At 67.1% G+C, this 115,343-nt stretch carries 82 protein-coding genes and 1 tRNA gene (1 of these 83 running past the window's edge); 42 read left to right on the top strand and 41 right to left on the bottom strand.

All coding sequences use genetic code 11. The features are described from left to right. On the bottom strand, positions 1-337 hold a 337-nt coding region (locus VGK32_19105; protein HEY3383877.1), incomplete at its 3' end, for a hypothetical protein. A 332-nt stretch (positions 338-669) separates the two neighbouring features. Here VGK32_19105 and VGK32_19110 point away from each other — a divergent pair. Then, on the top strand, positions 670-1,839 hold the full coding sequence (locus VGK32_19110) for an IS4 family transposase (protein HEY3383878.1): 1,170 nt from the start codon (positions 670-672) through the stop codon (positions 1,837-1,839). Positions 1,840-1,871: 32 nt separating this feature from the next. Continuing rightward, positions 1,872-2,984 (top strand): glycosyltransferase, encoded by a 1,113-nt coding sequence (locus tag VGK32_19115; GenBank protein ID HEY3383879.1) that lies wholly within the window; start codon positions 1,872-1,874, stop codon positions 2,982-2,984. A gap of 12 nt (positions 2,985-2,996) precedes the next feature. Here the strand turns inward: VGK32_19115 and VGK32_19120 are convergent, their stop codons facing one another. From VGK32_19120 to VGK32_19170, 11 genes are all read right to left on the bottom strand, one after another. Beyond that, complete coding sequence (locus VGK32_19120; protein ID HEY3383880.1) at positions 2,997-3,842, bottom strand: XrtA system polysaccharide deacetylase; 846 nt, start codon at positions 3,840-3,842, stop codon at positions 2,997-2,999. Beyond that, complete coding sequence (locus VGK32_19125; protein ID HEY3383881.1) at positions 3,839-5,236, bottom strand: TIGR03013 family XrtA/PEP-CTERM system glycosyltransferase; 1,398 nt, start codon at positions 5,234-5,236, stop codon at positions 3,839-3,841. The genes VGK32_19120 and VGK32_19125 overlap by 4 nt, the downstream gene beginning before the upstream one ends. A 6-nt stretch (positions 5,237-5,242) precedes the next feature. Next, positions 5,243-6,187, bottom strand: coding sequence for a CpsD/CapB family tyrosine-protein kinase (locus VGK32_19130; GenBank protein ID HEY3383882.1), 945 nt, complete (start codon positions 6,185-6,187; stop codon positions 5,243-5,245). Positions 6,188-6,237: 50 nt separating this feature from the next. After that, positions 6,238-7,320 (bottom strand): AAA family ATPase, encoded by a 1,083-nt coding sequence (locus VGK32_19135; GenBank protein HEY3383883.1) that lies wholly within the window; start codon positions 7,318-7,320, stop codon positions 6,238-6,240. Beyond that, complete coding sequence (locus VGK32_19140; GenBank protein HEY3383884.1) at positions 7,320-8,900, bottom strand: XrtA system polysaccharide chain length determinant; 1,581 nt, start codon at positions 8,898-8,900, stop codon at positions 7,320-7,322. Before VGK32_19140 ends, VGK32_19135 begins: the two co-directional genes overlap by 1 nt. Positions 8,901-8,947: 47 nt before the next feature. Beyond that, positions 8,948-10,348, bottom strand: a complete 1,401-nt coding sequence (locus VGK32_19145) for a hypothetical protein (GenBank protein ID HEY3383885.1) — start codon at positions 10,346-10,348, stop codon at positions 8,948-8,950. A 55-nt stretch (positions 10,349-10,403) separates the two neighbouring features. Next, positions 10,404-11,147, bottom strand: coding sequence for a polysaccharide biosynthesis/export family protein (locus tag VGK32_19150; GenBank protein HEY3383886.1), 744 nt, complete (start codon positions 11,145-11,147; stop codon positions 10,404-10,406). Between the two features lie 193 nt (positions 11,148-11,340). Continuing rightward, the gene (locus tag VGK32_19155; GenBank protein HEY3383887.1) at positions 11,341-12,408 is read right to left on the bottom strand and encodes a sigma 54-interacting transcriptional regulator; all 1,068 of its coding nucleotides are present in this window, start codon (positions 12,406-12,408) and stop codon (positions 11,341-11,343) included. Positions 12,409-12,522: 114 nt separating this feature from the next. Beyond that, positions 12,523-12,864, bottom strand: a complete 342-nt coding sequence (locus VGK32_19160) for a PilZ domain-containing protein (protein HEY3383888.1) — start codon at positions 12,862-12,864, stop codon at positions 12,523-12,525. A gap of 4 nt (positions 12,865-12,868) precedes the next feature. Next, positions 12,869-13,267, bottom strand: a complete 399-nt coding sequence (locus VGK32_19165; GenBank protein ID HEY3383889.1) for a hypothetical protein — start codon at positions 13,265-13,267, stop codon at positions 12,869-12,871. Between the two features lie 41 nt (positions 13,268-13,308). Beyond that, positions 13,309-14,607: a hypothetical protein gene (locus VGK32_19170; protein ID HEY3383890.1), complete on the bottom strand. Its 1,299-nt coding sequence runs from the start codon at positions 14,605-14,607 to the stop codon at positions 13,309-13,311. Positions 14,608-14,914: 307 nt separating this feature from the next. Here VGK32_19170 and VGK32_19175 point away from each other — a divergent pair, with 307 nt between their 5' ends. The 5 genes from VGK32_19175 to VGK32_19195 all read left to right on the top strand — a co-directional run bounded on the left by VGK32_19175 (position 14,915) and on the right by VGK32_19195 (position 20,115). After that, positions 14,915-16,600: an alkaline phosphatase family protein gene (locus tag VGK32_19175; protein HEY3383891.1), complete on the top strand. Its 1,686-nt coding sequence runs from the start codon at positions 14,915-14,917 to the stop codon at positions 16,598-16,600. A 585-nt stretch (positions 16,601-17,185) separates the two neighbouring features. Further along, the gene (locus tag VGK32_19180) at positions 17,186-17,560 is read left to right on the top strand and encodes an MGMT family protein (protein HEY3383892.1); all 375 of its coding nucleotides are present in this window, start codon (positions 17,186-17,188) and stop codon (positions 17,558-17,560) included. A gap of 190 nt (positions 17,561-17,750) precedes the next feature. Continuing rightward, positions 17,751-18,296, top strand: coding sequence for an RNA polymerase sigma factor (locus VGK32_19185; protein HEY3383893.1), 546 nt, complete (start codon positions 17,751-17,753; stop codon positions 18,294-18,296). Between the two features lie 8 nt (positions 18,297-18,304). After that, positions 18,305-19,048 carry a zf-HC2 domain-containing protein gene (locus VGK32_19190; protein HEY3383894.1) on the top strand — a complete coding sequence of 248 codons (744 nt, stop codon included), beginning with the start codon at positions 18,305-18,307 and terminating at the stop codon, positions 19,046-19,048. 59 nt (positions 19,049-19,107) lie between these two features. Beyond that, positions 19,108-20,115, top strand: a complete 1,008-nt coding sequence (locus VGK32_19195) for a DUF4097 family beta strand repeat-containing protein (GenBank protein ID HEY3383895.1) — start codon at positions 19,108-19,110, stop codon at positions 20,113-20,115. Between the two features lie 311 nt (positions 20,116-20,426). Here the strand turns inward: VGK32_19195 and VGK32_19200 are convergent, their stop codons facing one another. The 8 genes from VGK32_19200 to VGK32_19235 all read right to left on the bottom strand — a co-directional run bounded on the left by VGK32_19200 (position 20,427) and on the right by VGK32_19235 (position 30,080). Further along, entirely contained in the window at positions 20,427-21,953 is a 1,527-nt protein-coding gene (locus tag VGK32_19200; GenBank protein ID HEY3383896.1) for an Rne/Rng family ribonuclease, read from the bottom strand. Between the two features lie 205 nt (positions 21,954-22,158). Beyond that, a complete protein-coding gene (gene rodA / locus VGK32_19205) occupies positions 22,159-23,250 on the bottom strand; it encodes a rod shape-determining protein RodA (GenBank protein HEY3383897.1) in 1,092 nt (363 codons plus the stop codon). Positions 23,251-23,282: 32 nt separating this feature from the next. Then, positions 23,283-25,232 (bottom strand): penicillin-binding protein 2, encoded by a 1,950-nt coding sequence (gene mrdA / locus VGK32_19210; GenBank protein ID HEY3383898.1) that lies wholly within the window; start codon positions 25,230-25,232, stop codon positions 23,283-23,285. A 14-nt stretch (positions 25,233-25,246) separates the two neighbouring features. Next, positions 25,247-25,759: a rod shape-determining protein MreD gene (gene mreD, locus VGK32_19215; protein HEY3383899.1), complete on the bottom strand. Its 513-nt coding sequence runs from the start codon at positions 25,757-25,759 to the stop codon at positions 25,247-25,249. Then, the gene (gene mreC, locus VGK32_19220; GenBank protein ID HEY3383900.1) at positions 25,756-26,628 is read right to left on the bottom strand and encodes a rod shape-determining protein MreC; all 873 of its coding nucleotides are present in this window, start codon (positions 26,626-26,628) and stop codon (positions 25,756-25,758) included. The genes mreD and mreC overlap by 4 nt, the downstream gene beginning before the upstream one ends. A gap of 134 nt (positions 26,629-26,762) precedes the next feature. Then, on the bottom strand, positions 26,763-27,788 hold the full coding sequence (locus VGK32_19225; protein ID HEY3383901.1) for a rod shape-determining protein: 1,026 nt from the start codon (positions 27,786-27,788) through the stop codon (positions 26,763-26,765). A gap of 31 nt (positions 27,789-27,819) precedes the next feature. After that, the gene (locus VGK32_19230) at positions 27,820-28,875 is read right to left on the bottom strand and encodes a GGDEF domain-containing protein (GenBank protein HEY3383902.1); all 1,056 of its coding nucleotides are present in this window, start codon (positions 28,873-28,875) and stop codon (positions 27,820-27,822) included. A 368-nt stretch (positions 28,876-29,243) separates the two neighbouring features. Beyond that, positions 29,244-30,080: a DDE-type integrase/transposase/recombinase gene (locus VGK32_19235; GenBank protein HEY3383903.1), complete on the bottom strand. Its 837-nt coding sequence runs from the start codon at positions 30,078-30,080 to the stop codon at positions 29,244-29,246. A gap of 311 nt (positions 30,081-30,391) precedes the next feature. Between VGK32_19235 and VGK32_19240 the strand changes: the two genes are divergently transcribed. The 3 genes from VGK32_19240 to VGK32_19250 all read left to right on the top strand — a co-directional run bounded on the left by VGK32_19240 (position 30,392) and on the right by VGK32_19250 (position 33,849). Continuing rightward, a complete protein-coding gene (locus VGK32_19240; GenBank protein ID HEY3383904.1) occupies positions 30,392-31,045 on the top strand; it encodes a DUF433 domain-containing protein in 654 nt (217 codons plus the stop codon). Between the two features lie 31 nt (positions 31,046-31,076). Beyond that, positions 31,077-31,502, top strand: a complete 426-nt coding sequence (locus tag VGK32_19245) for a hypothetical protein (GenBank protein HEY3383905.1) — start codon at positions 31,077-31,079, stop codon at positions 31,500-31,502. A gap of 421 nt (positions 31,503-31,923) precedes the next feature. After that, the gene (locus VGK32_19250) at positions 31,924-33,849 is read left to right on the top strand and encodes a peptidyl-prolyl cis-trans isomerase (protein ID HEY3383906.1); all 1,926 of its coding nucleotides are present in this window, start codon (positions 31,924-31,926) and stop codon (positions 33,847-33,849) included. A gap of 103 nt (positions 33,850-33,952) precedes the next feature. On the opposite strand, the gene sppA is transcribed toward VGK32_19250, so the two are convergent. After that, positions 33,953-35,710, bottom strand: coding sequence for a signal peptide peptidase SppA (gene sppA, locus VGK32_19255; protein ID HEY3383907.1), 1,758 nt, complete (start codon positions 35,708-35,710; stop codon positions 33,953-33,955). 604 nt (positions 35,711-36,314) lie between these two features. Continuing rightward, positions 36,315-37,517, bottom strand: a complete 1,203-nt coding sequence (locus VGK32_19260) for an MFS transporter (GenBank protein HEY3383908.1) — start codon at positions 37,515-37,517, stop codon at positions 36,315-36,317. A gap of 348 nt (positions 37,518-37,865) precedes the next feature. On the opposite strand from VGK32_19260, the gene VGK32_19265 reads away from it, so the two are divergent. Continuing rightward, entirely contained in the window at positions 37,866-49,493 is an 11,628-nt protein-coding gene (locus tag VGK32_19265) for a carboxypeptidase regulatory-like domain-containing protein (GenBank protein ID HEY3383909.1), read from the top strand. A gap of 30 nt (positions 49,494-49,523) precedes the next feature. Here VGK32_19265 and VGK32_19270 read toward each other — a convergent pair whose 3' ends face one another. Further along, complete coding sequence (locus VGK32_19270) at positions 49,524-50,750, bottom strand: BACON domain-containing protein (protein HEY3383910.1); 1,227 nt, start codon at positions 50,748-50,750, stop codon at positions 49,524-49,526. A gap of 362 nt (positions 50,751-51,112) precedes the next feature. Here VGK32_19270 and VGK32_19275 point away from each other — a divergent pair, with 362 nt between their 5' ends. From VGK32_19275 to VGK32_19295, 5 genes are all read left to right on the top strand, one after another. Next, positions 51,113-51,475: a response regulator gene (locus tag VGK32_19275; protein HEY3383911.1), complete on the top strand. Its 363-nt coding sequence runs from the start codon at positions 51,113-51,115 to the stop codon at positions 51,473-51,475. 4 nt (positions 51,476-51,479) lie between these two features. Beyond that, the gene (locus VGK32_19280; protein ID HEY3383912.1) at positions 51,480-52,481 is read left to right on the top strand and encodes a VanZ family protein; all 1,002 of its coding nucleotides are present in this window, start codon (positions 51,480-51,482) and stop codon (positions 52,479-52,481) included. 180 nt (positions 52,482-52,661) lie between these two features. Continuing rightward, positions 52,662-52,748: transfer RNA gene (locus tag VGK32_19285), tRNA-Leu, on the top strand. A gap of 898 nt (positions 52,749-53,646) precedes the next feature. After that, the gene (locus tag VGK32_19290; GenBank protein ID HEY3383913.1) at positions 53,647-53,949 is read left to right on the top strand and encodes a nucleotidyltransferase family protein; all 303 of its coding nucleotides are present in this window, start codon (positions 53,647-53,649) and stop codon (positions 53,947-53,949) included. Then, positions 53,936-54,289: a DUF86 domain-containing protein gene (locus VGK32_19295; GenBank protein ID HEY3383914.1), complete on the top strand. Its 354-nt coding sequence runs from the start codon at positions 53,936-53,938 to the stop codon at positions 54,287-54,289. Before VGK32_19290 ends, VGK32_19295 begins: the two co-directional genes overlap by 14 nt. A 115-nt stretch (positions 54,290-54,404) precedes the next feature. Here VGK32_19295 and VGK32_19300 read toward each other — a convergent pair whose 3' ends face one another. Continuing rightward, positions 54,405-54,581, bottom strand: coding sequence for a helix-turn-helix transcriptional regulator (locus VGK32_19300; protein HEY3383915.1), 177 nt, complete (start codon positions 54,579-54,581; stop codon positions 54,405-54,407). Here VGK32_19300 and VGK32_19305 point away from each other — a divergent pair. The 10 genes from VGK32_19305 to ygfK all read left to right on the top strand — a co-directional run bounded on the left by VGK32_19305 (position 54,573) and on the right by ygfK (position 70,414). Further along, positions 54,573-56,837: an ABC transporter permease gene (locus VGK32_19305; GenBank protein HEY3383916.1), complete on the top strand. Its 2,265-nt coding sequence runs from the start codon at positions 54,573-54,575 to the stop codon at positions 56,835-56,837. The genes VGK32_19300 and VGK32_19305 overlap by 9 nt on opposite strands. A 41-nt stretch (positions 56,838-56,878) precedes the next feature. Next, complete coding sequence (locus VGK32_19310; protein ID HEY3383917.1) at positions 56,879-57,190, top strand: HepT-like ribonuclease domain-containing protein; 312 nt, start codon at positions 56,879-56,881, stop codon at positions 57,188-57,190. Positions 57,191-57,347: 157 nt separating this feature from the next. Beyond that, the gene (locus VGK32_19315; GenBank protein ID HEY3383918.1) at positions 57,348-60,173 is read left to right on the top strand and encodes a TonB-dependent receptor; all 2,826 of its coding nucleotides are present in this window, start codon (positions 57,348-57,350) and stop codon (positions 60,171-60,173) included. A gap of 88 nt (positions 60,174-60,261) precedes the next feature. After that, positions 60,262-62,007 (top strand): amidase family protein, encoded by a 1,746-nt coding sequence (locus VGK32_19320; GenBank protein HEY3383919.1) that lies wholly within the window; start codon positions 60,262-60,264, stop codon positions 62,005-62,007. A gap of 27 nt (positions 62,008-62,034) precedes the next feature. Further along, a complete protein-coding gene (locus VGK32_19325; GenBank protein HEY3383920.1) occupies positions 62,035-64,272 on the top strand; it encodes a prolyl oligopeptidase family serine peptidase in 2,238 nt (745 codons plus the stop codon). Positions 64,273-64,576: 304 nt separating this feature from the next. After that, complete coding sequence (gene mtgA / locus VGK32_19330) at positions 64,577-65,317, top strand: monofunctional biosynthetic peptidoglycan transglycosylase (protein HEY3383921.1); 741 nt, start codon at positions 64,577-64,579, stop codon at positions 65,315-65,317. 62 nt (positions 65,318-65,379) lie between these two features. Beyond that, positions 65,380-65,613, top strand: coding sequence for an alpha-L-fucosidase (locus VGK32_19335; protein ID HEY3383922.1), 234 nt, complete (start codon positions 65,380-65,382; stop codon positions 65,611-65,613). Positions 65,614-65,621: 8 nt separating this feature from the next. Continuing rightward, on the top strand, positions 65,622-65,744 hold the full coding sequence (locus tag VGK32_19340) for a hypothetical protein (GenBank protein ID HEY3383923.1): 123 nt from the start codon (positions 65,622-65,624) through the stop codon (positions 65,742-65,744). Positions 65,745-65,849: 105 nt separating this feature from the next. Continuing rightward, positions 65,850-66,998 (top strand): ATP-binding protein, encoded by a 1,149-nt coding sequence (locus VGK32_19345; GenBank protein ID HEY3383924.1) that lies wholly within the window; start codon positions 65,850-65,852, stop codon positions 66,996-66,998. A gap of 110 nt (positions 66,999-67,108) precedes the next feature. Beyond that, a complete protein-coding gene (gene ygfK / locus VGK32_19350; protein HEY3383925.1) occupies positions 67,109-70,414 on the top strand; it encodes a putative selenate reductase subunit YgfK in 3,306 nt (1,101 codons plus the stop codon). A gap of 6 nt (positions 70,415-70,420) precedes the next feature. Here ygfK and VGK32_19355 read toward each other — a convergent pair whose 3' ends face one another. Next, positions 70,421-71,932, bottom strand: a complete 1,512-nt coding sequence (locus VGK32_19355) for a CoA-acylating methylmalonate-semialdehyde dehydrogenase (GenBank protein HEY3383926.1) — start codon at positions 71,930-71,932, stop codon at positions 70,421-70,423. 98 nt (positions 71,933-72,030) lie between these two features. On the opposite strand from VGK32_19355, the gene VGK32_19360 reads away from it, so the two are divergent. Continuing rightward, positions 72,031-73,338, top strand: coding sequence for an aminotransferase class III-fold pyridoxal phosphate-dependent enzyme (locus VGK32_19360; protein HEY3383927.1), 1,308 nt, complete (start codon positions 72,031-72,033; stop codon positions 73,336-73,338). A gap of 26 nt (positions 73,339-73,364) precedes the next feature. Here the strand turns inward: VGK32_19360 and VGK32_19365 are convergent, their stop codons facing one another. Continuing rightward, on the bottom strand, positions 73,365-74,225 hold the full coding sequence (locus tag VGK32_19365) for a MerR family transcriptional regulator (GenBank protein HEY3383928.1): 861 nt from the start codon (positions 74,223-74,225) through the stop codon (positions 73,365-73,367). Positions 74,226-74,590: 365 nt separating this feature from the next. Between VGK32_19365 and VGK32_19370 the strand changes: the two genes are divergently transcribed. Continuing rightward, positions 74,591-77,539, top strand: a complete 2,949-nt coding sequence (locus VGK32_19370) for a TonB-dependent receptor (GenBank protein HEY3383929.1) — start codon at positions 74,591-74,593, stop codon at positions 77,537-77,539. A gap of 276 nt (positions 77,540-77,815) precedes the next feature. Continuing rightward, entirely contained in the window at positions 77,816-78,859 is a 1,044-nt protein-coding gene (locus VGK32_19375) for a GDSL-type esterase/lipase family protein (GenBank protein HEY3383930.1), read from the top strand. A gap of 9 nt (positions 78,860-78,868) precedes the next feature. On the opposite strand, the gene VGK32_19380 is transcribed toward VGK32_19375, so the two are convergent. Together VGK32_19380 and ilvD are read right to left on the bottom strand one after the other, a co-directional pair. Continuing rightward, positions 78,869-79,249 (bottom strand): hypothetical protein, encoded by a 381-nt coding sequence (locus VGK32_19380; GenBank protein HEY3383931.1) that lies wholly within the window; start codon positions 79,247-79,249, stop codon positions 78,869-78,871. 168 nt (positions 79,250-79,417) lie between these two features. Continuing rightward, positions 79,418-81,106, bottom strand: coding sequence for a dihydroxy-acid dehydratase (ilvD, locus tag VGK32_19385; protein ID HEY3383932.1), 1,689 nt, complete (start codon positions 81,104-81,106; stop codon positions 79,418-79,420). A 177-nt stretch (positions 81,107-81,283) separates the two neighbouring features. On the opposite strand from ilvD, the gene VGK32_19390 reads away from it, so the two are divergent. Then, on the top strand, positions 81,284-82,138 hold the full coding sequence (locus tag VGK32_19390; GenBank protein HEY3383933.1) for a hypothetical protein: 855 nt from the start codon (positions 81,284-81,286) through the stop codon (positions 82,136-82,138). A 117-nt stretch (positions 82,139-82,255) separates the two neighbouring features. Here the strand turns inward: VGK32_19390 and larA are convergent, their stop codons facing one another. Continuing rightward, a complete protein-coding gene (larA, locus tag VGK32_19395; GenBank protein HEY3383934.1) occupies positions 82,256-83,518 on the bottom strand; it encodes a nickel-dependent lactate racemase in 1,263 nt (420 codons plus the stop codon). Between the two features lie 231 nt (positions 83,519-83,749). Here larA and VGK32_19400 point away from each other — a divergent pair, with 231 nt between their 5' ends. Beyond that, a complete protein-coding gene (locus VGK32_19400) occupies positions 83,750-84,481 on the top strand; it encodes a cytidylate kinase-like family protein (GenBank protein ID HEY3383935.1) in 732 nt (243 codons plus the stop codon). A gap of 3 nt (positions 84,482-84,484) precedes the next feature. On the opposite strand, the gene VGK32_19405 is transcribed toward VGK32_19400, so the two are convergent. Further along, positions 84,485-85,348: a transporter gene (locus VGK32_19405; protein ID HEY3383936.1), complete on the bottom strand. Its 864-nt coding sequence runs from the start codon at positions 85,346-85,348 to the stop codon at positions 84,485-84,487. Between the two features lie 155 nt (positions 85,349-85,503). On the opposite strand from VGK32_19405, the gene VGK32_19410 reads away from it, so the two are divergent. Next, entirely contained in the window at positions 85,504-87,090 is a 1,587-nt protein-coding gene (locus tag VGK32_19410; protein HEY3383937.1) for an alpha/beta fold hydrolase, read from the top strand. 12 nt (positions 87,091-87,102) lie between these two features. Next, positions 87,103-87,978, top strand: a complete 876-nt coding sequence (locus VGK32_19415; GenBank protein ID HEY3383938.1) for a neutral zinc metallopeptidase — start codon at positions 87,103-87,105, stop codon at positions 87,976-87,978. A gap of 1 nt (position 87,979) precedes the next feature. Here the strand turns inward: VGK32_19415 and VGK32_19420 are convergent, their stop codons facing one another. The 3 genes from VGK32_19420 to VGK32_19430 all read right to left on the bottom strand — a co-directional run bounded on the left by VGK32_19420 (position 87,980) and on the right by VGK32_19430 (position 93,734). Beyond that, complete coding sequence (locus VGK32_19420) at positions 87,980-90,556, bottom strand: penicillin acylase family protein (protein ID HEY3383939.1); 2,577 nt, start codon at positions 90,554-90,556, stop codon at positions 87,980-87,982. Positions 90,557-90,711: 155 nt separating this feature from the next. Then, positions 90,712-91,557, bottom strand: a complete 846-nt coding sequence (locus tag VGK32_19425) for a 4Fe-4S dicluster domain-containing protein (protein HEY3383940.1) — start codon at positions 91,555-91,557, stop codon at positions 90,712-90,714. Between the two features lie 41 nt (positions 91,558-91,598). Beyond that, positions 91,599-93,734: a S9 family peptidase gene (locus VGK32_19430; GenBank protein ID HEY3383941.1), complete on the bottom strand. Its 2,136-nt coding sequence runs from the start codon at positions 93,732-93,734 to the stop codon at positions 91,599-91,601. A gap of 309 nt (positions 93,735-94,043) precedes the next feature. Here VGK32_19430 and VGK32_19435 point away from each other — a divergent pair, with 309 nt between their 5' ends. The 5 genes from VGK32_19435 to VGK32_19455 all read left to right on the top strand — a co-directional run bounded on the left by VGK32_19435 (position 94,044) and on the right by VGK32_19455 (position 100,793). After that, the gene (locus VGK32_19435) at positions 94,044-94,940 is read left to right on the top strand and encodes a GGDEF domain-containing protein (GenBank protein ID HEY3383942.1); all 897 of its coding nucleotides are present in this window, start codon (positions 94,044-94,046) and stop codon (positions 94,938-94,940) included. A gap of 136 nt (positions 94,941-95,076) precedes the next feature. Further along, positions 95,077-96,627 carry a glycosyltransferase family 39 protein gene (locus tag VGK32_19440; GenBank protein HEY3383943.1) on the top strand — a complete coding sequence of 517 codons (1,551 nt, stop codon included), beginning with the start codon at positions 95,077-95,079 and terminating at the stop codon, positions 96,625-96,627. Positions 96,628-96,658: 31 nt separating this feature from the next. Continuing rightward, positions 96,659-97,939: an ABC transporter permease gene (locus tag VGK32_19445; protein HEY3383944.1), complete on the top strand. Its 1,281-nt coding sequence runs from the start codon at positions 96,659-96,661 to the stop codon at positions 97,937-97,939. Beyond that, positions 97,936-98,709: an ABC transporter ATP-binding protein gene (locus VGK32_19450; protein HEY3383945.1), complete on the top strand. Its 774-nt coding sequence runs from the start codon at positions 97,936-97,938 to the stop codon at positions 98,707-98,709. Before VGK32_19445 ends, VGK32_19450 begins: the two co-directional genes overlap by 4 nt. Further along, entirely contained in the window at positions 98,706-100,793 is a 2,088-nt protein-coding gene (locus VGK32_19455) for a CPBP family glutamic-type intramembrane protease (GenBank protein ID HEY3383946.1), read from the top strand. The genes VGK32_19450 and VGK32_19455 overlap by 4 nt, the downstream gene beginning before the upstream one ends. Here VGK32_19455 and VGK32_19460 read toward each other — a convergent pair. The 4 genes from VGK32_19460 to VGK32_19475 form a co-directional block, all read right to left on the bottom strand. Beyond that, positions 100,777-101,277: a redoxin domain-containing protein gene (locus VGK32_19460; protein HEY3383947.1), complete on the bottom strand. Its 501-nt coding sequence runs from the start codon at positions 101,275-101,277 to the stop codon at positions 100,777-100,779. The two genes, VGK32_19455 and VGK32_19460, sit on opposite strands and share 17 nt — an antisense overlap. A 151-nt stretch (positions 101,278-101,428) precedes the next feature. After that, positions 101,429-101,758: a hypothetical protein gene (locus tag VGK32_19465; protein HEY3383948.1), complete on the bottom strand. Its 330-nt coding sequence runs from the start codon at positions 101,756-101,758 to the stop codon at positions 101,429-101,431. A 48-nt stretch (positions 101,759-101,806) separates the two neighbouring features. Continuing rightward, on the bottom strand, positions 101,807-102,574 hold the full coding sequence (locus tag VGK32_19470) for a polyprenol monophosphomannose synthase (protein HEY3383949.1): 768 nt from the start codon (positions 102,572-102,574) through the stop codon (positions 101,807-101,809). Between the two features lie 248 nt (positions 102,575-102,822). Then, entirely contained in the window at positions 102,823-105,021 is a 2,199-nt protein-coding gene (locus VGK32_19475; protein HEY3383950.1) for a prolyl oligopeptidase family serine peptidase, read from the bottom strand. A 160-nt stretch (positions 105,022-105,181) separates the two neighbouring features. Between VGK32_19475 and VGK32_19480 the strand changes: the two genes are divergently transcribed. The 3 genes from VGK32_19480 to VGK32_19490 are packed head-to-tail and all read left to right on the top strand — an operon-like array spanning position 105,182 to position 108,991. Further along, positions 105,182-106,099, top strand: coding sequence for a TRAP transporter TatT component family protein (locus VGK32_19480; protein ID HEY3383951.1), 918 nt, complete (start codon positions 105,182-105,184; stop codon positions 106,097-106,099). 31 nt (positions 106,100-106,130) lie between these two features. After that, entirely contained in the window at positions 106,131-107,174 is a 1,044-nt protein-coding gene (gene dctP, locus VGK32_19485) for a TRAP transporter substrate-binding protein DctP (GenBank protein HEY3383952.1), read from the top strand. Continuing rightward, positions 107,171-108,991: a TRAP transporter large permease subunit gene (locus VGK32_19490; protein HEY3383953.1), complete on the top strand. Its 1,821-nt coding sequence runs from the start codon at positions 107,171-107,173 to the stop codon at positions 108,989-108,991. The genes dctP and VGK32_19490 overlap by 4 nt, the downstream gene beginning before the upstream one ends. Before the next feature lies 1 nt (position 108,992). On the opposite strand, the gene tdh is transcribed toward VGK32_19490, so the two are convergent. From tdh to VGK32_19510, 4 genes are all read right to left on the bottom strand, one after another. Next, the gene (tdh, locus tag VGK32_19495; protein ID HEY3383954.1) at positions 108,993-110,036 is read right to left on the bottom strand and encodes an L-threonine 3-dehydrogenase; all 1,044 of its coding nucleotides are present in this window, start codon (positions 110,034-110,036) and stop codon (positions 108,993-108,995) included. 96 nt (positions 110,037-110,132) lie between these two features. Continuing rightward, a complete protein-coding gene (locus VGK32_19500; GenBank protein HEY3383955.1) occupies positions 110,133-111,971 on the bottom strand; it encodes a hypothetical protein in 1,839 nt (612 codons plus the stop codon). Between the two features lie 65 nt (positions 111,972-112,036). After that, the gene (locus tag VGK32_19505) at positions 112,037-113,497 is read right to left on the bottom strand and encodes a glycosyltransferase family 39 protein (protein HEY3383956.1); all 1,461 of its coding nucleotides are present in this window, start codon (positions 113,495-113,497) and stop codon (positions 112,037-112,039) included. Between the two features lie 38 nt (positions 113,498-113,535). Then, positions 113,536-114,744, bottom strand: coding sequence for a mannosyltransferase family protein (locus VGK32_19510; GenBank protein ID HEY3383957.1), 1,209 nt, complete (start codon positions 114,742-114,744; stop codon positions 113,536-113,538). Positions 114,745-114,825: 81 nt separating this feature from the next. Here VGK32_19510 and VGK32_19515 point away from each other — a divergent pair, with 81 nt between their 5' ends. After that, positions 114,826-115,343, top strand: the 5' portion of a protein-coding gene (locus VGK32_19515; protein ID HEY3383958.1) for an MFS transporter. It continues 643 nt past the right edge of the window; 518 of the gene's 1,161 nt are visible here — the first part of the coding sequence; the start codon lies at positions 114,826-114,828; its stop codon lies off the right edge, out of view.

Raw genomic sequence — 115,343 nt, forward strand, 5'->3', positions numbered from 1 at the left:
GCACATGCGCCGCCAGGATCACAACGAATGCGAATACCGACCACAGTTGCGCGCTGCTCCTCGCCCACATCTCGCGCTTCCCGAGTAGTGCCAGGGCGAGCAGAACAGTGACGACCATCGCCGGTCGAAGTGCTCCGAGGCCAGGGATCGTGTCCTGCGGTCGCCCGTAGTCAATGAACAGATACGCCAGGACCAGAATGAACAGCGTCTTGGCCGGGTGGGGTGCTTCCCCGCCTGTCAGAAACCCGTTCGGCGCCTCTTCGCAGTGTCGCGCCGGAAGATCCCCGGACTGCAAGTCGAATTGAGCCCTTCGAGCGATGTCGTCAGTAGTCAGCATCTTCTTGCCTGCTCGGGTTGGGATTCCGGTCCGCGACCGGGGTTGGGCGACATCACGCCACTATCCTACCGAAGCGCGACCTGCTTTCCTCATGTGTGCATAGAGCATGGCTTGCCGCCGGCCAGGGGCGTTGTCCGGTCGCGGCCCGACTGATAGAATCACGCACGGCAGTGGGACAGCAGCCACTAGTGTCCCGTCATCGTCGAGTGACAGCGCTGTAACCCCTTGACGATGAACGAGATGTTCGCCGATTACGACCGCAACGATATCTTTCGCGGATCGCAGATTTCGGCCGAGAACCGCCCGTTCGAGCCCTCGGGGCAGAATGCTCCATGCTGCCAGGCCGAACGATCTTCGCGGAGTTGATGACCCATCTGTCACCACGGAAGTTTCAGACGTGCGTCGACCGGTATCACGGCGACTACAAGGCCTCGCGCTTCTCGTGTTGGAACCAGTTCTTATGCATGGCCTTCGCGCAACTCACGTATCGCGAGAGTCTTCGCGACATCGAAGCGTGCCTGCGCGCCGTGCAACCCAAGCTGTATCACGTCGGCATTCGGGCGCGGGTCGCGCGATCGACGCTCGCCCGCGCGAACGAGACACGCGACTGGCGCATCTATGCCGACTTCACGCAGGGACTGATCCGCACGGCGCGGGATCTCTACGTGAACGAACCGCTCTCGATGGACTTGGCCGATACCGTCTATGCACTCGACGCCACGACAATCGACTTGTGCCTCTCCGTGTTTCCCTGGGCCCACTATCGCCGCCGCGACGCCGCCATCAAGTTGCACACGTTGCTCGACCTGCGCGGCGCGATTCCCACGGTGGTGCAGATTACCCCGGGAAAATGCCCCGATGTGAAAGCCCTCGACACCCTCGTCCTCGAAGCCGGCGCGATCTATCTGATGGATCGTGGCTACGTCGATTTCGCGCGCCTCTCCCGCTTCGTCGAGGAAGCCGCGTTCTTCGTGACGCGCTCCAAGACGGCCATCCGGTTCATCCGGCATTCGTCGAGACCGGTCGACTTCACGACGGGGCTCCTCTCGGATCACGTGGTCGTCCTCGCGACAAAGGAGAGCCGCCGGCACTATCCGCACCCACTGCGCCGCGTGCGCTATCTGGATCCCGAGACGGAGAAGCGCCTGGTGTTTCTCACGAACAACTTCGCGCTGCCCGCGATCACGATCGCACAACTCTACAAAGCGCGGTGGCAAGTCGAACTCTTCTTCAAGTGGATCAAGCAGCACCTGCGAATCAAGGCGTTCTACGGCACGAGTGAGAACGCGGTGAAGACCCAGATATGGATTGCCCTCTCGGTCTATGTGCTGGTCGCCATCGTCAAGAAACGTCTGGCGCTCGACGTCAGTCTCTACAAACTTCTCCAAATCCTGAGCGTCACGCTATTCGAGAAAACGCCCATTTCAATGGCTGTATTCGACGTCGGTTCCCAGATTGATGAAGTCGCCGACTGTAACCAATTGCCACTCTTCGACTTATAACGGGACAGCAGTGGACAGCAGCACATCCCCTCATGAATCAAGACAGGATCCGATTGCTTCAGGTAACCCACGATCTGGAGATCGGCGGGCTCCAGCGTGTTGTCGCGACACTGTGCCGGGCGGTCGACCAAACGAGGTTCGACGTTCGAGTCCTGTGCCTGAGGGCTCTTGGCCCGTTCACCGCGAACATCGAACAACTGGGCATCCCGGTGACCCTGATTCCTCAGACCGGGAAGACGGACTACCTGTCGTTCCTGAAGGTCGCCCGAATTCTGCGGTCGGAGCGCATCGACGTCATCCACACGCATAACACGCAGCCATTCATCGACGGAACGCTCGCCGCGCTGCTGAGCGGTGTCCGGACTATCGTCCACACGGATCATGCGCGGGACTTTCCCGACAAGCGGCGCTACATGGTGGCCGAGAGAGTGATGGCGACGTTCGCCTACCGTGTGGTCGGAGTTTCGGAACACACCTCCGCGAACCTCCAAAGATACGAGAGGATCCCTGGGCGCAAGATCGAGACGATTCCAAACGGCATCGACGGCTCGGTGTTCGACATCCCGGTCGATCGCGAGGCCAAGCGCCGGAAGCTTGGGATTCCGGACGACGCGGTGGTCCTCGGCATTGGCGTTCGCCTCACGGATCAGAAGGGCATCACCTACCTGCTCAAGGCCCTCCCGAAAGTCGTCGCACGCTTCCCGCGCGTCGTCCTGGTGGTCGCCGGGGAAGGCCCGCTGGAGGAGGACCTGCGGGTGGAGGCAGAACATCTGGAACTGGCCGGGCACGTGAAGTTCGTTGGTCCGCGGACAGACATGCCCGAGCTGCTGAAGGTCTTCGACCTCTATGTCCTGCCGTCACTCTGGGAGGGGCTCCCGATGGTGCTGCTCGAAGCCATGGCAGCCGGGTGCCCGATTGTCGCGACGAATGTTGGCGGGGTTTCATCGGCGATCGAAACCGGTGTGAACGGCATGCTCGTGCCGCCGAGCGACCCGGAGGGCCTCGCGGACGCCATCACCACCTTGTTGGGCGACCAGAGCCTGCGTCGTCGATTCGCTGAAAATGCCAGGCAGGTGTTTGAGATGCGCTTCAGTGCGGAGACGATGACGCGCCGATACGAGCGCCTCTACCTGAGGCAAGGTTGAACGCCGGCCCGGCTATCGGGAGGCTGGCGCGAAGGAGAGGACCGCGGTACCGACCGAGTCGAACCGGAGATCGGACAGCAGGCGACGCAGACGGGACTCGGTCTGGTCCAGATGCCGGTAATGGCGGAGCCGGCTCAGCACCGAAGCGTTGAGCCGTGGCTGGCTGGGGTCGAGTTCCCACGGGTGGAGATAGAAGATCGCGGACTTCCCTTCCACGACGTTCAGACGGCGGATTCCAAAGCGCGTCCACCGGTAGGGCAGCAGCCGGAAGTACCCGCCGCCGCCGATCGGAAGGTTCTGGCCCGCCAGGCGAATCGTCGACGCGGGCACCTCGATCAGTCCGGGGCGCACCATGTACGGATGCCTGGGCGCCTCAGGGATCCCGTAGCGGTCGTGGCGGATCGGAAAGATGCTGGCGTCCCAGGTGTAGCCCTCCTCGATGAGGATGTCCAGAGCCCAGAGGGAACGCCTCGTGATCGAAAAGCTCGGCGCACGGTAGCCGACGACCGCCGCCCCCGTCACATCCTCGAGCAGCCGCTTTCCCTTCCTCACATCATCCCGGAACTGCTCGGGCGTCTGATCGTAGACGAGACGGTGACCGTAGCCATGCGACGCGATCTCGTGCCCCGCGCTCGCGATTCGGCGAACCAGGCCCGGACGTCGCTCCGCCTCCCACCCGAGGACGAAGAACGTGGCGTGGACGCCGAACTCGGCGAAGATCCCGAGCAGGCGGTCGGTGTTGGCCTCCACCCGGCTCTCGTAGGTGTCCCAGCGAGAGCGGTCCACGACCGACTCGAACGCGGAGACCTGGTAGTAGTCTTCGACGTCCACGGTCATGGCATTCACAATGGAAGTCACGACCCTCGCCTCATGAGCACGGTCTTGATCGTCTCGAGGATGATGTACGCGTCGAGCGCCAGCGACAGGTTCTTGATGTAGAAAAGATCGTACTGGAGCTTCTCCATCGAGTCCTCGACGCTCGCGCCGTAGGCGTAGCGCACCTGCGCCCAGCCGGTGACACCTGGCCGCAGCACGTGGCGCTGGCCGTAGAACGGAATCTGCTTGGTCAGGTCCTGCACGAACTCGGGGCGCTCGGGGCGCGGGCCGACGAAGCTCATGTCGCCGACGAGCACGTTCCACAACTGCGGCAGCTCGTCGATCCGGCTGCGCCGCAGGAACCGCCCAACCCTCGTCACGCGCGGGTCGTGGCCGGCCTTCGCCCACACAGCTCCGGTCGCGGCCTCGGCGTCCGCCCGCATCGACCGGAACTTGTGAACCCTGAAGTCGCGCCCCTGCAAACCCACCCGCACTTGGTGGTACAGCACGGAACCGGGCGACGTCAGCTTGATGGCCAACGCCATCAGCAGCATGACCGGCATCGCCACCAGCAGGCCGACCGTTGCCGCCACCACGTCCACCGCCCGCTTCGCCGCCGTCAGGGACGGCGTCTTGCGGAAGCCCTCAGAGAAAATCAACCAGCTCGGGCGCAGGTTCTCGACGGCGATCTTGCCCGTGTATTCCTCGTAGACGGTCGCCAGGTGATCGAACTGCACGCCCGACAGCTTCATGTCGAGCAGCTTGTCCATCGGCAGCTTGCCGCGCGCATCCGCAAGGCTCACGACGACCCGGTCCACGTCCGCGTCGCGGACGATCCGCGGGATGTCGTCGATCGTGCCCACGATGCCCGGGCTGACGAGCGGGGCTTCCCCGCCCAGGCCGTCAGGGTCGACGAAGCCGACGATCTCCACCCCCAGTTCCTGCCGGCGATCGTGAAGCTCCAACGCGAGGCCCACGGCCGCCACGCCGGTGCCGACGAGCAGCAGCCGCTCGGCGGGACGCGCCCGCTTGGCCAGCCACTCGAACGCCATCCGCCAGCCGATGATGATGGCGACGGCAAACGCCGCGGCGATGAAGAACACGCCCCGGCCGAGGACGAGCTCGGGGAACACGTAGTAGAGGACGGCCAGGATCAGCGACGCGGCCCCGAGCGACTGCAGCGCCCGGACGAAGAGCTCGCGCCGATCGGCGACGATCCGCAGGTCGTAGAGGTCGGAGTAGTACAGGCACAACTGGCAGACCGCGGCCACGAGCGCGGCCTTCCACCAGCCGGCCTCGTTCTCCATCAGGGCCCACGCTGAGGGCCCCAGCCGCAGCCACGCCGCCAGGACCACCGCCCCGATGACGAGCGCGCTCTCCGCGCCGATCAGCAGGAACAGGCGCCACGAGACGCGGTGCTTGAAGATCTTCGCCAGACGCCCCTACTCTCTCTTGCCGTAGCCGCCGTAGTAGTTGTAGTACTCGTAGCCGCCGGTGCCGGCCAGGTCTTCGGCGCGGTTCAGGACGATGCCGAGGATCCTGTCGCGGCCGATCGCCTCCACGGCGCGCTGAACGAGCTGGTACGGGGTTCGGGCGGCATGGATCACGAGCAGCGTCCCATCGGCCATCGCGGCCAGGAGCTTCGCGTCGGGCAGCAGGCCGACCGGCGGCGTGTCCACGACCACCCAGTCGAACCGCGCGATCGCCTCGTCGATCACCCGCCGCATCCGGCCCGACGTCAGGCCGCTCATCGGGTCGGGATCGGGCCGGCCGGCGGTCAGGAGCGTCAGGCGCGGCGACACCTGCACGAGCGCGAGTTTCTGGTCGGCCTCCGCGCGCAGGCCGTCGCTGAGGCCGGCCACGTTCGGCACCTGGAAGGTCTCGTGAAGCGTCGGCCGTCGCAGGTCCGCGTCGATCAAGAGCACGGATCGGCGATACGACTCGCTGAAGGTCAACGCCAGGTTCGTCGCCGTGAGCGTCTTCCCCTCGCCCGGCAGCGCGCTCGTGACCATCACCACCTTCACGTTGCGCTCGAGTTGCAGGTGGTGGAGCGTGCCCGCCAGCTTGCGGTATTGCTCGACGAACGCAGGGCGGATGTCGGGCGTCGCCACGACCTTCTCGACGACGGACGGATTGACGGCGTGGAACAGGGCGAGCCCTGACGTGGCCTCGTCGGTCGCGGCAGCGGCCGGCGTCGAAGCCGGAGCCGGTGACCCGGGCGGGGGCAACTCGGCGGCAACCGTCGCCTCGCCCGGAGTGCCGGGAGGGCCGGCGGGCGCAGGAGCGGCACCCTCGAACGTCCAGGGGTCCTGAAAGGCCTCACCGGGCGCCTGTTCGCCCGCCTTCGCGGCCTGGGCCCGCTTCAGCGCTTCCTCGATACGACTCATCGCTCAACACCAGTCGGTAATGGCCGGCCCGGCGGCCGGCGCCACGTGCATCAAAAGAACCCGAACCGCTTCTTCTTCGTGTAGTGATTGAACAGCCCGCGATCCCGCATGCGGTGAGGAGACTCGGACCGCGTCTCCCGCGCGGGCTTGGCATCGGGAGTGGGAGCGGAAGACGCAGGGGTGGGCGTCAGGGGCGCGGGCGCTTCCGAACCGAGCACCTGATCGGCCGGCGGAGCGGGCAGTGTCCGCGACGCGGCAGGACGGCCCGCTGGTTTCGCCGCGTCGGCCGTCGACGGGGAGCCGAGCGCCGCCACCTTCCGGGGCGGCAGGCGGAAATCGCGGCACACCTCGAGCACGATGTGCGATCCGACCGGCTTCACACCCTGCGCGAACCCGGAGAGCAGCGTGTTGTCGCAGATCACGCTGATGGTCCTCGGGATGCCGCGCGACCGCTCGTAGATCAAGTGCACGGCCTCGCGGCTGAAGATCCGCGGGCTGTCGCCGCCGGCAATCACGATCCGGCCCGCGATGTAGGCGGCGGTCTCGCCGAGGTCGAGCGGCATCAGGTCGCAGCGGAGCGCCACGCGCTGCTTCAACTGCCGCAATTCCTCCTGCTCCAGCCGCACGGCCAGCTCGGGCTGGCCGGCGAGCACCACGGGCAGCAGCTTGTCGGTGGCGGTCTCGAAGTTGGCGAGCAGGCGCACTTCCTCCAGCAGCTCGTGCGGCAGGCTCTGTGCCTCGTCCAGAACCAGCGCCGTCAGGCCGCCGGCCTCGTGCCGCTCGAGCACGCTGTCCTCGAGCTCGGCCAGGAACCGCGCCTTCGATGTCGCCGCCCGCTCGCTCAGGCCGAACTTCGGCGCCAGGAACTCGTAGAACTCGTCCCGCGTCAGCACGGGGTTGTTCATGTACACGCACCGCACGGACGGCCCCCCCACCGCCGCGAGCGCCGCGCGGATGATCGTCGTCTTGCCCGTGCCGGCCTCACCGACGAGAACCGTCATCCCCTTCCGGCCGGTGATCCCGTAGTGCAGGTTGCTCAACGCCTCACGGTGCCCTGGAGTGAGGAAGAGAAACCGCGGGTTCGGCGTCAGGTCGAACGGGCGTTCACGGAGGCCGTAGAAGGATTCGTACATCACAGTTGCGTTGTCAGCACGAACCACACGGCGCCGGCGGCCACGCCGAGCACGACAACCGCGGTGACGGACCCGACGATCAGCGCCCGACGGCGCTGGTGGCGACGCTCCTCCCTGCTCAGCATCAGGGGAATCACGGCCATCACGGGCAGCGCCAGCAGCCGCACGACCTCGTCGTCTGTCCGGAAACTGTTGTCACGGTATTCGAGCAGCGCCACGAGACCGAGGCCGAGGCCGAGGCCGGCCACGGCGCCCATCAGGTCGATCATCGGCCGGTTCGGGCTGATCGGCTTCTCGGGCAGGCGCGCCGGGTCGATCGTGCTGAACTGCTCGCCGATGGCGCGCTCCTCGAGGGCGGCGGCCACCTTCGAATCCTCCTGCTTGGCCAGCAGGCTGTCGTAGTTCTTGCGCAGCGTGTCGTAGTCGCGCATCAGGCTCGTCAGTTCCGACTCGCGGCCGGCCGTGGACTCGACGCGCGCCTGGTAGGTGACCAACACGCCTCGCAAGCGCTTTTCCTCCCCCAGCTTGGTCGCGATCTGGCGGTCGAGCATCTCCATCTCGGTCTGCGCAGCCTTCAGGCGCCCCACGCGGTTGGCCTCCTCGGGGCTGGCTGGCCTCGCGTCGACGCCCGGCGACAGCGGCTGCTGCAGCGCCTCGGCCTGCAGCTTGGCTTGAAGATCGCGGACTGTCCGCTTCATCCCGCGCACGTCGGGGTGATCGTCCTTGAGGCGGAGCTGCAGCAACTGCAGCTGCGCCTTGGCCGCCTCGAGCTGCGCGGCGGTGTTGCCGCCAGACACCTTCGTCGGATCGTCACCCGACACCACGACGGTGGGCGCGATCTGCTGCGAGTGCGACAGCTCGGCGATGGCCTTCTCGAGCAGGAAGCGGCGGTCCTTGTCCTGGTTCATCGACTGCTGGATCGCCTGGAGCTGCATCTGCGTGTTGTTGAGGATCTGCAGGTTCCCGGCAATCTCGCTGGGCAGCTCGCCCGAGTGCTTCTGCTTGTACTCGGCCAGGCGCCGCTCGTGCTCCTCGAGACGGCGGCGGGCGTCGGCAAGCTGCGTCCCCAGGAAGTTCGTCGTGTTCTGGGCCAGCAGGTTGCGGTCGCTCGTGCTCTCCTCGACGAACCAGCCCGACAACCGGTCCACGACGCGCATCGCCATCCGCGGGTCGCGGTTGACGTAGCTCACCCGGAACGCCTCGCCCTTGTTCGTGATGGTGATCGTGATGTCGTTGCGCATCCTCTCGACGACATCCTCCATCAGGCCCAGCCGGCGCTCGCGCGGGTAGAGGTTGAACTCCAGGATCGCGCGCTCGAGCGAGGTGCGGCTCAGCACCTTCTGGTTCATCGACGCCAGCCGGTCCTCGATCTTGGTCGTCACGGTGGACTTCACGTAGCTGTCCGGCACCCGCTGCGGCACGACGGCGATGAGCGTCTCGGAGCGATAGACATCGGGCAGACGCCACGCGACCGCCGCGGTCCCGGCCGAGACGACGAGGAACGGAAGGACGATCAGCCACTTCCGGCGCCACGCGAGCTGGAGGATGTCCTCGGGAGTGTATTTCTTGCCAGGAAGCACAGGGACCTCACTTCACCATCTGTCAGGCGGGAAGGGGGAAAGGCCGCCTATCTGAGGAGCGGCGCCCAGAGGTTCAGGCCGACCTTTACGCTCTGACGATCCATGCTCCGGCTCATCCCGAACGGCAACTGCACGCTCGGGTCGAACCGGTAGTGATAGTAATCGTACTCCGTGAACACCGCGATCGAGCGCGACAAGGCCACCTGGTAGCTGGCGACGCCGCTTGCCGTCGTGTAGGGCCTCGCGTTGATGGTGATGCCCATCTGGCCGTTCGTGTACGCGGCCGAGAAGTTGAGGCGCGAGCGCGATCCCAGGAACCCGGTGGCGATCGCGGACACCGAATCGGCGAAGAACGGATCGGGGAAGCCCTCGACGAACTGGAGGCCGCGCTGGTAATTGGCCCGCGCACTCCAACTGCGGCGGATCTGCCAGGTCAGAAATGCGCTGCCAGTCGCGGTGTAATGCGTCCGTCGGTACAGGTCGGCCGCCGACGCGGTACTGCCAGGCGTCGTGGACGCCGCGTCGAGAGGGTCGAAGCTCCGGTAGACCGACGACCCCGTCTTGAAACCGATGGTCGCCTTGCGCGAGCGCGACAGCGGGCGGCTGTAGTCGAGGCCGATGTCGAGGTCGTGCGAGTCCACCGGGCGGTTCACGGCCACGTAGCCGAGGGTGGCGCGTCGGAAATGGTAGCCCAGGCGAATGCTCGACCGCGGGCTGGTGCGGTAGCTGAATCCCGCGCCGGCCGCGTAATTGGTGTAGGGCCGAGCCTGGGCCTGGTAGTCGGTGTAGCTGAAGTTGTAGTCGGCGGTCAGCGACGAGCGCGGCGTCAGCCGGTGGTCGAGCGCTGCGGACGAAGACGCCATGACGGCGGTCTGGCTCACCAGCGGACGCTGCGGATCGATCGGCGCCACCTCCCCGGGCTGGCGCGTCGTCAGGCCCGGGAAGAGGCCGAACGCAAAGTACGGCGTGTAGCTGCCGCTCTCGGTCGCGCGGAGCGTGGTGCGGCGACCCAGGTTCGCGGTGAAGCCGACGCTCGCGAAGTAGGAGAAGCCGTTCAGTTCCTTGATCGTCGGGTAGTAGCGATACGTCGTGCCCGCCGACATGTCCACGCTGCCCTTCCCCACCTTCTTCGTGTAGTCGAGCGAGAGATTGCCGCTGCCGTACGCCCCGCTCTTCAGGTAGCGGGGGTCGGTCGTGACACTCTGGCCGCGCTCGGCGAAGACGTTGTCGTCGTAGGCGCCGGAGAGCGACACGCTCAGATCGAACTGCTGCGTGCTCGTCGGGTCGGCCGCGTTGCCCCCGAAGAGGCCCCGATACGGACGGTCGGGACGGGGACGCTGGGCGAATACCGGCAGAGACACGAATAGCGAGAGGACGAGGATGAGGGCTGGTCGGCGAAGGTGGAGAAGTGCCAGGTACAAGGTGCTATGTGCTGAGTGCTCCTTCATCCTTCCTCCTTCCTTTTTCATCCTTCATCCTTCATCCTTCATCCTTCCTCCTTATCTATGGAACTATGACCGTGTCGCCCGGCTTCAGCTCGATGTTCTGCTTCAGGTTCTTGCGCCTGGTCACGTCCTTGTAGTTGAACGCGAAGCTCAGCTGCCGGCCGTTCTCGGTCCGCATGATGGTGATGTTCTTCTGGTCGGCGAACTCGGTGAGGCCGCCGGCCATCGCGATCAACTGCAGGACGCTCGTGGCGGCGGTCAGCGGATACGGGCCCGGCTTGGCCACGCTGCCGGTAATGAACACCTTGCGGCTGTTGATCTGCTTGATGTTGATCGTGACGTTCGGGTCCTCGAAGAACTTCTTCGCCGCTTCGTTCACCTTGTCGCGAAGCTGCTCGGGCGTCAGGCCGGCGGCCTGGACGTCGTTCAGGAGCGGCAGCGAGATCATCCCGTCGGGCCGGACGATGACCTCGGCCGACACGTCCTTCTCTCGCCAATAGAGGACCTGCAGGATGTCATCGGGGCCAATCACGTAGCCGGGCGGCGGCGGCACGACGGGGGCGCGAACGATGGGCGTCGGCGCGACGGACGGCTTGGCCGGTGTCTTGGCGTCCTTCTTGGGGTCGGGCTTCCTGGTGTCCTGCTTCTTCGGGTCCTGCTTGGCGGGCACCTGCGGCTTGACTTGCGGCGCGACAGGCGGCGCGGTTTGCGGCGGGGTGGACTGCGCCTGGGCCGCCATCGGCCCGGAACTGGCCGCAAGGACGAAGGCGGCGATGACGAGCACGCAAAACGTTCGCTTCATGGCTGGTCGGTCCTCAACGCTTGTCCCCGGCCTGACACGCTTCCGCCCCGTGACTTACAGCCCGGCAGCCGGACTGTGAGCCCAACCCTGACGATACACCACCGGCACCGGGACGCACCGTGTGCGCCTGCGCGCACGCCGCTACTTCGAGTAATCGGCTCCAACCAGCCTAAACTGTAGCGGAAGCAGGCTCCTACCGGTACTCCTTGAACGGCAACTGGCAGTCGTGCTTGCGGAGGAAATTGAGGAATTTCTTGTAGTCGCGGGTGTCCATGTTGAACAGCCGCGTGACGATTTTGTAATTGCCGCGCGCCTCTTCCAGCCCCTTGCGCACCAGGTCGCGCACGTTCGAGCGGGTGATCTCGCGCTGCATGTAGAGCGGGTACACGGACATCCAGAACGACTCGCGGCCTTCCACCAGGCGCTTGTACAAGTCGTCGGCAACGGTCCGGCGCCGTTCCCGCTTCGGCCGGATCATCACGTTGTGCTGCGTGCGGATCTCGATCGGCAGATCCTCGGCGGTGATCGTCTCGTTCTGCCCCGTCACGACCAGGCGCTCGATGACGTTCTCCAGCTCGCGGACGTTGCCCGGCCACTGGTAGTCGAGCAGCGCGGCCATCGCGTCGGGAGCCAGCGTCTTGGCCGGGTACAAGCCGCTCCGCGTGAAGTGCTGGAGGAAGTGCTCGGCGAGCTGCGGGATGTCGCCCTTGCGGTCGCGCAGCGGCGGCACGTGCAGGTGGATGACGTTCAGCCGGTAATAGAGGTCCTCGCGGAACGTGCCCTGCTGGATCATCTCCGGCAGGACGCGGTTGGTCGCGGCAATCACGCGCACGTCGACGACGCCGGCGGTGCGGTCCGCGCCGACCTTCTGCAGCTCGCCGGTTTCGAGGAACCGCAGCAGGAGCCCCTGCATCCGCAGGGTCATCTCGCCAATCTCGTCGAGGAACACCGTGCCGGTGTCCGCCATCTCGAGCTTGCCCTGCTTGTCGCGGTAGGCGCCGGTGAAACTGCCCTTCACGTGGCCGAAGAGTTCGGACTCGAGCAGGGTCTCGGGCAGCCCGGCGCAGTTCACCGGGACGAAGGGCCGCGCGGCGCGAGGGCTGGCTGCGTGAATGGCCACCGCGACCAGTTCCTTGCCGGTGCCACTCTCGCCGGTGACCAGGACCTTGGCGTCCGATCGCGCGATCCGCTCGATCTCTGCCTTCAGGTCGAGGACCGGAAGACTCGTGCCAAGGAGCTGTGCGTGACCGTTGCTTCTCATTGCGCTACCTGGCCGACGTTGATCTGACGGGTTCGTGCGACGAAACCCGCTGCCCCGACATCGGGGGCGTCGGCCCATTCATCTGGGTGTGGAGGGCGAACGCGCCGCGAGGCACTACTGCACCTCGCCGCTGAACAAGTGCTCCATGCTCCGGCGGGCGGTACTGTCGAGCGCCGTGAAGGCGGCCCCCATGCGATACCGCCCGGAACCATTGGCATCGGCACCGGCGTCTGCGACGCGGCGGACCTCTACCTCGACAGTGAACGGCTCGGCGCCGAGCGTGGTGTGCAGGCGCGCCCGCTGACCCACGGTCATGGGCTGGGTGGACGAGATGAGCACGCCACCCGCGCTGATGTCCACCAGCCGCACCGTCAACGACAGCGGCAACCCGATCCGATGGTCGTTCGAGAACGAGATTCGGGGTGCCCGTCGCCGCTCGAGGAAGGCCTCAGCCATGTGTTTACGCCTCCGAACGCGCCGCCGGGTCGCAGAGACCGGCAGCCACGATCCTATCAATCTGCTCGAGCGCCGATGCGCCAGGATCGATGAACTCGAACCCAACCAGATAGCGTTCGCCGTCGGTCGACTCCATCGGAGTCACGTGACGCACCCGCACCTGGAGCTGGTTGACCTTTTCCTCGAACATCAACCGGACCGCGTGCACGGCCTCGAGCTTCAGCGGGAGCCGCGATTCGACCAGCGCGCCGCCGGTCCCGAGATTCCTCAGAGGCAGCAACTCCACCGCGTCGAGCGAGCCCCAGAGCTGTCCGATGATCTCGAACCGCAGGTCTCCTCGCCGATCGCCCAGTCGCTCCTTGTACGGCATCCGCGTCATCTCCCTCGCGCTTCGACTCGCCATGACCGCCACGATCTCTGCCCCAATCCCTTTTCGGCTCGGACCTAGCTGAAGAGCAGGCCCGCCTCGCGGCGAGCGCGCGCTACGAGCGCCACGGGCGACCCGCCGACGCCGGCCGGATAGAGCGCGTGCCCGACGACCACCGGTGGAACGCGCCGTTGGCGGGCGAGCGCGTCGAGCCGCTGACGGACGCGCACGGCGGCAATCGCCACGCCTTCCGCACTCGTCCGAACGAGCACCGCCGCGATCTCCCCCGTGCTCAACTGGCCCAGCAGATCCGACGACCGCAACTCACCGCGCACGGTCTGGATGATCACCGACATCACACGGGGGTCGGGGATCTTCGCCCCGGGCACGCTCGCGACCAGCACGCCCCCGCTCAGGCTCAGACGCGTGGCGCGCGACAGCTCTTCCTTCATCGCCTCCTCGAAGGGCGGCGATGCGGGCGCCTGCTGCACGCGCGGGTCGGCGCCGCGCTGCGAGGCGCCGACCGACAGGCCCGACAGCCACGTGCGCAACACCTCGGCACCCACGCGCGCCGTGCGCGCCCGGCCCAGCGAGAACGGCCGGTCGGGAGAGGCCAGCAACTCAATCACCGCGGTGGCCTCATTGCCAAGGCCGAAGCCGAACACCATCCGATCCATGTGGAACTCGGCGGCGCCCGGATCGATCGACGGAATGGGTTCGGTCGCCCAGGCTTCGCCACCGGTCGAGTACAGCGTGACGGGACGCTCCATCTGGCGGCGCACGACCACCCGCGCGCCAGCCGCGTCCATGACCGCGACGTACTCGCCGATCACCGCCCGAACGCACGCCTGGAAGTTCCCGCGCATGGCGGTCATGCGGGCAGCCAGGCGGGCCTCGATCTCCTGAGCCCGATGCGCCTCGAGCTGGTCGAGCACGGTGCCCGCGGACCGACAGACGAGGATTAGCGTCGACTCGATCTCCCGCTCGATGACGCCGGTCACCGCAATCAACCGCCGGACCTGGTCGCCGGACACGATCGGCAGCAGCAGCAGCTCGCCCTGCTCCGATTGCCAGCCGAGCTGCTCGAGTTCCGCGATGGCCGAGATGTGGGTAGGCCCGTCCGCCGAGAGGAGGGGAAGGACGTCGAGCTCGTGCGGCGCGTTCGTCATGTCGGCGCCAGGCAGCCACGCCTCGAGCACGAACCGTCCGTTCAACTCGCGGCGGTACGCGCGGGCGTCGAGGTCATACCACACGGCGGCGGCCTGAATGAGCGCCTCGACCAGCTCCTGCTCGCTTGCGCTCTCGCGCATGTGCGCGAGGAAGCGCATCACGGCGGACAGCCGGCCGGGACGATCGCCTTCGTCGTTCTCTCTCACCCTTCGTCTCTCTGTCTCACTGTACGAGCCGGTTCCGAGGGCAGACAGACAAAATCCTACACCACCGGCCTCAACGCTGCAAAGAGACGGCCACGACCGGCCGCCTTTCACCGACTCGACGCGTCTGAAATAAGTCATTTGTAACCATCTACTTACGGAATCAAGGCGGGGTCTGTCACAATGATGAGCCTGAGCAAAGTCCACCATTGAGCAGACAAAAGTCGTCACTGGACCGCCGGCCACGACTCGACGGCCGCGCCTTGACACGCCCGTCAGAACCGACTGATGATGGCCGCGAGGAGACCCGATGACGCGTCGTACCCTGGTTGTCCTGATCGCCATCCTGCTGGTGGTCATTCCTCTGTCCGCCGCTCCCCCCACCCCGCGTCCCATTCCCAAGCTGGTCGTCATCCTCGTCGTCGATCAGATGCGCGCGGACTACATCGAGAAATTCGGCCAGCACTGGACCGGCGGCCTGCGCCGCCTGCTGGACGAGGGCGCGTGGTTTCGCGAGGCCGCATACCCCTACATGACGACGGTCACCTGCGTCGGCCACAGCACCATCGTCACCGGCAGCTTCCCGAACACGCACGGCATCGTGTCGAACCAGTGGTGGGACCGGGCGACGGGCAAGCCGGTCAACTGCGTCGCCGATGCCGCGGAAACGCTCGTGAGCTACGGGGCACCCGCCAAAGGCGGCACGAGCACGCGGAATCTGCTGGTGCCGGCACTGCCGGACGAACTGCGCGTCCAACTGCCCGTTCCGCCGCGCATCGTCTCGATGTCGGTCAAGGACTACACGGCGACGACGATGGCGGGTCGCCGCGCGGACGTCGCGGTCTGGTTCAACGCCGCCGCCCGGTCGCTCGCCTCCTCGTCTTTCTTCGGCGCCGCGCCGGTGCCGTTTGTCGCCGAGTTCGTGAAGGCGCACCCGGTCGAAGCGGAGTTCGGCAAGGCGTGGCGCAAGCTCCTCCCCGACTCCGATTACCTCTATGCCGACGACGCGCCGGGCGAGAACCCACCGGCCGGCAACGCCAGCACCTTTCCGCACGTGCTGCGCGGGGCGGGCGACACGATCGACGCCGACTTCTACACGGCGTGGGTGGAGAGCCCGTTCTCGGACGTCTTCCTGGGGCAACTGGCGGAGACGTCGATCGACAGGCTGAAACTCGGCCGGGGCCGCGGCACCGACTACCTGGCCGTGAGCTTCTCGGCGCTCGACTTCGTGGGCCATCGGTACGGGCCGCGCAGCCACGAGGTGCAGGACGTCCTCGCACGGCTGGACCAGACGATCTGGTCGCTCCTCGCCCACCTGGACCGCTCGGTCGGCCGCGCCAACTACGTGCTCGCGCTGACGGCCGACCACGGCGTCGCACCCATCCCCGAACAGATCGCGGCGGCGGGACTGAGCGCGGGGCGCATCCCGACAGCCGACCTCGTGGCGCGGGTCGAACGGGCGCTCGAACCGATGCTCGGCGCCGGCAAGCACGTCGCGCACATGGTCTACAACGATCTGTACTTCGAGCCGGGAGTGTTCGAGAGGCTGCAGGCGAATCCCGCGGCGATGCGCGCGGCGATGGACGCCGTGCGATCGATGCCGGGTGTGGCGCGGGTCTTCCGGTCGGACGAATTGGATCATCCCTTCGCGAGCGCCGAGGACCGGATCGAGCGTGCGGCGCTTGCGACGTTCCTCCCGGGGCGCAGCGGCGACTTCATCATCGTGCCGCAGCCGTACTGGATCGTCGGGGCCGGTTCGAAGGGAACGACGCATGGGACGCCGTACGGGTACGACCTGCGCGTTCCGCTGTTCCTGCTGGGAAAGGGGATCAGGAAGGGACAATTCCTCACGCCGGCGGCGCCCGTGGACATCGCGCCCACGCTCGCCTTCCTGTGCGGCATCACGCTGCCGGCTGCCGACGGGCGCGTGCTCGGCGAGGCCCTGCTGCCTGTGCCCGCCCCGGGCCAGGCCCCTTCGGCCCCGAGGAAGCAATGAGACCCAGACGGCTCGAGCCCTGCAACCTGCTGGCCCGCTCGAACGCCGCATCAACCTCGACCCGACGCTCCTCGTGGGCAACGAGCAGCATCTCCTGCACGCGGCGGGTGACCTCTTCAATCTGACGGCCGATCGACTGAAGGCGGCCGTACGGATCCGGATTCGGCACGTCGGCGCCGAGCAGTCCCTGCACCAGTCGGTCGTAAGTGGCGAGCAGGTGCATCATCCGGCCGCCCACGTCTCGGACTTCTGCCAGCATCTCGTGCGGCAGACAGGGTTGAGCTTCAACCTCCGTGACGTTCACCAGTGGCATGCTCGGTGTCTCCATGTCCAGGGCTGTTCGTGGGAGTGCCAGAGTGTGCAAGCTCAGGCGACGGCCTGCCTTGGGGGAGGCGCCGATGGCGGACCAGGTAGCAAATGCCACGCCGTCGTCGAGGATCGAGCTTTTCCGCGCATTGTGCGGAATTGACACACCAGCCGGCCGTTGCACCCGTCCGATCTGCGCCCTTCAGGGTGCAGAATCTACATGCGGACGATGAAATCGTTGATAATGAGGCCGATTCTTCAATGTCAGGGACAGGCTCCATGTCCGGAACCAAGACACGCGGCGCCAGCAGCAGCGCCGGCGAGCGGCCGTCGCGATTCTCGGACCGTGTGCTGGCTTCGGTCCGGAGGATTCCGCCCGGCCGGGTGGCCAGCTACGGCGACGTGGCGGCGATGGCGGGACGACCGCGCGCCTGTCGGGCTGTCGGAAATATCATGCGCACGTGTCGGGACGCGAACGTGCCCTGCCACCGGGTCGTCTCGGCTGACGGCGGCCTCGGAGGCTATGGAGGCCAGACCGAGCTGAAGCGTTCCCTGCTTCGCGCCGAAGGGCTGGTCGTGGTCGGCCGACGGATTCGCCGATTCCGCGAGGTTCGGTGGATTCCTGGTGCCCGGCGAACCCGGCCGGCACCGTAGTCGTATTGACGGTAGACGGACGAAACCGAATGCCGACAACGAGTACCCTTCGATTCGGTCGTGTTACATGTCTCGCCGCCGGGTCCGATGCAGTGCTGCAACGGTCCACAGGTTGCCGGCCTGTGCAACACGCGTGAGTTCAGGGTTTACCGACGGGCAACGCGCAATGGTCATGGCGCCGTCTAATGGTATGAGCGAGGCAGGGACCGGAGACCGGGAGTTGGCGGCCCGATGCCTGGCCGGTGACCGGGACGCGTTCGAGGGCCTCTACAGGCAGCACGCCTCCCGGCTCTACAATCTGTCCTATCGGATGGCGGGCAGCGCCGAGGCGGACGACCTCCTTCAGGAGATCTTCCTCCAGGCCTTCCGCAAGCTCGGGACGTACAAGGGCGAGGCTTCGATCGGCACGTGGCTGTATCGTCTCGCCGTCAATCTCTGCCTCGACCATCTGCGGAGCCGTCAGGGGCGGATGGCCGGCGCGACGGATTCGCTGGACGAAGAGGGAGCCGCGCCGGTGGTGGACCCCGGTCGTCCGGTGGAAGCGAACATCGCGAGGCTCGATCTCGAGAAAGCCATGGAGCTGCTGCCGCCGAGTTACAAGGCGGCGTTCGTGCTCCACGATGTCGAGGGGTACCAGCACGACGAGATCGCCCGGATGCTGGGAATTGCCGAGGGCAGCTCGAAGTCGCTGCTCCACAAGGCGCGGTTGAAAATGCGCGTGGCGTTGCAGAAGTGAGCCTGCTCGTGTCCTGCACTGAATATCATCAAGCGTTGTCCGATCTGATCGACGGGAGCCTCGAGGGAGACGCCCGGACGCGCGTCGAATCGCACGTTCGCGACTGCGCCGACTGCCGCCAACTGCTGGCCGATCTCAGGCACATCCGCGAGTCGGCCCGGGCGCTGCCGCGCGTCGATCTGCCCGAGTTCCTGTGGCACCGGGTCGGTGATGCCGTGGAGCGTGAAGGGCGTGCCGCGGCGCACGGAGCGCCAGCGCCGGGCCGTTCTCGGTGGACGCTTCCTGTCTGGTGGCCGGCGTGGGGCACGCTTGCCGCCGCGGCGACACTCGTCCTCGCGGCCTCGCTCGCCGGCTACTTCGCGATGCGCCCCCAACAGAAGGCCGAGCCGGCAGCGCACGTTACGGCCACCGACACCGTCCAATCCGTTGAGTCGGAACTGGATGCCGCGGACAAGCACTACGAGAAGGCGATTGCGGCGCTCGAGCTGGTGGCAAAGGACGGACGGTCCGCACTCGACCCGAAGACCGAAGCGGTCGTCCGGAAGAGCCTGGGTGTCATCGACCAGGCCATCCTGGAGAGCCGCGCGGCCCTGAAAGCGCAGCCCACGAGCGAGGTCGCGCAGGCCACGTTGTTCGAGGCGCTGCAGCGGAAGGTCGGCCTGCTGCGCGACACCATCGCCCTCGTGAACGAGATGCGGAAGGGCAACCAGACCGGCGCGGCAACGATCGTGGGCAGTCTCGGCAAGTCATGAGTGGCCGGCGCCGGCGCGGTGTGCCGGGGTTCAACGGATTGGTATCGCAGGGGGTTCTTATGCATCGCTCATTCATCGGTGTGGCAGCCGTCGTGTCGATGGTCGCCCTCCCGCTTCCGCTCCACGCGGGCGTCGCCGGGGCGACGGACCATTCGAGGTGGAACGCGCGCAGCTGGCGTGCGAGCTACGAGGCGCGGATGGGCCCCCAGCAGATCGAGAAGACGAGCAAGACGTTCCGCATCGGCGCGAACGGCACGCTCGACATCGGCAACGTCTCGGGGGACATGGTCATCACCGAGGCCGCGGGCGATACGATCACGATCGACGCGACGAAGAAGACCCGGGACAGCGACGCGAGGGACGAGTTCGCCCGCACCACCGTGACGATGGTCGAGCGGGCGGGGCGCGTCGAGGTGAGAACGACCTACACGGGCCGCAACAACCACGCGTCGGTGGACTACCGGGTGACCGCGCCTCCGGGCACGGCGGTCATCGCGCACTCGGTGTCGGGCGACATCAGGATCAGCGGTATTCGCGGCGAGCTGCGGCTGGAAAGTGTCAGCGGCGACGTGTCGGCGACCGGCGCGCTCGGCGCGTCGCTCATCAAGTCCGTGTCGGGCGAGGTGACGTTGAGCGGCGTGTCCACGCAGGCCGAGTTGACCGCCTCGAGCATCAGCGGCAACGTCACGGTCACCGGTGCGAAGGTGCGCAGCCTGGACGCGGACACGGTGAGTGGCGAGCTGAAGTTGACCGACGTCTCGTGCGATCGCGCGACCGTGAAGTCGATCAGCGGCGACGTCGATTTCTCGGGGACGTTGGCCAGGAACGGGCGCTACGAGATGCAGTCGCACTCCGGCGAGATTCGGCTGATGCTCGCCGGCGACCCGGGATTCGAACTCAACGCGCAGACCTTCAGCGGCAACGTGCGGTCGGACCTGCCCGTGACGCTGCGGGCTGGTGAGTCCATCGGCGGCCGGCACAAGGGCCTGCGCGGCATCCACGGCGACGGCAGCGCGCAGCTCATCCTGCACGCCTTCAGCGGGGACATCACGATCAGCAGGAAGTAGGCGGGAAGGCGGGGACCGGCAGTGTGCTCCCCGGCGCCGGTCCGCCTCTGCGGCCTTCGCCATCGGTCAGACCGCGCCGGCCACCGCGAGCCGCTCGGCGCGCGGGGAAACCAGCGCGCCAGCGATTTGTCGGCGGAAGCGCGGGGCCCCACTTCGTCACCCCACGCGGATTTCTGGCGCTTTCGCGCTGGTTTCCAACCTATCGCCCCCGCGACGCCTCGACGGCTCGCTGCGCCCGGCGCGGTCTGACCGATGGCGAGGTGAACGCTCACACGGCCGCCCGTCTGCGCTATCGTCCTCACGTAGCACTTCTACAGCGCCATCACATCGAACTGCTCGTGGTGCAGCAGCGCATCGGGGCGCAGCGTCACCTCGCGCTTCAGGGCCTGTCTCAGGTCGAGCAGGACGCCGTTCTCTTCTTCGCGCAGCGCCCGTGCAATCTCCGGGTTCACGCGCAGCACGAGGCCGGGGCCGTCGAGCTCCGGTCCGATCTTCCGCACCTGCTCGAGGATCTCGTAGCAGATCGTCGAGCTCGACTTGATGGTGCCGGTGCCGGAACAGTAAGGACACGGTTCGGTCAGCACGCGTTCGAGGCTCTGCTTCACCCGCTTCCGCGTGATGATGATCAACCCGAAATCCGACACGGCGAGCGCTTTCGACGGCGACCGATCCTTCTTCAGCTCCAGCTCGACCGCCTGCAGCACCTTCTGACGGTTCTTCTTCTCCTCCATGTCGATGAAGTCGAGGACGATGATCCCCCCGAGGTCGCGCAGGCGAACCTGCCGCACGATCTCCTTCACCGCTTCGAGGTTGGTCTTGACGATCGTGTCTTCCAGCCGGCCGTTCTTCTTGCCGACGTAGCGTCCCGTGTTCACGTCGATCGCCACCAGCGCCTCGGTCTGGTTGACGACGATGTAGCCGCCCGACTTCAGCCAGACCTTGCTCTTCAGCGCCTTGTCCACCTCGGACTGGACGCCGTATTCCTCGAAGATGGGAAACGGCTTGTCGTAGAGCTTCACGCGCGACGAGATCGCCGGCATCACGCGGTCCACCATCTCGCGGACGCGCTGGTACTCCTGGCGGTCGTCGATGCGGATGGCCGAGAACTCCTCGGTGAGCAGGTCGCGGAGCAGCTTGGTCACGAGGCCCTGCTCGCGGTAGATGACCGCGGGCGCGCGGACCGACTCGGACCGCTGCCGCACGTCGTTCCAGATCCGCTGGAAGTAGGTGAGGTCGTCGATGAGGTCTTCGGGCGGGCGGGCGGCGGTGGCCGTGCGGATGATGACGCCGCCGATGAAGCCCTGCTGCTCGCGGAACTCGCGGACGATGCCCCGCAGGCGGGCCCGTTCGTCGCGCGACTCGATCTTGCGGGACACGCCGACGTGGTCGACGGTCGGCATGAACACGAGGAACCGCCCCGCCATCGTGACGTGGCACGTCAGCCGGGCTCCCTTCGTGCCGAGGGGCTCCTTGGCCACCTGGACGATGACCTCCTGGCCTTCGCGCAGGAGATCCTCGATCTTCGCGCTGCTTCCGGCTTCGCGTTCCCGGCGGCCCTCGTCCTCGGACTCCTCGTCGTCACCAGATTCGAGGCGGTCGAACTCCTCCATCGTGTTGACGACGTCGGTGACGTAGAGGAAGCCGTCGCGCTCGAGACCGATATCCACGAACGCGGACTGCATCCCCGGGAGGACCTTGGACACGCGCCCCTTGTAGACGTTGCCCACCACCCCGCGCTGACGTTCGCGCTCGATGAAGATCTCGGTCACCAGGTCGTCCTCGAGAATCGCCACCATGGTCTGGTGGCCGTTCGAGGAGACGATCATCTCCTTGTTCATGCAACTCGCTCCACGAGTGGGCCGTCACGATCAGGCGCCAGAAGGCGAGAAGCACAAGCAAAGCCGAACGTGACGGCGCCGCCAGCCAGGCGGCGTCGGTCCGGGCTTCGAGCTCGCAGATTCCCGCAGCGCGTGATCCCGACATCCCCAAATCCCCCGGCGGACACCTTGTCCGCCTGCTGTGTGTCTTATCGGCCCCAATCCGTCAATTGGTGAACCGGCGCATCCTCACGTTGAGGATGAGGCCAAAGCCGGCCAGTGTCGCAATCACCGACGACCCCCCTGAACTCATCAGCGGGAGTGTCAGTCCCTTCACCGGGGCGAGGCCTGCCGACATGGTGATGTTGTAGATCACCTGGAAGGCGAACGCCCCCAGTACGCCGATGACGACGAAGGCGCCAAGCCGATCCTTGGCCAGCCGCGCCGTCTCCAGCGCCCGGACAATCACGAACAGGTACAGGCCGAGCGCGACGATGACGCCGACCAGTCCCTGCTCTTCCGCGAACACCGAGAACACGAAGTCGTTCCAGGCCACCGGCAGGAACCGCAACTGGCCCTGCGTGCCCTTCATGAACCCCTTGCCCCACACTCCGCCGGACCCCACGCTGATCCGGGCCTGGATCTGCTGGTAGCCGGCCCCGCGGGCGTCGAGCTCCGGGTCGATGAACGTCGAGATGCGGCTCTTCTGATAGTCCTTCAGCGCGTAGCGCCAGGCCACCGGCGCCGCGACGATGGCCACGAGCAGGAGGATGCCCAACAGGCGCATGCGCATCCCGGCGAGGTAGGCAATCGCCAGGAAGATGGCGAGAAGCGTGACCGCCGTGCCCAGGTCGGGCTCTCTTGCGATCAGCAGGAAGGGGATGAGGGTCAGCACCGCGCCGACCGCCAGATCGGGCACCGACGGGTTGCCGCGCCGGCTGTCGTCGAAGAACTTGGCCAGCGTCAGCGCCACGCAGATCTTGGCGAATTCGGACGGTTGGAGATTGAAGAGCGGGAGCGGGAGCCAGCGGCGTGCGCCGCCCCCGGTCGTCCCGACGAACAGGACGGCCAAGAGCAGCACGACCACCAGCAGGTAGAACACGAGGGAGTTCTCGGCCAGCGACCGGTAGTCCACGGCAAGGCACACGACGAAGGCGAGCAGGCCGAGGGCGATCGCGTAGAGCTGCCTGATGTACAGGTTCGCGTTCGGCCCGCCGTGGGTCGTGCTGTAGATCATGACGACGCCCATGCCGCAGAGGGCCACGAGCGCCGCGATCGTCAGCCAGTCGATGTGGTGGAACAACCGGCGTTCGAACATCGGACGTTATCTTCTGCCTGCGCCGCGAGGAATCACTCGTGTCGTACGCCGCCCGTGACGGCCGCCACCACCGGCACCGCGGGCGTCGCCGCGGGCTGAGGTGGAGGCACGAACTGCGGCAGCGGACGGCCTTCCTTCTTGGCGAAATAGGTCTCCATGGCGAAGCGGGCGACGCGCGCGGCCTCGGCCCCGTGGAGGGCGTGCTCGGCGAACACGGCACCGGCAATTTCCGGGTTGTCGCGCGGCGCGAAGAACACGAACCATCCGTTGTCGCGCAGGTCCATCTCGGTCTTCCCCGCCGCCGCCTTGCCCCCCTGGAGCGAAATCACCTGCGCGGTGCCGGTCTTCCCCGCCACGTCTCTCCCGGCCATCCGCGCGTTGCCACCCGTCCCCGCGCCGTTGACGACCATCCAGAGCCCCTGGTGGATCGTCGCGAGCGTTTCCGGCTTGAACTCGACCTTCGACTTCGGGGGCGGCGGCGGCACCACCTGCCACCCGCGCCCCTGGTCGACCGCGCGAACCAGGTGCGGCACGTGGCGCGTGCCGCCGTTGGCGATCGTCGAGATGTAGACCGCCATCGACACGGGTGTGACCGACACCTGGCCCTGGCCGATCGACACGGAGATCGTCTCGCCCGCGTACCACTTCTCACCGGTGGTCGCCTTCTTCCACTCTGGCGACGGCATGATGCCCTGCAGTTCGTTCGGCAGGTCGATGCCGGTCTTCTCGCCCAGGCCGAGCAGCTTGGCCCACTTGGCGATCTTGTCGATTCCGACCATGTTGCCGAGCGTGTAGAAGTAGACGTTGCACGACTGCTCGATGGCGTGCTCGAGGTCCAGCGCGCCGTGGCCGTGGCCGAGCGACTTCAGGCTCCAGCACTGGAACGGGCGGCCGAAGAAGGTCGCGCTGCCGACGCAGTTGACGCGGAAATCCGGCGTGATGACGCCCTCTTCCAGCGCGGCCGTTGCCACCACCATCTTGAAGGTGGACCCGGGCGAGTACCGCCCTTGAATGCCCCGGTTCTGCAGGGGCTTCAGCTTGTCGCTGTTCAAGTCGCTCCAGGTCGCGCGCTTGATGCCGGCGGCGAAGGAATTCGGGTCGTAGGCGGGCAGGCTGGTGTACGCCAGGATCTCCCCGTTCCGCGGATCGAGGATGATCGCCGATCCCGAGTAGCCGAGCCCCTTGAACGCGTCCTCGGTCGCCCGCTGCACGTCGTAGTCGATCGTCAACTGCACGCGGCGGCCTTCCGACGGCGGCACCTCGTCGAGCGTGCGGATCTCCCGCCCCACGCTGTTGACGACCACGCGGCGGGCGCCGTCGGTGCCCATCAGCACCTTGTTGTAGACCTTCTCGACGCCCGCCTGGCCGACGATGTCTCCCGAGTGGAACCCCTCGTCGACGAGCTGCCCTTCGGTGACCTCGCCGACGTAGCCGAACAGGTGCGCCGCGAGGGCGTCGGTTGGATAGTGTCGCGTCGGCACGCGCTCGACGAGCACATCGGGCAGTTCCGAATCGAGCCGCCGGGCGGTCACCGCGGCCACCTGGGCGAGCGTGGCGTCCTCGACAATCGGGATCGGGCGGTAGCTCGGCTGGCTGCGATGGCGGCGCACGACCTCGCGGACCGTCGCCTCGTCCACACCGAGGACCTGCGCGAGGAGCTGGATGGTGTGGTCGAGGTTGTGGCTGTGCTCCCTGACGACCGAGATCACGAACGAGTCGCGGTTCTCCACGAGCGCCCGTCCGCCGCGATCGAACAGCACGCCGCGCGGCGCGCGCAGCCCGAGTGTCCGCTGATGGTTGTTCTCCGCCATCTCGCGGAACTTCGGGTGCTCGACCACCTGGAAGTACCAGAAGGCCAGCGCCAGCGCCACGAACAGGCCGACCACCGAGTACTGCACGATGATCAGCCGCGTGATCAGCTTGCGCCGATCCTCCGGCAGCCCGACTGGCCCCGGCCCATCACCGGTGACGAACCTGAACATGAAGTCCTACCCGATTATCGCCTGGCCCGCCCGCGGCCCATGGCACGTCGGTGCTCGAGCAAGCGAGGCACGCCCTCGGTCACCTGGAACACCATGAGACCGATGAGCGCATTTCCCAAAGCCTGTGCGACGACGCCCCCGAGGGGCCACGAGATCGGCCCCGGGTCGAGCAGCGCATGGAACCCGATGATCACCGCCATCTGCAGCACGGTCGCGCCGAAGAATACCAGGAACCTCGGCACCGACTGCGTGAGGATGAACGTCGTCCCGACCGTCCCGACGAGAAACCCCACCAGCGTTTTCGCCAGGCCACCGATGCCGACGATCCCGCTGGTCAACGCGTCCTGCGCGAGCCCGGCCATCGTGCCGGACACGATGCCGACGGTCGGGCCCGACCGCAGGGCGAGGAACACGACCGCCACCAGCACGAGGTCCACCCCAATTTCACCTCGAACCAGGAAGCGCGCCAGCGTGGTCTGCAGCGCCAGGGCGGCCGCGATTGTCAGGATGACGCGCAGGGCCGTCACTCGCGCTTCTCCGCGCTCGCGTCCGGCGTGGCCGCCCCGGGCGCGGCAGGCGCCGCCGGACCGGCGAGCACGACGAGCACCCGCTCGAGTGCGGAAAAATCGACCGCCGGCCGAACGCGAATCGCCCGGAACGATCCGCCCGCCTTCTCGATGGTCTCCACCAGGCCGACCACGAACCCCGCCGGGTAGATCCCGTCGATGCCCGACGTCACCACCTGGTCACCAACCGCGAGGTCGGCCGACGTGCTCACGTACTCGAGGCGCAGCAACGCCTCGCCGCTGCCGAGCACGATCCCTTGCGCGCGCGACCGTGCGACCATGACGGCCGCGGCGGCGCTGCGGTCCACGAGCAGCTGCACTTTCGACGCCCGCCGTGAGGGCATGACCACGCGGCCCACCACCCCGTCCGGAACGATGACCGCCATGTCCGCGCGGACGCCGTCGGCGGTTCCCCGATCGATCGTGAGCGTGCGAAAATCGGCGGTCGCGCTCGTCCCGATGATCTCGGCCGGCCGCGTCGACCACTGGGTCTTGTCACGCAGGCCGAGCAGTCGCCGGAGGCTCTCGCTCTCGCCGGCCAGCTCCCGGGACCTCTGCAGCGCGACTTGCAGATCGCTCACCCGCTGTCGAAGCGCGTCGTTCTGCCGGTGCACGTCCTGGAGGCCAACATAGGCGTCCCATACGGTCCGGCCCGCCCGGACCGCGCCCGACGTCGCTCGCTGCACCTCGGCAAATGCGCCGAAGACCACGGCCTGGAGCAGCGGAACTCCCGACCGCGAGTTCACCTGCACGGAGATCAAGATGATGTGCCCGACGGCGACGGCCAGGAACAGGTAGCCGCTTCGCTGCCGGATGTCGGGAAGTGCCATGGACGCACTAGGACTTAGTACTTCGACTCGCAACTACGGCCACAATCCGCACTCGGCGCACGCGGCCGGTGCCGCTCGCTCAGCACTGAGTCCTGAAGCCACGAATACGTTGCCGAACTTGTGCATCGGAGGACTCAGTCGATCGAGATTTTTCTCAACAGGTTGAAATCCGACAGCATCTTGCCCGCGCCGAGGACGACCGACGACAGCGGGTCTTCGGCCATCGCCACCGGCAGGCCCGTCTCCTCGCGCAGCCGCTTGTCCAGGTTCTTCAGCAGCGAGCCACCACCGGTCATCACGATCCCGCGGTCCACGATGTCGGCGGACAACTCCGGCGGCGTGCGTTCGAGCGCGACGCGCACCGCGTCCACGATGACGTTCACCGTCTCGGCCAGGGCCTCGCGAATCTCCTCGTCGGTGACGGTGATCGTCTTCGGCACCCCCTCGATCAGGTGGCGGCCCTTGATCTCCATCGTCAACCGCTCTTCGAGCGGGAACGCCGAGCCGATCTCCATCTTGATGGCCTCGGCCGTGCGCTCGCCGATGAGCAGGTTGTACGTCTTCTTGATGTACTGGATGATCGCCTCGTCCATCTCGTTGCCCGCCACGCGGACCGCCTTGCTGTAGACGATGCCCGCGAGCGAGATGACGGCGATGTCCGTGGTGCCTCCGCCGACGTCGACGATCATGTTGCCGGAAGGCTCGGTGATGGGCATCCCGGCGCCAATGGCCGCGGCCATCGCCTCTTCGACCAGGTGCACCTCGCTGGCCTTGGCACGGTAGGCGCTGTCCTTGACCGCGCGCTTCTCGACCTGGGTGATCTCCGACGGGACGCCGATCACGATGCGCGGGCGAACCCACATGTTGCGGTTGTGGGCCTTCTTGATGAAGTAGGTGAGCATCTTCTCGGTGACTTCGAAGTCAGCGATGACGCCGTCCTTCATCGGCTTGATGGCGACAATGTTGCCCGGCGTGCGGCCGAGCATCTCCTTGGCTTCCTTGCCGACGGCCTCGACCCGACCGTTGATCTTGTTGATGGCCACGATCGACGGCTCGTTGACCACGATGCCCTTGCCGCGCGCATACACACAGGTGTTGGCGGTGCCGAGATCGATGGCCAGATCGCTGGAGAAGAGCGAGAACACAGAACGAAGACTCAATGAAGGCTCCTACGTCGTCAAGTAATGCGGGCTAGCGTGTACTGCCGGGCGCGACGGGCGCGAGCCCCTCGGCCGACTCGATTCCATCCTTGCCGCGACCTTTGACGCGATACATCGCGGTGTCGGCCGCCGCGAGCAGCGCTTCGGGCGTCTCCGCCACGTCGGGCAGCGTCGCCGCGCCGACCGACGCGGTCAGGCGATAGCCAATGCCCTCACCCTCGAGGAAGGGCTGGCTCGCCACGCGCTCACGCACGCGCTGGGCCACGAGCAGGGCGCCCTCGCGTGCGGTATCGGGCAGAATCAGCGCGAACTCGTCGCCGCCAAACCGCGCGACGACATCCGTCTCGCGCGCACCCGACTGGATCCGTCCGGCCGCCTCGACGAGCGCCCGGCTGCCACACAGGTGGCCGTAGCGATCGTTGATCCCCTTGAACCCATCCAGGTCGACGAACAGCAGCGACAGCGGCCGCCCGGTCCGTACGGCGCGCTTCACCTCGCGGCGCAGCGCCCCCGACAGGTACCGGGAGTTGAACAGGCCCGTCAGGTCGTCCACCGAGGACAAGGCATTGGCGCGCTTCAGGCGCAGGGCGACATCGAGCGAACCGGCCACGGCATCGGTCAGGGCGAAGATCGGGGCCAGGCGATCGTGGCCCAGGTCCACGGCTGGCGCATCGGCGGCTGGCTTCTCTTCGACGGCCACGAGCACCCCGACCACGCGGCCGTGTGACCGCAGCGGCAGCCCGAAAAGCGCCGGCGTGGACATGGCAGCCCGTCGGCCCGCCTCACGTGCCGTCGGAGCCCGCCAGAGCGGCTGCCCACCCGCCACCACGCGATCGGCCATATCCGCGACCAGCCCGCGATGACGCCCGGCGACGTTCTTCTCGGCGAGCCAGCGCAATCCCCGCCCTTCGTCCATGGCCAGAACGGCCCAGGCATCACCGCCGAACCAGTCGGCCGCCAGATCGACGAACTGCGCCGCCATGCGCTCGGGCACGCGCGTGCTGCCCGTGGCGTGCAGGATCGAGTCCTGCACAACGGCACGACGTCCACTCGACTTGAGTCCCTGCAGGAATTCGCGAAGCCGCACCGCGAGAACCTCACTGGGTACGAGAACGCGGCGGCCGGAATATCCGACGGACCGAGGTACCGGGAAGCACAGAGATTCGCCACTCACCGCGTCCGCCGTCGTCTGGCGCACGCGCCTGGCGCCCTGGGTTCCCGCAAGGTCAGCTGGCGAACAGAGAACTGCCGCTAAGTTCTTCTATACCACGCAAATATACCACACAGCCCGGCCCGCTTTGCAGCCCTGATTCGCCGGTTGGCGCATTTTTTGACGGCGCCCGGGGCCGGTGGCCGTCCGCTCACTCGAGTTGACCTCCGGGCGGGTCCTGTCCGGACGGTCGCCACACTGACGCCCGCCCGCTCGAGTCGACCTCCGGGCGGCGCGGTGGTGGGTCAGTTTGCCTTTCGGTCGAGCAAGGCCACGATTTCCGAAACTGACCAGACGTGATCAGCGAGCCCAGCTTCCATCGCGGGCGTCACGCGCAGCGTCTGATGCACGCGGCAGAAGTTGTAGTAGGCGAAGTAGAGGGCAACCGCCGCGCAATGGTTCTCGACCTTCTTTGAAAACGCATTTGTGAGACGTGTGAACCGGCGCATCGACATTCGCATCGTCAGATTCTGGCGCTCGACGTAGGACGTCGAGATGTGTTTCGGGTCTGGGTCGCCCGTGACCGTCTCAACCTTGCAGCCAAGGCACTGCGCCGGGCTGTACCGCTTCTCGCCTTCCGGCGCAGAGCCATAGATCTTCTGCAGCACGGCGTAGTCGATGTCTGCGCCGAAAGCATCTTCGACCGCCGCCAGATAGGGCTTGTGGCCGTCCGTCGTCAGCTGCACCCGGTTCCGGAGCCGGCTCGCGACGTCCTGCACGAACGCGTACGCCGCGCCTGCGTCGCGCGTCCCAACCAGCCAGGACACGATCAACTTGCTGTCGGCATCGATGGCCGTCCAGGTCCACACGTCGCCGATGCCGAACTGGCCCGCCTTCTCGGCCGGCACATTCTTCTGTTTCGCACCGACGAACGACCAGATCTCATCGCACTGCACTCGGCGCGAGCGGACGTTTCTGACCGCCCCATCGTGGAACTTCTCGCAGGCCGGGCCGAGTTCCGTGAGCAGCTTGACGATCGTGTTCTTCGCCACGCCCGTCAGGCGGACCGTCGCCCGGATGCTGCAGCCTTCCACCAGGGCCGCCACAACCGCCGCGCGCTTCTCGACGCTCAGCTTGTTCATACTGACTCATATACGTGCTCGACAAGGCATTGTCAAGTGGGAAAAATGACTCCGAGTTAGTGCAGAAGGCGCATAATTGCAGATAGACCTCCGGCGATCAAAGCGCGAAAGTCAGCGCAAAGATCGTAACGTGTTGGCGGTATTGTTCCGATAGAGGGAGTGACCGAGGAGAGAGCTACACGCTCCTGAGAAACTGCGTAGTCGGCTGACTCCTTGGGTGGTGGCCCAATTGCAGCGCGACGACTCACCTTCAGTGTATCACGAGGGGGTGAGTCATGGTTTGCATACTGCGTTGGCGGAGACCTAAGCGGATGACAGGAACGCTCTTAGAATTTGCGGCCGACCCTCGCGACACGCCGATTTACAGCGTGGCCGAGGTTGCCGCAATGGTCGACGTTCCGCGGAGCACCCTGCGTCATTGGCTGCGAAAGCCTAAGAGCGGACGCGCGCTTATTGAATGTGAACCGCGCCTGGGTTTGTCATTCTACAACCTGCTAGAGGTCCACATCCTCAAGGTAGCTTTACAGCGCGAGGCATGGCTACAGCGCATTCGCGCGGCAGTCGAGAAGTTGAGATTAAGCGCCCCTGGTTCGGCTCATCCCCTACTGGAGCGGGATCTGTTCACCGCCAGCGGGTACCGAAGCCTATTTGCCACAACGGTAACGGGAGACATTGAGAATCTGTCGAGCGGTGGGCAACTGGAGTTTCGCCAATTCCTTAAGAGATACCTGGATCGTATCGACTATGACACCTACGGGCCTTACCAGTTGCGGCCCTTTGGATGTCAGCACATTGCAATCAACCATCGCGTTTCGGGCGGGCGGCCAGTCGTAAAGGGCACCGGTATTCTCGTGGAACTTCTTGCGCGTCGGCGACGAGCAGGAGAAACCCCAGATCAACTCGCCAAGGACTACAACCTAACTCCTGCTGATGTCCGAGAAGCCATCAGGTACGCCGCAGCGTAGGCGCGAGTGCGTACTCCAGCTCGACGAGAACATGAGCTCTCCGATTATCGTCGAGCCATGTCAGATGCTGGACGGCTGGACCATCATCGCTCATAGAGACAGCTTCTCTCCAGGGACCAGCGATAAGGATGTTGTTGAGCGTTGCGGCGAGGAGGGCTGGGCGCTGGTCACCTGCGATGAGATGCGGTACACGCCCGAGACAATGGTCATGATGGCTGAACTGAGCGTCCCGCTGTTCCGGGTGGTGACCAAGCGGGAAACGCACTTCGTCGAAGTCTTGGCTACGCTGGTTAAGGCGCGAACGAACATCATCTCGACACTGCGAAAGAACTGCACCGCATTTGTTGCGCACATTCACACGGGTGGCAACGTGAAGGTCATGACTAGATACGAAGAACCGGCCGAGAGCTTAACCGACGCTCAGCTCAAGACCAAAAGGAAATTTGGCCGGCTTTAGTTGCGTTTCTTGGCTGACCACCTGGTGTTCGCCGCTTTCCTAGCGATTTCCTTGCGCTTGCGCGCTGACAGCTTCTCGGCCCTCGCCTTCCCGCCCTTGGATGCCCCCAACTTGCTCAGTGCCACAGCCGCCGGGTTTCTGGTATCCGGCGGTTCTGGTGGTAGCGGAGTGCCGTCTAGGTGTTCGCCAATGGCCTGCTCGACGACGCCCCTGGCCACCTCGACGAAGTCACGCTTGACCCCTGTCCTGCTTGCTCGGGTAGGCATGCCCACAATATGACAGCCGACCGGCCGAAGCGCAAGGGGCGCCGATTTCAAACTGACCCACTACCGGCGGCGCGCCCGGCTTGCCGGGTCCCTGCGTCCGTCATATGATAGGTGATTCTGTCGGCTGGAACCTTTCCCTAGAGGCGAGTTGAATCATGACCATGCTGGACCGGATGCGTCGGCACAAGGGCTGGCTCAAGTGGAGCTTGGCTCTCGTGGTCCTCGCATTCATCATCTTCTACATCCCCGCGTTCCTCGGCCGGGGCGACGGCGGTGAAGCCGCGTTGTCGAGCGATACGGTCGCGACCGTCGATGGCCACCAGATCAGCGTGGCCGAGTTCCGCCGCGCGTATCAGGCGCAGATGCAGATGTACCGCGGCGCGTACGGCGGCAACGTCAGCGAGCAGATGCTGAAGCAACTCGGCCTCGATCAGCAGATTCTCCAGCAGATGGTCGACGAGCAGGCATCGCTCTTGGAGGCCCGCAAGCAGGGCATCGACGTGACCGACGCCGAGGTGGCGCAGCGGATCTTCGCGATCCCCGCGTTCCAGGAGAACGGCAAGTTCATCGGCCAGGCGCGCTACGCGGCGCTGCTGCGGATGCAGCGGCCGCCGATGTCGGTCGAGGAGTTCGAGGAGAACCTCCGGCGGAGCCTCGTCGTGGACAAGCTGCGGGCCGCGCTCACCCAATGGGTCAGCGTCACCGACAAGGACGTCGAGCGCGAGTACCGGCGGCGGAACGAGAAAGTGAAGCTCGAGATGGTCAGCTTCGCCGCGGACAAGTTCCGCCCGGAGGTCACGGTCAGCGACGCCGAGCTCGTGCCGTACTTCGAGGGCCGCAAGGAGCAGTACCGCATCGGCGAGAAGCGGCGGATCAAGTTCCTGCTGCTGGACCTCGACGCGATCCGCGCCAAGACCCAGCCGACGTCGCGCGAGATCGAGCGGTCGTACAACGAGAACCTCGAGCTCTACTCGACGCCCGCGCAGGTGCGTGCCAGCCAGATCCTCCTGAAGACCGCGGGCAAGAACGAAGCCGAGGTCAGGACGAAGGCGGAAGGCATCCTCAAGGAAGCCAAGGCCACCACCGACTTCGCCGCGCTGGCGAAGAAGTACTCGGAGGACGAAGCGTCGGCCAAGAACGGCGGCGACCTCGACTACTTCCAGAAGGGCAAGATGGTCCCCGAGTTCGACGAGGTGGCGTTCGCGCTCGAACCGGGCCAGGTGAGCGATCTGGTGAAGACGCAATACGGGTTCTACATCATCAAGGTCACCGACAAGAAGCCGGGCACGACGCGCACGCTCGACGAGGTGCGCCCGCAGATCGCCGACCAGCTCGCGTGGGAGCGCGCGCAGGCGAAGGCGGCCGACGACTCGGCGGCGCTCGAGAAGGAGATCCGATCGCCCGCCGATCTCGACAAGGTTGCGGCTGGGCGCGGCCTGAAGGTGCAGGAGTCGGGCTTCTTCACGCGCGACGAACCGATCATGGGCCTCGGGCCCTCACCGCAGGCGGCCGCCGAGGCCTTCGGCTTGGCATCGGGCCAGGTGAGCGGCGCGGTCCGCGTGTCGCGCGGCTACGCCTTCCTCACGGTCACCGGCACGCAGGCTCCGCACGTGCCCAAGCTCGACGAGGTCAAGGATCGGGTCCGCGAGGATCTGACGAAGGAGAAGGCCAAGGAACTCGCGCGCCAGAAGGCGCTCGCGGTGAGCGGCTCGCTCAAGAGCGCCGCGGACTTCACCAAGGCCGCCAAGGCGGCGGGGCTCGAGGTGAAGACGACGGAGCTCGTGGCGCGCGACGCGCCACTGCCCGACCTCGGCGTCAGCCAGCAGGTCGATGACGTCGCGTTCTCGCTGCCCGCCGGCGCGGTCAGCGATCCGATCGCCACCGACAACGCGGTGGCCATCGTCCGGGTCGTGGAGCACCGCGAGCCGACGCCGAGCGAGTTCGCTGCCGAGCGGGACCGCATGAAGGGCGAGATGCTGAACGAGCGGCGCGGCCGTTTCTTCAGCGCCTACATGCTGAAGGCGAAGCAGCGCATGAAGATCGACGTGAACCGCGAGAACCTGCAGAGGGTGATCGGGTAGGAGCCTGGATTCAGGATTCGGAAGCGAGAACTGAGACCTGAGAAGGCAGAATTCGGACACGGGGAAGGGCGCAGCAACCTGCGCCCTTTTCCGTGTCCGCCTCTCATCGTAAGTACCCGTAAGGCAGCATCGCCAGCGGCTCGCCCTTGTGGAACAGCGTGAACGGCGCGGCCACGATGCCAACCGCGCGCCGCTCGGTAATCCCCAGCCAGGACGCCAACCGCGTCATCTCGTCGGCCCCACCGAACTGCGCGGTCAGCAAATCGTAGAAGGTCCGTCGCGGCGGATAGACGACGATCTCGACATCGGTGGTGATCTTCGCCTTCTGCTTGGCCAGGGCGATCGCGCGATCGAGGCCGCCAAGCGCATCCACCAGCCCAATCTGCTTGGCCTGCCGGCCGCTCCACACCCGGCCCTGCGCGATGGCGTCCACGCGCTCCGGCGTCGAGTGGCGCGACGCGGCGACCCGTTCGACGAACTGATCGTAGAAGGCCTGCAACTGCTCGCCCACCTTCGCACGCTCGCCCTCGTTGTAGGGCCGCGTGGGCGAGTTCATGTCCGCGTGCCGTCCAATGCTGACGCCCTCGATGTTCGCACCGAGCTTCGCGAACGTGCCGCCGGTGACGATCTTGCCGCCGAAGATGCCGATCGAACCGGTGAGCGTACCTGGCTCCGCGACGATTTGCGGCGCGGCCATCGCGATGTAGTAGCCGCCCGACGCCGCGAGGTCGGACATCGACGCGACCAGCGGCTTCTCCGGCTTGGCGTCGCGCAGCAACGTCAGCTCGCGCCAGATCACGTCGGACGCGACGGCCGACCCGCCCGGGCTGTCGATCCGCAACACCACCGCCTTGATGTCCGGGGATTCGCGGACCTTCCGGATGTACTCGATCAGCGTGTCGGATCCGAGAACCGATCCATTTGTCGGGTCGTATCCGCTGCGCCCCGACACAATCGTACCGGTCGCGTACAACACCGCCACGCGCGGCCCGCGTTCGAGGCCGAGCGACCGTGCGCTGACCCTGGTGTAGTCGTCGATGTCGATCCGCTGGTCCTTGCCGAATGGGATCTTCCCCTTGTCGGCCAGCTGATCCTGATACGCGATGTCGTCGATGAGCCCGGCGCGGAGCGCGTCCTCGGGCAGGAACGGCCCTTCGTCGAGCAGCGCCCGTACGTCGCCCTCGCTCTTCTTCCGGCCGTCGGCGATGGCCGTCACGATCTGCTCGTAGCTGTCGCGGTTCAGCGATTCGGCCATCTCGCGGTGGGCCGGCGTGTACGTCTTCTCGGTCAGCTGATTCGGCGCCGTCTTGTACGCGCCGATGTGGAGCATGTCGGGATACGCGCCGATCTTGTCGAGCGTGCCGCGCAGGAACAGTTCGTAGCTCGCGAGGCCCGTCAGCTGCAGCGGACTGGATGGCACGAGGAAGATGCGGTCGCAGGCGGTGGCGAGGTAGTACTCGGTCTGGCCGCCGTCCTCGAGGTACGCGATCGCCGGCTTGCCGGACCGCCGGAAGTCCAGGATCGCGTCACGCAGTTCCTGCGCCTTGGCGAGGAAAGGCGACGCCAGCGCGCTCGGGCGGACGACGAGCGCGACGATACGCGAGTCGGCCTTGGCCTTTCGAACGTTCTGGACGAGCGTCCGCACGCTCGGGGTCCGCTGGACCGGCAGGAACTGGCTGAAGCTCTCGTCCGGTCCACCCTCGCTCGGGTCGCCGTCGATGCGGAGCACCAGGGTGGAGCGCGTCGGAACCGATGGCTCGCGGCCCAGCATCAGCCAGATCGCGAGAAGCCCGCCGAACGAGATCAGGCAGGCGATCATCACGAGAACGAGGACCAGTGCCACTCCGCGTCGGACCGCCACGGACGCCTCCTCTGAGGTGCAAATCCAAGGAGATGCGTGTCTCAGCATCCCCGACCCACCCGGATCATTCACGAAGGAGTATATCGCCCTTGGTAGTTCAGGCGGGCGCCAACCTGGACCCGGCGCGGGGCTTCAGAGACTCGCCCCAGGAATCCGATTCCGAATTCTGGTTGACCGATTGCCCGAGACGCGGTGATGTCCGTGTCGTATCGGCCACCCCCCGGCCGGCGCTCACGCCGGCGGAGCGGGCCGGGCCTCGCGCCGCGCGGCGCTGTCCGGGCGAAGCCTCCCGGCGGCGGCTCTCGGTCCCCGCCCCACCACGTCGCCGGCGCGGACGGCGACCGGAGGACGCCGGGCGGAGCCGAGCCTTCGAGGCGTCGCGGGGGCGACAGCACGGAAACCAACGCGCAAGCGCCAGAGATCCGGGTGGGGTGACGAAGTGGGGCCCCGCCCTGCCGCCGACAAACCGCTGGAGCGCTGGTTTCCCCGCGCGCCGAGCGGCTCGGCGCCGGCCGGCGTCTGCCGGGCGCCCTCGCCGGTGGGCGGCCCGGGCCCCGCGCCGCGCGGCGCGAGGCCAGATCCGCTCCGACGGGGACCGATCGCCTCAGACGCGCAGCCGGAGGGGACCGGCAGGGCGCGCCGGACGATTGTGCGGATGCCAGAAGCGCAGGGCGATGGCACCCACGATCAGTTGGACGACGACGACGAGGATCACGCAGGCGGGCCAGCCCCAGCGGTCCCAGAACAGCGCTGGCAACGAACCGCCGGCGCTGCCGCCCAGGTAGTAGCAAGTCGCGTACAGGCCGACCGCGAGGCCACGATTGCGCGTCGCAGCCGAACCGACGTAGCTGCTGGCCGCCGCCTGCGCGATGAACACACCGGTCGAGGCGATCGCCAACCCGGCCAGGATCGTCGCGAGCGTGCCGACGAGTGTCAGCAACGCGCCGACGACGCCGAACGTGATCGCGACGGCCATACCGCGGTCGTGGCCATACCGATCGATGACCGGGCCGACGAACGGCGTGATCACCGCTCCGACGAGATAGACGGAGAACACGGAACCAAGCGCCACGGTACTGAGGTGAAACGGCGGCGCGGCCAGCAGGAACGTCACGTAGGTGAACAGCGCGACGAGCGAGAACAGGACGCCGGAGCCGACCACGAAGGCGCTGACCAGTTGCGGATTCCGCAGGTGGCCGACGAGCGCGTCGACCCGCGACTCTTCGCGGGCGTGAACCGGGTGCAGATCGACGGGCAGCCAGCGCCACAACGCCACAGCCGCCCCCAGGTTGAGTGCCGCGAGCACGACGAACGACGAGCGCCACGTAATGTCGGCGGCGACGACGCCGGCGATCACGCGGCCGGAAAAGCCCCCGACGACCGTGCCGCTCACGTACGCGGCCGTGGCCGCCCCGGCGCGCCATGGTGGCCACTGCTCGTGGATGTAGGCGATCGTCACCGCGAACACGCCGGGCGTGAACACCCCCTGGAGGAAGCGCCACGCGATCAACTGCCCGAGCGTGGTCGACGTGGACGCCATCAACGTGGCCAGTGCCAGCGCCAGTGCCGCGCCGACGATGACCCGCTTGCGTCCCACGCGGTCCGCCAGGCGCCCGACGAGGGGGGCCGCGATCGCGACGCCGACGGTCGAGGCCGTGACCGTGAGGCTCACGCCAAGCGTGGTGGCTTTGAACGCGCGGGCGAGGAACGGCAGCAGGGGCTGGGTCGAGTACAGATCCAGGAAGGCCGTGGCGCCCGCCAGGACGACCGGAAAGAGCCGCGGCGATTCAGAGGTCGAGGACCGCATCCAGGGTCAGTGTAGCGTCATTCGCACGCGCCATGAGTGCCACCCGAGACCGTCGCCGAGCCCGATGGCTGGACCGGACGCTGTATCAGTCGTGCACCTCACAGACCTGCCTTGACTTCGAGCGCGCTCAGCCCTACTCTCACGGCTGCAACACGGCCCGTTGTTCTCTCAGTCTCAGTCTCAGTCTCAGTTCAGCCACAGCGTCTCTCGCGCCGGCACGCGATCTCGCGTGTCGGCGTTTATCGGTGACCGACGTCCGCAGTCGCTCGGACGCACTGTCCTGCCCGGTGGCACCGTGTCGCTCGCGTTGCCGGCCAGCGAACTCAGCGCGTCCAGCCCGGAGGCTCTGTGCACGAGAGAACGGCTCCCACCTCGATCCGCACCCTGGCCGTCATCATCGCCCTTCTGCTGTCGGTGGGGTGGGCGAATGCGCAGACCGGAGCGATCTCTGGAACCGTGACGTCGGCTGCAACCGGGTTGCCGATCAACGGCTTCACGATCGGCATCACGGTTTACACGAGCAGTGGAGGCCTCGTTGGAGGCGTGTGGTCCGACACCTCGGGTGTCTACACGATGAGCGGCCTCACGCCGGGCACCTACTACGTCCGGATCAGTCCGACGGGATTACCGGGGGGGTATCTCTCGCAGATCTACAACGGCATCAACTGCGGCAACACCTGCCCGGCCGTGACGACCGGCGCACCGGTCACGGTAACCGCGAGTGTGACGACGCCGAACATCAACTTCTCGCTCCTCACGGCTGGCTTCATCTCGGGGACGGTCCGCGACGCCCAGACGTCGGCGCCGCTGTCGAACGTCAGGGTCTACGTCTACCTGGCCGACGGTTCGCAATACGACTACGTGACGACCCTTCCGGACGGCACGTATCGAACCTACAACGGCCTCGCCACCGGCACCTATTACCTGCGCACATGGAACTGGTCGAACTACATTGACCAGTTGTACGCTGGCACGCCATGCCCGAACTGGGTCTGCAGTCTCAGCACGGGCACGCCGGTGTCGGTCACGGCGGGGTCCACGACGGCGGGCCGCGATTTCGCCCTTGCGCCTGGCGGCAGCATCTCCGGAACGGTGACGGCCGCCGGCACCGGGACGCCACTCGCCAGCCTCACGGTCTCGTTCTATAACTCCGGCGGATCGTTGCTCGGGTCGGTCACTACCAACGCCAGCGGCGCCTACGCGACCTACCTCGGCCTGCCGAGTGGCAGCTACTACCTGAAGACGAGCGGCGGCAACGGCTACGCCGGACAGGTGTACAGCGGACAGAACTGCGGGACCACGTGCCCGCCGGCGACGATGGGCACCGCGGTGCAGGTCACGGCGCCGCAGGCGGCGACGGGCGTTGACTTCGCGCTCGTGCAGAACGGCCAGATCACGGGGACGGTGACGGCCGCGGGAACCGGCACGCCCATCCAGAATGCGAGCGTCGTCGCGTACTCGCTCGGCCGAAACCCGGTCAGCACCGTCACCACGAACGCCAGCGGGATCTACACCCACTCGCTGCCACCCGGTCAGTACTACGTCCGCACGTCGAACGTCACCGGCTACATCGACCAGCTGTACCCGAGCCTGGCGTGCCCGGCCAGCAACTGCTACCTCCAGACCGGCACACCGATCACCGTAGCGGCCGGCGCACCTGCGTCGAACATCGACTTCTCGCTGGCGGCGGGCGGCGCCATCTCGGGCACGGTGACGGGGGCGGTGCCGGGCACGCCGCTGCTGTCCGGGGTGACGGTCACAATCTACGACGTCTCGGGATACAGCAAAGGGACCGCAACGACGGGCGCCGATGGGACCTACACCGCCGCGATCAACCTGCCGACCGGCAGCTACTACGCGAAGGTGACGAACAGCCCAGGATGGGCGCCGCAGGTCTACTCCGCCTTCCCGTGCCCAGGCGGCTCGTGCCCGGTGACCAATGGCACCCCCATCCCGGTCACGGCGGGCGCGACGCGATCCGGCGTCAGCTTCGCGCTGGCGCCGACGGGGCAGATCAGCGGCACGGTCCGGGCGGCAGGAACCCTCGCGCCATTGACGCTTGTGAGCGTCAGCGCGTGTCCGCTGGGCGGCGGCAACTGCATGTCGTCATCGACAGATGCGGGCGGCGCGTACGCGATCTCCGGCCTCTCTGCGGCCACGTACTACCTGCGGACATCGAACTACGTCGGATACGTGGACCAGCTCTATCCGGCGGTCACCTGTCCGAACTGGACGTGCTCGACGAGTCTCGGCGCGCCGGTCGTGCTGACATCCGGCGGCGCGCTGACGGGCAAGGACTTCACGCTGTCGCAGGGGGCTACGGTGTTAGGGTCGGTCACTGCGGCGGGAAGCGGGCTGCCAATCGCCAACGTCACGGTCGACATCTACAACGACCTCGGCTGGTACGTTGACAGCACCACCCCCGGGAGCCTCGGCGGCTACACGACGACGGTCGGCCTGCCTCCCGGCACCTACTACGCGCGGGCCAACGCGAATTCCAGCGCCTACCAGAGCCAGAACTACCAGGCGTTCGACTGCGGCGCGTCGTGTCCGTCGGCCACGATGGGAACGCCGCTGACCATCACGGGGACCACGTCCCTCACCAACATCAACTTCGCGCTGACGCCCACGGCCGGCGTAACGGGCACGGTGAGGTCGGCGGCGACGGGCGCGCCGATCGCTGGTGTGTTGGTTCACGCTCGAAGCGCCTCCGGCATCATCCTGGTCCAGGGCTCCACGAACAGTCTTGGCGCCTACACGCTGAACGTGCCGCTGACCACCGGCACGGTGTACGTCACCACGGCGAACCCCTTCGGCTACATCGATCAGATTTACGGCGGCGGGACGTGCGTCGCGGCGGCCTGCTCGATGCGGACGGGAACCGGGGTGCCGGTTGCCGCCGGTGCGACGGTCTCGGGTATCGACTTCTCGCTGGCAACAGGCGGCGGGATTGCCGGCCTCATCACGACCGCCGGCACGGGCGTCGGCCTCGCCAATGTCTCGGTCACCGTCTTCTCGGCGGCGGGCACGGGCCTGACCACGATCTCCACCGATTCTTCGGGCGCCTACACCACGGTGATCGGCCTGCCCACTGGCAGCTACTACGTTCGCACGTCGAACTCGAACGGCTACGTCGACCAACTCCACAGCGGCATCACGTGCCGTCTCGGCAGTTGCACGGTGCTCACCGGCACGCCGGTCGCGGTTGTCGCCGGCGCCACGTCCAGCGTCAACTTCTCGCTGGCGCGTGGCGGGGCAATCCAGGGCACCGTCAGGGCGGCGGGAACCGGAGCGCCGCTGCCAGGCATCTCCGTCTCGATCTACAGCGACACGGGGGCGATGGTCGGAAGCTTCGTCACGACGGACGTCAACGGCGTGTTCGCGACGAATGCCGGCCTGACCCCCGGGAACTACTTCCTCAGAACGGAGGCCACGTCCGGGTACATCAACCAGGTGTACAGCGGGCTGACGTGCGCGTCCTCGTGTCCGCTGGCGACCGACGGCACGCCGGTCGCGGTGACCGCCGGCGCCACGACGTCCGGCATCGCCTTCACGTTGCCGGCTACCGCCACGATTAGCGGAACGATCACGGCCGCGGGAAGCGGCTCGCCGATCGCGGGCGTGACGGTGAACGTGCTCAACAGCTCTGGTTACTCGGCCGGCTCGGCGGTGACGAACGGGACCGGAGCCTACGTGACGACCGTACCACTCGTCACCGGCACCTACTACCTGCGGACGGTGAACGCGCTCGGCTACGTCGACCAGGTCTCCGGCGGGCGGGAATGCCCGTTCTCGAGCTGCAGCGCGCTGACGGGGCAGCCGATCGGCGTGACGGCCGGCGTCGCGACGACGGGCGTGGACTTTGCGCTCGGCGTCGGCGGAATCGTCACCGGCACGGTGACGGCGGCCGGCAGCGGCGCCCGCCTCGCCGGCGTGTCGGTGACCATCGCCTCGAGCGCGGGCAGCCTGAGCACGACGACGAATGCGGCGGGCGTCTACGCGACGCAGACGGGCCTGCCGACCGGTACCTACTTCGCCATGATCTACGGGACATCGGGCTACCTCGGGCAACTCTACGGCGGCCAGATCTGCGGCACATCGTGCCCGTCGACCATGTCCGGGCAGCCGTTCGCCGTGACGGCGCCGCAGACGACGTCTGGAATCGACTTCAGCCTGGCGGCCGGCGGAATCATCACGGGCACGGTGAGGGCGAGCGGCACGAACGATCCGCTGGCCGGGGTCTCGGTCTCGATCCTGAATTCGAGCGGCGGTGTCGTGAACACCGTGGGCACCAACGGCGCCGGCGTCTACAGGACCACGACGGGTCTGCCCACCGGGACATACTACGTGCGGACGGCGAGCCAGCCTGCGTACATCGGCCAGATCTACACCGGGGCGGATTGCCCGGCGGCAACGTGCCCGATCACGCTGGGCACGCCGGTGCCGGTGACGGCTGGCGGAACGACTGCCAGCGTCGACTTCCTTCTGAAACCGGGTGGCAGGATCACGGGCACCGTCGTCGATGCGGCCACCCTCGTGCCGCTGACGACGACGGTCATGCTCTACGACAGCGTGGGAGTGTTCGTCTCGTCCACGTCCACCTCCGGCGGCGTCTACACCACTCCGGCGTTGCCGAACGGCTCGTACTTCCTGAAGACGTCGAGCGGAGCGTCGTCGCAGTACGTCGATCAGCTCTACAACGGCTTGCCGTGTCGCACCGCCACGTGCCTGGTGACGAACGGCACGCCGGTGAGCATCACGACGGTTGCCACCGTGTCCGGGATCAACTTCGCCCTGCCGATGGGCGGCGCGATCCGGGGCACGGTCACGGCAGCCGGGAGCGGCGCACCGCTCGTGAACGTGCCTGTGGTCGCGACCACGGACGGAGGTGCCGGCACCGGCAGCACGGTCTACACCGACAGCAACGGCGTCTACATGATCCCCGGCCTCCCAACCGGCGGGTACTTCGTGAAGACGAATCTGACGGCCTACGGCTACTTCAACCAGATCTACAGCGGCCTGAACTGCTCGACCTCGTGCCAGGCGGCGACGGACGGCACGCTCGTTGGCGTCACGGCCGGATCGACAACCTCGGGCATCAACTTCGCCCTGACGGGCGGCGGGTCGATCGCGGGCACGGTGAGAGCCGCGGGAAGCGGCACGCCGATTCCCGGTGTGACGGTCCAGTTCTACAACTCCAGCGGAGCCTCTCTCGCGGCGGTCCTGACGAACAGCAGCGGGGTCTACGCGACTGACGTGCCGCTGCCGACCGGCCTCTACTACCTCCGAGCATACGGTGCACCGGGGTACGTCGACCAGCTGTACGCGGCGACCAACTGTGTCGGCACGTGCACGGTCACGTCGGGCGCCGCGGTGCCGGTGAACGCCGGCGTGCAGACGACGGGCGTCGATTTCGCGCTCTCCCCCGCCGGCACCATTTCCGGAATCGTGACGGCCGCGTCCGGCGGCGCGCCGCTGTCGGGCGTTCAGGTCGGCGTGTACACGACGGCGGGCGCGCTCGTCGGCTCGACGACGACAAATACCAGCGGCGTGTACGCCACGTCGCTCGGCCTGGCCACGGGGCTCTACTACGTGCGAGCCGGGGGCGTGGGAACCTTCGTGGGGCAGCTCTACGGCGGCGCCGCGTGCCCGGCCACGCCCTGCACGTGGACATCCGGGACACCGGTGGCGGTGACGTCAGCGGTGACGACACCGGGCATCGACATCGCGCTCGTCTCGGGCGGCCAGGTCACCGGCACGGTGACGGCGGCCGGGTCGAGCACGCCGCTGCCCGGGGTGGTGATCAGCGTGTATTCGCCCACCGGAAGCTTCGTCTCGTCGGCCACGACGGTCGGCAACGGCAGCTACGCCGTGCAGGGAGTCCTCGCCGGGTCGTACTACGTTCGCACGACCACCGCGACGGGCTACATCCACCAGATCTACTCGGGTGTGAACTGCGGCCCATCGTCGTGCCCGTTCGCCGGCGCCACCACGGTAGCTGTCACGGCCGGCGGCACGACCCCGGCCATTGACTTCGCATTGGCTCAGGGAGGCGTCCTCACCGGCGCGGTGACCGCAGCCGACACCGGCCTGCCGATCGCGGGCTCGGTCAGGCTCTACGACAGCACGGGAACCTCGGTCACATCATCCGGCCTGAACAGCGCCGGCGTCTTCAGCATTCCCGGGCTGCCGACCGGCACGTATTACCTGTTCACGTCGAACGCGTCGGGCTACGTGGACAGGCTGTACGCCGACCTGCCGTGCGTGAGCGCCAACTGCGTCGCGCGCGAGGGGACGCCGATTGCCGTGACGGCCGGCGCCACGACGGGCGGCATCAACTTCGTGCTGTCACGCGGCGGGTTCATCGGCGGCACGGTGACGGCTGCGGCGACCGGCGCGTCAATCTACGGCGTGGCCGTGGGGGTCTACAACGCAAGCGGCACGGCGGTCGCCACGGTGGCCACCGACACCAACGGCCTCTTCACCACTGCGCCGACCGGGCTCTTGCCGGGCGCCTACTACGTCAAGACGCAGGCCACGGTGCTGTATCTCAACCAGGTGTACTCGGGCGTGATCTGCGGCACGTCGTGTCCGTCTTCCTGGCTGGACGCCACACCGGTGACGGTCACCGCCGGAACGACGACGTCGGGCATCGATTTCGCGCTCGGCCGGGGCGGGTCGATCTCGGGCACGGTCCGCACATCGGGCGGAACGCCGCTGCCCGGCGTCGGCGTGGTCTTCTTCAACAGCAGCGGCTCGAACCTCGGGCGCGCGACGACGAACGCCAGCGGCGCGTACACGACCAACGTACCGCTGCCGGCCGGGATCTACTACCTGCGAACCGTGAACGCCTTCGGCTCGGTCGACCAGTTGTATTCGGGCGTTCCATGCGCCGACTCCTCCTGCTCGGCGACAGGGGGTACGCCGGTCACGGTGGCGGCCGGCCAGCCCACCACAGGCGTCGACTTCAGCCTGTCGGCCGGCGGCGGCATCAGCGGAACGGTGACGCGCGGCGGCCTGCCCGTCGCAGGCGCGTCGGTCGCTGCCTACTGGGGCAACGGCAGCACCGCGTACACCGCCACCACCGACGCCAGCGGCGCGTATGTGATTCCGTGGTCGCTCGCGGCCGGCTCGTATTACGTGCGAGCGTCGGTGGCGGGATCGCTGCCGCAGGTCTACCCCAGCCTCAACTGTCCGACGACCACGTGCTATGTCACGATGGGCACGCTGGTGCCCGTGGCCGTCGGCGCGACGACGACAGGCATCGACTTCGCGCTGGCACCGGGCGGCCGGATCAGCGGCAAGGTGACGGCGGCCGGAACCGGCACGCCGTTGTCGGGCGTGTCGGTTTCCATTTACACGGTCAGCGGGTCATCGACATCAACCGTCGAGACCGTCACCACGGGCGGTGACGGCATCTACACCTCCACCGGCACCCTCGGGACCGGCTCCTACGCGGTCAGGGCTGCCAACAGCGGCACGTACCTTGGGCAGGTCTACGGCGGCGCGAGTTGTGCGGCAAACGACTGCCGCGTGGCGGCCGGCGCGCTGGTGCCCGTCACGGCCGGCGCGACGACGTCCAACATCGACTTCGCGCTCGTCCAGGGAGGCCAGATCTCCGGGACGATCGCCCTGCCCGGAAGCCCGGGCCCGGTGTCGGTCTGCGTGTACGTCTACAACAACGCGAGCCAGTACATTTCCAGCAACTGCACGACCACCGGGGTCTACACGACCGGCGTGCTGGCTCCCGGGCAGTACTACCTGCAGACCTACAACTCCGCCGGCGCGCTCGACCAGGCGTACAACGGCGTCGCGTGCCCACGTGCCACGTGCAGCGCCACGATTGGAACGCCGGTCACCGTCACCGCCGGTGCGACGACGTCCGGCATCAACTTCTCGCTGCCACCGGGCGGCCTGATCAGCGGGACGGTGACGGCCGCGGGCACCGGCGCGCCCGTATCCGGCGTATCGGTGCAGGTCGTGTCCGAGACGGGGTCCGGCGTTGGCTCGTACACAACCGATGCCAACGGTTTCTACATGACGTCGGGCGGCCTGCCGACGGGCACGTACTTCCTGACGGCGAACTCACGGGCCGGGTACTTCGGTCAGGTCTATCACAGCCTCGATTGCGGCACGTCGTGCACGTCGACGGTAGCCGGCACGCCGGTGAGCGTGACGCTTGGTGCGATCACGTCGGGCATCGACTTCGCGTTGCCGAAGGGCGGCTCGATCAGCGGCACGGTGACGGCGGCGATTGGCGGGGCACCGCTGGCCGGCGTCAGGGTATACGTCTACACCAGCACGGGCAGCAACCCCGGGTCGTGGACGACCAACGACAGCGGCCGGTTCAGTGTCGACACCCCGCTCGAGGCCGGCACCTATTACCTGCGCGCGTCGAGCCCGCAGGGCTTCGTCGATCAACTCTACGGCGGGACGGCCTGCCCCGGCGGCACGTGCACGGTCACCACCGGAACGCCGGTCACGGTGGCGGCATCGACGCCGACGACCGGCATCAACTTCGCGCTCTCGCAGGGCGCCGGCATCAAGGGGACGGTGACCGCGGCCGGCACCGGTGCGCCGCTGGCGGGCATCAGCGTCACGGCCTACGGCCCGACCGGCACGATGTTCGGTTCGGCCGTCACCAACGGCAACGGCGCCTACTCGATTCCGAACGTGCTGGCAGCGGGCGACTACTACCTCCAGGCGTCCAACGCGCTCGGCTATCTCAACCAGATCTACAACCAGGTCAACTGCGGCTCGACGTGCCCGCCGACGCCCACGGGCGCGGTCGTCGCGGTGACGGCCGGAGCCGTGCGAACCGGCATCGACTTCTCGCTGACGCCTGGCGGGAGCATCGCCGGCACCGTGACCGAGGCGGCGACCGGCCGTCCGGTCAGCAATGCATCCGTCTACGTCTACGACAGCGCCGGAAACCAGGTGCAGTCGCCGAGGACGAATGTCGGCGGCGTCTACACCACGACCACCGGCCTCGCCGCCGGCACCTACTACCTGCGCACGTCGGCGGGAAGCGGATACATCGACAAGGTGTACGCCAACGCCACGTGCCCCGCGGGCACGACGTGCCACGCGATGGCCGGCACGGCGGTCGTTGTCACGCTCGGCGCGGCGACCTCGAACATCAACTTCTCGCTCGACAAGGGCGGCGGGATCAGCGGCACGGTCACCGATGCCGCGACGGGTGTTCGGCTGACGAACGTCGAAGTTGATATCTACGATTCGGCGGGCAGCTACATCTCGTACCTCTACACCGACAGCTTCGGCACCCTCTACACCGCTTCCGGCCTGGCCACCGGAACCTACTACCTGAGGACCTATGTCTACGGAAGCGATGGGTACCTCGACCAGGTGTATTCAGGCCTGGCATGCGGATCGTCGTGCTCTGCGTCTGGTGGCACGCCGGTCAGCGTGACGGCCGGCGCCACGACCAGCGGTGTTGATTTCGCCCTCGTCAAGGGCGGCACCGTTTCCGGAACGGTGCGCGAGGCTGGGACGAATCTGCCGCTGGCCGGCGTCAACGTGTCGATCTACGCCGAGACCGGTGTGTTGTTGACAACGGGGACGACCAACGGCGCGGGCTTCTATCGCGCCACGGGGATTCCCGCCGGCACCTACTTCGCCAGGACGACGAACTCCAAGGGGTACGTGGACGTGCTGTACCCGGGAACGGCGTGCGGCACGTGCATCGTCACCAAGGGAACGCCGTTGGCCGTCACGGCGGGCAACGACACCGGCGGCATCGACTTCACACTGCCCGTCGGCGGCTCGATTGCGGGCACGATCACCGACGAGGCCTCGCACCTGCCGCTGAAGGGCGTCTCGGTCGTGGTCTACGACGGACTCGGTCGCGGCACCACATCGGTCGTCACCGACGCCGCGGGTGCCTACTCGAAGACCGGCCTGGCGACTGGGAACTACTTCATTCGCACGTCGAACTCCCTGGGCTACGTCGACGAACGGTTCGACAACGCCCCATGTCCCGGCGCCTCTTGCATCGTCGTCGAGGGGACGCCGATTGCCGTCACGGCGGGCAGCGCCACGACGGGGAAGGACATCGCGCTGGCGATGGGAGGATCGATTGTCGGGAAGGTGACGAGCGCTGCGACCGGGTTCCCGCTGCCGAGCATCTACGTTTATGCCTACGACAGCAGCGGCAGGTCGCTCAGCAGCGTCAGGACGAACGCCGTCGGCGTCTATACGAGGTCCGGCCTCCCGGCCGGCAACTACTACCTCTACGCGTACGGGTCGGTCGGCTCGACGGGATACGTCACGCAGGTCTACTCGGGCGTTGCGTGTCCGCAGTCGACCTGCTCGGTGACGAAGGGGACGGGCGTCACCGTGGCTGCCGGCGTGCCGACTACCGGGATCGACTTCGCGATGGATCCGGCAGGAGTCATCACCGGCACCGTGACTCGGGCGGGAAATGGAACGCCGCTGATGAAGGAGTCGGTCTACGTCTACAACGCAACCGGGCAACTCCTCACGTCGACCACCACCGACGGGTCGGGCACGTATCGTCTGACCGGACTGGCCACAGGGAGCTACTACGTGTGGGCCGGCAGCCGGTCCTCCGAACCCGTTGGCTACATCGGGCTCCTCTATCCGGCGATTCCGTGCCCGAACGCAACCTGCGTCGTACTCGCCGGAACGCCCGTTGCGGTGTCCGGCGGGGCGACCACCGCGAACATCAACTTCGCGCTCGCGCCATCGGGCACGATTAGCGGCGCGATTACCGACGGCTCGTCCGGCGCGCCAGTCGTCGGCGCCAGCGTCTCCGCGTGGGATCAGGCCGGGAAGGTGATCGCCACGATCAGCGCGTCGATAACCGGCACATACACGTTGTCGGGGCTGCCGACGGGGACGTACTTCGTGAAGGCGTCGAACACCGCACTTGGCTACGTAGGGAAGGTGTACGCCGCGCTGGTGTGCCCGGGAAGCGCCTGCTCGCCGGCCGCCGGAACACCCGTGGCGGTAACGGCAGGGGCCGCGACGCCTGGCATCAACATCGCGCTCAGCAAGTCGGCCGGCTCGATCTCCGGCCTCGTCACCGATGCCGCGACGGGCGGCGGCATCGCAGGCAGCGTCACGGTCAACGCCTACGACGTGCTCGGGCGGGTGGCGGGCTCCACGCCCGTCTCGTCCGGCAGTTACACCATCACCGGGCTTCCGGTCGGGACGTACCGCGTGGCGACCGCGAACTCGGTCGGTTGGCTCAATCGCATGTACTCGGGCGTGGCCTGCGCCGGGGATTGCGATCCGCGGGTGGGAACCCCGGTGGCGGTGGCGGCGTCTGCAACGACATGGGGCATCGATTTCGCGCTGACGTTGGGCGGATCCATCAAGGGCACGGTCACAGACAAGACCAACGGCGCCCTGGTGCTGCAGGCCTCGGTGCAGGTGTACAACGGCACGGGCGCACTCGTCGCCACGACGCAGACGACAACTGGCAGCTACGCGCTCACCCTCCCGGCCGGCACGTACTTCCTCCGGACGACGAGCGTGTCAGGCTACAGCAACCAGGTCTTCTCGGGCGTCGCGTGCCCGGGTGGGACGTGCCCGGTCACCAGCGGCACGCCGGTGAGCGTCGTCGTCGAGACGATGGTGCCGGACGTCAATTTCGTGCTCGACCGCAACCCGCTGGCGTTCACGGACGACCCGCTGCAGGCGCGCATGACGACGATCAAGGCCGCGCACGTCACGGAGTTGCGCCAGCGGATCGACGACCTCCGCGTGCGCTACTCGCTGCCGGCGTTCTCATGGAGCGATGCGCCGCTGGCCGCCGGGGCGACGCGTGTGAAGGCGGCGCACATCGCGGAGCTCCGAACCGCGTTGGACGAGGTGTACGACGCGGCCGTACGCCTGCGGCCGACCTACACCGGGCCGGCGCCGACGGCCGGGACGGCGGTGTCGGCCGTGCACATCACCGAGGTGCGTGCGGCGATCGCGGACATCTGGTAGGGAAATGCGAGCCAGCCCATTCCGACCCACCTACGGGTTGCGCGAGTTGGCTCGCACACCTCTCGGCTGAGCTGGCTTGGTCGGCGGGTTCTGCGTGACGGCCAACGTCTGGCCGCCCACCACGATCGACCCGCTGCGAGCCGACGTCGTGGAGTTGTGCAGGAGGGCGTAGTTCAATGTGGCCGTGCCCGTCCCGCTCGTGCTCGCCAATGTGAGCCACGTTGCGCCCGTGGTCGCGGTCCACCCGCAACTCGTCGCGCTGGCCGTCACCGTCACGCTGCCGCTACTCGCCGCCGACGTGAACGTTTGAGTTGTCGGCGACAGCGTGAACGTGCAAGGTGGCGGTGCCGCGGCCTGCGTCACGACGAACGCCTGGCCACCGATTGTGACCGTGGCGCTTCGCGCCGCCCCGGTATTGCCCGCCACAACGATGTTCACCGAGCTCGTACCGGTACCACTGGCCGGGCTCACCGATACCCAGGCCGATCCGCTCGATGCCGTCCATCCGCACCCCGTTGCGCTGGCCGTGACCGTCACGCTGCCGCTGCCGGCCGCCGACGTGAACGCCTGGCTCGTCGCCGAGAGGGCGATTGTGCAGGGCGGCGGCGCGGCTGCCTGCGTCACGACGAACGCCTGGCCACCGATCGTGAGCGTGGCGCTTCGCGCCGCGCCGGTATTCTCTGCCACGACGATACTCACCGCGCCGGTGCCGGTACCGCCGGCCGGACTCACCGAGACCCAGGCGGAGCCGCTCGATGCGGTCCATGCGCAACTCGTCGCGCTGGCCGTCACCGTCAGGCTGCCGCTGCCGGCCGCCGACGTGAACGTCTGAGTTGTCGCCGACAGCGTGAACGTGCAGGGTGGCGGCGCGGCTATGGCTTGAAAGCTGAATTGATTCGATGGAGCGCTCTGCCCGCTCCCGCTCGCCCCGATCGCCGCGACACGCGCCTCGTAGTCACCGGTGGCCAGCGGCCACGCAGTGAGCAGCGTGGAGAAATCGACGCGGATCTTGCCGTCGGCAGCTGGCACCGGCTTCCCGAGGTTCGTCGTGATCACCGGCTGGGTCGCGCCAAGAAGGAAGAACTGCAGATCGTATCGCTGAACGACCGGCGTTCCGTCCGGCGCCAACACCGCGTGGTCGGCCGATGGATCGAACTCGAGGTTTCTGGGGTTGATCACCGTGGACTGAGCGGCTGCGGGCAGCGCCACCAACGCACACAGGATGATCGCGAACGCAACGTGAACAACTGCTCTCACCGGTCAGCCTCCGACAGATGACGGCGATCAAGAACGTCGTCGATTGCCACTAGAGCAATGACCGTGCCGACGCCTCGTACCTGTCAGACAATGGGACAACGAGAGGATCCCTCGCGCGGCCACGGCCGACAATCTACGCTCTTGTTCTCGAGACCGCAGAAGTGTGATCATCGCGCCAGCGCCCACCGACCTCAGCCGTACATCGCGACCACGCCCATCAATCTCAGCCATGCGTCGCGCGGTCTTGGAGTCGCCGCCGACGCTGTGTCCGCTCCGCGCGGTCGCCACGGCTGACATGGCGCGAGGCGCCGGGGTTTCAGAGATGTTCGAGAGTGTGGAACAATACGGTGGGAGGCCGATACATGCCGCACGTGGTTCTGGTCGCAGAGGATGATCCAGCGACGCTTGCCGGGTTGGCCGCGTACCTCCATGCGGCCGGCTATAGCGCGGTTCCGGCGGCGAGCTTCGCCGAAGCACATCGCCTGCTCCCATTCGTGCGCCCATCCGTCCTGGTGGTCGACGTGCGGCTCGGTGAGTACAACGGCCTGCAGTTGGTGCTGCAGGCCCAGTCCCTCGTTCCACAGCCCGCCCTGATCGTCACGAGCGGCTTCGACGATCCGGTGATCGCGGCCGAGGCGGCGCGCATGGGTGCCACGTTCCTGCGAAAGCCGCTGGAGCCGGCGCGCCTGCTCGCGTTGATCTCGGAGATGCTGAAATCGGGGTAGAACCTTGGTTGTTGAGGAACTCGACGCGCCAGCCGGCGCCGGGAGCCGCGCCGGATCGGCCGCGCGTCTGCTGCTGCTCGCGGCGCTGCTTCTCTTCCTGGCGCTGGGCGATGCGCCGGATCGGACCCGGTTCTGGAGCGCGTTCTTCGAAGCGGGCCACACTCCCCTATTCGGTCTGATCGCGCTGCTCGTCCGCAGCCTCCTCGCCCGACACACCCGCATCGCGACCTTCACCCGGTTGTCGCTCGTCGCATTCGGTGTCACGCTGCTCGTCGGCGCGACAACCGAGGTCCTGCAGTTGCTGCAGTCGAACCACGACGCGTCGGTGCACGACTTTCTTCGGGATGCAGCCGGCGCCGGCGCGTTTCTCCTGGTCGAAGTCGCGCTCGTCTCGGCCACGCGACCGGGGATCGCCGGCTGGGGACGCCGGGCCCGACTCGCCGCGCTCGCTGCGGCAGCGGTCCTGCTGCTCGCGGCCGGCTGGGAATTGATCGGAACGGCGCGTCTCTACTTCGCCCGGGATCGGGCGGTCCCCACGCTGTTCGCCCTCGATGGATCGTGGTGGGAGCGCGAACTGATCGCGCTTGGCAACAATCGGCTGATCCCGGATCAGGTTCCCGTCGGGCCGCAACTCTCGCGAACCGCGCGTTTCGCACGCCTCGACCTGATGCCAGGGATTTACTCAGGGTTGACCTTCGACGAGCCCTACCCCGACTGGCACGGCTATCGTCAGCTCACCCTCACGATCGTCTCGGACCTTGCGGTGCCGCTTCCAATGACGATCCGAATCCACGACGCCGCGCACGATCAGCGCTACGCGGACCGATTCAACCGGCGCCTCCTCGTCAATCCCGGCACCAACCGCTTCGTCATCGCGATCGACGACATTCGCACGGCCCCCGATCGGCGGGTCATGGATTTGCGCCATGTGCGGGGCATCGTCCTCTTCGCCTACAAGCTCGAGCAGCCGACGCACGTGTACCTCGGCCCGCTTCGGCTGGAGTGAGCGGCATCCCGGTGGCCGTGGAGACCGACGCGATCAACGCGGGCAGACCGGTCGGTCGATGGTGACGACGATCAGTGTCGGCGAGCGGTTCACGCGGGCGACACGCGGGCAAGAGACTCGACGGGTAGAGGCGTTTTCGCTATACTGACTGTTCCTGCCGACGGAATACCGTCCCACTGTGCGGAAGTGGCGGAACTGGCAGACGCGCTAGCCTCAGGAGCTAGTGGGCGCAAGCTCATCGGGGTTCAAATCCCCGCTTCCGCACCATTCGACTCGGTCGCTCCCTTCGCCAACTCCCTCGCTCATGGCAGGCCAGACTCGGTCGCTCCCTTCGCCAACTCCCTCGCTCATGGCAGGCCACGTCCATGCGAGGCGAATGGTGCGTCCCGAGCGAGCGGAGCGAGTCGAGGGGCCTCGCCACAGGCTTCGTTCGGGCAAGCCATAACACGCGAAGTCTGTCTCGCCGGGCCTGCGTGCCGTCTCGAGCATCGCAGGGCCTATATTGAAGGCATGGAACGCGAGACTCCAAACCCACAGACCCTCCGCGAAGCGGTTGTCTACCTCGCTGACTACGAACATTGCCGGGCGGCTGTCGAGGCGATCCGGTGGCCGGGCGGCGCGGTGCACTGCCCGACTTGCGGATCGACCCACGTCTCGTATCTGGCAAACCAGCGGCGGTACAAGTGCTACGAGAAGCATCCCCGCGCACAGTTCTCCGTGAAGGTCGGGACCACCATGGAAGACTCGCCGATCGGTCTCGACAAGTGGATGGTCGCCATCTGGTTGCTCGCCAATGCGAAGAACGGGATTTCGTCGTACGAATTGGCTCGCTCGATCGGGGTGACCCAAAAGACCGGCTGGTTCCTCCTCCATCGGATTCGCCCTGCGATGCAGAGCGGGACATTCGGCAAACTGTCCGGCGAAGTCGAAGCCGACGAAACCTACATTGGCGGCAAGGCCAGGAACATGCACCCCGCCAAACGCGCCAGGGTCATCGCTGGCACCGGCGGCATGGGCAACCCTGGCGCGCTACCCGCAGCTATCCGCCGAGGGCCTGTCCGCCGTGTTTCTGTTCGCGGCGGCCAATCTCGAACTCGATCGTCGAGGGCATCCGGGGCCCCAGTCTCGAGACGCGTGAGCTATGATAGGGCCCAGAGGCTGAACGATGAGTCACAACCTGCCGATCGATTCGGAGGCGGTGTCGGCGTTCTGCAGACGGCATCACATCGCCCGCCTTGCACTTTTCGGGTCGGTGCTGAGGGACGACTTCCGACCCGATAGCGACGTGGATGTCCTCGTGGAGTTCCTGCCCGGCCATGTCCCCGGACTGCGGTTCGTCACGATCGAACGCGAGTTCTCGGAGCTTCTACATGGCCGACGGGTCGACCTTGTCACACCGAAGTTCTTGAACGCGCGCATTCGGGAGCGCGTCCTGAGCACCGCCGAGCCGCTCTATGTCGCCGCGTGACCTCGTCTACGTCGGCCACATGCTCGACATGGCGAGGAAGGCCGTTGGCAAGTCGGCCGGCCTTTCGCACGACGCATTCGACGCCGACGAGAATCTGCGCCTCGCGCTGATCCACCCAGTTCAGGTCATTGGCGAGGCCGGATGTCGCGTCTCGCCAGAATTCAGCGCGCAACATCCAGAGATCCCGTGGCAGGAGATCGTCGGCATGCGCCACAAGGTGGTGCACGACTACCTGGGTGTCGACGAAGACATCGTCTGGCAGGTGGTCACCGAGGATCTGCCGCCTCTCGTCGTCCTGCTCGAGGAGATCCTCGCCACTGCTCCCGGCAACAACGCGTAGACCTCGCTTCGCGACGGCACATTCGCGAGGTGGAATCTCCTGAAGCCATCGGCCTGGCCCTCGAGAGCGCCAGCCGGGCGCTTCGACAACCCGGCAAGCCACCCCCGCGGGTCGTTCAGCTCCGGCGCTCCACCCGATTCTGGACGAAGTAGCTCAGTTGCACCCGGTTCTGCACGCCGAGCTTCCGGTGCGCGTTGTAGGTGTGCTTCTTGACGGTGTCGGGCGAGATGAACAGCCGGTCGGCGATTTCCTTGTGGCTGAGGCCCAGCAACAGGAGACCGACATGCGACATCGCTGGCCCGACATCCGCTTCGGCATCCGGATGCTCGTCCGGCATCCCACGTTGTCGATCGCGTCGATCATGACCTTCGGCCTTGGGATCGGCCTGACGACGGCCGTCTTCAGCGTCGCGAACGGAGTGCTCTACAAGGGCCTGCCGTTCGAGGGCGGCGATCGGATCGTGAGCGTGGCCGGCACCGACACCACCCGGGGCGCGCGCCTGGGCGGCCTCGACGTCCACGACTACGCCGTGTTCGAAGAGGGCCAGCGCGTCTTCGAGTCGTTCGGCGCGTTCAGTTGGGTGTCCGTCAACCTGGCGTGGGACCAGCGCCAGCCCGAACGCTTTTCTGGCGGGGCGTTGACGGCCGGCCTGCTCCGGGTTACGCGCATCGCGCCGATCCTGGGCCGCGCCTTCCGGGACGGTGAGGATCGGCCAGGCGCGGCACCGGTGCTCTTGTTGGGCCACCGAGTCTGGCGCGACTACTTCGGTGGTGCGCGGAACGTGGTGGGACGAACGGTCCGCGCCAACGGCGTGGCGCGGACGATCGTGGGCGTGATGCCCGAGGGTTTCGCGTTCCCGGATCGCGAGGACCTGTGGATCCCGCTCGAGATCAATCCGATGGCGACCGAGCGCGGGCAGGGCCCCAGGTACGAGGTCATCGCCCGCCTGCAACCGGACGCGTCGATTGCGACGGCGCAGGTCCAACTGGCGGCCTTGGCCTCGCGCCTGGCGCGGGGCTTCCCCGCGACCAACCGCGGCGTTGGCGTCCGGGTGACGCCGTTCCTGGAACGCGTGTTCGGGGCCCGACTCCGAATGCTGTGCAGCACGATGCTCGGCGCGGGCATCGCGGTGCTGCTCGTCGCGTGCGTCAACGTGTCGAACCTGCTCCTGGCACGGGCCTCGCTCCGGCAGCGCGAGGTCGCCCTCCGTCAGGCCCTCGGCGCCGGGCGCGGGCGCGTGCTGGCCCAGATGCTGACCGAGGTGTCGATCCTGGCGGTCGCCGGTGCCGTCGTAGGACTGGCGATCAACACGGGCGCGATGCGATGGTTCGTCGCGGCGATCCAGTCCACTCCCCCGCCGTTCTTCGTCACGTTCGATCCGGACGCTCGCGTGCTGCTGTTCGTCGGCGCCATCACCATTGCCGCGGGCCTGATGGTGAAGAGCGTCGCCCAGGTGAAGACGGCGCGACTGCCGTTTGCCGTGGGCGGAGTCTTCACCGCGTCGTTCGATCTGCCTCGAACGAAGTACCCGAATGCCGTCGCCCGCGCCCGCTTCGTCGATCAACTCCTGCCGCTCCTGCAGGCGCACCCCGGCGTCGAAGCGGCCACGATCGCCGACGGGCTGCCGGCCGCCGGCAACGGCGAAGTCCCAATCCAGATCCGGGGGCGAGAGCAGACCCACGGCGATGACGTCCCGTTCGTCCGGGAGGGCTGCGTCACGCCCGGGTATTTCGAGACGTTCCGGTCGCGGATTGTGCGCGGCCGCGCGTTCACCGCGCTCGACCGGCCCGGCCGGGACAGGGTCACGGTGGTGAACGAGAGCTTTCACCGGCGGTTCTTTCCCGGCGTGGATCCGATCGGACGGCAGTTCAGACGGGGCGGACGGAACTCGACTGCACCGTGGCTGACCGTCGTGGGGGTCGTGCCAGACCTGCTGATGCAGGGGTTTTGCAGTGAGCTGGGGAGCGGAGCAGGGTTCTACGTTCCCATGGCGCAGGCCGCCATCGGCAACGGCGCGACCATCGCCGTGCGCGTGCGGCGCGGCATGGCGGTGACGGCCGCGACCCTGCAGGCGCTCGTGGCGTCGCTCGACAAGGATCTCGCGATCTACAACGCGCGGTCGATGCAGGCGGTCGTGGACCAGCAGACGATGTTCCACACGGTGTTCGGCACGTTCTTCCTCGCCCTCGGCGTGGCGGGGCTCTTTCTCGCCGCGGTGGGGCTGTACGGGGTGATGGCGTTCTCGGTGACCCGGCGCACGCGCGAGTTGGCCATTCGTTGCGCCCTCGGCGCGCGTCGCGGCCAACTCGTGCGCCTCGTCATGCGGAAGGCCGCGGCACAATCAGGCATCGGTCTCGCGATCGGGCTTCTGCTCGGACTGCTGGCGACCGGGCCGCTGCAACCGGTCCTCTACGACGTGCATCCGCGCGACCCGGTGGTGCTGGCCACGGTCGTCGCCACGCTGGCGGCCTCCGGCCTGCTCGCGGGACTTCTCGCGACTCGGCGCGTCATCCGCATCGACCCGGCGACGGCCCTCGGCGCGGAGTAGGGGGCCGGGACAGTGTCAGATCTCGGACGTCATGGCCGCACGTGCGACAGGCCGTTGGCAAGGCGGCCAGCCTTTCGCACGACGCCTTCGACGCTGACGAGAATCTGCGCCTCGCGCTGATCCGCCCAGTTCAGGTCATTGGCGAGGCCGGACGTCGCGTCTCAGCTGATTTCAGCGCGCAACATCCCGAGATCCCCTGGCAGGAAATCGTCGGCAGGCGCCACAAGGTGGTGCACGACTATCTGGGTGTCGATGAAGACATCGTCTGGCAGGTGGTGACCGAGGACCTGCCGCCGCCGGTCGTCCTGCTCGAGAAGATCCTCTCGACTGCTTCCGGCAGCATCGCCTGGTGAGCGCAAGCCAATCGGGGTTCAACCTCACGACGAGGGACGAACCCGATCGTGTCACGGGAGCGTCCACTTTCCGGTTGTGGGACGTCGGTCTCTTGCGTTAGATTCCCACTGGTCCATTCTCTCAACACAACCCCGGCGGATTTGCCAGGAGGTCACCATGGTGCGCTCTCTGCGTCCGGTCATCCTGCTCGTCGCCGCCCTTCTGTCCGCCGGTCTGGCCCGTGCCCAGGTGCAGACCGGCAGCATCCTGGTCAGGGTCGTAGACCAACAGGGTTCCGTCATTCCAGGGGTCACGGTCACCATCAGCAGCCCGGCGCTGGTCCGAGGCCAGATGGTGGGCACGACGGACGCGGGTGGAGTCTATCGGTTCCCCTCACTCGAGCCTGGGACGTACAGCGCGAAACTGGAGTTGCAGGGCTTCCAGTCGGTCGTCCGCGCGGACATCACCGTCAGCGTCGGCCAGACGGCGCCAATCGACCTCGCGCTGAGCGTCGCCAAGATGGCGGAGACGGTCAACGTCACGGGCGACGCGCCGGTGGTCGACACCACGAGCGCGAACGTCAGCGTCACGCTGAGCCAGCAACTCCTCGCGAGCACGCCCGGCGGGCGCGATATCTGGTCGCTGGTGGAGTACAAGGTGCCGGGCCTCGTCTCGAGCCGGCCCGACGTGGGCGGGACGCAGGGCGGGCTCCAGGGCGCGATGGTGGCGCGGGGCACGTCGAACGCGCAGAACTCGCAGTTCCTGAACGGCATCAACGTCGGCGACCCCGCGGCGATCGGGTTCTCCGGCTACTACTACGACTACGACGCGTTCCAGGAGGTGCAGGTGTCGACCGGCGCTCACGACATCTCGGTGCCGGGATCGGGCGTGTTCGTGAACATGACGACGAAGACCGGGAGCGATCGCTGGAGCGGCAAGACGTCGTACTACTGGGAGGGCAGCACGACGCAGGGCCGGAACGTGGACAGCGGATTGCTGTCCCAGGGGTTCAAGCCGGACACCAACAAGGTGGATCTCGTCTCGGACCTCAGCCTGCAGGTGGGCGGCCCGCTCGCGAAGAACGTGCGCCTCTTCACGAGCTTCCGCGACTGGCGGGTCCACGTCAACGTGCCGGCCGCCTACTCGGGGTCGGTACTCGACTCGACCAACATGGATTCCGCGCTCGTCAACGCCACCTGGCAGGTCAGCAACGCGAACCGGCTGACCGGGTTCTACAGCCGCCAGTACTACAAGAAGCCGAACCGGTTCCTGGCCTCCTCGGCGCTCTACACGGGCGAGTCGAACTCGAACGAGGACGACGTGTTCGACATCGTGCAGGTGCTCTGGAACTCGGTGATCACCAACACGTTCTTCATGGACACCCGGGTCAGCTACAACAAGATCTTCTTCCCGCTGTACTACAACGGCAAGGACCAGGCGCTGACCGACTTGTCCACGGGGATCCTGCTCCGCAACGAGGCCTCGGAGCAGATCTACAACCGGAAGCGCCTGCAGGCCAGCGCGACGTTCAACAAGTACCTCGATCACGCGATCGGCGGGCGCCACGAGATCCGCTTCGGGGTGGACTACGCGCACATGCCGACCGGCACCGACGTGCACCGCTGGGACGACGTCGCGTTGACCTACCGCAGCGCGTCGAACCAGTCGGTGGCCGTGACGTTCTACAACACGCCGGTGCAGTCGCTGGCGACGGTCGACGTCCTGTCGTTGTTCCTGCAAGACAGCTATTCGCTCAAGCGCCTCACCCTGACGGGCGGTCTGCGCTACGAGCGGGTCGAGTCGTACCTGCCGGCGCAGGGCAGTCCGCCGAGCAAGTGGTTCCCGGATATCCAGCGCACGTTCGGCGAGGTGCGAAACGCCCCGTTGTGGAACACGGCCGGCCCACGCCTGGCGGCGATCTACGATGTCGACGGGGGCAAGACGGCCCTCAAGTTCTCCGCGGGCCGCTACTACTACATCATCGCCTCGGGCTTCGCCAACTCCATCAATCCGAACTTCAGCGTGAGCAAGCAGTATGCGTGGACCGACAAGAACGGCGATCTGCGCTACCAGCCGGGGGAGGAGACCGGGGTGCCGGTGTCCGCCGGCGGGCTGACGACGAAGTTCGACCCGAACCTGAAGCGGCCGTACACGAACGAGGTGACGGCTGGCGTTGACCGGGAGTTGATACCGAACCTGAGGCTGAGCGCGGTCTTCACCTGGCGGTCCGAGCGCTATCAAACGGCGAACCTGAACACGGCGGCGCCGCTCAACACCTGGGTGCTGGTGACGCGGGCCGACCCGGGGCCGGACGGCCTCACGGGCACCGCAGACGACGGCACGTACCGCTACTTCGATCGCACGCTGGCGGGGAGCCTCACGACGATCACCAACGACCCCACCGCCAGTCAGACCTACAAGGGGCTGGAGATCACCGCGACCAAGCGCCTCTCGAACCGCTGGCAGATGCTCGCCGGGTACACCTACTCGCGCGCAGAGTTCACGGGTCTGTCGGTCGGCACAAGCCCAAACGCCTTCCTCAACACCGAAGGCCCGATCTTCAACGACCGGCCACACCAGTTCAAGCTGACCGGCAGCTACATCCTGCCGTGGTACGACATCTACCTCGGTGCAAACTACCGCTTCCAGAACGGGCCGCCCATCAATCGCCAGATCAGCGCGCCGCTGTCGTTCGGCGGCGGCAGCGCCACGATCAACGTCGAGCCTCAGGGGGCCAGGCGGGTGCCCTCCCTGCAGACGCTGGATCTTCGCGTGGCGAAGACGATCAAGCTTGGCGGGGGACGGAGCCTGGAACTGGATCTCGACGTGTCGAACCTGACCAACGCGAACACCGCGTGGGAGATGCGATCCCTCACCGGGCGGCTGAGCGTGCGCCAGGCCGGGGACCCCAGCGGCGCGGTCAACAACATCCAGCAGTTCCTGTCGCCGTCCCAGATACTCGGCCCGCGGATCGCCCGGTTCGGAGGGGCGTTCCGCTTCTAGACGTCGTGAACGGCCGAAGCCGCCTGGGGAACGAGGTGTCCAACACCACTGCGTCCAAATGTCAGTCGGAACACTACAATAGCTGGCGATGAACCGACTCTTTGTCTCCTCGATCTGTCTGGCCACCGGCTGCGCGGTGGCCGTGTTGTCGGCGCAAGTGAAGAGATCGGCTGTACCGCCGGTGCCGCCATTCACGATCGTCGAAGCCACGATTCCGGAGATGCGTGCCGCGATGGAGCAGGGACGCGTCACCTCGAAGGAACTCGTGCGTCAGTGTCTCCTCCGGATCGCCACCTACGACAAGCGTCTCAACGCCGTCATGACGGTCAACCCCAAAGCGCTGGACGAGGCCGAGGCGCGCGACATCGAGCGCGCCCAGAAGCGGATCCGCGGACCGCTTCACGGGATTCCCGTGGCGCTCAAGGACAACATCCACACCATCGACATGCCGACCACCGGAGGGGCGCTGGCCTTCGCGGGCCTGGTTCCGCCGTACGAGGCTACGATCACCACGAACCTTCGCGATGCTGGCGCCATCATCATCGCGAAGACGGTCATGACCGAGCTGGCGAACTGGGTGGCGACCGGCATGCCCGGCAACTACAGCGCGCTCGGCGGCTACGGCATGAATCCCTACGACCCGCGGCGCGACCCGCGCGAGGCCACGGGCGACGGCCGGCCGGTCCTGCAGACAGGCGGGTCGAGCTCGGGTATCGGAACCGCGGCAAGCTTCTGGGCGGCCAACGTCGGGACGGAAACCTCCGGATCGATCCTCAGCCCGTCGAATGCCAGCATGCTCGTCGGGATCAAGCCCACGGTCGGTCGCATCAGCCGCTACGGCGTGATCCCGATCACGGCGGACCAGGACACGGCAGGGCCGATGGCGCGCACGGTGACCGACGCGGCCATCATGCTCGGCGTGCTGGAGAGGGCAACCCCGGACCCGAACGACGCCGCCACGAGGAAGTGCGCCCCGCCCCCGGGCCGTGACTACACGCGCTTCCTCAACGCCGAGGGGCTGAAGGGCGCCCGAATCGGTATCCCGCGGGCCTCGTTCTACCAACCGACGACGCCGCCCGGGGCGACGCAGCCGCGCGGCGGGCTGAATGCCGACCAGGCAAAGGTCATGGCAGAGGCCATCGGCGTCCTGAAGCAGCAGGGTGCGGTGATTGTCGATCCCGCGGACATCCCGAGCGTGATGGCCGCCGACGTGAAGAACAACTTCCTTCTGTGGTCCACCTGCAGCGGACTCGACAACGCGAAGGGCAAGGACGCGGACTGCTCGGTGGTGTTCAAGTACGGCATGAAGCGCGACTTCAACGCGTGGCTGGCGTCGCTCGGGCCGGCGGCGCCGGTGAAGACGCTCACCGACCTCCGCCTGTGGAACGTGGCGCACCAGCGCGCCGGCGCGATCAAATACGGCCAGGCGCTTCTCGACGTCTCGGACGAGATGGACGTGCGCGCGGACAGGACGCGATACGAGGCCGATCGCGAGAAGGACATCCGCCTGAGCGCCACGGAAGGCATCGACGCGGTGATGAAGCAGCACACCCTCGACGCCCTGCTGTTCCCCTCGTCGAGCGGGGCGGCGATCGCGGCGAAGCCGGGCTACCCGACGATCATCGTGCCGTTCTCCACGGTGCCAAACGTGCCGTTCGGTGGCGGCCCCGGCGGCGGAGGAGCGGCGTCCGCGTTTCCCGCGGGGTTCGACCCGAAGCCGGCGCCTTACGGGGTGAGCTTCACGGGCACGGCGTGCAGCGAGCCGAAGCTGATCGAGATCGCCTACGCGTTCGAGCAGGCGACGAAGCGGCGCGTGCCGCCGAAGCTGCAGTAGAGGGGATCCCCTGATTGAGGTGTCACGATGATGCGCCGTTGCCTCGCTGGAACCCTGCTGGGGTTCGTGGCCATCCTAGCCTCGTCGCTCGCGATTCGCGCCCAGGGCGGCGCGCCGCGGCCCGGACACCGGGTCGCGGCACCGGCCCGTCTCACCATTGAGGCCCTTCTCGACATCAGGCACCCGTCCAACCCGATCTGGTCGCGCGACAGCCGGTGGATCGCGTTCATGTGGGAACGGGCCGGCGTCAGCAACCTGTATGTCGTGGCTGCCGACGGCTCGGCGAAGCCGGTCGCGCTGACGACTGACGGCGGGCCCGTCGTCGGCCCGTTCTGGACCGCCGACAGCAAGGCGATCGGCTTCATGCGCGGCGGGTCGCTGATGCGGGTGTCGACTGACGGCCGCCAGCCGCCCACGCCGTTCTGGGCGGAGGCGCCCGGTCGTGGACTCGCCGTCTCGAGAGACGCCACGCAGGTCGCCTATCTCGTCGACTGGAGCGGCGGAGGCGCGGGGCGAGGCGGTCGCGCGAGCGGCGGCCAGGGCGTGCCGGGGGCGGGCGGCCCCACGGTCATCCATATCCGTTCACTCGTGGACGGGAGCGACCGGGTCGTCGCGAGCGTCGAGGGAACCGTCGGCGGCGTCACGTGGACCGGCGACGGCGAGCACCTGACCTTCACGGTGGGCGGCGGCGGACAGACAATCCGCCACGAGCAGACGCCTGCCTACTCCGGATCGAAGATCATCTACTCCGCGACGGAGAACGCACCCGGTCCGCCCGGCCGGACCTTCATCGTCTCCGCATCCGGCGGCGAGCCTCTGGCCTACAGTGCCGGAGTCGGCGGGCCTGGGGGTCGGGGCGGCGCGAATCGCTGGATCGACGCGACTCACTTCGTCATCGATCGCACGGTGGAGTTCAAGAGGCGGGAGATTTCCATCGGCGACACCGCGGGCGGCGAGCCAAGGCTCGTCCATCAGCAGGTGAAGGAGACGTTCTGGAGCATGACCGGCGGCGCGCAAGGCGGCGCGCAGGCGTCGCCAGACGGCAGGTGGCTCTCGTTCCTGAGCGACCGCGACGGGTGGGACCACCTCTTCGTGATGCCCGCCACAGGCGGTGAAGCGGTCCAGGTCACCAAGGGCCGGTACGAGGCCTGGAGGCCCTCGTGGTCGCCCGATGGGACGCGCATCGCGTTCGACTCGAACGAGGGAGCGAATCCCGGGTCGCGCCATCTGTCGGTCGCGGCCATCGGCGGCGATCCCGCTCGATTCAAGGTGACCGTCGTGACGAGCGGTCGCGGAACCGACACCGCGGCGCAGTGGTCCCCGAACGGCCGGATGCTCGTCTATCAGCACACGGATCCGCAGAACTCGGCGGACCTGTGGGTCGTCGACGTCGCGACTCCCGGATCGAGGCCGCGGCGGCTCACCGATTCGATGCCCCCGGCGATCGATCGTGCCGCGCTCGTCGAACCGCAGCTCGTGCACTACACAGGCGCCGACGGGCAATCGGTACCGGCCTACCTGTTCGTACCCAGAGGCCTCGACCGCTCCCGCAAGCATCCGGCCATCGTCTGGCTCCACGGCGACGGCGTGAACCAGAACTACGACGGCTGGCACATCGAGCGCAATTACGCCGTCTACTACAGCTTCCACCAGTTCCTGCTGCAACGGGGTTTCGTGGTTCTCGCGCCGGACTATCGCGGCAGCATCGGCTATGGGTCGGCGTGGCGCGAAGGCGTCTACATGGATGTTGGGGGCAAGGACTTCAGGGACGCCGCGATGAGCGCGGACTTCCTGAAGACGCTGCCGTACGTCGATACCTCCCGCGTTGGCGTGTGGGGCCTCAGCTACGGCGGGTTCTTCACGTTGCTCGCTGTGACGGAGAGGCCGACGACGTTCCGCGCGGCGGTGGACGTGGCCGGCGTCGCCGACTATGCGATGTACTACGAAGATCCGTATCACGGAGGCTGGACGGTCAGCCGGATCGGCACACCGGAGCAGAATCCCCGGGTGTACGCGCAGGCCTCACCGGTCTCACACGTCGACCGGCTCGTAACGCCCCTTCTCGTCCTGCACGGCACGGCCGACGTCAACGTGCCGTACCTGCATTCTGTTCGCCTGTTGGACGAACTCCTGAAGAACGGGAAAGGCCACCTCGTCCAGTTCATGACCTACCCGGGGGAATTCCACTACTTCACCCGGGAGCATGTCCTCCGGGACGCCTGGACGAGGGTCAGCGCGTTCTTCGACGCGAACCTGAGGAGATAGGCCATGGACTATCACGTGATGGAAGCGCGGCACGTGTCCGCATCCGTCAGACCGAACTGAAGGAGGAGTGAGTACGCAGTAGGATCCCTCTTCCGACAGTCGCAGCATCGAGTCCAGCGGAAGTGTCCCACCTGTGAGGCCGGCGTCTGGATCACTGTCAGGCCGACAGCGACTCGAGACGCCGGCTCGCGTCGCCCTGTTCGATCGTCGCCAGCAGGCGCATCCTCCCGTCGTTCCTCGGCTTGGTTCGGGACGGCCCTCGGCGCGGAGCACGGGGCCGGGACAGTGTAAGATCTCGGATGTCATGGCCGCACGTGCGACAGCCAAAGCCGTTCGTCGTCCCACCCGATCCCGGGTTGGCCGGATCGTTGTCCGCCTGGGGCGGCTTGCGGCTCTCGCGTTCGTCGCGTCGGTGCTCGCGGTGCTGGCGCTGCGCTGGATCCCGCCGCTGACCTCCGGCGTGATGATCGAGCGCCGCGTCGAAGCGTTGATTGGCGGACGTCCGTACCACGTCGACTACCGGTGGGTGCCGTGGACCCGGATGTCCAGGCAGGCGGGCCTCGCGGTCATCGCGTCGGAAGATCAGAACTTCCCGACACACCACGGCTTCGACCTGGAGGCGATCCAGAAGGCGATCGACAAGCACGACAAGGGCGGACACCTTCGCGGCGCCAGCACGATTTCGCAGCAGGTGGCCAAGAACGTCTTCCTCTGGTCCGGTCGGAGCTTCGTACGCAAGGGGCTCGAGGCGTACCTCACGGCGCTCATCGAGCTCGCCTGGCCCAAGCGGCGCATTCTCGAGGTCTACCTGAACATCGTCGAACTGGGTGACGGGGTGTTCGGGGTCGAGGCGGCCAGCCAGCGGTTCTTCCGGAAGCCGGCGGCGAAACTCGGACCGTCCGAAGCGGCGCTGCTCGCGGCGGTGCTGCCAAACCCGATCCGGCTCCGCGTCAACCGACCCTCGGCGTACGTGGAAGAACGCCGCGCGTGGATCCTCCAGCAAATGGACCAGTTGGGCGGCACCTCGCTCATCGGCAAGTACTGAACGCCGGGCCACCCGTCACGCGTGATCCCGCAGGGCGGTTTCTCCCGTGCAGGAAGTCCTCGATGCGAACGCTGCTGTCGGCGCTGCTGTTGACGGCCGGTGTCACGATGGTCTCGGCCGCCCATCCCCAATCCAGTCAGCTTCCGCCCGAGACGTCGGCCCAGAAGGAGGCCCGCCTGCAGTGGTGGACCGAAGCCCGGTTCGGGATGTTCATCCACTGGGGGCTCGACCTGGATGACGTCCCGGGCGGGTGGACTTCCGGTCGCCCGAACAGTTCAAGCCGCGCGAGTGGATGACGGTGAAGATGAGCGCGCGGAAGGACACGACGTGGCTGAAGGAGGAGGGCCGCGCCGGGGACCTGGTGCTCAAGCTGCCAATCCTCGAGCCCGCAGTGGAGATCCCGGTCGTGGAGTTGATCCTGAAATAGGCAACGTGGCCGGGAATATGCGGGCCACAGATCTCGCGGAGGTTGAACAGCTGGGGTTCGCGTCCTCAACTTGAATATTAGTAGTCGCTGCACTATATTTCATACATGATCGATCGCCCAGGCTATCGCCTGCAGATTCAACACTCCTTGCGCCAATTCCGGATCACGGCCTTGCTCGGCCCCCGTCAGTGCGGGAAGACCACCTTGGCCAAGGCGCTCGCCATCGGGCCAGACGCCTACTTCGACCTCGAAGACCCTCTGGACCTGGCTCGACTCGAAGCGCCTCGACAGACGCTCGGTGCGCTCACGGGGCTCGTGGTCATCGACGAGATCCAACGCCGGCCGGACCTGTTCCCGCTGCTGCGGGTCCTGGCGGACCGCCCGGGCACACCGGCCCGCTTCCTGATTCTGGGCAGCGCCTCGCTGGACCTTGTCAAAGGCGTGTCGGAATCTCTGGCTGGGCGGGTGGGCTTCGTCGACCTGAGTGGCTTCGACGGCACCGAAGTCGGCTTCGACCGCCTCTCCACGCTGTGGCTTCGGGGCGGTCTCCCGGAGTCGTTCCTGAGCGACTCCGACGAGACGAGCCTGCACTGGCGGCTGCAGTTCGTCCGCACGTTTCTCACTCGGGACATTCCTCAACTGGGCATCACCATCCCTTCCGAGCAGTTGCGCCGCTTCTGGCTCATGGTCGCCCACTACCACGGGCAGTCGTGGAACGCCTCGGAGATCGCGGGTTCTCTCGGTATCAACTACAAGACGGCGCAGCACTACCTCGACATCCTCACCGGCTCGTTCCTGATCCGGTCGTTGCCGCCCTGGACCGAGAACCTCGGCAAACGTGTGCGCAAGACGCCGAAGATCTACCTGCGCGACAGCGGCCTGTTTCACGCGCTGCAGCGGATCCACTCGCTGCCGGACCTCCAGGCACACCCGAAGCTCGGCGCCTCGTGGGAGGGATTGGCACTCGAACATGTCCTGCGGGTCCTCCGGGTGGAGCCCGGCGAGGCGTTCCACTGGAGCACCCACGGAGGTGCCGAGGTGGACCTGTTGATCGTCCGGGGCGGTCAACGCTGGGGCTTCGAGCTCAAATACGCGGACGCGCCGCGCACGACCAGGTCCATGCGGACGGCGCTGGACGATCTGCGACTGGAGCGCCTGTTCGTGATCTACCCTGGGGAGAAGGACTACGCGCTGGACGATCGGATTCAGGTGCTCGCGTTGCGAAATGTGGAGGGCTTGGTCACGAAGGTGTGAAGGCGTGACGCATCATCACATCGCGGACGCGGGTGCGCTTTACGGTTCATGAGGGGGTGCTTGACTCGCGGCCGGCCGCGATGCGTTACTCTTGTCGCATGTCGGATGTCATGCGAATCCAGCCGTTCTCGACCCAGCTCCGCCGCATCCTGCTCGAGTACGAGCACGCCGCCTCGATCTTCGGAATCCCGCGCCAGCTCTTTCACACGCCTCGGCCCAACGCACCGTACGCCGTGCGGCAGTTGTTCGGAAAGTACCTGGCCACCCCGGTCGGGCCGTCCGCGGGACCGCACACCCAGCTCAGTCAGAACATCATCTCGGCGTGGCTCTGCGGCGGACGGTTCATCGAGCTCAAGACGGTGCAGGTCATGGATGAACTCGTCATCCCGCGCCCCTGCATCGACATGACCGACGAAGGCTACAACGTCGAGTGGTCCCAGGAATTGAAGCTGGAGCAGTCGGCCCACGAGTACATCGTCGCGTGGGCCATCCTGCACATCCTGCCGCGCGTGCTCGGATGGACCGACGCGGCACGGCACGGCTCCCCACTGCCTGGCGCCATCTTCGACATGAGCGTGGGCTACAACCTGGACGGCGTCCGGAACCCCCGCATGAGCACCTTCATGGATGTCATGGCGGATGCGTCCGACGAGCTCGCTCGGATCGCCGAGTCCCTCCGCCGCGACTTCCCTCAGTTTGCAGGCATCGAGTTCCCGGCTCAGATCGTCAACAGCGTCACCCTCTCGACGATGCACGGGTGCCCCCCCGAGGAGATCGAACGCATCGCCCGCTACCTGATCGAGGAGCGCGGCCTGCACACGGTGGTCAAGCTGAACCCAACGCTCCTCGGCAAGGAGCGCGTACTCGACATCCTCCATCGTCGACTGGGGTTCACAGATATCGACATCCCGGACTCGGTCTTCGACCACGATCTGAAGTACGACCGGGCGGTCGATCTGATCAGGTCGCTCCAGAGCGCCGCTGCCGCCAGGGGCCTGACGTTCGGCGTCAAGTTGAGCAACACGCTCGCGATGCGCAACCACGCCGGCCGGCTGCCGGGCGCCGAGATGTACATGTCGGGGCGGGCGCTCTACCCGGTCACGATGAACCTGTACGACGGGCTGTTGCACGAGTTCGACGGCCGACTGCACGTCTCGTATTCCGCCGGCGCCGACGCGTTGAACGTCGCGACCATCCTCGCCTGCGGCGCGATGCCCGTCACGGGCTGTTCCGATCTGCTGAAGCCTGGCGGATTCGGCCGCATGACGCAGTGGCTGGAGAACCTCGAGGCCTCGATGCGCGACCGGGGTGCGACCAGCCTCGACGTCCTCTCCGCGGACAGGCTGGCGAACGTGCGCCAGGCTGCGTCGGACGCCCTGGACGATCCTCGCTACCGCAAGGACGCCGTTCCGCACGGCCTGCCCAAGGTACAGTCCGGTCTCGGCCTCTGGGACTGCGTGGTCGCGCCATGCGTCGAGGCCTGTGCGGTGGAACAGGATGTGCCCGAGTACGCCTGGCTCATCGCGCAAGGCGAGTACGACCGCGCCCTGGAGGTGATCCTCGCCCGCAACCCCCTGCCCGGGATCACCGGCCACGTGTGCACCAGGCTGTGCCAGACGAGGTGTACGCGCAACGACTACGAGGAGAGCGTGGCGATCCGGGCGCTCAAGCGCATCGCGGAGGAGCGCGGGCGCGCCGGATACGTGTCGAAGCAGCGCTCCCCCACCGGACGCACGGTCGCCATCATCGGCAGCGGGCCATCCGGCCTCGCGGCTGCCGCGTTCCTCGCGGTGAACGGCGTACACGCGACGATATTCGAGGCCAGGGATGTGCCGGGCGGCATGATGCGCATGGTGCCGCCGTTCCGTTTGCCGTGGGAAATCGTCCAGCGCGACATCGACCGCATCACGGCGCTCGGCGTCGACCTCGTGCTCGACACGCGCATCACCGTCCCGCCGGAGGAATTGCTCCGGCAAGGCTTCGACGCCGTGTACCTTGCGAGCGGCTTCCAGCGCGACGCGCCGCTGCGCATCGCCGGCGCCGATGGACCCGGGGTGGTACCGGCGTTGCACCTGCTCGACCGATCCCGTCGCGGTGAGCACCTGGACCTCGGCGCGAGAGCGGTGGTCGTGGGCGGCGGCGACACGGCGATGGACGCGGTCCGAACGTCGCAGCGGCTCACGGGCCATCCCGTCACGATTCTCTACCGCCGCACCCGGCACGAGATGCCGGCCTCCGAGGAGGAGTTGGACGGCGCGCTGGAAGAAGGCAACATCCTCGAAGAACTCGTCGCCCCGATCGAGGTCCTGCGTGGGTCGGACGGCCGGGTCACCGGCCTCAGGTGCGTCCGCAACCGGCTGGGCGAACCGGGACCGGACAAACGCCGGTCGCCGGTTGCGATCCCGGATTCGGAGTTCATCGTCACGTGCGACTCGGTGGTTGTTGCCGTGGGACAGAAGCCCGAGCTCACGTTCCTCGACGCCAGCCGCGTGGTTCGGCACGGCGGTGGCGGCGTACTCGTGGACGCGACAACCCGCTGTGCGGGGCCGGAAGGCGTCTACGCCGGCGGCGACGTCGTGATCGAACCGCGGAGCATCATCGCGGCGTGCGACGACGGCCGGAGGGCTGCCGAGGCCATCTGCGAGCGCCTGGGCGTCCCCTTCGCCCAGCCATCTTCGACGCCCGCCGCGCTCTCCCAGGCGGACATCGCCGCACTCAAGGCGGCGCGGGCGCGGAAGGTCGCGCAGGTGAAGCCGACGATGGTGCCGGTCGCGGAACGCGCCGGCTTCACGCTGATCGAACCGACCTTCACCGAGGAGGAGGCGCGCCGCGAGGCGCTGCGCTGCGTGCAGTGCACGACGTTCTGCGACAAGTGCGTCGAGGTCTGTCCGAACAGGGCCAATGACACCTTCGTGATGGCGCCCGTCAGCTACAGGCTGCCGGTGTTCGCCATGGAGGGCGGCCTCGTGTGCGTCGTCGGGACGGAGGGGTTCGAGATCGCGCAGGGCCGGCAGATCGTGCACGTGGACGACTTCTGCAACGAGTGCGACAACTGCCAGACCTTCTGCGTCCACCACGGCCGGCCGTACGCCGACAAGCCACGGCTCTTCCTCGACGCCGACCTGTTCGCCGCCGAAGGGAGCAACGCATTTCACATCGAAGGCGACGCCATTCAACGGCGGGAGCACGGCGAGCAGTCGGCGCTCACCGTGCTGAGCGAGGCGATGATCTTCGAGGACGCCGTCCTGCGCGTGACGCTGACCCACGACTGGCACGTGCGCGAGGCGGTGGCGAAGACCCCGTTTGTCGGCCGACGATCGCTGAAACCCGCCGCGGAGATGGCGGTTCTCTACCACGGAGTCAGGAACACGCTGCCGTTCCTGACACGCGGATCGAAGACGGACGCCCGGACGTGACGCCGGTCAACGGCGGGTGATCGTGCCTTCCCAGGTCGACACCTTCTCGCCCTTCAGGTCCTCCGCGCCGAACCAGTAACTGGTGACCGCCTTGGTCTCGGTGAAGAAGGCGACACCGTCTCGTCCCATCACGTGCAGGTCGCCGAAGAAGCTCGCCTTGTGCCCGGCGAACGGGAAGGCCGAGATGGGCACCGGGATCCCGACGTTGACGCCCACCATGCCGGCATCGACGCGCCGGGCGAACTCGCGCGCGAAGTAACCGCTCGTTGTGAAGATGGAGGCGCCGTTGGCGAATTCGCTGTCGTTGATCGTCCGGACGCCCTCCTCGAAGTCCGCCACGCGTTTGATGGCGAGCACGGGGCCGAAGATCTCGTCGATGCCGACGCGCATGGACGGTGCGACATGGTCGAAGACCGTAGGCCCGACGAAGAACCCGCCTTCGTATCCGGGAACCGTCAGTCCGCGGCCGTCGAGCACGAGCCGCGCCCCTTCCCGAACCCCCTTGTCGATCCAGGCGAGGACCGCCGACCGGTGCTCGGCGCTGATGAGCGGGCCAAGCTCCGTCTCGTGAGCCCACGCGGGGCCGGCCTTCCGTGCGCGCGCCAGTTCGACGATCTCGGCCACCAGGTCGTCAGCCACGGCGTGTTCGACGGCGACCACCGGCAGCGCCATGCAACGCTCGCCCGCGCAGCCGAAGGCCGAGTTGATCACGCGCTGAGCCGTCGCGCGGATGGGCGCGTCGCCCAGGACGAGCGCATGGTTCTTGGCCTCCGTCAGGCACTGGACGCGCTTGCCGTGCGCAGCCGCGGTGGCATAGACGTGCCGGCCGATGCTCGTGGACCCGACGAACGTGACGCCCCGGACCGCGGGGTGCTTCAGCAGCAGTTCGGCCTCGGAGCGGGAGCAGGTCACCAGGTTGAACACGCCGGGCGGCAGGCCCGCGTCGGCCAGGATCTCCGCCATGCGCATCGACGTCTGAGGCACGAGGCTGGCCGCCTTGAGAACGAACGTGTTGCCGGTCGTGATCGCGAGCGGCGTCATCCATCCCATGGGAATCATCGCCGGGAAGTTCCACGGCGCGATCCCGACGAATACGCCGAGCGGCTCGCGGTAGCTCACCGTATCGTAGCCGTCGGCCACGTTCATCAGGCTGTCGCCCTGCACGAGTGTGGCCGTGCCGCACGCCAGCTCCACGACCTCGATGGCCTTCAGCACGTCACCGCGCGCCTCGGCGTACGTCTTCCCCATCTCCGTGGCGAGGAGGGTGGCCAGTTCGTCGAGACGATCGTCCAGCAACTCCCTGAATCGAAACATCACCTGCACGCGCCGGGTGACGGGGGTGTCGCGCCACGCTGGAAACGCCGCGGCCGCGGCGGCCACCGCGCCCTCGACCTCCGCGGCGGTGCATCGAGGCGTCTCGCACATGACCGCGCCGGTGCTCGGGTTGAACACCGGCATGCACCCGCCCTGGCTCTTACGCCACGTGCCGCCGACGAAGTATTTCAGTGTCTCGGCCATCGTCTGCCTCTCTCCGGGAGCCGATTCGCGGTCCGCGACCGCGCGATGATAGTATGCGGCCGGCGCGACCGACCGCGTCATCCATCCGAGGACCGTCCATGACCAGCGACGACCTGATTGCGTTGACCAAGCGGCATACGCTCTTCGAGTGGTCCGCCCAGGCCCACGTGGATCCGATTGCGGTCGCCCGTGCGCGGGGCATCTACTTCTGGACCCCCGAGGGGAAGCGGTACATCGACTTCAACAGCCAGTTGATGTGCGTCAACGCCGGCCACGGGGACCCGCGCATCATCGACGCCATTCGGAGCCAGGTCGAGACGCTGGCCTACGCGAACCCATTCATGGCGACCGAGCCCCGCGCCCGGCTCGGCAGGAAGCTCGCGGAGATCGCGCCGGGCGACATTGACACGTTCTTCTTCACCAACGGCGGCGCGGAGGCAAACGAGAACGCCGTCAAGCTGGCGCGGTTCTACACGGGCCGCCAGAAGATCCTCGCGCGGTACCGGTCCTACCACGGAGCCACGGCCGGCGCCATCACGCTCACCGGCGATCCGCGGCGCTGGGCGGCCGAGCCGGGCATGGCGGGGGTCGTCCACGTGCCGGATCCCTACCACGGCATCCAGCGCGGCTGGGATTCGGCCGACCAGGCGCTCGCCACGCTGCAGGAGATCATCGAGCTCGAAGGGCCGCATACCATCGCCGCCTTCATCCTCGAGACGGTCACCGGCACCAATGGCCTGCTGATCCCGCCGGACGGGTATCTGGAGGGCGTCCGCGATCTCTGCACGCGGCACGGCATCCTGCTCATCGCGGACGAGGTGATGTCCGGATTCGGGCGCACGGGCGAGTGGTTCGCGGTCGATCATTGGCACGTCGTGCCCGATCTCCTCACCATGGCCAAGGGGCTGACGAGCGCCGCGGTGCCGCTCGGCGCCGTCGGGATGCGCCGCGCGATCGCCGAGCACTTCCAGGACAAGGTGTTCTACGGCGGCCTGACCTACAACAGCCATCCGCTCGGCTGCGCCGCCGCGCTCGCGGCGATCCGCGTCTACGAGGAGGACCACCTGATCGAGAACGCCAGGCGCCTGGGCATCGTCATGCGGGCGATGCTCGAGGAGTTGCAGGCCAGGCATCCGTCGGTCGGCGCGACCCGGTCGATCGGGTTGTTCGGGATCGTCGAACTCGTGCGCAACCGCGCCACGCGCGAACCCATGGCCCCCTTCAACGGCAGCGCGCCCGAGATGGCCGCGCTCGGCCGCTTCTTCCGGGAAGAGGGGCTCTACACGCTCGTGCGCTGGAACACCTTCTTCACGAACCCGCCGCTCTGCATCACCGAACGCGAACTCCGCGAGGCGTTCGACATCATCGATCGAGGGCTAGCGATCACGGACCGCGCCGTCCTCTGACGGGGGCCACGGCCGACATCCCGTGGTCAGAACGTCGGCGGCGTGTTGATCCACAGCAGCACCGCTTCCTCCTTCGAGGCGTTGAGCCAGCGGTGTGCCAGCGTGCTCTCGAACCAGCAGCCATCGCCGGGCCGGAGCACGTAGTACTCGACCTCGTCGAGCCAGAGTTCGAGCGTGCCGCTCAGCATGTAGATGAACTCCTCGCCCGGGTGCGCATAGGCGCCGTCGCTGCCGCCGCCCGGCGCCACGCGAAAGAGCATCGACTCCAGCAACTTCGTGCCGGTGGACAGCAGTTCCATGCGCACGCCGCCCTTGGTCTGCAGGATGCGACGGTGGTGCGGTCGCACGAGGCGGCTGGCCTGGCGCGGAAGGTGGAACAACTCGAGCAGCGTCGTGTTGTAGGCGGTCGCCAGCCGGGTCAGCGTGGTGACCGACGCGTTCGCCTGGGTACGTTCGACGGCGCTCAGGAAGCCGGCCGACACGTGGGCTCGGCGAGCCGCCTCGCCAACGCTCAGGCCGAAGCGTTGCCGCAGTCGGCGCAGGGTCGGACCGATCGTCGGGGTCTCCTGCGGCGCGTCGGCTGGTGCAGATGGCCCGCCCATCGCCTCCTTGATCGCCGGCACGTTGAGATGCCTGACGTCCCTGAGATGCTTGATCTGCTTCAGCGTCTTCATCAACTCCGGGCTGTAGAGACGGTTGCGCCCGTTGCGCCGGGCGGGCGCAATCAGGCCGTTCCTCTCCCACAACCGCAGCGTCGATGCGCTGACGCCGACCAGCCGGGCCGCCTGGCTCACGCTGAGAAACCCGAATCGCGCCGGCCCCGCCTGGCCCGGCCGCGTCGTTCGTCGCGGCGTGCCCGCCCGCGCGCTCTGCCCTCCCCGAGACATACCCACTCTCCTGCACCGTCAGATCGGTCCGCCGCACTTTCCATCTTGCATCCGTGCGCTAGTCATTCTCACACAGGCTCGCCCATTCGGCCAAGCGTTGTCCACTTCACAGCTTGTTTCGGCGATCCAGCGCGTTCGAGGGTCTGTTCTCTAGATTTGTATTTGTGTGATAGTCATGCATCTGTCCTGTGGTAGTATGCGCCGGTCAGCGGGCGTACTCGACAGACGGGTCCCTTCACGTGTGGTCGATCAGCAAGAGGGCCGAGTCGGATCGGCCGCCTCAGGGCGCGATAGCGACGTACCGGCGCGGTTCCATCCTCGGGCCGCGGCGTGACGGTCGTCATTCATAGAGGGAGGGCTTCGGCATGAGAAGGTTCGTTCTTCTTGGACTCATGATCGCCGTTGTCTGGATGGTCGGTCGGCCCGTCAATGCCCAGCAGACCACGGGGACCATCACCGGGAGGGTTGTGGACGAGCAGAAGTCCACCGTGCCCGGCGCGACGGTCACCGCCCGGAGCGTCACCACCGGCTTCATGCGGGTGTCGACCTCTGACGCCAGCGGGATGTACCGACTCGCCGCCCTGCCGGTGGGCACCTACGACCTCACGGTCGAACTGTCCGGCTTCGCCACGATCGACCGCAAGGGCCTCGTCGTCAACGTCTCGCAGACCGTCACGCTCGAGTTCGAGCTGAGGGTCGCGAAGATGACCGAGACGGTCACCGTGACCGGCGAGACGCCGCTCATCGAGACCACCTCGTCATCGGTCGGCGGTGTGGTGGACGTGAACAAGATCGAGAACCTGCCGCTCAACGGCCGGCAGTTCGCCAACCTCGCGATGACGGTCGCCGGTGTCGGCATGGGGTTCCACTCCGATCCGACCAAGAGCACCCAGTACTCGCCGCAGGTGGCCGGCGGCAACGGCCGGAACGTCAACTACCAGATCGATGGCGGCGACAACAACGACGACACGGTCGGCGGCCTGCTGCAGCAGTTCCCCCTGGAGGCCATCCAGGAATTCAACATGATCACGCAGCGCTACAAGGCCGAGTACGGTCGCAGCAACGGCGGCGTGATGAACATCGTCACCAAGGGCGGAACGAACCATTACCAGGGCAGTTGGTTCACGATGCTCCGCGACAAGTCGATGAACGCGCAGACCGAGACCGAGCGGTTGACCGAAACCGACAAGCCCGACTACCGCCGCTACCAGTTCGGCGGATCGTTCGGCGGCCCGGTCGTCCAGAACAAGGCCCACTTCTTCGCCGCCTTCGAACGCACGCAGCAGGATACGAACCAGGCCGTCGACACCGGTGGTCTCTTCCCGTCGATGAACGGCGTCTACGGGACTCCCTACCGGGAGAACCTCTTCACCGCCAAGGCGACGGCCAATGTGACGGCGAACCAGTTCCTCTCGGTCCGCTACGGCCGCAACGACAACTCGCAGCCGTACGGCGCCGGCCCGCAGCTTCCACCGAGCAACTGGGGCGACAGCAAGAACAGCTTCAACTCGGTCAACCTGAACTACAACTGGGTGCTGGGTGGGTCGAAGCTGAACGAGTTCATCTTCCAGGTGGCCAACTTCAAGAACAACGTGACGGCCAACAGCACCGACCCGCAGCAGTGCTTCCCGAATGGAGTCTGCATCGGCGCCAACGGCAACACCCCGCAGACGACCGAGCAGATCAAGTGGCAGTTCCGCGACGACTTCTCCTGGCACAAGATGGGCGGGATGGGGCTCGGCCACGACTTCAAGATGGGGCTGAATGTCATCTACGAGCCGCGGCTGTACATCACGTTCAACTCCGGCATCAGCGCGTACTCCTACACGCACCTGACCAACGACGTGAACGGGCCCATCTCGAGCGTGTCACGATCGGGAGGCGACTCGTCGGCGGACATCCCCAACAAGCAGATCGGCCTCTACTTCCAGGATGACTGGCGGATCAACGACCGGTTCACGGTCAACCTCGGCCTGCGCTACGACGTGGTCCTCGGCTGGGCCATCGACCAGTCGAAAGCGCACGACTTCCAGGTGCTGCAGGCGGCTGGACGGTCGGGACGCCTGAACGGCATGAGCCTGTTCGAGGACTTCGGCAAGAGTTCCCAGGAGGACTACAAGGACTTCCAGCCAAGGGTAGGGTTCGCCTGGGACGTCAAGGGCAACGGCCGCGATGTCGTGCGGGCCGGCTGGGGCATGTACTACGACTTCTCCTATTCGAACGCGAGCCTGATGTTCGCCGCGATCGACGCGCGCGGGGTGTTCGGCGGCACGGTCTTCTCGGTCAGCCAGCCGGACGGAATTCTCAAGGCGAATGGGACGAACTTCACGGTCAACGACCCGATCTCGACAATCGCCAGCCAGAACGAAATCGACGCGACCGTGATGCCGGCCAACGGCCACATCATGTCACCCCGGTTCAAGCAGCCGTACACGCACCAGGTATCGGCCGGCTGGTCCCACGCCCTCTCGTCCACGACAGTACTCGACATCGACTACGTGGGCGTGTTCGGCCGTCACCTCGGATGGCGGCCTCGGTTGAACACGAGGGTGAATGGCGGCGCGCGCCGGCTCTCGGACCTCGACTTCTCCTACCCGAACTTCGCCATCGACATCAGCGCCGGGAAGAGCACCTACCACGGCCTGACGATGGGCATTCGCCGTCGCATGGACAAGCACGTCCAAGTGAACGCCTGGTACTCCCTGTCGACCGCGCAGGGCACCGGCGGCAACGGGACGGACGAATTGACTGTCAGCAACATCCAGGACGCGTCCCAGCCGCTGGCCGCGAGGCAGTACGGGCCGTCGGGACGGACGGATGCGCGCCATAAGATTACGGTGAGCGCCGTCATCGAGGCGCCGGGCGGGATCAACATCTCGCCGATCTTCCGTTATCGGTCCGCGCTTCCGGTGAACATCGTCACCGGATTCGACAACAACCGGGACGGAGCCCGCAACGACATCGCCAGCGAGGCGTTCGCCTTCAACGGCCTGGACGCCAGCGGCAACCCGATCGTCGAGAGCCTGGGATCGTGCGCGACGATCAACTGCGGGCGCGGCGCGTCCATGTCGGTGTTCAACCTGCGCGTGAGCAAGGTGTTCAAGCTGCCGCGCAACATCCACTTCGAGGCGATTGGCGAGGTATTCAACCTCTTCAACGCCAAGAACCCGTCGGACTTCGTCGGGCAGCGGTTCATCGGAACGCTGGCCAACCCGACGCCGAACCCCGACTTCATGCGACCGCTGTCGTTCGCGGGTGACTTCCAGATGCCCGAGCAGCGTGTCGGCCAGATCGGGTTCCGACTGACGTTCTAGACCTCGCAGCCGGTGCAAGAAACAGGGCGCGCGGGACTCCTCCCCCGTGCGCCTCGCTGCTCACCAAGAGGAACAGTTGTCGGCCGCGCTGCGCACGCTGGCCGCAGGCTCGCCAGGACCCGCACCAGCGCGCGCGGCGGCCAACGAGCGGGCGCTCGTCCGGAACCACACGAAGCGAAGCGCCCCACCGGGAGTGGGGTCGAAGGCCACTTCCGGTGGGGTTTCTCAGCCAACCGCGTTGGTTGCGGGCGGAACTCGGGCTAGAATTATCAGTTCGTGGAAAAAGCCCGCGCGGTTCTTCGTTCGTGGATCTGGGTCGGCGCCGTCCTCGGGCTCGCGGCCTGTGACTCGTCGCCTGTCGCTCCGCCGCCCCCCGGGCTGGGGATCAGTTGTCCGGCCGCGGCGAGCGGCGTCTCACATCTGAACGCGCCGGCAATCGTGAGCTGGGACGCGCCGTCGACCACCGGTGGCACAGCGCCGGTTACCGTGTCGTGCACTCCCGCACCCGGGACGGCCTTCAACCTGGGATCGACCACGGTGACCTGTCTCGCGTCGGACGCCCGGCTTCAGGCCGCATCCTGCAGCTTTCCCGTCACCGTCACCCGCGCACCGCAACTCGGCGCCACCCGGTTCATGGCCTTTGGCGACAGCATCACGGAAGGCAAGTCACAGGATCCGCCGCCGTTCGGCCTGCTCTCGATCTACAACCCGGCGTCATATCCGTACAAGCTGAACAACCTCCTCAAGCTCCGCTTTCCGGACCAGGACGTGACGGTCATGAATGAAGGGTTGGCAGGCGAGTTCGTGGCCGACGGCTACAATCGACTGGCGTCCTCGTTGGCGCCCGCCAATCCGGACGCCGTGTTGCTGCTCGATGGGGCGAACGATCTGCTGAACTTCCCAAGCAGCACGACAACTCAATACATCGCGGGCAAGCTGCGCGACATGGTGCGGCTCGTTCAATCGAGAAGCGCGGGCCGGACGCCGGTGCTGCTGGCCACGTTCCCGCCCCAGCGGCAGGGCACGTACAAAGATCGGAGCGCCGGCCTCCCGTACGTCCCCGAACTGAACCAGCGCATCGCGGATGTCGCCCGGACGGAGAAGAACGCCTACCTCGTGGACCTCTACGCGGGATTCCCGACCGACACGAGCCGGCTCATCAGCGTGGACGGCCTCCACCCGACACCGGAAGGCTATACGCTGATGGCCCAGATCTTCTACCAGGCCGTGCTCGATCACTTCGAAACCAAGCTGGCCGCGCGGCACGCGCTACCGATTCGTGGAATGATCGCGGGGCCCGAACGCCGGTACCCGCGGTAGCGTGCGCTGCTACTTGGGCTGCGGGGCAGGCGGCGTCGCGTCGGGCCCGACTTCGCCCTCGACCCAGGCCGCGATCCGCTCGCGGCTCCACCGGTGATCGTCGTTCAGGTGGATCAGGAGGCTGTCGAGCAGCAACTGCTTCTTGCACCCGGCCTCCGGGCAACGGCGCACGCTGTCGTCCAGGCAACTGAAGAATTTGTAAATCCCCTTGGGGCGGATTCCCGTCGCGTCGGCAGGCAGACGGTAGATGCCTTCGTAGGCGGAGCCGAACGCATCCGAGCGGTCGCGCCCCTCGAAGTACGCCCCGAACAGTTGCTCGTGCCGCTTCCGCGCCCCGGCCCGGATGGCCGCGGCCAGTTCGGCTTCATCATCCCGTACATGCCTGGTCATAGAGGTCTCCCGGCTTGGCTGATGAGAGAGGCGTGCCAAATGGATCGGCTTCGAACATGGCCCGTTTCTGCCTCGAACGGCCGCTGGCGGCCGTCTCGGGCCACGCGGCAATCCCGCTTGCGGACAATCATCGTTCGGGAACGAGCAGCCCCTGTCTCCCGGCGCCCGTTACTGGCCGACGTCCTCCGGGTTTGCCAGCACGGCGCCCTTGCTCGCGCTGGTGACCAGCCGGCAGTAGCGCCCCAGCCAGCCCGTGTTGATCTTCGACGCGGGCTTGCGCCACGTGACCCTGCGCCTCGCGAGTTCCTCCTGGGCCACCTGCAGCGTGATCGTGCGTGACGGGATATCGATGGTGATCCGGTCGCCATTTCTCACGAGCGCGATCGGTCCCCCTTCTGCCGCCTCCGGCGAAATGTGTCCCACGCAGGTGCCTGCGGTCCCGCCCGAGAAGCGACCGTCGGTGATGAGCGCGACGCTGGTCCCAAGCCCTTGCCCTTTTATCATCGACGTCGGCGACAGCATCTCCGGCATGCCCGGTCCGCCCTTCGGCCCCTCGTAGCGGATCACGACCACGTGGCCGGGGCGCACCCGGCGCTCGGCGAGCGCCGCCAAACACTCATCCTGCGAGTCGAAGACCATCGCCTCGCCCTCGAAGACGACGCACGACGGATCCACGCCCGCGCTCTTGATGACGCCGCCTTCCGGCGCGAGGTTGCCGAACAGTACCGCCAGCCCCCCATCGGCCGTGAAGGGATTCTCGATCCGCCGAATGATCCGTTCGTCGCCGATGACGGCGCCCCGGACGTTCTCGCCGAGGGTGCGACCGGTGACCGTCTGGCAGTTGGCGTGAACCAGGCCTGGAATCCGCGCGACCTCGCCGAGGATCGCGGAGATCCCGCCGGCGCGGTCCACGTCCTCCATGTGCACGTCGGGCTTGGACGGCGACACCTTGCAGAGACACGGGGTCCGGGCGGACAGATCGTTGAGGAGCGCCAGCGGGAAGTCCACGCCGGCTTCGCGCGCGACGGCCAGGCCGTGCAGCACGGTGTTGGTGGATCCGCCCATCGCCATGTCGAGGACGAACCCGTTCGTCAGCGATTCGCGGGTGACGATGACGCGCGGTGTGACATTACGCGCCAACAGGTCCATGACGCGGCGGCCGGCTTCCCGCGCCAGGTCGCGGCGCCGCGGATCGACCGCGAGGATCGTCCCGTTCCCGGGCAGCGCAAGGCCGATCGCCTCGAGCAGGCAGTTCATCGAGTTCGCGGTGAACATGCCGGCGCACGACCCGCACGTGGGACACGCCTGCGCCTCGAGTTCGGCGAGTTCCGCCTCGGTCATCTGCCCGGTCTGCACGCGGCCCACGCCCTCGAACACCGTGATGAGGTCGCCCGTCGATCCGTCGGGCAAACGGCCGGCGCGCATCGGCCCGCCAGTCACGAAGATCGTCGGGATGTCCAGCCGCACCGAGGCCATCATCATGCCGGGCGTGATCTTGTCGCAGTTGCTGATGCACACGAGCGCGTCGAAGCCATGCGCCATGCACATCGTTTCGACCGCGTCGGCAATCAGCTCGCGGCTGGGCAACGAGTACCGCATGCCCAGATGCCCCATGGCAATGCCGTCGTCCACGGCGATGGTGTTGAACTCGAGCGGCGTGCCGCCGGCCGCTCGCACGGAGTCCTTCACGACGGCGGCGAACTCCCGCAGGTGCACGTGGCCGGGCACGATGTCGGTGTAGGAGTTGGCGATGCCGATGAACGGCTTCCGGATATCGTCGTCGGACAGGCCGCACGCCCGCATGAGGCTCCGGTGCCCTGCCCGTTCGATGCCCTTCTTCACGATGTCTGAACGCATCTCCGATCCCCTGTCACCACTCGCCCCGGGCAGGTCCCGGGCAGATTGCCCGGCCCCGACGCTCCCGCGGCGTGCTGCCGGTTCCCGGCGCCGGACACCGGCGGAGGTTCGAGAATACCGCGGATCGATAGTAAACTGGCAGGGCCCTGCGGGGCGTCGTTCGCCACACGGACACGAATGCTGCATATTGACGTTCCCACGCTGTTCCTTCTGTCGGCGGCCATCGACGTGATGGTCAGTGCGTCGCTGGCCTACGTGTACTTCACCGAGACAACCTATCCGGGCTTCCGTGACTGGATGGTGGGGACGGCGTGCGGGACCGTCGGCTTCGCGCTCGTCGCGGCGCGGGGTCACGTGCCGCTGTTGATGTCGACGTTTCTCGCCTCGGTGACGATCGTGGCGGGCGTGGACCGGCTGCTACGCGGCATCCAACGCTTCACTGGCCTCGACGGACGGCCCTCGAAGGATGAACTCGCCCTCTATGCGGTGAGCGTTGCGGCGTTCGCCTACTACTCCTTGATCGAGTCCAGAACCGACATGCGAATCGTGATCCTGAGTGCCTGTATCGCCTACGTCAGCGCGAAGGCCGCCCGTGATGCCGCCGTCCGTCTTCGCGGACCGTACTCGATGGATGGCCGGTTTCTCGGCCTCCTGTTCCTGGTCATCGCCATGGCAAATGCTGCGCGCGGGGGGGTGGCACTCTGGGTACGCGACGCGACGACGGCGGATCTCGCGCGCCGGGGCACGCTCGAGACCGTTCCGCTCGTGGTCTCCGCCGGCCTCGTCATCTGTTTCACGGGGGTGTTCCTCGGGCTCAACGGGAAGCGCCTTCGGCTCGAGTTGGAGGAAGCGCACGCCCAGGTGCAACAACTCGAGGGCATCATTCCAATCTGCATGTACTGCAAGAAGATCAGGGACGATCAGAATTCCTGGCTCAGATTGGAGCGCTACCTGGCGGAGCACTCACAGGCTGAGTTCAGCCACGGCATCTGCCCGGAGTGCGCGGAGAGAGTACAGCAGCACCTCGGTTAGCCAGCGGGCATCCTTCGTGCTTCGCCTCGCAATTGCGACCCCGATCGGCTGTCAGAGGACGCGGCCGGTTGTGCTCGCTCAGGACTCGGTCCTTCGGCCTCCGGCTGCGTCGGCCACTCATCCAAGGTACGGAATCGTCATCGGGCCCTCTGGCAGGACGGCGACGGGACAGTCCCGGCCGACGCGCGCGATCTCGTCGGCGAGGCGGCGGCCGACGTCCTCCACCGGCTCGAGGTGGGCTCGACGCACCTCGTCGGGATTGAGGTCGCTGTGGAGCCCGACGCGAGCCTTCAGCAGGATCAGGGCGAGCAACTGCGCCTCCCACTGGTCGTAGAGCGAGAACCCCGGCGCCATGATCGTGTCGAGGACGGCTCGAGGACTCTGGTGTCCCGTCATCAGCGCGCGGAAGTTCCCGTGCGCCGGGAAGCCGTCGTGACAGCGCGAGGCGGTGAGGATGAACCCGCCCGTCTCGACAATCTGCGCGGCCGCCGACATGCCCTTGACGGTCTGGTACAGGTTCAGGTCGAGCGGGTACCCGCTGTTGGTCGTCACCACGATCGGAAACGGGTGCGGGCACCGGACCATCGCCGTCGCCCGGGCGAATTCGCATCCGCGGCGGTGGGCGTCCAGCACGTCACCGCAGAAGAACCCGGTGATCTCCCGGCGCCGGTTGAGCGTGACGTTGATGCAGAAGTCCACGGGCAGCAGCGAGCCGTTGGCGCGAATTTGCTCCTGGGTCGGGTTGTCCTCCAGACGACCCCAGGTGCTGCGCGGGTCGCCGATTACCGATGCGCGATGGTAGTGCATGATCGCGTCGATGTCGGCGAGGGCCGGGAACACCCCCTTGTAGCCACCCGAGAAGCCGGCCATGAAGTGCGGTTCGATGAACCCGAGCACGATGCGCCGGTCCGCCTCGACCCACTCGCGGTTCAAGTTGACAGGGCGCCCATCCGCAGTCCGGCCGGCGAGACGAAGCCCCGACGGATCGTGCGCCGAGTGGTTGACGACCCGCACGCGGCTCAGAACCTCCGCCCCCACCATCGCACGCAGTTCCTCCTCCGTGTTGATCCGGTGCGATCCGGTGCCGTTGACGATGACCCAGTTGCGATCGGGGACGTGCGACAACTCGTCGAGCAGCCAGCCGAGCAGGCGGTCGGACGGCAGGGGGCGCGTGAGGTCGGGAATGGCGACCGCCAGGCGCTCGGTGGATCGAACGGTGTCACGAAGGGGCGGCCGACCGATCGGACGGCGGACGCCATCGCGAAACGCCGCAGCTTCGTCGCAAAGACCGTGGACGAAGGTCGGCTCGATCGACGAGACGCGGGCGCTCGGGACGTCGACGGTGAGATCTCCAGCACCGTACCGAAGGTGGACCAGCATCGGCGACAGGATATCGCACCGGGATGCGGCCACCAAGAGCGCCGATGACGGCCGCGAAGGACAGCGACGGAGCCAGCGAGACACAGCGACTGGAGGGCGAGGCGCAGTGATCCATCGGGGCGTGACAACCGATCGGAAGCCTCGGCGCCGACGAGCGTATACTGGTCCTGATGCGGTGATGCTGCGGAAGCGCCCACCAGCCTCATCAGCGGCCAAGAAGGGAGGCGGACCATGTCCAAGTCCTACGGTCAGTTGATTCCGAGCGTCGAGCGTCGGCTCTCCACCTGGGTGTCGCTGAGCGAGAAGTACGCCGGGAGCGTGCCCCTCGGCAGTCGGCCTACTGTCACGATCTCACGCCGGTTCGGCTGTGAGGGGTACCCGCTCAGCGAGCAGATCAAGACTCTGCTCGAAGCACGCACCGGCGAGACCTGGATCATCTACGACAAGGCACTGCTCGAGCTCGTCAGCCAGGACGAGAACCTCTCGGTCCAGCTGCTGAGAGATCTCGGTGGCCCGTCGCGGTCCCTCGACACGATCGGGTTCCTCGTGCCGGGCTATCGACCGCAGGACGAAGTGTTCAGGCACATCCCGAAACACATCGTCCGAATCGCCGAGGCGGGCAATGCGATCATCGTCGGACAGGGCGGTGCCATCATCACCCAGCAACTGGAGAACTGCTATCACTTCCGGCTGGACGCCAGCTTCGAGTTCCGCGTGGCGTCGATGAGCCGGCGGTTGGAGATCTCCGAGGACGAGGCGCGGAAGCTGGTGCGGAAGAACCAGGAGGCTCGCGACCGGTTCCTCGAAGACTGCCTGCACGTCTCCGTATCGGACGTCTCGCTGTACGACGCGGTGTTCAACAACGCAAGGCACACCGTGACCGAGATCGCGCAGAGTATTGCTGCCTACGTCCTCGAAGGGTGGCGGAGCGCCGCCCACCTCAGGCAGACGATCCCGTTCTGACGGTCACTTGCGGGCGACAGCCGTCCTGGTTGCCCACGGGATCCGACCCATGTTCCAGGTCGCACCCGCGTAAACCGCCGTCCCACCGAAGCCGGTCATGTTGAAGATCACGCCGGCGTCCAGCACGAGGCTTCGTTGCAGCGTCACGGTCGGGCCGGTGAGAAGCGCCACCACCGGCGCCGACCCGGCCGGGCCGCTCGTCCCGGGATAGCCGAAGAGCTCGGCGGTCCAGGCGACCGGACCTTTCACGGGGAAGGCCGACGAGATCGTCCAGAGGGTGGCATCGATTGGAACATGAGAGCCGTCCCCGCTGCGGCGCGTGTAGGCGACGTTCAGGTCGAGGCCGATGGGACCGAGCGACCGGCTCGAAATCACGGTGATGGTCAGGTCGGTCGTGCCAGTCCCGGTTCCTCGTTCGACCGAGCCGGTCGGCAGCTTGATCGTCGGCTGTATTGCGAAGTCCTCCAAGACCGGCAGGTCCTCGCCGATTTGCCATTTGACGCCGACGACCGTGTCGGCAAAGCCCGACTCCGTGTGCCCGTCGGGGCCCACGCGGACCCAACCGGGCGAGATATCGAGCTGCACGCGCTTCCCCAGGCCGATCTTGACCAGCGCCGGCACGCCGAGCTGTGACGACCCGGGCTCCGGGCGTTGCCACTGAAAGCCCGCCTCGAGCTCCACGATGCCGGCCGCGACGGCGTAGGCGTGCGTCGCGACGGTGGGGCGCTCGGGCTTCGCCTCACGCGGATCTGGCGGGGGCTCGGTCTGCGCCGAGGCAGAGACGGCGGTCCAGGCGATCACCAGGATCACTGCGGCAGCCGTGACGGCGGACGAGCGTGCAGTGCGAAGCCGCGGTCCAGAATTCATGCGCGATCCCCGATGGGTGGCAGGGCTGCGGTCCATCCTACACTGAGGGTGCCATGATGCACATCCGCAGGGTGCAGAGCGGCGGCTCCGGCGCCCCCGGGCTTCCGGTGGCTTCGCGGGCCAAGTCGGCGTATCGTGTCGGCAAAGGAGCCTTCATGCGACGCATCCCGATCGTTCTGGCCATCCTCCTCGTCGCCTTCGCCACGCCCACGCCGGCTCAGGAGACCAACAGGTTCAGGTCGCGTGTCGGCACCGGCACCGTGTCGGGCACCGAGGAATTCACCATCGTCAGGACCGCGGCGGGATACGACGTGTCTGCGACGATCGCGATGAAGCGAGGGGCCGCCGGCACCGCATTCACGCTACGTGAGTCGCTCACCCCGGACTGGACGCCCGAGAAATATGCCGTCGAGATGTCGGGGGCGATGGGTGCCGCGTCGGTGAGCGCGGATCGGAAGGGCGAGATACTCGCGCTCGCGGTCAAGACCCCTGCGGGAGCGCCGGCCAAGGACCTTCCGATCAAGCCGCAGCTCGTCCTGATGGACAACATGTTGGCCACCCCCTATCAAATCCTGCTCAACCTGACAGGCGGGAAACCGGGGCCAGTGGCCGTGATCGTGCCGTTCCAACTCATGCCCCTCGATGGCGCGCTGCAGGCGGCTGGCACCGTGCAGGGCACGCTGGACGGCAAACCGATCAGCGCCACCAAGTTGCTGTTCGCGATGGCGGGCGTGCAGATGGAGATCCTCTTCGACGCGGCCACCAGCCGCCTGCTGCGCGTCTACGTGCCGATGCAGGATGCGGAGATCGTCCGCGAGGGCTTCACGATCGCCGGTGCCGCCACACCGGAGGCCGCACCGCCTGCCGGCGTGACCGAGCGCGAGATCTCGTTCGCGAGCGGCGACGGCCAGATCTTCCCCACGCTGCTGTGCGTGCCCAGGGTTCCAAAGCCCGCGCCCATGGTCGTCTTCATCCAGGGCTCCGGGCCGCAGGACCGCGATGAAACGATCGGTCCGAACAAGCCGTTCCGCGATCTCGCCTGGGGTCTAGCCGAACGCGGCGTCGCAAGTCTCCGCTTCGACAAGCGCACCCACGCCTTCCCGAACACCTACAAGGGGACGCTCGACTCCGAGTCGATCGACGATGCCGTGGCGGCCGTGAAGTTCGCGCAGACCCTCGCCGAGGTCGACAAGGACAGAATCTTCGTGCTCGGCCACAGCCTCGGCGGACTGGCCGCGCCGTATGTCGCCGAGCGGGCCCCGGTGCGCGGCCTCATCCTGATGGCGGCGCCCGGCCGCAACATGGAACAGGTCATCCGTGAACAGGTCCTCACCCTCAACGCGGTGCTGCCCGCCGAGAAGCAGAAGGAGGCGCTTAAGTTGCAGGACTCGATCATGGCCAAAGCCCGCGCTGGGACGGCGACTGCCGAGGAGCTGAACGGCCTGCCTCCCGGGGCGGTGCGCGACATGATCGTACGCGAGCCGATCGCGGAGTTGCAGAAAACGAAGGTGCCGATCCTCGTGCTCAAGGGCGGCAAGGACGCGCAGGTGTTCCAGGCGGACTTCGACGCCCTGCAGTCGCTCGCCGCCTCACGCCCGGGCTCTGCGGCGAAGCTCTTCCCCAATCTCACGCACATCTTCACGGTGAACGACGGCCCGCCCGACTTCCGGGCGATCTTCCAGCCAGGCCACGTGGCTGTCGAAGTGATCGAGATGATTGCGGGTTGGGTCGTGAAGATGTAGAGGGAGCACACCATGCGCTGGACACCAGGTCAGCAGAGCGAGGACATCGAGGACAGGCGGGATGACGACGGCGGGGGCCGCGGCGGGGGCGGACTGAGCGGCACGCACCTCGGGTGCGGCGGTGTGCTCCTGCTGCTCGTCCTCAGCCTTCTCTTCAAGACGAATCTGTTCACGCTGCTCGACCAGGGACCCGCCACGCCTTCTCCGTCGGTGCCTGTCGCCGGGCCCTCAGCCCGATCGCACGCTCCTGAAGAAGATCGCCGCGCCCAGTTCGTCTCGTTCGTGCTCGACGATGTGCAGGCAACCTGGGACCGGTTGTTGCCGACGGCGACGGGGGTTCCCTACGTGCACGCGAAGCTGGTGTTGTTCCGCGAGACCACCCGCTCGGGCTGCGGCCTCGCCGAGTCGGCGTCGGGGCCCTTCTACTGCCCGTCGGACCGGAAGGTCTACATCGACCTGGCGTTCTACGACGAACTGCGAAGCCGTTTCGGAGCGGACGGCGAGTTCGCGCAGGCGTATGTCATCGCCCACGAGCTCGGCCACCACGTGCAGAACCTGCTCGGCATCGACGACAAGGTGCGTCAACTGCAGGAATCGCGGCCGCGTCAGGCCAACGCCTATTCCGTCAGGCTGGAGTTGCAGGCCGACTGCCTGGCTGGCGTCTGGGGGCACGCGACCGCCCAGCGCAACCTGCTGCAGGAGGGTGACGCCGAGTCGGCCATCGACGCTGCCGCGGCCATCGGAGACGACCGGATTCAGCGCATGACCTCCGGCCGCGTGTTCCCCGAATCGTTCACCCACGGTTCATCGCAGCAGCGCGTCCAGTGGTTCAAGCAGGGTTTCGCCGCCGGCGTCCCGAAGGCTTGCGACACGTTCGGCGCACGATAGGTCATCGTCTCGCCGGCACCAGCGCCAGCCGCGCGGCAGCGTTGGCCTCGACGGCGGCGCGCGAGTAGGGCATCGGGTGGTACTGCTCGGCCGCCCAGATCGGGAGCAGGTTCCCGTAGAACCGGCTGCCAGGTTGCGCCGACGCGCCGGGCACGTTGATCGTCATCGACCGATCCCAGTCGGCCAGGTCGATCACCTCCCGGAACGACGCGCCGTGCGTCTGGTGGGAACCCGTGCCCGTGGCGAACGGCGCGTTGGCATCGCCACCTCGCGGCACGTCGGGCAGGTTGAAGACGTCCCGCCGGGCGGCCGTCCCGGCCAGCGGATGCTCCCAGTACGCGCGGTGAATTCGGCCCCACGCCCACGTGGACGGGTTGGATCCCATCGCGCGCGTCGCGTCCTGCCAGGCCTGATCGAGCGCGTCGCCGAGCAGCGCGTCCTGTACCGCGGGATCGGTGCGAGCGCCGGCAACCATCCGGAGCAGCCGGTCGGTTGGCAGCGAGGCTCCGACGTACGGTCGGTCTGCGGCGGGCACGAGCGCCAGCAGCCTGCCAGACAGCCTCGGGGCCCACAACTCGAACAGGGCCGCGGCGGCCGAGTCCTTGCCGAGCACGTGGTCCCACGCAGTCAACATCGCGACCGCGCGGGTCCGCTCCGGCGTGGAGGTGGTGTCCACGCCGCCGCGCGCGGCCTTCGCGGTCCGCAGCCCGTCGCACACGGCGCGCGCCACGAGCGACGTCGCGTCGTGCTGCAGCCGCTCCGAGTCAGCCACGGTCAACTTCCGCCCGTCCGTCCGGGCCCGTGAGATGACCTCGGTAATCCGATTGAACCGGAACGGCGAGCCCCATTCGTATCCCAGCACCTTGGTGTAGCCGGGCGGAAGGATGTTGTGGTTGGCGGTGGCGATGTAGCCGGACACAGGGTTGTAGGCCTGTGGAAGGTCATCGATCCCGAGGAACCCCGCCCACTCGAACTGGCCCGCGTCACCAGGCACCGGCAGCAGGCCGTTCCAGTTTGGGCGAATGGGCGCGAGGCCTGCCGCAATCCACCCGATGTTGCCGTCCACGTCGGCGTACATGAGATTCTCGGACGGCACCTTCCATCCGGCCACCACGCCGCGGAACTCGGTCCAGTTTCGAGCACGGTCGAGCGCGATCGACCGGAGGTAGCCTGCCGTACCAGGCTCGGTGCCGACCCACCGAAGCACGTACGCGCGCTGATGGTCGGTGTCGAGGTACAGCACCGGACCGTGCTTCGTGAATCGCAGATCCACATCCTTGGGATCGCCGCCCCGCACGGCGATGCGCGTTCGCTCGACCACCATCGGCTCGGACACGCCCTTGTAGACGTAGTGATCGGGACGTGAGGGATCCAGGCGCTCGACGTAGACATCCTGCTGATCGATGCCGACGATCGTGAAGCCGAACGCGATCCGGTCGTTGTGGCCGGCGGCGATGCCGGGCAGCGCGGGCTCGCCCGCTCCGATGACGTTCCATCCCGGGCCTACGAGGTGCACCGTGTAGCGCAGCGACGGCAACGCGATGACGCGGTGCGGATCGTTGGCGAGGATCGGCTTGCCCGTATCCGTGAGGCTGCCGGCGATCACCCAGTTGTTCGATCCGATCCGCCACGCCTCGTCTTGCCAGGTCTCGCCGACGTCTGGACCCGTGGTCTGTCCGGCCTCCGCCCACACATCCTGCGCGTGGAGCGCCGCCGGCCCGATCCAGCCGAAGGCGGGCGGCGGATCGGCGAGGCCACGTAGCGGCCCGGGAAAGCGGATGGTCTCGCTCGCGTCGCTCGCCAGGTCGAGCACGTCGGAGGGGATCGCGGAGAGGTCGACGCCCTCCGGCACGGTGATGGACGTCGGGGGCGTGACCGGCATGAACTCGCTGACGCGCGCGGCGCCTGCCGTTGTCGTCAGCCGAGCGCGCTGGATCTCGCTGCGCACATTGCGCGCCATCAGGTAGCCCGCCATGCGGCTGATCACGACGTCTGGCGTCCAAGGCTTCGGCCTCGCATCGAGCAACCGGAACTCGATCGGCAGCTTGTCCGGATGCCCGTTGACATACGAGATCTGCGCGTTGACGCCGTCGACGAACGCCTCGACGATACCCTTCGCGCCGGGTCCGTAGCTGGCCCACTCCGCATCGAGGTCGCCCCGGTACCTCAGCAGGCGCGCGAACGTGTCCCGCCGCACTGCGCTTGGCCCCACGACCTCTGCGAGGGTGCCGTCGGCACTCCGGCGCCAGAGGTCGAGCTGCCACAAGCGATCCTGCGCGGCTACGTATCCCTGCGCGAAGAACAGGTCGTGCTCGGTCCGAGCATAGATGTGCGGCACGCCCCACGTGTCGCGAATGACATCGACGGGCTGCTCGAGACCGGCCACGGTCATCGTGCCGTCGATCTGGGCAAGCGCCGCACGGCTCTGTCCGGCAAGCGCGGCGGCGTCCTCAGGTGTTGCCTGCCAGCCGACGAAGGCGGCGGACGCGGCGAGGACGATGGACCACGCGCTCGTTCGGAGCAGCCGCCGATGCGACGCCGTCCCGAGGACCAGTCTGCCGATGCGCTCTTGAATCATGAGTGTCGCGGCCTCCCCGTTGTGTGGGGCCATTGTTGCTGACAGCGGAACGCTGACCTGTGCCGATCGTGTCGGGACGGAGTCCGACCCGACAAGGGTCAGATTCAGCGCGCCGCAGACACCGGACCTGCTCGAGTGACTGCCCATGCCGGCTGTCAGCGTGACGGCGCTGCGGCGCCCGGCCCGCTCCGGCGAATCGCGCCGTCGATACCCACCACGACCTGCGAGATCGGCACCTGGCGCGTCGCGCGCCCGGCGGCCGTCTGTGCCATGCGCAGCAATCCGCCGCAGCACGGCACTTCCATGATCATCACCGTGATGGCTGAGACCTTGGCCTGATCGATGAGCGCCGTCAGCTTGTCGAGATAGATCTCCTGTCCCTGATCCAGCTTCGGGCACGCGATCGCCAGCTTCTTCCCGGGCAGGTAGCGCTGGTTGAAGTCGGCCATCGCGAAGGCGACGCAGTCCGCCGCCAGCAACAGATCGGCGTCGCGAAACGCCGGGTTCATCGGCGAGATCAGATGAAGCTGCACCGGCCATTGGGTGAGTTGGCTGGCGAGTCCGTCGGTCGGGGCCAAGGCCGCGGTTGTCCGCAGCAGGTTCCGGGGCGCAGACCCGGGGCATCCGTGGTGCAGCGAGTGTTCCCGGTAGTCGGGCACCGGAATCCGGCGCTCGGCCAGCCAGGCGAGCGCCTGAGTGAGAAATGTCGTCTGTCCGTGCTCGTGCAGGTGCTCGAGGTGAGCCTCGAGTGTCTTCGGGCCCTTCGGCACAATCTGGTCGAGCGCTGCACGTTCATCGTACGGTGCGGCCTCGCGAACCTCGACCGTGATTGCGCCCTGCGGGCACGTGCCCACGCACGCACCGAGGCCGTCGCAGGTGATCTCTGAGACCAACCGTGCCTTGCCGTCGATCAACTGCAGCGCCCCTTCCGGACATCCGTTGCAGCAATCCCCGCACCCGTCGCACTTCTGCTCGTCTATCCGGATGATGTCGCGTTGCACGTGACTGTTCTCCCTCGCCGAAGAGCAGGACGGACGGCCTGCTACTTCGTGATCCCGACCTGCTTCAGCATCCAGGCGTATTCGAACGCCGTGTCGTTCAGGCGGTCGTACCGGCCCGAGGCGCCGCCGTGACCAGCCGGCTCCATCTTGCACTTGAGCAGCAGCTCGTTGTTGTCGGTCTTCAGGCCGCGGAGCTTGGCCACGTACTTCGCCGGCTCCCAGTACATGACCTGGCTGTCGTTGAAGCTCGTCGTCACGAGGACGTTCGGGTATGCCTTCTTCTCGAGATTGTCGTACGGGCTGTACGATTTCATGTAGTCGTACGCCGGTTTCTCGTTCGGGTTGCCCCACTCGAGGTACTCGCCCACGGTCAGCGGCAGCGTCGCATCCATCATCGTGTTCATGACGTCCACGAACGGCACAGCCGAGTGAACGGCCTTGAACAGGTCCGGGCGCATGTTCGTCACCGCGCCCATCAGCAGTCCTCCCGCGCTGCCGCCCTCGATCATCACGCGATCCTTCGCCGCCCACTTCTGCGCGATCAAGTAGTCCGCACAGTCGATGAAGTCGGTGAAGGTGTTCTTCTTGTGCATCAGCATCCCGTTGTCGTGCCACTCCTCACCCATCTCATTGCCGCCCCGGATATGCGCCAGCGCGTAGACCACGCCTCGGTCGAGCAGGCTGAGGCGGCCACTCGAGAAGGTGGCGGGTTGGCCGTAGCCATAGGACCCGTACGCGTACAGCCACAGCGGCGCCGTGCCGTCGCGCGGGACGCTCTTCTTGTAGACGATCGAAATCGGAACCTTGACCCCGTCGCGCGCCGTCGCCCAGACGCGCTCGGTCGCGTACTGCGCCGGGTCGTAGCCGCCCAGCACCTCCTGCTGTTTGAGGAGCTTCCGGTCGAGCGTGTCCATCGCGTAGTCGTAGATCCCCGACGGCGTCACCATCGACTGGTAGCTCACGCGGAAGGTGCGCGATTCGTATTCGGGCGTGGCGCCCGGAAACGCCGAGTAGACGGGTTCGGGAAACGACAGTTCGCGCCAGCTCCCCTTCGCGAAATCGAACACGCGCAGGCGGTTCAATCCCTGGGACAGTTCGACGGCCACCGCGAAGTCCCTGAACAGGTCGACGCCACTGATGAGCACGTCGGGCCGGTGCGCGATGAACTCCTTCCAGTTCGCCGGCCCGGGATCGCTCACCGGCGCCGTCACCACGCGGAAGTTCTTCGCCCCCTTGTTGGTCAGGATGTAGAAGAGCCCGTTCCGATGATCCACCGAGTACTTGTGCCCCTTCTCGCGGGGCAAGGCGACCTTGAACGGCGCGGTGGGCGTGGCGGCATCGAGGTAGCGATTCTCCCAGGTATCGGTGCTCTGGATGCCGAGGATGACGTAGCGCTTGTCCTTGGTGCGGCTGACGCCGATCCCAAACAACTCGTCCTTCTCCTCGTAGAGCATCGTGGGCGCGGAACCGAGCGTGAGGCGCCACAGCTGGTTCGACCGCTTGGTGACCTTGTCCTCCGTCGTGTAGAGGAGCGTTCTGTTGTCGGCCGCCCACTCGACCGACGTCACACGTTCGGCCGAGTCGGTGAACACCGTGCCGGCCCGCAGGTCCTTGACGTGCAGCACGTACTGCCGGAAGCCGGTCGTGTCCGTGGCATACGCCAGCAGGTTCCCATCGTCACTGACCTGTGCGGCGCCCAGACCGAGGAACGGCAGCCCCTTCGCCATCTCGTTCTGGTCGAGCAGGATCGATTCGGGCGCCTTCAGGTCGTATGAGCCATCCGCCGCAGCCGCCTTCCGACAGTAGATCGGGTACTGCTGACCTTCGACCGTGCGCGAGTAGTAGTAGAACTTCCCTTCGCGCGTCGGCACGCTGAGGTCCGTCTGCTTGATCCGCCCGAGCATCTCCTTGTAGAGCGCTTCGCGGAACGGCGCGAGACCTGCCGTCATGGCCGCGGTATAGGCGTTCTCGGCCTCGAGGTACTTCGCGACATCCGGGTTGGTCTTCTCCCGGAGCCAGAAGTACGGATCGATGACCGTCTCGCCGTGCCAGACCTGCTTGTGCTCGATCCGCTTGGCGACGGGAGGCGTGGGAGCGGACGGCTGGGCCATGGCCAGCACGCCGAACAACGGCATCACGACCAGCATAGCAACGAGTCGGGCGGAACGTGTCGTCATGAGGACTCCGATGATGAGGTGGCACCTGGCGAACTCGAATCGGACCCTACGCAGGATATCAGCTTCTCGGGCCGACGATCACGTCGGCCAACGGCTCCCGCCGCGCATCCAGGCAACAGCCGCTGAACGGCCTCTGGCACCATCCGGACGTCGTCGTGCTCTGGATGCCCGGCGTCGATTGCCTTCGCCTCGCGGCCCGCCGCATCGGGGCCCGTCCGGTAGCAGACCGCGTGCCCTCGCACCGCGCGCGCAGTTCGCCGACAACTCCAGGCGCCCGGATCGGGTAACATGGCGCCGGGGAGAGCCAAGATGGACGACCGGACCATGCAGTTGCCGCCGATCGGCGGACCGAAGAAGGCCCTCAGCAACCGCGTGCCTGCGATCATCCTGTACGACGGCGACGAGATCGGCGGTCTCCACAGCCTGACCAAGGACGAGACGACGATCGGCCGCACGGCAGATTGCGACATCGTCGTCCCGGAAACCCGCGTGTCGCGCCGCCACGCCATCATCAGGCGGACGACGGACGAGGTCCCCGAGTTCGAAATCGTCGACCTCGACTCGACCAACGGCACCATGCTGAACGGCGAGCCGGTGAAACAGTCGCCGCTGCAGAACGGCGACAAGGTCGGGATCGGGGGCCAGGTTCTCAAGTTCGCCATCCTCGACCGCGAAGATGTGGCCTACCAGTCGCGGATCGTGGAAATGATCCACATCGACGAACTCACGGGCTTGCTGACGAAACGATCGCTCTTCCGCGCCTTCGAACGCGAACTGATCCGGTCGCTGCGCTACCGGCGGCCGATCGGTGTGCTGATGATGGATCTCGACCATTTCAAGTTGGTGAACGACACCCACGGCCACCTCGTCGGGTCGCATTGCCTGTCGGAGGTGGGCAGGCTGATTCGCGAATGCACGCGGGTGGTGGACGTCAGCGGGCGATACGGCGGCGAGGAATTCGTCAGCTACCTGCCCGAGACCGACGTCGAGAACAGCGTCATGGTCGCCGAGCGGATCCGCCAGACGATGGAAGCGCGCGAGTTCCGCTACAACGACATCGTGTACGGCGTGCGCATCTCGATTGGCATCGCCGAGTTCCCGGCGCACGGGGGCGACGTGGAAAGCCTCATCACCGCGGCCGACACCGCGCTCTACTGCGCCAAGAACCAGGGCCGCAACCGCACCATCGTGTTCGAGCCACGCTGACCGTTCCCGATCGTCCCGAGCCTCGGCTACACTCTCACCGTTCTCGGGTTGGACCGACTTCGCCCTGGAGGTCTCATGCGAAGGACGGCGTGGCTGCTCAGGGTTTCGCTGCTCATCGGCCGTCAGTAGGGAGATGATGCCCTCGAGAGGAACGATCATCGGCTGGCTGGCCATCCTGCTGGCCGTCCTGACGACGGTCGCCGGCGCCAGGTGGAACACCAACGCGGCCAGCGGATCGGATTCCTACGGGTACGTCAGTCAGGCCGATCTGTGGCTCGCCGGGCATTTGCGGATCGAGCAGCCCTGGGCGCTCGATTTCGCGTGGCAGGATGTGGACTGGACGGTAGCCCCCATCGGGTACCATCCAGTCCCCGGCCGCCCCCGCGCCGTTGTCCCGATCTACTCGCCAGGTCTCCCGCTCCTGATGGCGCTCGGGAAGCTGCTGGCGGGCCCGACCGGGCTGTTCATGGTGGTGCCCCTCCTGGGCGGACTGGCCGTCTGGCTGACCTACAGGTTCGGCGCCCACCTCGTGGACCACGAGGTGGCGCTGGCGGCCGCCGCGCTGCTGGCCACGAGTCCGGCGTTCCTGAATCAACTGATGTGGCCGATGAGCGACGTGCCGGTCACCGCCTGGTGGATGCTGGTGCTCCTGCTGGTCCTCGGCGGGGCGCGGCGGCGCTTCCTCTACGCGGGATTGGCGGCGTCGGTGGCCCTGCTGATCCGGCCGAACCTCGTGCCGATCGCGGCCGTCGTGGCGCTCGCCGCGGCGTGTTCCACGCACGCCGCGGTGCCGGCGACCCTGTCGTCTTCCTCGCGGGCGCCGGTCAGGGACCGAGTGGTTTCCATCGCGCTGTTCGTGCTGGGGACGTTGCCCGGCGTCCTGATGATCGCGGCCCTTGACTGGTACTGGCACGGCGGCCCGTTGCAGTCCGGCTACGCGCCGTTCGATCAGCTGTACAAGCTGAGATTCGGTCCGGAGAATCTCGTGCACTACGCCGGCTGGCTGTGGGACACGCAGACCCCGCTGGTCCTGCTGGCCCCGATCGCCTTCTTCCTGCCCGGTGTGCTGCCCGTGTGGGATCGGCACCCGTCCGCAGCGGTATCGCCGCGTGTCCTGCTGGCGGGCGTCATGGTGGCCGTTGCCGCGTGCTACGTCTTCTACGTGCCGTTCGGCCACTGGTCGTTCGTGCGGTTCCTGCTGCCGGCGTATCCCGCCATGCTGATCGCGAGCGTGGCCACTCTCGCGTGGGTGCTCCGTCCGCTGCCGGCGCGCTCGCGCTCGCTGGTCATCGTGCTCGTGACACTGGCCGTGATGGGCTTCCAGGTGAAGGTCGCGGCCGATCGCTTCGTGTTCCTCATCGGCGCGGAGGAACAACGGGCGGTGCTGGCCGCCCATCGGGTCGCCGTTTCGACGCCGCCAAACGCCATGATCTTGTCCATGCAGCACTCGGGCAGCTTGCGCTACTATTCCGGCCGCAAGACGATCCGATGGGACTTCCTGATGGCGCGTGACCTCGATGCGGCTGTCGCCGCGATCCGCGCCCGCGGCTACAGGCCCTACATCGCGCTCGACGCCTGGGAACGGCCGCGTTTCGAGGAACGATTCGCGGGCTGGAGCGCGCTGGGGAATCTCGACAACGTGCCACGAACCGAGTTGGTCCGGAATTTCTGGCTCTTCCAACCCTGACGCGGATCGGGGTCTGATTGCCGAGGTGAAGGTGCAGGACGTTCTCACGCTCTATCGGCACGAGCTCCGGATGGCCTTCCGCGAGCGGTCGATCGTCGTCGGCAGTGTGCTGATGCCGCTCGTGCTGTACCCGCTGATCCTGTGGCTGATGTTCACCGGCATCACGTTCGTCATGGGGCAGACCGAGGGACAGCTCGCACGAATCGTCGTGCGCGGACTTCCCGCCGGCCACCCGGCGCTGACGAGCGCACTGAAGGTGACGGACAAGTTCCAGCAGGTCACGGAGGCCGATCCCCGGCGGGCCGCGGACCTGGTACGGTCGGGCGACGTGGATGCGGTCGTCGAGTTCACGCCCGCCGAGGGGGCGGCGGCCGCGCTGCCGCGGAACTTCGCGGTGCGGGTGACGTTCGACGCGTCGAAGGAACGGAGTGTGGCCGCCCGCGACCGCGTCTCATCGGCGGTCCAGCGTTACCGCGACGACTGGCTGCAGAGGGAGGCGACGGCCCGGCGCGTGCTCGTCACGACCTGGAGCACGTTCACGGTCGCCGACCGTGATATCTCCACGGGCCGCCAGGTCGGCAGCCGGATCCTCGGCATGATGCTGCCGCTCTTCTTCGTGATCATGGTGGCGGTCGGCTCGTTCTACCCGGCGATCGACAGCACGGCCGGCGAGCGCGAGCGAGGCACCTGGGAAACGACGCTGACGCTCTCGGTGTCGCGCACCCATCTCGTCCTCGCGAAGTACCTGAGCGTGGCCACACTGGGATGCCTGGCCGGCGTCATCAACATGATCGCGATGCTCGCCACGATCCGCCCGATCCTGGCGCCGCTCGTCGCCCGGACCGGGGAACAGCTCGACTTCGCGGTCTCGCCGTGGAGCCTGCCAATCGTTCTGGCCGGCGCGGCGCTCCTGGCCGGGTTCGCCGCGGCGGGTATGATGATGTTCGCCGTCTTCGCCCGGACGTTCAAGGAGGGCCAGGCGATGATCACGCCGTTCTACATGCTGCTGATCATCCCGGTCTTCTTCATCCAGGATCCCGACATTGTCTTCACCACCCCTCGCGCGCTGGTTCCGGTGATGAACGTGGCGCTCATGATCCGGGAGGCGATCCTCGGGCGCCTGCCCTGGCCCCAGATCGCCGTCACCTGCCTCGCGTCGGTCGTGCTGATTGCGGTCTGCATCCGCCTCGCGACGTTCGTCCTGCGGTTCGAAGACGTCGTGATCGGGTCCTACGGCGGTTCATTCGCCACGTTCTTCTCGAGACGGATTCTCGGGCGCACGCCGAAGCGCGGCGCCGTGGAGGGAGCATGACCGCGTCGATCACCGCCCGGGCCCTGCAGAAGGTGTTCCTCGATGAAGGACGGGGCGAGGTGCGTGCCGTGGACGGCGTGGACTTCGAGTGCCACCCGGGCGAGATCTTCGGCCTGCTGGGCGCCAACGGCGCGGGCAAGACGACGACGCTCCGGCTGCTGTCGACGATCCTGCAGCCGACCGCCGGATCGGCGACGGTGATGGGCTACGACGTGATGACCGCGCCCGAAATGGTCCGGCGTCACCTGGGATTCTACTCGGCATCGACGGCGCTCTATCCCCGCCTGACGGCGCGGGAGACGATCGACTTCTTCGCCCGCGTGAACGGGTACGCGCCGGAGCGACTCTCGGCGCGCGTGGATCAGCTCGTCGAGCGGTTCGGAATCGGGCCGTACGCGAAGGCCCGGGTGGACAAGCTGTCGTCCGGGATGAAGCAGAAGGTCTCCATCGCCCGTACCGTCGCGCACGACCCGCCCGTGCTCATCTTCGACGAGCCGACCGTCGGCCTCGACGTCCTCAACGCGCTCGAGATGCAGAAGGTGATCGCGGAGTTCAGGGCCGAAGGCAAGGCGATCATGTTCTCGACGCACATCATGAGCGAGGCCGAGCGGCTGTGCGACCGCATCGCGATCATCCACGACGGACGGATCCTCGCCTGTGACACGCTGGCGGCGTTGCGGCAGGCGACTGGACACCGGTATCTCGAGGACATCTTCGTGCACTTCGTGAGGCCGGATGTCGAGTCTCCCGCCGCCGGGGATCGGCCATGAAGCTCGATACGGCCGTCGTCCGCACACTCCTACGGACCGAGATCCTGATGCTGCTGAGGGATCGGCGGACCCTCGTGCTGTCGGTCGTACTGCCCCTGCTGCTGATGCCGCTGATGATGTTCGGCTCGCAGATCATGGAGAAGCGGCGCCAGCAACGGCTCGAAACCGCCGAGTATACCTTCGCCGTGACCGGACCGGCCGCCGCCGAAGTCCGGCCGCACGTCGACGCGACGGTCGCGCGACTCCTGCGGGAACGGGCGAACGATGCGTCGGTGCTGCGGGTCCGGGAGATCGTCGTCACCGATGGACTCGCCGCATTGCGGCGGGAACAGCTCGACTTCGTCGTCGAGGCCTCGACGGCGCCCGCCTCACCCGTTGTCCCTCCACCCGGTGCACCCAGGCCCGGAGATCGGTCGGCCGGCGCGCGCGAGACACCGGTGCCCGGCGTGCCTGTGGTCACCGTCATCAAGCGCGGCGAATCGGACCGGTCGTCGCGAGCCGCGTCACGATGGCGGGACGCCTTGCGTGAGACGCGACGCCTGGAACGCGCACACCTGATGGCCGAGGCCGGGCTCCCGGTGGCGGTGGCCGACGTCGCCGTCGTCACAAACGCCAACGTCGCCACCGAGGGACAGGTGGCCGGCCTGACGCTCGGACGGCTCCTGACGCTGATGCTGCTGATGTTCCTCCTCACCGGCGGGTCGTCGGTCGCCACCGACAGCCTGGCCGGCGAGAAGGAACGGGGCACGCTCGAGACCCTGCTGACCACGGCGGCCGGTCGCGTCGAGATCGTGACCGCGAAACTGCTGGCCGTGCTTCTCGTCGCGCTGGCCACGACAGTGATCCAGGTGGCCAACCTGCTGGTCTACGTCGGCTTCAAAATCATCCCGGCCAGTGCGGGATTCTCCGCGGCGATCCATCCCGCCGCCACCGTCCTCATCCTCGCGCTGTTCCTGCCGTTGGCGGCGCTGGTTGCCTCCGTGTTGTTGCTGATCTCCGGCCACGCCCGGACGTACAAGGAAGCGCAGTTCCTGTTCCTGCCGGTGTTCCTGATCGGCATGGTGCCCGCGCTCGCGGCGTTCCTGCCAGGGCTGAAGCTCCGGTCCGCCATCGCGGTGATCCCCGTGTCGAACGTGGCGGTCGCGGTGAAGGAGATCCTGACCGGCCGCTTCGACTGGCCGATGCTCGTCGTGACGTTCGCGGTGAACGCCGCCGCCGCGGCCTGGCTGGTCCGCCTGACCGTCCGCGCGCTCTCCACCGAACGCCTCGTGTCTCCGACTCAGACCGACAGCGTCGCGATCGTCGGCGGCGCGCCGCTGTTCAGCCGACACGTCTTTCGATGGTTCGCCGTGCTGTGGGGCATCTTGATCCTCACGTCGGGGTACCTCGGGGAGTCGCACATTCGCGTGCAGGTGTCGGTCAACCTGCTCGTCCTGTTCACGGGAACCGTCGCGCTGATCCTGTCCCGATACCGGCTCGAGCCGCGAACCGCGCTCGCGTTGCGGCCCGTGAAACCGGCGGTCTGGCTGGCGGTCCTGATCGGCGCACCGGCAGGCTTGCTCACCGGGATCGGCGTCTTCCGTGTCGCGGCGCTCGTGTTCCCCGTCCCTCCGCAGGCGCTCGAGGCGTTCAGCAAGGCACTGTTGCCCGCGGACTTCCCGCTGTGGCAGGCGGTGATCTTCGTGGCCGTCATGCCGGGCATCTTCGAGGAGTTGCTCTTCCGCGGCGTCTTCCTCCACGGCCTCGTCCGCCGGTTCCATCCGATCGTCGCCGTCGTGGCGATCGGCGCGATGTTCGGCCTCATGCACGTGTCGCTCTTCCGTCTCGTGCCGACGGCCTACCTCGGCATGCTGCTGGCCGGCATCACGCTCGTGACGGGCTCGGTGTTCCCGGCGATGCTCTGGCACTTCCTGAACAACCTGCTCGGCGTGTCGTCGCCCTCGCTGAACATCCCGTGGGAGGCCTTCGGTCCGTCCACCTACGGCGCGGCGGCGCTGGCACTCGCGCTCAGTGGCTGGATTCTCTGGAGGAACCGGACGCCGTACCCCGGGCTGAGGTGGCGCGCCCCTACTTCCGGGGCCTAACGCCGAGGGCTTCGAGTCGCGCATGCACTTCCTCGCCGTGGCCGTCCGGGACCACCTGCTTGTCGATGAAGAGAATCCGCCCGTCCACGCCGATGTAGAACGTCCATCGGGCCGGCGCGGGACGCCCGCCCGCCAGCACCCCGTACGCGTGCGCCACCCGGCGGCCGGGGTCGCTCAGGATCGGATGAGGCAGATCGAGCACCTCGGCGATCTCGCGGTTTCGCTCCACCGGATCGGTGCTTGCCTCGAAGAACGCGACGTCGAACGCACGCAGCGCATCGCCGCGCTCACGGCGCGGCTGACAATCAATCACTCAGAGCTTGGCGAATACCTTCGGGAACCAGGCGAGCACGATCGGCTGCTTGCCGACGAAGTCGGCGAGCCGGTACGTCTTTCCGTCCGAGCCGGGCAGCGTGAAGGCGGGCGCGGGATCGCCGGGCTTCAGGCCCGCATCGTCCTGCGCCGAGACCCGGGTGAGCGTCACCAAGGTCAGGATCCCGATCGCCAGCCAACACGCAACGCGGCAGTTCAAGCCGGTCCTCCGCGCCGAACGCGTCCCGCTCGACCGTTTCGCGATGCCTCAGGCACCGAGAGCGTCAGTGTCCGCACGGTCCGACCAGGCAGGAACGAGATGGCTACCCCTTCGCCGTGTGACAACGGATGTCGTGGTTGAGCGTGTGGATCTGTCGCCTGAGGCTCCGGAGTAGCACCTGGTCGTGGGCCTCCAGCGCGGCATCTCGCCGCTTGCGCAGGTCTCGCATCGCCACTTTTGTCGCCAACTTGTCGAAGCCGCCGAGAGCGTGGTGTTCGTGCGTCGTGACGTTCAGCGCCTTGCAGAGGGCGACGAGCAAGTGATCCTTGTTCAGCTGGGTGTAGCCACGAACTGCTTCGTGCTCGACGCCTTTCGCAATCTCACGCAGATCGCCGACGGTCTTTTCCTTCAGCTCATGGTAGGTGTACGCCATCGTCCCTCCTTCGGGCGCATTGTAACCAAAGCGCCGGGACGCTGCACGTCATCTGATCGGCAAGGGGGGATCGGTTGTCGGAGCCGGTTCGGCCGTGGACGGGGACGGTGCAGCCAGCGCGGGACGTGCGCGCAGACGCCAAGGCATCAGCAGAGACTCGGTCAGACGGGATCCCGAGAGCTTCGAATGCCCCTGGGTCCGTTCGGTGAAGACGATCGGCACCTCGACCACGCGCGCCCCCCGCCGAACCGCCTCGAACGCCATCTCCACCTGGAACGCGTACCCCTCGGATACGATGCGATCGAGCGGAATGCGCTCGAGCGTCTCCCTCCTCCAACAGCGGAACCCGGCCGTGCAATCGGTCAGCGGGAGGCCGGTCACGGCTCTGATGTAGCGGTTGGCGAACGTGCTCAGAACCAGCCGGCGAAGCGGCCAGTTCACGACGCTAATGCCGTGCACGTACCTCGAGCCGATGGCGAGGTCCGCGTCGTCCACGGCGGCCACCAGCTCGGGCAACGCCTTCGGGTCGTGTGAGAAGTCGGCGTCCATCTGACAGATGCGATCGGCGTCTCCGATCAGCGCGTGCTGAAACCCATCCACATAGGCCCGGCCCAGGCCGGCCCGGCCCGTCCGGTGGAGAACCGAGACGCGCCCCGGATACTTCGCCGCGACGAGATCCGCAATCTCACCAGTACCGTCCGGCGAACGGTCGTCCACCACCATCGCCTGGTAGCCGTCGAGTGCGAGGATCGCATGGAGGAGCGGCTCGATCGTCTCGCGTTCGTTGAAGGTGGGGACGATGACCAGCACGCGCATTTTCAGACGTCTCCAGGGATCGCCGCATCCAAGGCGGGAGGTGGCCGGCCGCCACGCGCCCGCCACCGACGGGCGTGTTTCTACTCTAGCTCGTTTGACGCCTCCGGGTCCCTCTTTCGACCGATACCCTCGCGCTCCTCATCCTTCCTCCTTCATCCTTCATCCTTCCTCCTTCATCCTTCCTCGTTTCTCCCTCCTCCTTCCTCCTTCATCCTTCATCCTTCATCCTTCATCCTTGTTCTTCGCCCTCACCTTCCCGTCGTCCGCCCGAGCATCCGTTCCATCCATGCCGCGGTCGCCCTGGATGCAGCGACCCAGTTCCGATGCAGCAGAAAATCGTGGATGTCGTCGGGGATGATCATCTCCTCGAACGGTACGCCTTTCGCCTTCAGGCGCTGCACCAGGTCCACGGTCTGCTGAAACTGCACGTTGCGGTCGTCGTCGCCGTGGATGAGCAGCACAGGCGATTTCCAGGTGGAGATCGCCGACACTGGCGAGGACTCCCAGGCCACCGTGGCCGCCTTCCGAAGCTCGTCCTCGCTGACGCCGTCGCCGACAAGTGCGGAGACGGCCAACTCGGGATTCGAAGACGCGCTTGCCACGCGATGCGCCCAATCGTGAACGCCATGAAGGTCCACGCCGGTCGCGAACACGTCCGAGTTGCGACCGAGCGCGAGCGCGGTGAGGTAGCCACCGTACGAGCCGCCATAGATCCCGATGCGCGCCCGGTCCACATCGGGCCGTGCCTGCAGGTAGCGTCCGGCCGCCAGCACATCCTGGTACTCCGCGGCGCCACGTGCCCCGCCGGTACTCGGGTACTGGAAGGCGTGACCGTAACCAATCCCCAGGCGGTAGTTCACCGACAGGACCACGAAGCCCCGGCTGGCGAGGTACTGGTTCAGGGCGTAGGTGTTCGCGTAGTAGAAGCCGTAGTGCCAGCCGAGCAGCATCTGCCTGGGCGGACCGCCGTGCACGAAGATCACGGCGGGACGCCGGGTGTCGCCGCTGGCGGTCTTGAAGAGCTGGCAGTGCACCGCCGTCCCGTCGGGGGCATTCACGACGACCGGCTGGGGCGTCACGAGCAGGCCGGCCGGGTATTCAAGTGGCAGGGCGTCGGCCATGACGGGCCGTGCGGACCCGCCGCCGAACGGCACGACTGTCGGCAGGCCAGGTGTCTGAACGCCACCGGCGAAGTACGCGAGCGTGGCGCCGTCGCCCGTGACGATCGGGCTCCACTCGTTCCCGAGACCGTTCGTCAGTGGCTCGGGGGCGGCCCGATCCACGGGCACGCGCCACAGGTGGCGCCGGTCGATGTCGTTCGGGTCGGAACCCGTGTTCGCGTTGTAGACCATCCAGCGCCGATCGGGAGTCATCGACACGTGCTCGACCATGAAGGCGCCGGGCGTGAGCAGCGTGGCCTTGGTCCCGCCAGCGGCGGGCACCGAATAGAGATGCGGCCAGCCGTCCTGGTACGAAAGGAACACCAGGCGATCACCGTCGGCCCAGTGCAGGTTCACGCCCCCCGCAGTGCGGGGAACCGACCCGGCCGGTGTCGCGTCGCTGTGCCACACTTCGCGCGCTTCTCCCGTCGACACGTCGGCCACCCAGAGCGCCCAGGGCTGGACGGGCTGCTGCAGACCGGACGCCCGTGGCGCGCCGCGGCCGGGCTGCCGAACGAACGCGAGGCGCCGACCGTCAGGCGACCACACGGGACCCGAATCGCGCGCGGTGGAAGGCGCGAGGTACCGCAGGGGTTGATCCGGGCCGGTGAACAGCGCGATGAAGCTGTGATCGCCGCGCTCGGACACGAAGGCGAGCGTGCGGCCGTCGGGCGCCCAGGCGGGCGACGCACTCCGGCCACGCGCGAAGAACATCAGGGTCGCCGGCGTCCCGGTCGTGTCACCAAGCCAGATCTTGCCTTGGCGGACGAAGGCCACCTTGGCCGCACCGGCGGCGGGCGCGGGGTCGTCGCCCTCGCCGATCAACGTCGGCGCACCACCGGCGAGGGGCACCGCCCACACCTGCATCTTCGGCTGAACCGGACTGCTGGTCGGGTTCGGCATCAGATCCCCTTCGGCCGGCCAGTTGGAACCGTGATCGCCACCCCGGACGTATACGACGTGGCGGCCGTCGCCCGAGAACACGAGCCCCGTCAGTTCCTGCCCGTCATCGGTGCCGTAGTCGGTCAGGCGGCGGGGCTGGTACGCGGGAGCTTCCGCCAGATACACGTTGCGTCGGCCACGCTCGAACATGGCGAACGCGAGCGTCCCCCCGCGGGTCGAGGCCGTCAGTTCGGAAGCGAACGGAGCGCTGAGGATCTGGTCGATCGTGAAGCTGCGGCCGGCCGCCGGCGCCTGCGCGTGCAGGACGGTCCAGACGAGCAAGAGGCCAACGACCGTGATCGGGCCAATCGTGCGGGAGAAAGCAGAGCGGCGAATGAAGTTCATAGGTGATGCGCCATCCTCGCCACCAGCGACGTCGTCTGTAGCAGGAATTCAGGTTGGCCGATTGGGCCGATTGATCATACACATCCCCGCCATCCGGGTCGATGGGCCGAGAAACCGATGTGCGAAGTGGGGTACAATGACTGGCCCCGCGTTGAAGGATATGACAGCGAAACCCATCATCCGCGCCGTGGTGCTGTTCCTTGTCGTCAGCAGCCTGCCAGGCTGCTCGATCAAGAAAATGGCGATCAACACCGTCGGCAATACGTTGGCCGACTCAGGATCGACGTTTGCCGCCGATGACGATCCCGAGCTGGTCGCCGCGGCGGTCCCGTTCGGCTTGAAGACGATCGAAGGCCTGCTCGCTCAAGCACCGAACCACAGAGGTCTCCTCTTTGCGGCCTGCAGCGGCTTCACGCAGTATGCGTACGCGTTCGTCCAGCAGCCTGCCGACTACATCGAGGCCAAGGATCTCGACCAGGCGACCGCGATGCGGGCTCGGGCGAAGAAGCTGTTCGTGCGGGCGCGCGACTACGGCCTGCGCGGGTTCGACGTCGAGTTCCCGGGCTTCAGCGGCCGGATCCGCAAGGACACGGACGGCGAGCTGCAGCGGCTGAAGAAGGAGCACGTCCCGCTGCTCTACTACACCGGGGCGGCCTGGGCGGCGGCGTTTGCCATCGACGTCACGGACTCGCAGCTTGCGACCGACCAGACGATCATCGAGAAGCTGATGCGCCGCGCGCTGGCACTGGACGAAGGGTGGGGCGCCGGGTCGCTTCACGACTTCTTCATTTCGTGGGAAGCGGCGCACGTGTCGGGCGGCGGCACCCTCGAGAAGGCGAAAGAGCACTTCGACAGGTCGCGTCAGCTGTCGGCCGGCCAGCGCGTGTCACCGCTCGTCAGCTACGCCGAGTCGGTCCTCCTCGCCACGCGAGACCGAAAGGCCTTCGAGGCGCTGCTCAACGAGGCGATCGAGTTCGACATCGCAAAAGCCCCGCCGGACCAGAAGCTGCCGAACGTGCTCGCGCAGAGGCGTGCGCGGTGGCTGCTCAGCCGGACCGACGACCTATTCCACCCCTAGCGGTCTTCTTTCCGAGACGAGAGATCGAATCATGATTCGCACCTATCTTCGCCGATCCGTCGCGTCCCTGATCGCCACCCTGGTATCCGGGGTCGCGGCCTGTCTGCTGGCCGCGCCCGCCAGCGCGCAGGTCACCGTCAAGATGGCAACGATGGTGCCCGACAACTCGGCGTGGGCGCTCATCCTCAAGCAGATGGCCGCCGAGTGGACCAAGGTGTCCGGCGGAAAGGTCACGCTCAGGCTGTATCTGGGCGGCACTCGCGGCGACGACCAGAACGTGGTCTCCGACATGCGGACGGGCGCGTTGAACGGCGCCGTGCTGACGGCGGCCGGTGTGGCCGAACTCGACAAGTCGGTCTACGCGATGAGCATCCCGATGGCGTACGACTCGTATGAAGAGGTCTACGCCGTCCTCGAGAAGATGCGCCCGCGGATCGAGGCCTCGATCGACGCCAAGGGGTTCGTCGTGCTGAACTGGGCAGATGCCGGCTGGCTGCACTTCTTCACCAAGAAGCCCGTGGCGACCCCCGACGACCTCAAGAAGCTCGTGTTGTTTCAGTGGCAGGGCGACCCGAAGTCGATGGCGATCTGGCAGGCGGCCGGCTTCAATCCCCGGGCGGGCGCCTCGTCCGAACTCCTCAGCGGCCTGAAAACCGGGATGTACGAAGCGTGCTCGGCGCCGCCGCAGGTCGCGTCGATCATGCGGTATTACGAGAACGCCAGGAACATGACCGACGTGAACTGGGCCCTGCTGCTCGGTGCGACGGTCGTCACCAAGGACACGTGGAACAAGATCCCGGCGGACATCCGCCCCGCGCTGCTCAAGGCGGCCCAGAACGCGGGCGCGAAGCTGCGCGACGATGTGCGGAGGAACGGCGAGACCAGCGTCAATGCCATGAAGCAGGCTGGCCTGACGGTGGTGCCGGTGGACGCCAGGGTGAAGGACGCGTGGGTGAAGGCCGCGACGGCCGCTTATCCCAAGGTCAAGGGCGACTTCGTGCCGGCGGACGCGTTCGATGAGGCGTTGAAATATCGTGACGAGTACCGCCGGCAACACCCGGCACCCAAGAAATGAAGACAGCGATCCTCGCCCTGAAACGGGGCCAGCAGACCGTCCTGGTGGCCACGCTGGCCGTGGCCACCATCCTGCCGCTCATCGACCTCATTGGCGGGCCGCTCTTCGGCTTCCGCTTGTCCAGCACGCATCTGTACGTGCAGCATGCGACGCTCTGGCTGGCGTTTGTCGGCGCCATCGCGGCGACAGCCGAGGGCAGCCACCTCACCCTCTCCACGACCGAGTTCCTGCACGAAGGCCGCGCCCGGATGCTGTCACGCCTCTTCGGCTTCTCGGTGGCCGCCGCGGTGTCCGGCGTCCTCGCGTATGCCAGCTACGCCTTCGTCGTGGCGAACCGGAACGACAGGATCCTGCCCGGCCTCGGCGTGCCCGAGTGGGTCAGTTCGCTCGTCATGCCGGTCGCGCTCGGAGTCATGGCCCTGGTCTTTGCGTGGAAGGCGTCGGATCGGTGGTGGGGTCGACTCGTCGGCCTGCTCGTCATCCCCGCAGCGTTTGCGGTCGGCCTGGTACCCGTTGAATCCGCCGGTCGCCTCTGGCCGCTCGGCCTCCTCGTCCTCGGCGGCGCGTTTCTCGGAGCACCGGTGTTCGTGGCGATGGGGGGCATCGCCCTGGTGGGGTTCGTCAGCGAAGGCACGACCGTCGCCGCCGTGTCGTCGCAGGTCTATCGTCTGCTCGCGTCGGAGACGCTGCCCGCGATCCCGCTGCTGACCGCGGCCGGCTACGTGCTCGCCGAGAGTGCGGCGGCCGACCGCCTCGTGCGGTTCTTCCGCGCGCTGTTCGGCTGGATGCCCGGCGGCGTGGCCGTGATGGTCGCCGCGGTGTGCGCGATGTTCACGACCTTCACCGGCGGGTCTGGCGTCACGATCATCGCGCTCGGCGGCCTGGTATACCCGATCCTGCGGCGCGACGGCTACTCGGAGGGTTTCTCACTCGGCCTCGTCACGGCTGCCGGTTCGCTCGGACTGCTCTTCCCGCCCAGCCTGCCGGTGCTCCTGTACAGCATCGTGGCCAGCACGGGCGATCAGAGCGTCCCGGTGGACAACCTGTACATCGCGGGTTTCCTGCCGGGCATGTTGCTGGTGGTCATCACGGCCATCTACGGGATGGTCATCGGCCGGCAGGCGGGCCGCGAGCGCCAGCGGTTCACGCTCGGCGAGGTGGCGCGCGCGACCTGGCACGCCAAGTGGGAACTGCTCCTCCCCGTGATGATCGTCGCGCTCTTCCTCAGCGGCTTCGCGACGATGCTGCAGACGGCGGCAGCAGCGCTGGCGTACACGGTGGTCGTGGAGTGCTTCATCACCCGCGACCTGGGCATCTTCCGATCACTGCCCGCGGCGCTGCTCAAGGCGGCGGCGCTCATGGGCGCGGTGCTCATCCTGCTCAGCATCGCGATGGGCCTGACGATCTACCTCGTGGACGTGCAACTGCCCGACATGCTCCTGGCGTGGGTCCAGGCGCACATCCACTCGGAGGTGGTCTTCCTGCTCGCACTGAACGTGCTGCTGCTGGTGCTCGGCAGCGTGGTGGAGATCTACTCGGCGATCATCATCCTGGCGCCGCTGATCGCGCCGCTCGCCGCGGTGTTCAACATCAACCCGATCCACCTCGGCGTGATCTTCCTGGCCAATCTCGAGCTGGGCTTCCTGTTCCCGCCGGTCGGCCTGAACCTGTTCCTGTCCTCGTCGCGGTTCAACAAACCGCTGCCCCAGCTCTACCGACACGTCGTGCCGTTCCTGATCATCCTCGGCATCGGCGTCCTGCTGATCACGTACGTCCCGGCGATGTCGGTGGGGGTGTTGCGGTTGTTGGGGAGATAGGCTACTTCACTCCCCAATCGAGGACCACCTTCCCGCTCTTCCCGCTGTTCATCACCTCGAACCCTTCCTCGAAGCGATCGATCGGGAAACGGTGCGTGATGATCTTGCCGATGTCGAGACCGCCCTGGATCATCGACGCCATCTTGTACCAGGTCTCGAACATCTCGCGCCCGTAGATTCCCTTGAGGAACAGGCCCTTGAAGATCACCTTCCCCCAGTCGATGGCGACCTCGCCGGAGAAGATGCCGAGCAGCGCGACCCGGCCGCCGTGGACCATCGCGTCGATCAGGCTCCGAAACGCGGTGGCGTTGCCGCTCATCTCGAGACCGACGTCGAAGCCCTCGGTCATTCCAAGCTGACCCATGACCTCGCGCAAGCTGGTCTCGGCCGGGTTCACCGCGAGCGTTGCGCCCATCGAGCGCGCCAGCTCCAGCCGATACGGGTTGACGTCGGTGATGACCACGTTGCGTGCCCCGACGTGGCGCGCGACCGCTGCGGCCATGATCCCGATCGGGCCGGCGCCGGTGATCAGCACGTCCTCACCGACCATATCGAACGACAACGCCGTATGGACCGCGTTTCCGTAGGGATCGAAGATCGACGCGACGTCGTCCGAGATTGAATCGGGCAGCTTGAAGAGGTTGAATGCCGGCAGGCAGAGGTACTCGGCGAACGAGCCCGGCCGGTTGACGCCCACGCCGACGGTGTTGGGACACAGGTGGCGGCGCCCGGCCCGGCATGCGCGGCAGTGCCCGCAGACGATGTGGCCTTCACCGCTGACGCGGTCACCGACCTTGTACCCGTCGACCTCGACACCCACCTGCTCGATCGCGCCGGCGTACTCGTGGCCGACGTGCATGGGCACCGGGATCGTCTTCTGCGCCCACGCATCCCAGTTCCAGATGTGCAGGTCGGTGCCGCAGATGGCGGATTTGTGGATCCGTATCAACACGTCGTTGGGGCCGATTTCCGGCACCGGCACGTGCTGCATGACCAGTCCCGGCTTGGCCTCGGCTTTCACGAGCGCACGCATCGTCTTCGACATGAGAACCTCCGTTTATGACGCCGTTCGGCAGGCCGCCACACGAACCCGCCTGGGATTCCTCGCTTCGTAGAGACTAGCCCGAGCGGCACGCGAGCATCAAGCGAGGCGGCCACGCCGATGCCCTCCCGTTCGAGCGTCATCGCGGACACTGCGCGTCAGGCCGGCGATTGCGGTCAGCAGCACCGCCAGCCACGACGCCGCCAGTGCAGGCGGGAACCAGACGGGAATCGCCTGCATGTCCGGCAGTCGGCGCCGCGCGCGTTCCAGGTGCAGCGGGAAGACGTCGATACCCGCGCCGGGTGGCGCGGCGAGGCCGAGCGGGCCGCTCCCCAGCGTCTGCACGAACGGCACGTAGTCCAGACGATAGCGATTCCACGGACGCCCCGGTGCGGCCGCCACGCGCTCGTAGTAGTTCTGTCGGACGCGGCCCGCGAGGTCTTGTCCCATCGTCTGGTCCTGCACGAACGACACGCCGACCGCCGCAGCTGCCATGAAGCACCCCATCACGACTGCGACGGCCAAGCCACGGCCGAGTGGCGCGGGCGTCCCCCCCGGGCGGACAGGCGAGACGCCTGTCCCACTCGAACCGAGTGGCGCGGGCGTCCCCCACGGGCGGACAGGCGAGACGCCTGTCCCACTCGAACCGAGTGGCGCGGGCATCCCCCCCGGGCGGACAGGCGAGACGCCTGTCCCACTCGAACCGAGTGGCGCGGGCGTCCCGCCCGAACCGAGTGGCACGGGCGTCCCGCCCGTGGGGTCCGGATCGTCCACCGCCATTGCCAATATCAGCACGAGCAGCGGAATCAGCGGAACCAGGTGCCGCGGGCCGTGCGAGTAACCGCCCTCCGGGAAGAAGTAGCTGCCATAGAAGGTGAGCGCGATCCCGGCGGACATCAGGATTCCCACGACAGGAGCCCGACACTGTCTCCATGCCCTGGGAATCCGAGCGGCCACGAGCAGCAGGACTGGTGCCCAGACGAAGAGCGACTTGCCGGGCGACGCCAACAGCACCAGCAAGCCACGCGGCAGCTCGTCGAGCGCGAATGGCCGCGGCGTGCCTCCGGCCACCGTCTCGCCCCACGCGTATCCGAAGTCGAGCGGCGATCCGAACCGGACCAGGTTGTAGCCGGCGTGCCCCGCGCCAGCGACTGCGATTCCCGCGCACAGCATCGCCGCCGCCGTCATCCGGATCCGGCGAGGCACGGACGAGTCGAGAAGGACGGCGACGACCAGTCCGGGCAGCAGGATGATGGCCGTGGGTTTCACGAGACCCGTCACGGCGAGCAACACGCTGGCACACACCACCCATTTCCCCGCGCCCGCAATCCGGCGCCGCGCCAGCAGCAGACACACGGTTGCCCACATCAGCCCGGAGGCAACGAATGCCTCCGCGAAGAATGATGTCGCGTAGGGCCAGAGCGGAGTGGCGACGCCGAGTGCCAGGGACAGGGTGGACGCGTACCGCACGGAACGTCCCAGCAACAGACACGCGAAGAAGAAACCGACGACCGTGAGCGCCGTCGCCGTGGAGGTTGCGAGTGAGGTCAGGCCTGCGACGAGCACCAGCCACGGCCGTCCGCCTGGCAACGGTTCGCGGCGGACACCGGCAAGCGCCGCTACCGCCCGCGCGGCCAGGTGATGCGGCACGGCCAGAATGGCCGCGAATGGCCCGTAGGGTGCGTACGCCTCGCCGTCCCTGCCAATCTTCCCGAACAGAATCGGACGGACCGCGACACGCCCGTCCGGCTGTCGCACTTCCTCGGTCAACACGAGCGTCTGGGGCACCGAGAGCCTGTGGCGATCGACCAGGCTCTCCGTCTGGAAATACACCTCGAATTCGTCCGGCAGGCGGAACACGTTCCCGGACGACGTCAGGGCATAGAGAGCCTGGAACGCCAGAAAGAGCCAGGCAGCAACGTGGAACGGTCGGCGCACGGCCCCGAGTATACGGCACCCGTGCCGCTGCCGCGCGGCTGTTCTGGGGACTCGCGACGCCACCGTCAGCGCGTCGGGACAGGCTTGGGGCGGAAGAGCAGGTTCGGGTTCGGCTCACCACCGGCCACGGCGACCGGCACCGCGTTGGCCGCCAGGATGAGTTCGGCCGGCAGGTATCGGGCGGCAAGTGCGCTCGCAAAGCCTTCCGGTTCGACCACGACGACCGCACCGTACTGCCCCGTGCGAATACGCGCCTCCAGTTCGGTGCGAATCCGTCCCACGTACGGCCGCGGGCCGACGAGCAACGGCACGCGCCCCGCGTGACCGGGCTTTCCCGCCAGCCGCGCGAGGTAGGGCCGTTCGAACACCAGCACCGGCCCGTCGGCGGATCGGATCGCGTCGACCAGCGTCATCCCTCCCGCCCGATCCGATGCCGTCGGTACTTGCGCCACCGGGTTGTACACCAGGCCTGCGAACTGCAGGAGCGCCAGCGCGTAAACAGCCGGCATGTGCCGTCGTCCCCACGCATCGATCGACAGCCGGTGCAGTGCCAGGCCGAAGACAACAGCGAGCCAGGCGAAGAACGGGATCAGCGCGTTCTCCGCGGTGCTCGCGTGGGCTTCGACATACACCGTCGCGACGAACCAGCCGACGGTCAGCGCGACGACGAACTGAAAGGCATGGGAGTCAGCAAAGTGGGACCGTCCGCGGCGGATGAGCCACACGGCCGCCAGACACGCGATCGGAACGGGCCACACCAGGTCGAACCACTTCGTCCAGAGCCGGCTCATGACAAGCGGTGTCGTCACCAGCGTATGGCGAGAGAACCAGCCGCCCGACGAGTACTCGAGCGCCAGCCCCGCGACGGCCACCAGAACACCCGCCGTCGCCATGAACGCCACCGCGCGACGCCTGTCCCACCATACGACGGCGACGACCATGGGCACGCCGAGCAGAAGCGCCGTCTGTTTCGTCACACACGCGGCCGCAAACGCCACGCCCGCCACGATCGCATCGAGCCTGCCACGCGCAAAGCGCAGCCGATAGACGGAGGTCATCAGGAACGCGAGGAAGAGCGAGTCCGGCCTGGCAATGTCGAACCAGGCGCCCGTCCGGCGAAACGTCGCGGCAAACAGGCAGACGGCCAGGAAGGCGGCAAACCTGTCCCGAGTCTCGCGCCAGACGAACGCGAAGATGATCGCCATCACGGCAATCGACGACAGGAACGACACGAGGCGAAGCGCGAGGAAACCTTCCCCGAGCCACGCTGCCACGGCCGCCGACACGTAGTAGTAGCCCGGCGCGTACATCGTCGCGACGAAGTCCAGTGAAGGAGGTGGATAGACGTTCTGGCCGAGGAGCACGCGATGAACGTGATCGAGGATGGTCCCCTCGAGGACCTCGATGTCGAAGGGAAAGGCCATCCGGGCCAGCGCGACAGCGGTGTACGCGAGGAGATAGGCGGCACCCACCGACACGAGGAGTGCACGCAGGGCGTGGATGAAGTCGGGTTGGCGTCGCGTCAACGCACTCCTCGCTCAGGTCGTCGCCGTCGAGCGACCTGCTACACCATCAGTCGCCAACTGAAGAAGAGCATCGCCGCCACCACCTGCCCGACCGCAAACCAAGTCACCCACCGTGCCGTTGGGGACGACGCCGGTCCGATGGCCAGCCAGAAGAACAGCGGGAAGAGCACCGCGGTGAATCGGCCGAGCGATTGGATCCCGTGCGCGAGCACCGCCGGCAGCATCGTCACGACCACGACGATCGCGTATGGCGGCGCCACGCGGCGCCAAATCGGCCGCGCGGCCACGACAGCGAGCACCAGGGCCGAGATGTTCCCGAGAATGGGAATCGCATCGGACACACGGCCCGGACGTGGCGGCCCCCATCGCGGATCGGGTGGCGTCGAAGGGTGCAGCAGCGATCCCCACGCCCACTGTCCGTCCATCCACGCCAACGGGTGACCGAACGCCCACCAGAGGTACGCCGAGTACAAGACGACCCCGAGAATCGGCGCACAAGCCGCAGCCACGCCCACCCAGGAGACGCGGCCGAGCCACGCACGACCGACCGGAATCCACTCCATCGTGCGCGCCGGTGACCGTCCATCGTCGATGCCCGCCTGCCAGGCCGGTGCCGCCACGCACCAGGCCAGCGCCGGTGCCATCCACCAGCCGTTCGGCCGCGTGAGGCCGAGCAGAAGCCCCCAGGCCGCGAGTTCCAGCCACCGCCGACGACGCGCGGACCAGAAGCCCGCGACGAGCGCGAGCAGGAACAACGACTCCGTATAGACCGCGCCGAAGAAGAGGGCGAAAGGATAGCCGGCAAGCAGCCACACGGCACGGTCAGCGGCCGCCTCGCCGATTTCGAGCGTCGCGAGGCGACGAAGGTAGACCAGGGCCACGAAGAACGCACCGAGCGACAGCGCCAACCCAGCCCACAGCCATTGGCCGCCGAGGACGGTGCCAAGCCCGCGCACCAGCATTGGATATGCCGGGAAGAACACGATGTTCTGCTGATGGATTGTCCCATCCTGCCACTGATACCCGTGGCGGGCGATGTCGAGGTACCAGTACGCGTCCCACCGGGCGGGAAGGTTGAGGAGGAGGTTCGACGACTCGCGCCAGGCCGCCTGCTCCACCGGAAGCGGGTCGTAGCCGATGAGCCGTGCCGCGAGATAGCCGGCGACGAGGGCGAGGCTTCTCGTCAGCACCCAGGGCGCGACGACGGCCCGGGCCGACGTCCCGAGGGTTCCTCCAGGGAGACTCATGGGCGCCAATGGTAGCACGCGCCTTGACACCATCGTGCCCGGCCGGTCACGATGGCAAGCCCCTCCACGTCGGCCACTCCAATGCTCCAGCGACGGTACCTGACTGTTCCACCGGCTGTCCTCATCCTCTCGAGCGCGCATCTCGTCAACGACATCTTCGGCAACATCTACGCACCGCTGCTGCCGCTCTTCATCCCCAAGCTGGGGCTCTCGCTGACGGCGGCCGGCACGATTGCGGCCTCGATCCAGATTGCCGGTTCCATCGCGCAGCTCGTCTTTGGCCCGTTGGCCGACCGCTGGCGCCCCAAAGTACTTGCCGTGGCGGGCCCCCTCGTCGCGGTGACGTTCATGAGTCTCGCCGGGTTGGCCACGTCGCCTCTGATGCTGGGAAGCATCCTCGTGATCGGGTGTCTGGGCAGCGCCGCGTTCCACCCGACGGCCGCGGCCATCGTGAACCGCGCGGGCGGTGATCGCCGCGGGACTGCCATGTCGGTGCACGTCACCGGCGGAGCCATGGGAAATGCGATCGCGCCGCTGATCTTCGCGCCGTTCGTGCAGCATTTCGGCCTGGACTGGACGCCGGTGCTGGCGATTCCCGC

The sequence above is a fragment of the Vicinamibacterales bacterium genome (genome assembly GCA_036504215.1).
Taxonomy (GTDB): domain Bacteria; phylum Acidobacteriota; class Vicinamibacteria; order Vicinamibacterales; family Fen-181; genus FEN-299.

Bases quoted from the DNA above. Each gene is read 5' to 3' on its own strand.
- VGK32_19470 (HEY3383949.1), bottom strand. From the start codon at position 102,574: ATGCGCGTGCTGGTCATCGTCCCCACCTTCAACGAACGCGAGACGATC.
- VGK32_19275 (HEY3383911.1), top strand. From the start codon at position 51,113: ATGCCGCACGTGGTTCTGGTCGCAGAGGATGATCCAGCGACGCTTGCC.
- VGK32_19110 (HEY3383878.1), top strand. From the start codon at position 670: ATGCTGCCAGGCCGAACGATCTTCGCGGAGTTGATGACCCATCTGTCA.
- VGK32_19250 (HEY3383906.1), top strand. From the start codon at position 31,924: ATGACCATGCTGGACCGGATGCGTCGGCACAAGGGCTGGCTCAAGTGG.
- VGK32_19235 (HEY3383903.1), bottom strand. From the start codon at position 30,080: ATGAACAAGCTGAGCGTCGAGAAGCGCGCGGCGGTTGTGGCGGCCCTG.
- VGK32_19150 (HEY3383886.1), bottom strand. From the start codon at position 11,147: ATGAAGCGAACGTTTTGCGTGCTCGTCATCGCCGCCTTCGTCCTTGCG.
- VGK32_19430 (HEY3383941.1), bottom strand. From the start codon at position 93,734: ATGACGACACGTTCCGCCCGACTCGTTGCTATGCTGGTCGTGATGCCG.
- VGK32_19195 (HEY3383895.1), top strand. From the start codon at position 19,108: ATGCATCGCTCATTCATCGGTGTGGCAGCCGTCGTGTCGATGGTCGCC.
- larA (HEY3383934.1), bottom strand. From the start codon at position 83,518: ATGCTGGTCCACCTTCGGTACGGTGCTGGAGATCTCACCGTCGACGTC.
- VGK32_19160 (HEY3383888.1), bottom strand. From the start codon at position 12,864: ATGGCTGAGGCCTTCCTCGAGCGGCGACGGGCACCCCGAATCTCGTTC.
- VGK32_19370 (HEY3383929.1), top strand. From the start codon at position 74,591: ATGAGAAGGTTCGTTCTTCTTGGACTCATGATCGCCGTTGTCTGGATG.
- VGK32_19300 (HEY3383915.1), bottom strand. From the start codon at position 54,581: ATGTCGCATGTCGGTCTCCTGTTGCTGGGCCTCAGCCACAAGGAAATC.
- VGK32_19175 (HEY3383891.1), top strand. From the start codon at position 14,915: ATGACGCGTCGTACCCTGGTTGTCCTGATCGCCATCCTGCTGGTGGTC.
- VGK32_19200 (HEY3383896.1), bottom strand. From the start codon at position 21,953: ATGAACAAGGAGATGATCGTCTCCTCGAACGGCCACCAGACCATGGTG.
- mrdA (HEY3383898.1), bottom strand. From the start codon at position 25,232: ATGTTCAGGTTCGTCACCGGTGATGGGCCGGGGCCAGTCGGGCTGCCG.
- VGK32_19145 (HEY3383885.1), bottom strand. From the start codon at position 10,348: ATGAAGGAGCACTCAGCACATAGCACCTTGTACCTGGCACTTCTCCAC.
- VGK32_19185 (HEY3383893.1), top strand. From the start codon at position 17,751: ATGAGCGAGGCAGGGACCGGAGACCGGGAGTTGGCGGCCCGATGCCTG.
- VGK32_19435 (HEY3383942.1), top strand. From the start codon at position 94,044: ATGGACGACCGGACCATGCAGTTGCCGCCGATCGGCGGACCGAAGAAG.
- VGK32_19360 (HEY3383927.1), top strand. From the start codon at position 72,031: ATGACCAGCGACGACCTGATTGCGTTGACCAAGCGGCATACGCTCTTC.
- VGK32_19240 (HEY3383904.1), top strand. From the start codon at position 30,392: ATGACAGGAACGCTCTTAGAATTTGCGGCCGACCCTCGCGACACGCCG.
- VGK32_19340 (HEY3383923.1), top strand. From the start codon at position 65,622: ATGAGCGCGCGGAAGGACACGACGTGGCTGAAGGAGGAGGGCCGCGCC.
- VGK32_19405 (HEY3383936.1), bottom strand. From the start codon at position 85,348: ATGAATTCTGGACCGCGGCTTCGCACTGCACGCTCGTCCGCCGTCACG.
- rodA (HEY3383897.1), bottom strand. From the start codon at position 23,250: ATGTTCGAACGCCGGTTGTTCCACCACATCGACTGGCTGACGATCGCG.
- tdh (HEY3383954.1), bottom strand. From the start codon at position 110,036: ATGTCGAAGACGATGCGTGCGCTCGTGAAAGCCGAGGCCAAGCCGGGA.
- VGK32_19315 (HEY3383918.1), top strand. From the start codon at position 57,348: ATGGTGCGCTCTCTGCGTCCGGTCATCCTGCTCGTCGCCGCCCTTCTG.
- mtgA (HEY3383921.1), top strand. From the start codon at position 64,577: ATGGCCGCACGTGCGACAGCCAAAGCCGTTCGTCGTCCCACCCGATCC.
- VGK32_19410 (HEY3383937.1), top strand. From the start codon at position 85,504: ATGCGACGCATCCCGATCGTTCTGGCCATCCTCCTCGTCGCCTTCGCC.
- VGK32_19450 (HEY3383945.1), top strand. From the start codon at position 97,936: ATGACCGCGTCGATCACCGCCCGGGCCCTGCAGAAGGTGTTCCTCGAT.
- VGK32_19295 (HEY3383914.1), top strand. From the start codon at position 53,936: ATGTCGCCGCGTGACCTCGTCTACGTCGGCCACATGCTCGACATGGCG.
- VGK32_19440 (HEY3383943.1), top strand. From the start codon at position 95,077: ATGCCCTCGAGAGGAACGATCATCGGCTGGCTGGCCATCCTGCTGGCC.
- VGK32_19180 (HEY3383892.1), top strand. From the start codon at position 17,186: ATGTCCGGAACCAAGACACGCGGCGCCAGCAGCAGCGCCGGCGAGCGG.
- mreC (HEY3383900.1), bottom strand. From the start codon at position 26,628: ATGGCACTTCCCGACATCCGGCAGCGAAGCGGCTACCTGTTCCTGGCC.
- VGK32_19130 (HEY3383882.1), bottom strand. From the start codon at position 6,187: ATGAGTCGTATCGAGGAAGCGCTGAAGCGGGCCCAGGCCGCGAAGGCG.
- VGK32_19455 (HEY3383946.1), top strand. From the start codon at position 98,706: ATGAAGCTCGATACGGCCGTCGTCCGCACACTCCTACGGACCGAGATC.
- VGK32_19320 (HEY3383919.1), top strand. From the start codon at position 60,262: ATGAACCGACTCTTTGTCTCCTCGATCTGTCTGGCCACCGGCTGCGCG.
- VGK32_19345 (HEY3383924.1), top strand. From the start codon at position 65,850: ATGATCGATCGCCCAGGCTATCGCCTGCAGATTCAACACTCCTTGCGC.
- VGK32_19480 (HEY3383951.1), top strand. From the start codon at position 105,182: ATGACAGCGAAACCCATCATCCGCGCCGTGGTGCTGTTCCTTGTCGTC.
- dctP (HEY3383952.1), top strand. From the start codon at position 106,131: ATGATTCGCACCTATCTTCGCCGATCCGTCGCGTCCCTGATCGCCACC.
- VGK32_19245 (HEY3383905.1), top strand. From the start codon at position 31,077: ATGAGCTCTCCGATTATCGTCGAGCCATGTCAGATGCTGGACGGCTGG.
- VGK32_19325 (HEY3383920.1), top strand. From the start codon at position 62,035: ATGATGCGCCGTTGCCTCGCTGGAACCCTGCTGGGGTTCGTGGCCATC.
- VGK32_19155 (HEY3383887.1), bottom strand. From the start codon at position 12,408: ATGAGAAGCAACGGTCACGCACAGCTCCTTGGCACGAGTCTTCCGGTC.
- VGK32_19475 (HEY3383950.1), bottom strand. From the start codon at position 105,021: ATGAACTTCATTCGCCGCTCTGCTTTCTCCCGCACGATTGGCCCGATC.
- VGK32_19420 (HEY3383939.1), bottom strand. From the start codon at position 90,556: ATGATTCAAGAGCGCATCGGCAGACTGGTCCTCGGGACGGCGTCGCAT.
- VGK32_19135 (HEY3383883.1), bottom strand. From the start codon at position 7,320: ATGTACGAATCCTTCTACGGCCTCCGTGAACGCCCGTTCGACCTGACG.
- VGK32_19510 (HEY3383957.1), bottom strand. From the start codon at position 114,744: ATGAGTCTCCCTGGAGGAACCCTCGGGACGTCGGCCCGGGCCGTCGTC.
- VGK32_19465 (HEY3383948.1), bottom strand. From the start codon at position 101,758: ATGGCGTACACCTACCATGAGCTGAAGGAAAAGACCGTCGGCGATCTG.
- ilvD (HEY3383932.1), bottom strand. From the start codon at position 81,106: ATGCGTTCAGACATCGTGAAGAAGGGCATCGAACGGGCAGGGCACCGG.
- VGK32_19115 (HEY3383879.1), top strand. From the start codon at position 1,872: ATGAATCAAGACAGGATCCGATTGCTTCAGGTAACCCACGATCTGGAG.
- VGK32_19380 (HEY3383931.1), bottom strand. From the start codon at position 79,249: ATGACCAGGCATGTACGGGATGATGAAGCCGAACTGGCCGCGGCCATC.
- VGK32_19165 (HEY3383889.1), bottom strand. From the start codon at position 13,267: ATGGCGAGTCGAAGCGCGAGGGAGATGACGCGGATGCCGTACAAGGAG.
- VGK32_19415 (HEY3383938.1), top strand. From the start codon at position 87,103: ATGCGCTGGACACCAGGTCAGCAGAGCGAGGACATCGAGGACAGGCGG.
- VGK32_19290 (HEY3383913.1), top strand. From the start codon at position 53,647: ATGAGTCACAACCTGCCGATCGATTCGGAGGCGGTGTCGGCGTTCTGC.
- VGK32_19390 (HEY3383933.1), top strand. From the start codon at position 81,284: ATGCTGCATATTGACGTTCCCACGCTGTTCCTTCTGTCGGCGGCCATC.
- VGK32_19365 (HEY3383928.1), bottom strand. From the start codon at position 74,225: ATGTCTCGGGGAGGGCAGAGCGCGCGGGCGGGCACGCCGCGACGAACG.
- VGK32_19305 (HEY3383916.1), top strand. From the start codon at position 54,573: ATGCGACATCGCTGGCCCGACATCCGCTTCGGCATCCGGATGCTCGTC.
- VGK32_19490 (HEY3383953.1), top strand. From the start codon at position 107,171: ATGAAGACAGCGATCCTCGCCCTGAAACGGGGCCAGCAGACCGTCCTG.
- VGK32_19400 (HEY3383935.1), top strand. From the start codon at position 83,750: ATGTCCAAGTCCTACGGTCAGTTGATTCCGAGCGTCGAGCGTCGGCTC.
- ygfK (HEY3383925.1), top strand. From the start codon at position 67,109: ATGCGAATCCAGCCGTTCTCGACCCAGCTCCGCCGCATCCTGCTCGAG.
- VGK32_19335 (HEY3383922.1), top strand. From the start codon at position 65,380: ATGCGAACGCTGCTGTCGGCGCTGCTGTTGACGGCCGGTGTCACGATG.
- VGK32_19355 (HEY3383926.1), bottom strand. From the start codon at position 71,932: ATGGCCGAGACACTGAAATACTTCGTCGGCGGCACGTGGCGTAAGAGC.
- VGK32_19260 (HEY3383908.1), bottom strand. From the start codon at position 37,517: ATGCGGTCCTCGACCTCTGAATCGCCGCGGCTCTTTCCGGTCGTCCTG.